The sequence below is a fragment of the Donghicola eburneus genome, assembly GCF_900115865.1.
Lineage (GTDB): Bacteria > Pseudomonadota > Alphaproteobacteria > Rhodobacterales > Rhodobacteraceae > Donghicola > Donghicola eburneus.
In genome coordinates this window covers 1-110494 of record NZ_FOXY01000005.1, presented here as the reverse complement: position 1 = coordinate 110494, position 110494 = coordinate 1, and the positions used below count along the sequence as shown (strand labels likewise).

General features: G+C 59.2%; 122 protein-coding genes, 1 tRNA gene and 1 pseudogene (1 of these 124 cut by a window edge). 47 read left to right on the top strand and 77 right to left on the bottom strand.

Annotated elements, in window-relative coordinates; all coding sequences use genetic code 11:
* The 21 genes from BM225_RS10300 to BM225_RS10205 form a co-directional block, all read right to left on the bottom strand.
* A protein-coding gene (locus tag BM225_RS10300; RefSeq protein ID WP_092464305.1) for a head-tail connector protein crosses the window boundary here: on the bottom strand, nt 1-109 show its start. The gene continues 482 nt to the left of window position 1, outside the view; 109 of the gene's 591 nt are visible here — the first part of the coding sequence; the start codon lies at nt 107-109; its stop codon lies off the left edge, out of view.
* Between the two features lie 10 nt (nt 110-119).
* Nucleotides 120-734: a hypothetical protein gene (locus BM225_RS10295; protein ID WP_092464303.1), complete on the bottom strand. Its 615-nt coding sequence runs from the start codon at nt 732-734 to the stop codon at nt 120-122.
* 73 nt (nt 735-807) lie between these two features.
* Nucleotides 808-2052: a phage major capsid protein gene (locus tag BM225_RS10290; protein ID WP_092464301.1), complete on the bottom strand. Its 1245-nt coding sequence runs from the start codon at nt 2050-2052 to the stop codon at nt 808-810.
* 66 nt (nt 2053-2118) lie between these two features.
* On the bottom strand, nt 2119-2841 hold the full coding sequence (locus BM225_RS10285) for a head maturation protease, ClpP-related (protein WP_092464299.1): 723 nt from the start codon (nt 2839-2841) through the stop codon (nt 2119-2121).
* Nucleotides 2838-4169, bottom strand: coding sequence for a phage portal protein (locus BM225_RS10280; RefSeq protein ID WP_092464297.1), 1332 nt, complete (start codon nt 4167-4169; stop codon nt 2838-2840). Before BM225_RS10280 ends, BM225_RS10285 begins: the two co-directional genes overlap by 4 nt.
* Entirely contained in the window at nt 4162-5943 is a 1782-nt protein-coding gene (locus tag BM225_RS10275) for a terminase large subunit (RefSeq protein ID WP_092464294.1), read from the bottom strand. Before BM225_RS10275 ends, BM225_RS10280 begins: the two co-directional genes overlap by 8 nt.
* A gap of 3 nt (nt 5944-5946) precedes the next feature.
* Complete coding sequence (locus BM225_RS10270) at nt 5947-6396, bottom strand: hypothetical protein (protein ID WP_092464292.1); 450 nt, start codon at nt 6394-6396, stop codon at nt 5947-5949.
* Nucleotides 6397-6457: 61 nt separating this feature from the next.
* Entirely contained in the window at nt 6458-6778 is a 321-nt protein-coding gene (locus BM225_RS22285; protein ID WP_276326948.1) for an HNH endonuclease, read from the bottom strand.
* Between the two features lie 186 nt (nt 6779-6964).
* On the bottom strand, nt 6965-7390 hold the full coding sequence (locus BM225_RS21575; RefSeq protein ID WP_143095367.1) for a hypothetical protein: 426 nt from the start codon (nt 7388-7390) through the stop codon (nt 6965-6967).
* Nucleotides 7383-8162, bottom strand: a complete 780-nt coding sequence (locus BM225_RS10260) for a hypothetical protein (RefSeq protein WP_177218603.1) — start codon at nt 8160-8162, stop codon at nt 7383-7385. The genes BM225_RS21575 and BM225_RS10260 overlap by 8 nt, the downstream gene beginning before the upstream one ends.
* The gene (locus tag BM225_RS10255) at nt 8159-8740 is read right to left on the bottom strand and encodes a hypothetical protein (RefSeq protein ID WP_092464289.1); all 582 of its coding nucleotides are present in this window, start codon (nt 8738-8740) and stop codon (nt 8159-8161) included. Before BM225_RS10255 ends, BM225_RS10260 begins: the two co-directional genes overlap by 4 nt.
* Nucleotides 8741-8974: 234 nt before the next feature.
* Nucleotides 8975-9592, bottom strand: a complete 618-nt coding sequence (locus BM225_RS10250) for a hypothetical protein (protein WP_092464287.1) — start codon at nt 9590-9592, stop codon at nt 8975-8977.
* A complete protein-coding gene (locus BM225_RS10245) occupies nt 9589-9891 on the bottom strand; it encodes a DUF4031 domain-containing protein (RefSeq protein ID WP_092464285.1) in 303 nt (100 codons plus the stop codon). Before BM225_RS10245 ends, BM225_RS10250 begins: the two co-directional genes overlap by 4 nt.
* Nucleotides 9892-10195: 304 nt before the next feature.
* The gene (locus tag BM225_RS10240; protein WP_092464283.1) at nt 10196-10585 is read right to left on the bottom strand and encodes a hypothetical protein; all 390 of its coding nucleotides are present in this window, start codon (nt 10583-10585) and stop codon (nt 10196-10198) included.
* Nucleotides 10582-10872 carry a hypothetical protein gene (locus tag BM225_RS10235; protein ID WP_143095366.1) on the bottom strand — a complete coding sequence of 97 codons (291 nt, stop codon included), beginning with the start codon at nt 10870-10872 and terminating at the stop codon, nt 10582-10584. The genes BM225_RS10240 and BM225_RS10235 overlap by 4 nt, the downstream gene beginning before the upstream one ends.
* Nucleotides 10859-11200 carry a hypothetical protein gene (locus tag BM225_RS10230; protein WP_092464279.1) on the bottom strand — a complete coding sequence of 114 codons (342 nt, stop codon included), beginning with the start codon at nt 11198-11200 and terminating at the stop codon, nt 10859-10861. Before BM225_RS10230 ends, BM225_RS10235 begins: the two co-directional genes overlap by 14 nt.
* Nucleotides 11197-11730, bottom strand: a complete 534-nt coding sequence (locus tag BM225_RS10225; protein ID WP_092464277.1) for a hypothetical protein — start codon at nt 11728-11730, stop codon at nt 11197-11199. Before BM225_RS10225 ends, BM225_RS10230 begins: the two co-directional genes overlap by 4 nt.
* Complete coding sequence (locus BM225_RS21570; RefSeq protein WP_143095365.1) at nt 11727-12386, bottom strand: hypothetical protein; 660 nt, start codon at nt 12384-12386, stop codon at nt 11727-11729. The genes BM225_RS10225 and BM225_RS21570 overlap by 4 nt, the downstream gene beginning before the upstream one ends.
* Nucleotides 12383-12823 (bottom strand): hypothetical protein, encoded by a 441-nt coding sequence (locus tag BM225_RS10215; protein WP_092464273.1) that lies wholly within the window; start codon nt 12821-12823, stop codon nt 12383-12385. Before BM225_RS10215 ends, BM225_RS21570 begins: the two co-directional genes overlap by 4 nt.
* Nucleotides 12824-12921: 98 nt before the next feature.
* Nucleotides 12922-13266, bottom strand: a complete 345-nt coding sequence (locus BM225_RS10210; protein ID WP_092464271.1) for a hypothetical protein — start codon at nt 13264-13266, stop codon at nt 12922-12924.
* Nucleotides 13267-13338: 72 nt separating this feature from the next.
* On the bottom strand, nt 13339-13554 hold the full coding sequence (locus tag BM225_RS10205) for a hypothetical protein (protein WP_092464269.1): 216 nt from the start codon (nt 13552-13554) through the stop codon (nt 13339-13341).
* A gap of 26 nt (nt 13555-13580) precedes the next feature.
* Here BM225_RS10205 and BM225_RS10200 point away from each other — a divergent pair, with 26 nt between their 5' ends.
* The 3 genes from BM225_RS10200 (at nt 13581) to BM225_RS10190 (ending at nt 14788) form a co-directional block, all read left to right on the top strand.
* Nucleotides 13581-14030: a helix-turn-helix domain-containing protein gene (locus tag BM225_RS10200; RefSeq protein WP_177218602.1), complete on the top strand. Its 450-nt coding sequence runs from the start codon at nt 13581-13583 to the stop codon at nt 14028-14030.
* 85 nt (nt 14031-14115) lie between these two features.
* On the top strand, nt 14116-14496 hold the full coding sequence (locus BM225_RS10195) for an HIRAN domain-containing protein (RefSeq protein ID WP_092464265.1): 381 nt from the start codon (nt 14116-14118) through the stop codon (nt 14494-14496).
* A gap of 100 nt (nt 14497-14596) precedes the next feature.
* On the top strand, nt 14597-14788 hold the full coding sequence (locus tag BM225_RS10190; RefSeq protein ID WP_092464263.1) for a hypothetical protein: 192 nt from the start codon (nt 14597-14599) through the stop codon (nt 14786-14788).
* Between the two features lie 9 nt (nt 14789-14797).
* On the opposite strand, the gene BM225_RS10185 is transcribed toward BM225_RS10190, so the two are convergent.
* On the bottom strand, nt 14798-15067 hold the full coding sequence (locus BM225_RS10185) for a hypothetical protein (protein ID WP_092464261.1): 270 nt from the start codon (nt 15065-15067) through the stop codon (nt 14798-14800).
* Nucleotides 15068-15132: 65 nt separating this feature from the next.
* On the opposite strand from BM225_RS10185, the gene BM225_RS10180 reads away from it, so the two are divergent.
* The 10 genes from BM225_RS10180 (at nt 15133) to BM225_RS10135 (ending at nt 18929) form a co-directional block, all read left to right on the top strand.
* Nucleotides 15133-15348, top strand: coding sequence for a hypothetical protein (locus BM225_RS10180; protein ID WP_092464259.1), 216 nt, complete (start codon nt 15133-15135; stop codon nt 15346-15348).
* Nucleotides 15345-15704: a hypothetical protein gene (locus BM225_RS10175; RefSeq protein WP_245780453.1), complete on the top strand. Its 360-nt coding sequence runs from the start codon at nt 15345-15347 to the stop codon at nt 15702-15704. The genes BM225_RS10180 and BM225_RS10175 overlap by 4 nt, the downstream gene beginning before the upstream one ends.
* On the top strand, nt 15704-16096 hold the full coding sequence (locus tag BM225_RS10170) for a hypothetical protein (RefSeq protein WP_092464257.1): 393 nt from the start codon (nt 15704-15706) through the stop codon (nt 16094-16096). The genes BM225_RS10175 and BM225_RS10170 overlap by 1 nt, the downstream gene beginning before the upstream one ends.
* Nucleotides 16093-16368: a hypothetical protein gene (locus BM225_RS10165; RefSeq protein ID WP_092464256.1), complete on the top strand. Its 276-nt coding sequence runs from the start codon at nt 16093-16095 to the stop codon at nt 16366-16368. Before BM225_RS10170 ends, BM225_RS10165 begins: the two co-directional genes overlap by 4 nt.
* 17 nt (nt 16369-16385) lie before the next feature.
* Nucleotides 16386-16805 (top strand): hypothetical protein, encoded by a 420-nt coding sequence (locus BM225_RS10160; protein WP_092464254.1) that lies wholly within the window; start codon nt 16386-16388, stop codon nt 16803-16805.
* Nucleotides 16806-16842: 37 nt separating this feature from the next.
* The gene (locus tag BM225_RS10155; RefSeq protein WP_092464252.1) at nt 16843-17853 is read left to right on the top strand and encodes a DUF2303 family protein; all 1011 of its coding nucleotides are present in this window, start codon (nt 16843-16845) and stop codon (nt 17851-17853) included.
* 52 nt (nt 17854-17905) lie between these two features.
* Nucleotides 17906-18163, top strand: a complete 258-nt coding sequence (locus tag BM225_RS10150) for a hypothetical protein (RefSeq protein WP_143095363.1) — start codon at nt 17906-17908, stop codon at nt 18161-18163.
* On the top strand, nt 18156-18407 hold the full coding sequence (locus BM225_RS10145; RefSeq protein WP_092464248.1) for a hypothetical protein: 252 nt from the start codon (nt 18156-18158) through the stop codon (nt 18405-18407). The genes BM225_RS10150 and BM225_RS10145 overlap by 8 nt, the downstream gene beginning before the upstream one ends.
* Nucleotides 18404-18664 carry a pyocin activator PrtN family protein gene (locus BM225_RS10140; protein ID WP_092464246.1) on the top strand — a complete coding sequence of 87 codons (261 nt, stop codon included), beginning with the start codon at nt 18404-18406 and terminating at the stop codon, nt 18662-18664. Before BM225_RS10145 ends, BM225_RS10140 begins: the two co-directional genes overlap by 4 nt.
* A gap of 73 nt (nt 18665-18737) precedes the next feature.
* Nucleotides 18738-18929 carry a hypothetical protein gene (locus tag BM225_RS10135; RefSeq protein ID WP_143095362.1) on the top strand — a complete coding sequence of 64 codons (192 nt, stop codon included), beginning with the start codon at nt 18738-18740 and terminating at the stop codon, nt 18927-18929.
* Between the two features lie 430 nt (nt 18930-19359).
* Here the strand turns inward: BM225_RS10135 and BM225_RS10130 are convergent, their stop codons facing one another.
* On the bottom strand, nt 19360-21558 hold the full coding sequence (locus BM225_RS10130) for an NADP-dependent isocitrate dehydrogenase (RefSeq protein WP_072706718.1): 2199 nt from the start codon (nt 21556-21558) through the stop codon (nt 19360-19362).
* A gap of 188 nt (nt 21559-21746) precedes the next feature.
* Nucleotides 21747-21998: a WGR domain-containing protein gene (locus tag BM225_RS10125; protein ID WP_072706719.1), complete on the bottom strand. Its 252-nt coding sequence runs from the start codon at nt 21996-21998 to the stop codon at nt 21747-21749.
* A gap of 366 nt (nt 21999-22364) precedes the next feature.
* Here BM225_RS10125 and nadA point away from each other — a divergent pair, with 366 nt between their 5' ends.
* Genes nadA through nadC form a run of 3 tightly spaced genes read left to right on the top strand, consistent with a single transcriptional unit; the run spans nt 22365 to nt 25824 of the window.
* A complete protein-coding gene (gene nadA / locus BM225_RS10120; protein WP_420809851.1) occupies nt 22365-23408 on the top strand; it encodes a quinolinate synthase NadA in 1044 nt (347 codons plus the stop codon).
* Between the two features lie 7 nt (nt 23409-23415).
* Nucleotides 23416-24975, top strand: coding sequence for an L-aspartate oxidase (locus tag BM225_RS10115; protein ID WP_072706721.1), 1560 nt, complete (start codon nt 23416-23418; stop codon nt 24973-24975).
* A 3-nt stretch (nt 24976-24978) separates the two neighbouring features.
* The gene (gene nadC / locus BM225_RS10110) at nt 24979-25824 is read left to right on the top strand and encodes a carboxylating nicotinate-nucleotide diphosphorylase (RefSeq protein WP_072706722.1); all 846 of its coding nucleotides are present in this window, start codon (nt 24979-24981) and stop codon (nt 25822-25824) included.
* Here nadC and BM225_RS10105 read toward each other — a convergent pair.
* The 5 genes from BM225_RS10105 to BM225_RS10085 form a co-directional block, all read right to left on the bottom strand.
* Nucleotides 25807-26562: an SH3 domain-containing protein gene (locus BM225_RS10105; protein WP_092464242.1), complete on the bottom strand. Its 756-nt coding sequence runs from the start codon at nt 26560-26562 to the stop codon at nt 25807-25809. The genes nadC and BM225_RS10105 overlap by 18 nt on opposite strands.
* Nucleotides 26559-27299: a hypothetical protein gene (locus tag BM225_RS10100; protein ID WP_072706724.1), complete on the bottom strand. Its 741-nt coding sequence runs from the start codon at nt 27297-27299 to the stop codon at nt 26559-26561. Before BM225_RS10100 ends, BM225_RS10105 begins: the two co-directional genes overlap by 4 nt.
* A 33-nt stretch (nt 27300-27332) precedes the next feature.
* A complete protein-coding gene (locus BM225_RS10095; protein WP_072706725.1) occupies nt 27333-27674 on the bottom strand; it encodes a hypothetical protein in 342 nt (113 codons plus the stop codon).
* A gap of 132 nt (nt 27675-27806) precedes the next feature.
* Entirely contained in the window at nt 27807-28823 is a 1017-nt protein-coding gene (locus BM225_RS10090) for a CsgG/HfaB family protein (RefSeq protein WP_177218601.1), read from the bottom strand.
* 23 nt (nt 28824-28846) lie between these two features.
* Nucleotides 28847-29302 (bottom strand): curli assembly protein CsgF, encoded by a 456-nt coding sequence (locus BM225_RS10085; protein WP_072706727.1) that lies wholly within the window; start codon nt 29300-29302, stop codon nt 28847-28849.
* A 400-nt stretch (nt 29303-29702) separates the two neighbouring features.
* On the opposite strand from BM225_RS10085, the gene BM225_RS10080 reads away from it, so the two are divergent.
* The gene (locus BM225_RS10080) at nt 29703-31508 is read left to right on the top strand and encodes a beta strand repeat-containing protein (protein WP_072706728.1); all 1806 of its coding nucleotides are present in this window, start codon (nt 29703-29705) and stop codon (nt 31506-31508) included.
* Between the two features lie 61 nt (nt 31509-31569).
* Here BM225_RS10080 and BM225_RS10075 read toward each other — a convergent pair whose 3' ends face one another.
* Nucleotides 31570-32460, bottom strand: coding sequence for a LysR family transcriptional regulator (locus BM225_RS10075; RefSeq protein WP_177218600.1), 891 nt, complete (start codon nt 32458-32460; stop codon nt 31570-31572).
* 111 nt (nt 32461-32571) lie between these two features.
* Between BM225_RS10075 and BM225_RS10070 the strand changes: the two genes are divergently transcribed.
* The 3 genes from BM225_RS10070 (at nt 32572) to BM225_RS10060 (ending at nt 35096) form a co-directional block, all read left to right on the top strand.
* Nucleotides 32572-34191, top strand: a complete 1620-nt coding sequence (locus BM225_RS10070) for a GMC family oxidoreductase (RefSeq protein ID WP_177218599.1) — start codon at nt 32572-32574, stop codon at nt 34189-34191.
* Nucleotides 34192-34310: 119 nt separating this feature from the next.
* Nucleotides 34311-34874, top strand: coding sequence for an RNA polymerase sigma factor (locus BM225_RS10065; protein ID WP_092464238.1), 564 nt, complete (start codon nt 34311-34313; stop codon nt 34872-34874).
* A complete protein-coding gene (locus BM225_RS10060) occupies nt 34875-35096 on the top strand; it encodes a hypothetical protein (protein ID WP_072706730.1) in 222 nt (73 codons plus the stop codon). It begins immediately after the preceding gene.
* Here BM225_RS10060 and BM225_RS10055 read toward each other — a convergent pair whose 3' ends face one another.
* From BM225_RS10055 to BM225_RS10045, 3 genes are read right to left on the bottom strand one after another with little or no spacing between them, the layout of a single operon-like run.
* On the bottom strand, nt 35097-35660 hold the full coding sequence (locus tag BM225_RS10055) for a pyridoxamine 5'-phosphate oxidase family protein (protein ID WP_072706731.1): 564 nt from the start codon (nt 35658-35660) through the stop codon (nt 35097-35099).
* Complete coding sequence (locus BM225_RS10050) at nt 35653-36399, bottom strand: RlmE family RNA methyltransferase (RefSeq protein WP_072706732.1); 747 nt, start codon at nt 36397-36399, stop codon at nt 35653-35655. Before BM225_RS10050 ends, BM225_RS10055 begins: the two co-directional genes overlap by 8 nt.
* On the bottom strand, nt 36399-37514 hold the full coding sequence (locus BM225_RS10045) for a Ppx/GppA phosphatase family protein (RefSeq protein ID WP_072706769.1): 1116 nt from the start codon (nt 37512-37514) through the stop codon (nt 36399-36401). Before BM225_RS10045 ends, BM225_RS10050 begins: the two co-directional genes overlap by 1 nt.
* A 282-nt stretch (nt 37515-37796) precedes the next feature.
* On the opposite strand from BM225_RS10045, the gene BM225_RS10040 reads away from it, so the two are divergent.
* Genes BM225_RS10040 through BM225_RS10030 form a run of 3 tightly spaced genes read left to right on the top strand, consistent with a single transcriptional unit; the run spans nt 37797 to nt 40027 of the window.
* A complete protein-coding gene (locus tag BM225_RS10040; protein WP_072706733.1) occupies nt 37797-38093 on the top strand; it encodes a virulence factor in 297 nt (98 codons plus the stop codon).
* A gap of 29 nt (nt 38094-38122) precedes the next feature.
* Nucleotides 38123-39052 (top strand): methylenetetrahydrofolate reductase, encoded by a 930-nt coding sequence (locus BM225_RS10035; protein ID WP_072706770.1) that lies wholly within the window; start codon nt 38123-38125, stop codon nt 39050-39052.
* 9 nt (nt 39053-39061) lie between these two features.
* Complete coding sequence (locus tag BM225_RS10030; protein ID WP_072706734.1) at nt 39062-40027, top strand: methyltetrahydrofolate cobalamin methyltransferase; 966 nt, start codon at nt 39062-39064, stop codon at nt 40025-40027.
* 72 nt (nt 40028-40099) lie between these two features.
* Here the strand turns inward: BM225_RS10030 and BM225_RS10025 are convergent, their stop codons facing one another.
* The 5 genes from BM225_RS10025 to BM225_RS10005 all read right to left on the bottom strand — a co-directional run bounded on the left by BM225_RS10025 (nt 40100) and on the right by BM225_RS10005 (nt 46470).
* A complete protein-coding gene (locus BM225_RS10025; protein WP_072706735.1) occupies nt 40100-41194 on the bottom strand; it encodes an ABC transporter ATP-binding protein in 1095 nt (364 codons plus the stop codon).
* A 22-nt stretch (nt 41195-41216) separates the two neighbouring features.
* The gene (locus tag BM225_RS10020) at nt 41217-42857 is read right to left on the bottom strand and encodes an alpha-amylase family glycosyl hydrolase (protein ID WP_072706736.1); all 1641 of its coding nucleotides are present in this window, start codon (nt 42855-42857) and stop codon (nt 41217-41219) included.
* A 45-nt stretch (nt 42858-42902) separates the two neighbouring features.
* Nucleotides 42903-44033, bottom strand: coding sequence for a carbohydrate ABC transporter permease (locus BM225_RS10015; RefSeq protein ID WP_072706737.1), 1131 nt, complete (start codon nt 44031-44033; stop codon nt 42903-42905).
* 10 nt (nt 44034-44043) lie between these two features.
* Entirely contained in the window at nt 44044-45024 is a 981-nt protein-coding gene (locus BM225_RS10010; protein ID WP_072706738.1) for a carbohydrate ABC transporter permease, read from the bottom strand.
* Between the two features lie 93 nt (nt 45025-45117).
* The gene (locus BM225_RS10005; RefSeq protein WP_072706771.1) at nt 45118-46470 is read right to left on the bottom strand and encodes an ABC transporter substrate-binding protein; all 1353 of its coding nucleotides are present in this window, start codon (nt 46468-46470) and stop codon (nt 45118-45120) included.
* A 258-nt stretch (nt 46471-46728) separates the two neighbouring features.
* On the opposite strand from BM225_RS10005, the gene BM225_RS10000 reads away from it, so the two are divergent.
* The 5 genes from BM225_RS10000 (at nt 46729) to BM225_RS09980 (ending at nt 53626) form a co-directional block, all read left to right on the top strand.
* Nucleotides 46729-47757, top strand: coding sequence for a LacI family DNA-binding transcriptional regulator (locus BM225_RS10000; RefSeq protein WP_072706772.1), 1029 nt, complete (start codon nt 46729-46731; stop codon nt 47755-47757).
* Nucleotides 47758-47763: 6 nt separating this feature from the next.
* Nucleotides 47764-49089 carry a GH1 family beta-glucosidase gene (locus BM225_RS09995; RefSeq protein WP_072706739.1) on the top strand — a complete coding sequence of 442 codons (1326 nt, stop codon included), beginning with the start codon at nt 47764-47766 and terminating at the stop codon, nt 49087-49089.
* A 19-nt stretch (nt 49090-49108) separates the two neighbouring features.
* A complete protein-coding gene (locus BM225_RS09990) occupies nt 49109-50086 on the top strand; it encodes a glucokinase (protein WP_072706740.1) in 978 nt (325 codons plus the stop codon).
* A 182-nt stretch (nt 50087-50268) separates the two neighbouring features.
* Complete coding sequence (locus BM225_RS09985) at nt 50269-52599, top strand: Tex family protein (protein ID WP_072706741.1); 2331 nt, start codon at nt 50269-50271, stop codon at nt 52597-52599.
* Between the two features lie 187 nt (nt 52600-52786).
* Complete coding sequence (locus tag BM225_RS09980) at nt 52787-53626, top strand: inositol monophosphatase family protein (RefSeq protein WP_092464236.1); 840 nt, start codon at nt 52787-52789, stop codon at nt 53624-53626.
* Nucleotides 53627-53719: 93 nt separating this feature from the next.
* On the opposite strand, the gene BM225_RS09975 is transcribed toward BM225_RS09980, so the two are convergent.
* Nucleotides 53720-54463 carry an RNA methyltransferase gene (locus BM225_RS09975; protein ID WP_072706743.1) on the bottom strand — a complete coding sequence of 248 codons (744 nt, stop codon included), beginning with the start codon at nt 54461-54463 and terminating at the stop codon, nt 53720-53722.
* Between the two features lie 129 nt (nt 54464-54592).
* Between BM225_RS09975 and BM225_RS09970 the strand changes: the two genes are divergently transcribed.
* Nucleotides 54593-55213: a thiamine phosphate synthase gene (locus tag BM225_RS09970; protein WP_072706744.1), complete on the top strand. Its 621-nt coding sequence runs from the start codon at nt 54593-54595 to the stop codon at nt 55211-55213.
* A gap of 1 nt (nt 55214) precedes the next feature.
* Here BM225_RS09970 and olsA read toward each other — a convergent pair whose 3' ends face one another.
* The 3 genes from olsA to BM225_RS09955 all read right to left on the bottom strand — a co-directional run bounded on the left by olsA (nt 55215) and on the right by BM225_RS09955 (nt 57104).
* Complete coding sequence (gene olsA, locus BM225_RS09965) at nt 55215-56027, bottom strand: lyso-ornithine lipid O-acyltransferase (protein ID WP_072706745.1); 813 nt, start codon at nt 56025-56027, stop codon at nt 55215-55217.
* Entirely contained in the window at nt 56024-56797 is a 774-nt protein-coding gene (gene olsB, locus BM225_RS09960) for an L-ornithine N(alpha)-acyltransferase (protein WP_072706746.1), read from the bottom strand. Before olsB ends, olsA begins: the two co-directional genes overlap by 4 nt.
* A 121-nt stretch (nt 56798-56918) precedes the next feature.
* Nucleotides 56919-57104 carry a DUF3553 domain-containing protein gene (locus BM225_RS09955; RefSeq protein ID WP_072706747.1) on the bottom strand — a complete coding sequence of 62 codons (186 nt, stop codon included), beginning with the start codon at nt 57102-57104 and terminating at the stop codon, nt 56919-56921.
* A 26-nt stretch (nt 57105-57130) separates the two neighbouring features.
* On the opposite strand from BM225_RS09955, the gene BM225_RS09950 reads away from it, so the two are divergent.
* Nucleotides 57131-57730, top strand: a complete 600-nt coding sequence (locus BM225_RS09950; RefSeq protein ID WP_092464234.1) for a histidine phosphotransferase family protein — start codon at nt 57131-57133, stop codon at nt 57728-57730.
* A gap of 56 nt (nt 57731-57786) precedes the next feature.
* Here the strand turns inward: BM225_RS09950 and BM225_RS09945 are convergent, their stop codons facing one another.
* From BM225_RS09945 to BM225_RS09915, 7 genes are all read right to left on the bottom strand, one after another.
* Nucleotides 57787-59052, bottom strand: coding sequence for a glutamate-5-semialdehyde dehydrogenase (locus BM225_RS09945; RefSeq protein WP_072706749.1), 1266 nt, complete (start codon nt 59050-59052; stop codon nt 57787-57789).
* A 12-nt stretch (nt 59053-59064) separates the two neighbouring features.
* Entirely contained in the window at nt 59065-60171 is a 1107-nt protein-coding gene (proB, locus tag BM225_RS09940; protein WP_072706750.1) for a glutamate 5-kinase, read from the bottom strand.
* Complete coding sequence (gene obgE / locus BM225_RS09935; protein WP_072706751.1) at nt 60159-61211, bottom strand: GTPase ObgE; 1053 nt, start codon at nt 61209-61211, stop codon at nt 60159-60161. The genes proB and obgE overlap by 13 nt, the downstream gene beginning before the upstream one ends.
* A 53-nt stretch (nt 61212-61264) precedes the next feature.
* On the bottom strand, nt 61265-61804 hold the full coding sequence (locus BM225_RS09930; RefSeq protein WP_072706752.1) for a GNAT family N-acetyltransferase: 540 nt from the start codon (nt 61802-61804) through the stop codon (nt 61265-61267).
* Between the two features lie 150 nt (nt 61805-61954).
* On the bottom strand, nt 61955-62224 hold the full coding sequence (rpmA, locus tag BM225_RS09925) for a 50S ribosomal protein L27 (RefSeq protein ID WP_072706753.1): 270 nt from the start codon (nt 62222-62224) through the stop codon (nt 61955-61957).
* A 22-nt stretch (nt 62225-62246) separates the two neighbouring features.
* On the bottom strand, nt 62247-62852 hold the full coding sequence (locus tag BM225_RS09920) for a 50S ribosomal protein L21 (RefSeq protein ID WP_072706754.1): 606 nt from the start codon (nt 62850-62852) through the stop codon (nt 62247-62249).
* Between the two features lie 163 nt (nt 62853-63015).
* Entirely contained in the window at nt 63016-63840 is an 825-nt protein-coding gene (locus BM225_RS09915; protein ID WP_072706755.1) for a DUF2059 domain-containing protein, read from the bottom strand.
* A gap of 155 nt (nt 63841-63995) precedes the next feature.
* Between BM225_RS09915 and BM225_RS09910 the strand changes: the two genes are divergently transcribed.
* A tRNA-Ser gene (locus tag BM225_RS09910) sits at nt 63996-64085 on the top strand.
* A gap of 66 nt (nt 64086-64151) precedes the next feature.
* Nucleotides 64152-65561 (top strand): tyrosine-type recombinase/integrase, encoded by a 1410-nt coding sequence (locus BM225_RS09905; RefSeq protein WP_177218598.1) that lies wholly within the window; start codon nt 64152-64154, stop codon nt 65559-65561.
* Between the two features lie 232 nt (nt 65562-65793).
* Here the strand turns inward: BM225_RS09905 and BM225_RS09900 are convergent, their stop codons facing one another.
* From BM225_RS09900 to paoA, 5 genes are all read right to left on the bottom strand, one after another.
* A complete protein-coding gene (locus BM225_RS09900) occupies nt 65794-66015 on the bottom strand; it encodes a helix-turn-helix domain-containing protein (protein ID WP_177218596.1) in 222 nt (73 codons plus the stop codon).
* Nucleotides 65972-66733: an SDR family oxidoreductase gene (locus BM225_RS09895; protein WP_092464230.1), complete on the bottom strand. Its 762-nt coding sequence runs from the start codon at nt 66731-66733 to the stop codon at nt 65972-65974. Before BM225_RS09895 ends, BM225_RS09900 begins: the two co-directional genes overlap by 44 nt.
* A gap of 249 nt (nt 66734-66982) precedes the next feature.
* Entirely contained in the window at nt 66983-69175 is a 2193-nt protein-coding gene (paoC, locus tag BM225_RS09890; RefSeq protein WP_072706776.1) for an aldehyde oxidoreductase molybdenum-binding subunit PaoC, read from the bottom strand.
* Between the two features lie 3 nt (nt 69176-69178).
* The gene (locus tag BM225_RS09885) at nt 69179-70129 is read right to left on the bottom strand and encodes an FAD binding domain-containing protein (RefSeq protein WP_072706777.1); all 951 of its coding nucleotides are present in this window, start codon (nt 70127-70129) and stop codon (nt 69179-69181) included.
* A complete protein-coding gene (gene paoA, locus BM225_RS09880) occupies nt 70126-70785 on the bottom strand; it encodes an aldehyde dehydrogenase iron-sulfur subunit PaoA (RefSeq protein ID WP_072706778.1) in 660 nt (219 codons plus the stop codon). Before paoA ends, BM225_RS09885 begins: the two co-directional genes overlap by 4 nt.
* Before the next feature lie 377 nt (nt 70786-71162).
* Between paoA and BM225_RS09875 the strand changes: the two genes are divergently transcribed.
* Both BM225_RS09875 and BM225_RS09870 read left to right on the top strand, forming a co-directional pair.
* Entirely contained in the window at nt 71163-72023 is an 861-nt protein-coding gene (locus tag BM225_RS09875; RefSeq protein ID WP_072706779.1) for a carbohydrate ABC transporter permease, read from the top strand.
* On the top strand, nt 72020-72817 hold the full coding sequence (locus tag BM225_RS09870) for a carbohydrate ABC transporter permease (protein ID WP_072706780.1): 798 nt from the start codon (nt 72020-72022) through the stop codon (nt 72815-72817). The genes BM225_RS09875 and BM225_RS09870 overlap by 4 nt, the downstream gene beginning before the upstream one ends.
* An 87-nt stretch (nt 72818-72904) precedes the next feature.
* Here the strand turns inward: BM225_RS09870 and BM225_RS09865 are convergent, their stop codons facing one another.
* The 5 genes from BM225_RS09865 to BM225_RS09845 form a co-directional block, all read right to left on the bottom strand.
* Nucleotides 72905-74539: an acyl-CoA synthetase gene (locus tag BM225_RS09865; protein WP_092464228.1), complete on the bottom strand. Its 1635-nt coding sequence runs from the start codon at nt 74537-74539 to the stop codon at nt 72905-72907.
* A complete protein-coding gene (locus BM225_RS09860; protein ID WP_092464226.1) occupies nt 74539-75333 on the bottom strand; it encodes an enoyl-CoA hydratase in 795 nt (264 codons plus the stop codon). The genes BM225_RS09865 and BM225_RS09860 overlap by 1 nt, the downstream gene beginning before the upstream one ends.
* Nucleotides 75334-75339: 6 nt before the next feature.
* Complete coding sequence (locus BM225_RS09855) at nt 75340-75690, bottom strand: OsmC family protein (protein WP_072706782.1); 351 nt, start codon at nt 75688-75690, stop codon at nt 75340-75342.
* 10 nt (nt 75691-75700) lie between these two features.
* Nucleotides 75701-76843 carry a glycine cleavage T C-terminal barrel domain-containing protein gene (locus BM225_RS09850; RefSeq protein WP_092464224.1) on the bottom strand — a complete coding sequence of 381 codons (1143 nt, stop codon included), beginning with the start codon at nt 76841-76843 and terminating at the stop codon, nt 75701-75703.
* A 145-nt stretch (nt 76844-76988) separates the two neighbouring features.
* Entirely contained in the window at nt 76989-77483 is a 495-nt protein-coding gene (locus tag BM225_RS09845) for an Lrp/AsnC family transcriptional regulator (RefSeq protein ID WP_072706784.1), read from the bottom strand.
* Nucleotides 77484-77735: 252 nt separating this feature from the next.
* Between BM225_RS09845 and BM225_RS09840 the strand changes: the two genes are divergently transcribed.
* Nucleotides 77736-78224 carry a peptidase associated/transthyretin-like domain-containing protein gene (locus BM225_RS09840; RefSeq protein ID WP_072706785.1) on the top strand — a complete coding sequence of 163 codons (489 nt, stop codon included), beginning with the start codon at nt 77736-77738 and terminating at the stop codon, nt 78222-78224.
* Nucleotides 78221-78847, top strand: a complete 627-nt coding sequence (locus tag BM225_RS09835; protein WP_338060990.1) for a ferric reductase-like transmembrane domain-containing protein — start codon at nt 78221-78223, stop codon at nt 78845-78847. Before BM225_RS09840 ends, BM225_RS09835 begins: the two co-directional genes overlap by 4 nt.
* 36 nt (nt 78848-78883) lie before the next feature.
* Here the strand turns inward: BM225_RS09835 and BM225_RS09830 are convergent, their stop codons facing one another.
* On the bottom strand, nt 78884-80518 hold the full coding sequence (locus BM225_RS09830) for an FAD/NAD(P)-binding protein (RefSeq protein WP_177218597.1): 1635 nt from the start codon (nt 80516-80518) through the stop codon (nt 78884-78886).
* A gap of 275 nt (nt 80519-80793) precedes the next feature.
* Between BM225_RS09830 and BM225_RS09825 the strand changes: the two genes are divergently transcribed.
* Together BM225_RS09825 and BM225_RS09820 are read left to right on the top strand one after the other, a co-directional pair.
* Nucleotides 80794-81375 carry a hemerythrin domain-containing protein gene (locus BM225_RS09825; RefSeq protein WP_072706787.1) on the top strand — a complete coding sequence of 194 codons (582 nt, stop codon included), beginning with the start codon at nt 80794-80796 and terminating at the stop codon, nt 81373-81375.
* A 295-nt stretch (nt 81376-81670) separates the two neighbouring features.
* Nucleotides 81671-83020, top strand: coding sequence for a dicarboxylate/amino acid:cation symporter (locus BM225_RS09820; protein WP_072706788.1), 1350 nt, complete (start codon nt 81671-81673; stop codon nt 83018-83020).
* A 74-nt stretch (nt 83021-83094) separates the two neighbouring features.
* On the opposite strand, the gene BM225_RS09815 is transcribed toward BM225_RS09820, so the two are convergent.
* The gene (locus BM225_RS09815; RefSeq protein WP_072706789.1) at nt 83095-84036 is read right to left on the bottom strand and encodes a YihY/virulence factor BrkB family protein; all 942 of its coding nucleotides are present in this window, start codon (nt 84034-84036) and stop codon (nt 83095-83097) included.
* A gap of 225 nt (nt 84037-84261) precedes the next feature.
* Complete coding sequence (locus BM225_RS09810; RefSeq protein WP_072706790.1) at nt 84262-85122, bottom strand: MurR/RpiR family transcriptional regulator; 861 nt, start codon at nt 85120-85122, stop codon at nt 84262-84264.
* A 104-nt stretch (nt 85123-85226) separates the two neighbouring features.
* Between BM225_RS09810 and BM225_RS09805 the strand changes: the two genes are divergently transcribed.
* From BM225_RS09805 to BM225_RS09775, 7 genes are all read left to right on the top strand, one after another.
* Nucleotides 85227-85769, top strand: a complete 543-nt coding sequence (locus BM225_RS09805) for a TRAP transporter small permease (RefSeq protein WP_072706791.1) — start codon at nt 85227-85229, stop codon at nt 85767-85769.
* The gene (locus tag BM225_RS09800; protein WP_072706792.1) at nt 85769-87052 is read left to right on the top strand and encodes a TRAP transporter large permease; all 1284 of its coding nucleotides are present in this window, start codon (nt 85769-85771) and stop codon (nt 87050-87052) included. The genes BM225_RS09805 and BM225_RS09800 overlap by 1 nt, the downstream gene beginning before the upstream one ends.
* A gap of 34 nt (nt 87053-87086) precedes the next feature.
* Nucleotides 87087-88175 carry a TRAP transporter substrate-binding protein gene (locus BM225_RS09795; protein ID WP_072706793.1) on the top strand — a complete coding sequence of 363 codons (1089 nt, stop codon included), beginning with the start codon at nt 87087-87089 and terminating at the stop codon, nt 88173-88175.
* 7 nt (nt 88176-88182) lie between these two features.
* Nucleotides 88183-89424 carry a diaminopropionate ammonia-lyase gene (locus BM225_RS09790; RefSeq protein ID WP_072706794.1) on the top strand — a complete coding sequence of 414 codons (1242 nt, stop codon included), beginning with the start codon at nt 88183-88185 and terminating at the stop codon, nt 89422-89424.
* The gene (locus BM225_RS09785; protein ID WP_072706795.1) at nt 89421-90650 is read left to right on the top strand and encodes a Zn-dependent hydrolase; all 1230 of its coding nucleotides are present in this window, start codon (nt 89421-89423) and stop codon (nt 90648-90650) included. The genes BM225_RS09790 and BM225_RS09785 overlap by 4 nt, the downstream gene beginning before the upstream one ends.
* The gene (locus BM225_RS09780; protein ID WP_092464222.1) at nt 90647-91564 is read left to right on the top strand and encodes an N-carbamoyl-D-amino-acid hydrolase; all 918 of its coding nucleotides are present in this window, start codon (nt 90647-90649) and stop codon (nt 91562-91564) included. The genes BM225_RS09785 and BM225_RS09780 overlap by 4 nt, the downstream gene beginning before the upstream one ends.
* 166 nt (nt 91565-91730) lie before the next feature.
* Nucleotides 91731-92498: a glucose 1-dehydrogenase gene (locus BM225_RS09775; RefSeq protein ID WP_072706797.1), complete on the top strand. Its 768-nt coding sequence runs from the start codon at nt 91731-91733 to the stop codon at nt 92496-92498.
* 67 nt (nt 92499-92565) lie between these two features.
* Here the strand turns inward: BM225_RS09775 and BM225_RS09770 are convergent, their stop codons facing one another.
* The 6 genes and pseudogenes from BM225_RS09770 to BM225_RS09745 all read right to left on the bottom strand — a co-directional run bounded on the left by BM225_RS09770 (nt 92566) and on the right by BM225_RS09745 (nt 98781).
* Entirely contained in the window at nt 92566-93465 is a 900-nt protein-coding gene (locus BM225_RS09770; RefSeq protein ID WP_072706798.1) for a LysR family transcriptional regulator, read from the bottom strand.
* Between the two features lie 21 nt (nt 93466-93486).
* On the bottom strand, nt 93487-94332 hold the full coding sequence (locus BM225_RS09765) for an alpha/beta fold hydrolase (RefSeq protein ID WP_072706799.1): 846 nt from the start codon (nt 94330-94332) through the stop codon (nt 93487-93489).
* Nucleotides 94329-94718 (bottom strand): hypothetical protein, encoded by a 390-nt coding sequence (locus BM225_RS09760; protein WP_072706800.1) that lies wholly within the window; start codon nt 94716-94718, stop codon nt 94329-94331. Before BM225_RS09760 ends, BM225_RS09765 begins: the two co-directional genes overlap by 4 nt.
* A 10-nt stretch (nt 94719-94728) precedes the next feature.
* Nucleotides 94729-95907, bottom strand: a complete 1179-nt coding sequence (locus BM225_RS09755; RefSeq protein ID WP_092464220.1) for a muconate/chloromuconate family cycloisomerase — start codon at nt 95905-95907, stop codon at nt 94729-94731.
* Between the two features lie 93 nt (nt 95908-96000).
* Nucleotides 96001-96870: a dioxygenase family protein gene (locus BM225_RS09750; RefSeq protein ID WP_092464219.1), complete on the bottom strand. Its 870-nt coding sequence runs from the start codon at nt 96868-96870 to the stop codon at nt 96001-96003.
* Nucleotides 96871-97430: 560 nt separating this feature from the next.
* A pseudogene (locus tag BM225_RS09745) lies at nt 97431-98781 on the bottom strand (IS3 family transposase).
* Between the two features lie 131 nt (nt 98782-98912).
* Between BM225_RS09745 and BM225_RS09740 the strand changes: the two are divergent.
* Both BM225_RS09740 and BM225_RS09735 read left to right on the top strand, forming a co-directional pair.
* Nucleotides 98913-99389: a transposase gene (locus BM225_RS09740; protein ID WP_072706804.1), complete on the top strand. Its 477-nt coding sequence runs from the start codon at nt 98913-98915 to the stop codon at nt 99387-99389.
* Nucleotides 99390-100029: 640 nt separating this feature from the next.
* A complete protein-coding gene (locus tag BM225_RS09735; protein ID WP_072706807.1) occupies nt 100030-100983 on the top strand; it encodes an NAD(P)-dependent oxidoreductase in 954 nt (317 codons plus the stop codon).
* 18 nt (nt 100984-101001) lie between these two features.
* Here the strand turns inward: BM225_RS09735 and BM225_RS09730 are convergent, their stop codons facing one another.
* The 9 genes from BM225_RS09730 to BM225_RS09690 all read right to left on the bottom strand — a co-directional run bounded on the left by BM225_RS09730 (nt 101002) and on the right by BM225_RS09690 (nt 110414).
* A complete protein-coding gene (locus tag BM225_RS09730) occupies nt 101002-101736 on the bottom strand; it encodes a class II aldolase/adducin family protein (RefSeq protein ID WP_072706808.1) in 735 nt (244 codons plus the stop codon).
* Between the two features lie 15 nt (nt 101737-101751).
* Nucleotides 101752-103182, bottom strand: coding sequence for a carnitine 3-dehydrogenase (locus BM225_RS09725; protein ID WP_072706809.1), 1431 nt, complete (start codon nt 103180-103182; stop codon nt 101752-101754).
* Nucleotides 103179-104099, bottom strand: coding sequence for a 3-dehydrocarnitine:acetyl-CoA trimethylamine transferase BcoG (bcoG, locus tag BM225_RS09720; RefSeq protein WP_072706810.1), 921 nt, complete (start codon nt 104097-104099; stop codon nt 103179-103181). The genes BM225_RS09725 and bcoG overlap by 4 nt, the downstream gene beginning before the upstream one ends.
* Before the next feature lie 12 nt (nt 104100-104111).
* The gene (locus BM225_RS09715; protein ID WP_072706811.1) at nt 104112-104897 is read right to left on the bottom strand and encodes a carnitinyl-CoA dehydratase; all 786 of its coding nucleotides are present in this window, start codon (nt 104895-104897) and stop codon (nt 104112-104114) included.
* A complete protein-coding gene (locus tag BM225_RS09710) occupies nt 104894-106942 on the bottom strand; it encodes an acetate--CoA ligase family protein (protein ID WP_072706812.1) in 2049 nt (682 codons plus the stop codon). The genes BM225_RS09715 and BM225_RS09710 overlap by 4 nt, the downstream gene beginning before the upstream one ends.
* Before the next feature lie 3 nt (nt 106943-106945).
* On the bottom strand, nt 106946-108106 hold the full coding sequence (locus BM225_RS09705) for an acyl-CoA dehydrogenase family protein (RefSeq protein WP_072706813.1): 1161 nt from the start codon (nt 108104-108106) through the stop codon (nt 106946-106948).
* A 51-nt stretch (nt 108107-108157) separates the two neighbouring features.
* Nucleotides 108158-108970, bottom strand: coding sequence for an ABC transporter permease (locus BM225_RS09700; protein WP_072706814.1), 813 nt, complete (start codon nt 108968-108970; stop codon nt 108158-108160).
* Nucleotides 108967-109776 (bottom strand): ABC transporter permease, encoded by an 810-nt coding sequence (locus tag BM225_RS09695; RefSeq protein WP_072706815.1) that lies wholly within the window; start codon nt 109774-109776, stop codon nt 108967-108969. The genes BM225_RS09700 and BM225_RS09695 overlap by 4 nt, the downstream gene beginning before the upstream one ends.
* 77 nt (nt 109777-109853) lie before the next feature.
* Nucleotides 109854-110414 carry an extracellular solute-binding protein gene (locus BM225_RS09690; RefSeq protein ID WP_245780452.1) on the bottom strand — a complete coding sequence of 187 codons (561 nt, stop codon included), beginning with the start codon at nt 110412-110414 and terminating at the stop codon, nt 109854-109856.
* Nucleotides 110415-110494: the final 80 nt, after the last annotated feature.

The window sequence follows — 110494 nt, the reverse complement described above, 5'->3', positions numbered from 1 at the left end:
CCGCCTGAACTTCCGCGTCGGTTTCATCACTTAGAATGCGCAGATGCGCCTTGGCGGCAGCAAGGTCGACCAGATCGACACCGCCGCCGGAAATCCGCTCCAACCACATGGGCCAGCCCTCAGTTCAGGTTCAGTTCAGGTTCGGACCCGTCGCCCGTGCCTTCGATCTGATCCGGCAGCATGTCGATCAGCTTTTGCAGTTCGGCCTTGATCGGCTCCATGGTTTCATCCTCGCCATCCAGAATGCCGGACGCGACTTCGATCACGGTTTCGGCCTGCGCCTTCGCTGCGGCCATTTCCAGCAACAGTGCATGGCACTGCATCTGCGATTCTGCCAACGACAGGCGCGCGGCATCACGTTCGGTCACAGCTTCGCGCAAGGCTTCTTCACGGGCCTTCAGCACCGCACCGACCTGCGGGTCATCTTCAGTCGGCTCACAATAGCCAGCCGCCTTCCACGCTTCATAGACGTGCGGCGCAAGCCATGTGGTGTCATGGGGCTTCAGGCTATAGCGTCCGCCCTCGACAGCCGTCTTCATCTTGACGAACACGCCTTCCACGCAGATCCCGGCTTTGGCCAGCCCGTCGAATTCCTCTCGCGCCAGTTCCAGACGCTGGCCTGCGGTGAATGTCACCGCGTCATCGCCTTCGCCCTCGACATGATCGCGCAGCGCAAAAGCCACGATGATCTTGCCCGCATCCGCTGCGGATGCCGCTTTTTTCTTTGCCGCCATGATCAGCGCCCTTTCTATCAATAGATGACCGCCGCCCGATCACGCGGGCGGCGGTGTTTCAGGTTTGCGCCGATCAGGCTGCGGCGTGGCGCATCTTTTTGATCGCCGCATTGTTGGCAGCGATGGTCTTGCCATCGGTGCGCAGCATCGCAAGGAAGCCGACCTGACCCTTCTTGGTGTAGGCCGAGTCCGTGAACCGGAACAGCGTGATGTCCATCACGTCGCGGACCAGATACTTGGACATGTCACCGAACAGCATCGAGTCTGCGCCCGCTGCGGGTTCAGCCATGTCCTGATTGACGGTGTAGCCATAGCCATTGATTTCAGCAGGGGCTTCGCTGGTGACGCCCGGCACCCAGATCGGACGGCCATCCAGATCCTTCAGCTTCTTGGCCGACTTCAGGACCGTGTCATGGAACATCCAGCTGGCATCACGGCGATAGACCGGATCGACGGAATGTTCCAAATCGGTGATGTCATCCCATGTGAAGCTGTCGACCAGACCTGCCGCAGTGGTGTGGCCCAAACCAGCGCCCGGAACGATGCCGGTCGGTTTGCCGTTGCCATCGCCAACCGTATAGCCCTTGTTGGTGGTCCGCCCAAGACGCGCCGAAAGAAGCCGCGCCATCATCTGATCCCAGCCCCCGACCGCGGCGTCCTGAAGCAACGCGAACGGAATGGTCACAACGCGCGACGACGCCAGATGCGCACCAATCAGAACCGTGCCGAACGATACATCACCATCGGTTGCAGATGCGTTTTCTGCCAGCCATTCGCCTTCCTCGGCGGTTTCATCGGTGGTCGGCCACTGAATGGATTCACCAGTCGAAGTCGACTGAACATCCGCGACCGAACGAACGCCGCCATAGTCGGCCATCGCTTCCAACAGCACACCGCTGAAGGTGGTCGGCACCAGATAGCCGCCTTCGCTGTCAACGCCGGTCGACTGCGCGTTCCGCACCTGACGGCTGTATTCGGTCAGCACGTTTTCGGGCAGACGATTGACCGCAGCTTCGCCGCCGCGAACATAGGCATCGAACACCAGCGACCGTGCTTCATCGCCAGGGCGTTCCTGACGCTGGCGACCGCCGTTCTGCGGCGCGGGGGTGTCCGGGTCATCGGCTTCTGACTGCAGCCGGGCTTCCAGATCCAGCTGCTGCTGTTCGCGCTTGATCTTGCCGTCGATCTTGTCGATTTCGGCATAGATTTCATCGACGCGATCCGCATCATATTCGCCCGTGTTCTTGTCCAGAATGTTGCGCGCCTCTTTCGCCAGCGCGTCACGCTGCTCACGCAGCTGCTTGATGGTCTTGGGCATCCCCAATCCTCCATAAAAAAACCCGGCAAGGCCGGGTCGGTTTCAGTCTATGCGGACGCACCGCAACTAGGGCGCAACCCGTTCGAAGTATTCCAGCTTGCGCATCTGGGCAGCACGATGCGCCGCCGCAGTCTTTCCCCCCCCCGACTGTTTCAGCGCGTCCGGGGTGTTCTCGAAAATGGCCAGATCGAAGCGGTTTTCCGCGCCGCCGTCTTTTTCATAGATACGGTCGACCAGCCCCATGGCCAGCGCCTCTTCCGCTTCCAGCCACGTTTCATCATCCATCAACTGACGGAATTCTTCGGCATCCTTGCCGGACTTCGACGCATAGTCGGCCCGGATCGATCCGTCGATTTTTTCAAGCATGCCCGCCGATTGGGTGTGATCGCGGGTGTCGCCAAGCGTGATCATCCACGCATTGTGGATCATCACGAATGCACCCTTGGCAATCTCGATTTCATCACCGGCCAGCATGAGATAGGACGCGGCCGACGCCGCCAGCCCGTCCACATGGACAATCACCCGCGCCGAATGCTGCTCCAGTGCGGTTTTCATGGCACGGGCCATGAACACGTCACCGCCGGGGCTGTCGATACGCAGATGAATGGTTTCCGCGTCGATCTGCTTGACCTCTCGGACAAACTCTTCGGCAGTGATGCCCCAATAGCCGATCTGGTCATAGACCAGCACTTCGACTTCACCTTCGCCTTCCATGGCGCGCACCTGAAGGGCAGCAGGCTTGCCATCCTTCGGGCGCAACGCACGGGCCAGAATCTCTTTGAACTTCATTGCGCTTCCTCTCGCGTTGTCTGGAAATATGGCGCGCCGCCGTCTTCCGCCGGATCGGTGGCGTCCTTTGCGCCCTTCGAAGTCGGGCGGAAAAGCTTGTCGGCATCTGGATCATCGGACTTAGCAAGCCCTTCCAGTTCCTTGACATCGTTCACGGTCATGAAACCCGGATGCTGTGTGCCGCCCAACGCGATTTTATACATCTCATATCGTGCCGCGATGTCGGCCCGCAAAAGTGTGTCCATGTTGAACTTGATCGAAACACCCTGCAGGCGCTCTTCGCGTGTCAGCAGCTTCCGGCCCAATTCAGCCTCGAACCGCTTCACATGCTTGCGCAAACCCAGAATGTAGAACTGTGTGGTTTGGGCATTAATCCCCGTTCCCCAGCTGGTCGACTTTTCAGTTTCACCGATCAAATGTGGCGGCACCCCATAGGCCCGCGCCACATCCAGCACCTGAAACGACCGCGACTGAAACAGCTGCGCGGTTTCCGGGTCGGTCATCAGCGATGTGAACTTGCCGCCTTCCGCCAAGACTGCCGGAATGTGCGCATTCTGAATCCCACCGAACTTGCGCTGCCAGTAGTTCCTGACTTCATCAGCCACCTGTTCACTGACCTTGCCATCATAGCTGATGTAGCCCGGCGGATTGATGCCCTGCTTGTAAAACTTGCTGGCATATTCGTCAGCTTCCAAACCGATGCCAATGGAACGCCCGAAACACTTCAGCGGTGACAGCGCTTCCAGCCCCTTCATCGTGGCCGATGCCCGGAAGTGCAGAATGTCATCCTGATCGCGGCCATAGGTCTGACCGTCTTCAGTGATCCGATATGCCGCCCGGCCATTGCGCATGAACGGTTTGACAGTGGCGTCAAACAGCGGGCGAAGCCCCGTCGCCTCGCCACGGCCATTGCGCTGGATTTCGGCATAGGCATTGCCTTCGAGAAACGCCAAGGCGAAGAGACCTTCGAAGAACACTTCAGCCGAAAACAGCGGATGCGGATCGACATGCACCAGATAGTGGGCAGGATGATCGGCCAGCACTTCGCTGCCCTTTTCTGCATCCTTCCGCGTCACCCGAACCGGCAATGTGCCAATGGTTCCGGCCAGCAAAGACACACAGCCAAAAACTGCGGTCAGCTTCATAGCCGATTCCCGCGTCACCACGTCATGACCCAGAAAGCCGAAGAACTCTTGCCATTCCTCGACACTGGCCGATGACTGCAAATTGACCGGCCTGCTGTCCTGCACCACGGGCGCAGAAACGACCGGCTCGACGCGCGGCGCTTCCGCGACCTTAGCCCGTGATCCGAATATCCGTTCAAACATCAACAAATCCTTGCGTCACGACGCCCTTGCTTTCGTCTTCCTCGACAACCTGACACAGCGGCCACAAGCCGTTGATCAGCGCATCGATCCCGTCAATCTTGTCTTCCGGTGCCAGTTTTGTCGGGAAAATGTAGTCCCCGCCCGGCACCTGTTTCATCAGCGTATTGCCTGCCATCCACGTCAGAACCGCGTTGCCGTCATGCAGCATCCGATGATCATCGACAGCGGCAATCAGCTTGTTGAACGGCTCATTCGTGTTTGCAGCCCGCTTGCGCAGTTCCACAGCCTGAATGCCTGCCGCATCCCAAGTCGCGGCCATCTGCTGCGCGAACTGCGCATCATAGATGACCATTTCCACATCCAAGGCTGGCAGATCGCCCCAGCCCCATTCGTTTCGCGGATCATGGTCAGCGCCATGGCCACACAGCTGCATGACAAGCGCTTCAACCAATCGCAGATCCAGCTCTGCGCCCGGTGTTGTCGTGATCAGGCCCTTATTGGCCCAACCCCAAAGATGTTCATTGCCCGGCGCATCCACGACCTTCTGCGGCAGGCAGTGCCAACTGAATGCCGTCATCGGACCTTTGGCCGGATCGCGTTCATCCGGGAACACAACCACGACGCTTGACGGGTCATGACGTGTAGCAAGGTCGACCCCGATAAAGCACCGACGCCCGGCAAAGTCTTCGATCTTCAGCGACGTATCTTCGCCCGCGCGCCAGCCTTCCATGTCGATGGCCGATGCCCCGACACTGGTCCAGATGTCCAAGTGCTTGCGCAGGAACTCACCCATCGCCGCCGGGCTGGCCGCTGCTTTCTTCCATTCGTCCTGCATGTATTGCAGCGACTTGGCTGCATGCAGCGACGGATTGGCCTTTTCCCATGCGACCGGATCGCCCGGATCGTCACCTTCATCCGCTTCAAAGATCAGCCCGAAATAGCTGTCATCCTCGAATGTGCCATCCAAAATGCGTTGCAGATATTTCCGCTGTTCGTAGCAGATCCCTGCAGTGTTGTAGCCCGCGGTGGTGATCGCAATCAGCAAAGGCTGTTCGCGGGCCCCCAAGGCACTGGCCATCGAATCCCAAACGTCGCGCTTTTCGTGTTCATGCAATTCATCGACAATCGCACAGTGCGGGTTTTTGCCGTCCTTCGACTTTGTCTGGCTGGCAATCGGCTGGAACACCGCCGCCGGGTCCGCCGTTTTGATTTTGTGTTCTTCGACATGCAGGCCAAGCAGTTCATCCAACCCCATGCCTTCTGCCCGACCAGTCATCGCCATCACGCGCGCTGCATCGAATACGATGCGGGCCTGATGGGTCGACGCCGCAGCCGAATAGACCTTCGCGCCCGGCTCACCGTCTGGCCCCAAAAAGTAAAGACCGACGCCAGCCAAAAGCGTAGATTTTCCGTTCTTGCGCGGCACCTCGACATAGGCCGTGCGGAACCGACGAATGCCAGTGACCATGTGACGCCAACCGCCGATCTGGCTGATCAGGAACGCCTGCCACCCCAGAAGGGTTATTGTCTCATTTCGCGCCGCCCAAGCCCCTTCGATATGGGGTAAGGCTTCCATAAAAGCGCACATATGTTCCGACGCTTCCATGTCGAAGACATATGGGAACTGGTCAGTGCCTGCCCGCTGCAGATCGACCCTGAACCGTTTGCAGGCTTGCTTGATCCGCTTACAGCTGGGCAGCTTGTTCGACAGAATGTCATCGACCCAATCCAGCGCCCGCAGCGTGATCGGTGTTTCGACAGATGCGTCCAGCATGAATCAGGCGCGACCCTTCTTTGCCATCGGCTTGAACGGCATCACTTTGCCACTGCCACCACCTTCCGGCGGCTGGTCATCCAGCAGATCCATGAAGGATGTTTGGGCGGACATGCCGTTCTTAGCCCGCGCATAGGGTGTAGCCAGCAGTTCGCGTTCCAGCGTCAGCAGCTTGTTTTCATGGAAGGCCCGACTTTGCTCTTTCCCCGAAAGGTAGTTGCTGGCCGTGGCTTCAAATTCTTCAGCCGAGATTTCAGCCGATAACCGATCATAGGCCGCGCGGTGCGCCGCGTAGCGAACCACGATGCCGAAGACCGCTTCATCCAGAACCCGATCACGACGCATAACAGCCAGCAGGCTTTCGCCATGCTTTCGCTCTTCCGCTTCGAAGTGTTCAGGCCATCCACCCAGAAGGGTGACCAGCCGTTCCATGCCTGATGCCGGTGCGGTCATGAGACCCCCCCCTTAAACTTTCGCGCGCAAAAATCTGATTGCCCCCGCCGGTCCCCTGCGCTCAGGCTGTGGACTTTTCACCCCCCCTACCTGCGCGCCGTTCGACCCGCTGTTTCTTGATGTCGTGGCAGGACTTGCACAGCGACTGAAGTTCCCCAAACCAGAAAAGGGCATAGTCTTCCCGATGTGGAATCACATGGTCTGCAACTGTCGCCCGCTGCCTTGAATGATCAGGGCAGAGCCTGCACAGCGGTTCATTTGCCAGCTGCTGTTCACGCCGCCCACCTTTGCCGCTCCAAGCTTTGCGCTTATACCATTTGCGGCTTGGCTTATCAGCCCGCTTTGCATCCGCAGTCCGATCCCGGTCCCGCTTGTCCGCCACCGCATGGGCTTCGCAATATGCCGACCCAAGATCGACCAGCCGGGAACAGCCCGGATGTGCGCAGGGTTTCTTCGGCACCGCGTCCCTTTCGATGTTCGGAAGTCACCAATGCAAAAGCGCCCGCCGGTTTCCCGTGGGCGCTCTTGTAGATGATGCATATTTCATAAGGGGCTGTCGGGGTAAGCGTCAACAACTTTCTTTGTGAAGGCATTTTGGCATGCCACCAAGAAAGACAATAACCTGCTTCAACCTCTCTGATCCATCAATGTCATCCCAACGAACAATCATCGCATCCCAACCGTTTTCGCTGGTGTTATCACACAAGCGGGCTTGCCTTGGTGTCACCGCAAGACAACACGCGCGCAGTTCGGCTTGATGACCACGTAAACAAGACGCAATTGGAATCCAAAGCCCCTTTGAACTTAGCCCCAGTGACATGCACTGCCGCCATGCCCAATACGTCTGCGCGTCGCATTTCTCTATCAGGGTCTTTTTGCCAGATGTTCCCGACTTCGGAAGGTCAATGCCCACTCTGTAAATGTCGTTCAGAATTGTGCGGTGACTTACACCGGCTAACTTTGCCAATTCTCTCAAAGAAAACACATCAGCCATTACCCGCCTCACTTCCCCAAATCGGCAAACACCCCTTTCCGAAATGAGCGACCGACGCGCCACCACGACGCACCGGCCCCATCATCCGGTCCAACACCATGGCCAATGCCTGCTGGAGCGCCGCCCGCAACTTAGCATCATCACCCCAACCATGCTTGCGCAGAACATCGGTGATGGTGCCATCTTCCAGACAGACGATGTCGACCAGCCGCCGATCCATGATGGTGACACGCGACCCCCGATCCGATGGACGGATGCGCCTCACCACCATTGCCGACCCGCTGCCGATGCGCTTGCGCAGCACGGTGATGCGCTCCCTATCACGCAACACCGCACCCATGAAGTCACCGCCACTACCAGCACTGCGCTGCGACAGGCTTTCCAGCGATGAACACTTCACGCCCGCGCTTTCATGCTTTTCGACCAGATCCCGATAGAACCGGCCCATCGCCACCTGCGCCGGACTGAAGGGCGACTGCTTCTTATGCCGCGCCGCCTTTGCCGCCATCACATCGAAGCTATCCGCCCGCTGCAGTGTCTTGCGCCCCAAAAAGCCAGCCGCCTTGATTTCAAAGCCATCATCGCCCTTGGGGTAGGACGCCATCATGTCCAGCATCCGCACTGGCCCGCGCGCCGGGGCCATCGGGATTTCCGGCCCGACTTCTGCAGGGACAAAGCCCATGGCCCGGACTTCCGCCATCCGCGCCTGTTCATCAATGCTGGTTGCCCGTTCGATGCGGGTGACCGCCATCGCTATTCTGTCCCGGTTCATGCCGCTGCCCTTTCTTGTTTTGCTTTGATGATGTCCAGACAGCGCCGCCGCGTGTCCATGTAACCCTGAAGCCAAGCCAGATCGCGCGGGCTGGCCCGACCCTCTTCCCGGTCACGCTCGATTCCTTCGCGCTTGCGCCGGTTGTCTTCAGCCTCTTCGCGGATGCCCTTCAGCACATAGTCATTGGGCGGTGCGCCGATGCGCTTCAAATAGACAAACAGTTCGACCAGATAACCGCCGGACTTTGCCGCATCACCCGCGCCAGACTGCAGATAGGACCGCACCAACCGGCTTTCACTGGCAGGCACTTCCTGCAGCCGACGCGCCCAATTCATAATTGACACTTCAGCGGGCCAGACGTTCTTTTGCGGCCCGCCCGCATATCGCTCGACCACTTCGGCCAATGCCTGCAACCGATCTTCGGCCATATAGGCCAGACGCGCTTCCAGACTGGCCAAGAACTTGTCATGCTCTTCGACGGATCGACCGCGCTTGCGCACCATCCCACCTTTGACGAGTGGTTCAATCAGGTTGATCCTGACCCGTTCCTTGCCGTCCCTTAGTTCCTGACCTTCCACTGCCTATCCCCCTTCTTTTTGTTGCCATACCGCTTCGCTGCTTGATGGCCATTCTCAGCAAATCCGACTTATCCACAGGCACAGCCGTTCAAAATTGACGCGCCCCGGAAGTTTCTTTTTCTTTTGATTTCTTCTTGTTTCCTTTCAGCCGCTCGGTTTTCGGAAAAAATGAAAACTTCCAAAAACCGTTTCAGGAAATTCCTGTTTCTTCCGGCGGAAGGTTTGGGGAAGAAATCAATGACGCGATGACAGGTCATTCAACGCCTCTTTCACGCGCTTCAGCGTGGCACTGCCACCCGGATACTGGGCTTCGATCCAGTCGCTGATGTCATTCACCCGCTCTTCCATGTCCGCAATGCGCGCCGCACCCGGAATGGCCTTCAGGTGATTGATGATGGTGCCAAGCCGCTTGCGCATCCGTTCATCGGCATTCTTGGCGTCATTGCGCTTCTTGGACCCCAAGGCGTCCATGGCCACTTCGGTGACCACTGGATGGGCCAAGCGCACCTGACCGCTGTCGCAGTGAACGCGGTGCCAACCATGCAGGGGCGACACATCCCGGCTGTTCAACTCTCGCCACCGGGCGGGCGGGATGCGCAAGAGAAAGGCCAGCGCATCATCATCGCAGGGCAACGTGCCGATGGGTGTTTCATCCTGCGCCAGAAAGAACAGTTCCATGCCGAACCAACCGACTTCAGGGTCGGCATAGCCAAAACGGCGAAACTCACTGCCGCGCCAACGTTTCAGGTTCCACGGCACAAAGAAATGCGAGTCCAAGCGTTCGCTGGATGAAATCGGATAGATGTCGATGTCATCTGCATCGACCAAGTGAAGGGCATTCGCCTGTGTCATGACACACCGCCTTCCCGGCAGGTCACGCACTCAGGATCGAAAGACTTGCCATAGCGCTTCCGCATCAGCATGCCCAGATCACGGCGCTTGACCTCGACCGCACCCGCAGCGACGGCCAGCCGCCGCTTGGACATGGCAATGTCGAAGTGTTCCATATGAGAACCGGGCTTCTGAAGCCACTTCCGCGCCACGCCGATCCGGTCAGCCATCGCCAGCAATTCTTCGGAACTGTCAGCCATCATGTGGCACATCTTCATCCGGCCAAAGGATGCCATCATGTCATCTACATAAACCGCCATCACCGCCCCCTTTGCTTGAAGCAACGGTCACACCGATCACCGTCTGAATATCGGTTCGGAACCCACTCATGGCCCCGCAGCCAGCACCCAATCTTTGCCCGGAACAGAAAATTCCGCCATGCCGTCCAAAGCCAAGCGTCATCGTTCCAGCGCCAGTAGCGCCCCGGTCCCGCTCCGACACAGATTTCATAGCGAAGAGGATTCAAGACCTCCCCCCAAGTGATGTATCTGCGGGGAACATCAGCATGCTGGATGTGCCAGACCTGCAGCCACTTACGGTCCAAGACCAAGTGTTCTGGACAATTCATGATTTACCCCTTTCTGCAGCGCGGGCTTGCCGATCTGCCAACCATGCGGATTGCACTTGGCTAACATGCCGCCGTGCTGCGCGGGTCAGATCGCGGATGCCCGCGTCATGTTGTTCATATTTGCCCATGCGCCAGATCAGCGCTGACAGGGCCATGCGATGGCCCCACTTGCGCAACTCTGCCGTGCCTGCGCGCTCACAGGCGGTGCAGCAGTAAATCTGCCAGCTGCGGCGCGGCTCAAACGCTGCCCCACAGGATGGGTTGAAGCAGATACCGCCCCGCCACGGGCTGGATGCTGCCAATTCCTGATGCGCGAAAGACCGGAAGTCTTCCGGCTCACTATGCCGTGTCACGGCATTTGCGGTTGCGGGTAGCAGCGGGGTCATAGCGCAAAAGCCCCTTCCTGCGCCTCTACATGCGTTTCTGCAAGATGATGGCGAACGCCCCACAGAACCCATGCGCCATCGACGCCAGCCAAGGCGCAGGCCATGAAGAAATCACGGGTGCCAAACCAGCGGCGCGCTGCGGATATTTCAGCGGGCCGATCAGTCATCTTGGGCGACACAGCCAGCTGAAATTGCTCTTCGACCACCGCACACCAAAGCGCCCGGCAGGCGCGCGGGTCGATGTGGTGCTCTTCGATCTGGTTGCGGTCCATGTTAGCGAAGGTCATGTGGCACCCCCAACTGCATGGTTCCCTTGCCCTCGCGCCGAATGACCATGCCTTCGCGGAAGACGGTGATCGGCAGGCCGATCTGGCAATCGAACAGAACAAAAAGAAACCGGCCATCGGCCAAACGGCAAACAAAGATGCGCCGCCCCTTGCGGTTCACGCGGGCGACGGGGCGCAGCAACTTCCAGTCCTGTGCATGCAGCGCATAGGCCAGCGCGCGCCATAGTGTCAGGGCATCCAGCCCCCTCCCAAACCGCTCTTCCAGCCGTTCGGCAAAATGATTGAAGATCCGGCGCTGGCTTTCGGCATTGGCGGTGATCGCATTCATAGCGCACCCCCTTCATAGGCCCGGCATTCGGAATCCCAGAACAGAACCGCGACCGCTTCACCGCAGCCCAACTCATCAGCTTCACCCAGACACCAGTCCTGAACTTCGGGCCAGCCGTTGCGCCGCGCCTCTTGCGGTGCGCGCAGCTGAACAAACAGAACCGCGTCAATGCGGTCGATCAGCTTCAGGCAACGCTGTTCGAATTCACTCAGATCGCAGGCCAAGCCCATTCGGGTCAGCACGTCGCCTTCCAAAGACGCATGATCAGCAACCAAATCGCCACCAACAGCCTTAAAGGGCTGCGACAGATCACCCACCACGAATTCAGCAGCGTCATGGGTCACAGCCGCCCGCAACAACGCCAGCGAATGGTCAGGAAACAGAGTGATGACCAGCATGGCGCAACGGCCTTGATGCGCACAGTTGAAATCATCCGCACCGGACAAAGCCGCATTCATATGCCAACGACGGGCAAAGCCCGATGCCCACAGATGAAGCGGGCGCGCCAGCCCTGTCGAATACCCAGTCATGCCACCACCTGACTGCGCAAATGTTGACCATCTGTATCTGATGGCATCAATATGGTGTGGTCGGGCAAGCCGTCCCAAACTCGCCCGACCAGTTGCGCCACCCACTGACTTCCCAAAGCGGCGGCACAAAAGCCCACTACGCAGTACGCGCGGCAGGCAAACAAAAAGCAGTGTCCCCAATGACGAGAAAAAAAGAAGCGATAAGCATGGACGTTAATGAGGCTATTCAAACCCTCTTCGACCAAGTTGCGCGGCTTAACGATTTTCGGCGCGTTCAAAACCAGATGATCTACGAACTTTGTCGCGCCTTCATCACCGTAAACAACGCAGACCCCGAAAGCCTGATCCAAGTGATTAAAGGCTGCTGCGACACCAATGACCTGCATCCCCACTGCGCCGTGTTTGTCGAAAGCCTGACCAAAACAATAGAAAACGAATTCATCGCCAAAAGTGACGCTGAAGATCGCCCCAAACTGCGCCTTGTCACTGACGCCGATGCAGCTGAAGACCGCGATCCACAAGCAGACTGATTGTCTTGGACTGAACGCCCGACAAGCACCAAATGACGAAGACGATTGCTGCGGTCTGCAAGCATTCCCAAAGCACGTAGGCCATAGTGATTTCCCTTTTTCCAGTTGTGCAGCGCCATCCATCATCCCTGCACCTCCGCCGCATCAATGATGTCGGTCAGCACCTGACGCGCGGCACGCATATGGGCGATGACTTCTGCGCGCTCTTCTGCGGTCAAAGCCTCACCACCGGGGCTTAGGTGCGAAAACGCTCGGATCAGCGCCGAATGCGCCTGACCGCTGGCCAGCGTGCTTTGCGCCGCCAGTTCCTTCAGACATCCGGCCCGCACACCTTCACGGCCCGTGCGCTCGAACATGCGATTGGTCAACGGGAAAGCCCCGACAAAGTCTTCGACCGCGATTGCCGCATCGACCGTCACACCGATCTGGCCGGAACACATCTTGCTGACCGTGCCCTTGCAGCCCACGCCATAGCGGGCTTCCAGCACCGCCGCGACCGCCTCGACACCGCCAGCACGGCGAACAAGACCATCGAAAATGCCGCGTGTTACCGGGTCAGCCATGGAAAACCTCTTTGGCAGATGCGGGCGGCAAAGCGTTGCCAAACGCGATGCCGCCCATCACCATCGCGGCACCACACCGAGCGATGGAGATATGAATGTCAGACCAATCCACGCACACGATCCTCTGCGGTCATTGCAAAACGCCGGTAAGCCTCAAGGTCGAAGACGATATTGAGACCGAGACCTACGGTTGCGCCGCCTGTGACAACTGGGCGGAACGCGATGAAGTCCTGAAAATCGCGGGCGAACATGCTGCCGAAGTCATGCAACGCGCACTGAACGACCGGATGCGAAAGGCCGCGCAGGGCAGCAAGGCGCTCAAATTCACGGCGAAGCCAGTGCCAAGACGCCAGTATCGTTTCATCACTGACCTTTGAACGCGACAGCGCGTCAAAAAAGGCGTCCAGATCGGGCGCGGCGGTGATGTCTTGTGCCTCACACATGGGAAACCTCGTTTCCTTTGCCGATCACGCACCGGGCGCGACAATCGGGATATGAGACAGCAAGCCAAACCATCATTCCGCCGCCACCTGATCTGCTCCCGCAGGCGCAGGGTTTTCGGCCATGTATTGGCGGATTTTGTTGGCGTCCCGGTTCAGCGCATCCAAGCGGCGCTGGTGTCGCGCCACATAGCGGCTGTCATTCAGCGCCCGAACACAGACCGTGGACGGTTTCAGGCCCGTCGCGCGGCAGTAGTCTTCAAGTTCTTCAAGGATCGTTTCATGGGTCATGCCCCCATTTATTGGACAATTGGCCAATGGTGTCAATGGACAACCATCCAATTCCAGTTGGATCATGGGCCAATTATACTGCCGACATGATCAGCAACGACTTTCCCAGCTTTCTGGAAGCCCTTAACAGACACCTTGACGAGTGGTCTGAAGACATCACCACGCTTGCGCTTCGCGCTGGCGTAAAAAGAGACGCCCTTTACAAAGTGAAATATGGCAAGACCCGAACTCCAAGCGTCGAAATAGCTGTCAAGGTCGCCCACGCCTACGGCAAGTCCGTCGAGGAGTTTATGGGGCTTTCCCCTGCGCAGGTCCGCGACCAACTGGCGGAACAGATCGCCCGGATGACACCGCAAGAGCAAGCGATACTGGAAGCGTCTTTAACTGCAATTCTCTCTCAGCGCGCCGATGACGGTCAGGCAGCGCCGCAAGGTGCAGAGACAACAAAACCGCCTGCCGATCCGAAAGGCGACTGATCAATGCGCTGTTGCTGAAACCTTTGCGAGAATCGATCATAACGAGAACATTAACAGAACATCGCAATTATTAAAGGAAAAATTGATGACGAACAGCATACCAGATATAGGGCATGAACCGGACTTATACGTCCAGATTGAGGGCGATGGGGAGTTTGAATTTGAGATTGTTGGCGAATCCCACTACCAATCAGCGCTTGCAGTGATTTGCGGTGGCAAAACCGAGAATGGGCACCAGCGTTATTGCGTAGCCTACCTGATACCAGAGCCTGACAACCCCTATGACCCAAACGCAATTCTTGTAGAGATAAACGGTTTGCAAGTTGGCTACATCGACAAGCATTCGGCACCGCGGATGTCGAAGGCTATGAATGGGAAGACGGTCACGATTGATGCGGTGATCGTAGGGGGATGGGTAAGAAATGACGGCAGCGAAGGGCACTTTGGGGTAAAGCTGGACCTTTAAGCCCCCACCGCTACCACCAGCTTTGGACAACTATCCAATATTGTATTGACATTGGATAGTTGTCCAATCTAGTTTCGGCCTCACCTAGTCGGAGGCCAACATGCGTTTTCATACCCCCAGCACACCACAGCGACAGGCAGACGCCCTGTCAGTGGTCAGCAACCCCAAGCCACACCACCGCCCCAGCCTGCTCTTGCTGGCATGGGCCACGCTGAAGGCCGAACGCGGCCAAACCGTCTGCCAGCGCCGCCTTCAGGCCAAGCCACTCCAAGCAGATCAGCAGGTCGCGTGATGGCTGGTTCTACTGCCCCATGCCGTCTGGGCGTGCAGCAGCAGCCTGCACAACCTTCATTAGATCCTGCGCCAGCAATTCCGCTTGTTGGGGCGTCAAAACGATTTGCACTGCATCAGGTTTGCGCTCGTTTTTCAGTGCCGCCTGCAGATGTTCTTCACTTTGAACAAACTCAATTCGCAGGCCACATGCCATTCCAAATGGCACAAACGGGGTCCAGCCAATGACTGGGCGCAGCACAATATTTCCGTCTGGCGATTTCTCAAAATCAACGCTCATTTCTATCTCCAATGATGATCGCCCGATCAGCCTAGTGGCGTGGACCCGAATTGAGGAGTCGCGCAATGTCTGATCTGCCCCAATTCGCCCGCTTCTGGATGGTGTGCCGGAAACCGACCGGCCCGCAATCCAAGACCGAACCGCGCGCCCGCTATTCATCCTTCGATGAAGCGCTGGCCGCAGCCCAGAAACTCGCCAAGGAAAACGACGCCCAGTTCCACGTTCTTGAAACCGTGGCCACGGCGCGCCCTGGCGATGCCATGCAGGAGTCGCTGCTATGACCACCCATCTGCTGAATGACCGCCTGACCGCCTTCCTGTTGAACCTCGAATGCCTCGACAGCGCAGGCCAGAAAGATGCGTTCATGAATGAAGTGATGGAAAACGGCGGCAGCTATGTGCCGCCTGCCGACGCAGCGCAGTCCAGCCATCTGTTCGAAATCGCCCTGCATGGCGTGAACGCCTATGGCGCGTCAGAGGAAGAGGCGATCCGCAACTGGACCAAAGCCGCCAAAGCTGTTGCGCCGCTGATCGAAGATGACGGTTTCATCACCGTGCATCCGCCTTTCCCGAATCCGCGCAACCATGGCGAAGAAATTGCCAACGCCCGCGCGGCGGCTGGCCAAGGCGCGCGCTGATGCTTGCGCGCCACGACATCACTACAACCGGCAATCGCCTGTTTGCCGGTCACTGGGCCGGGCGCGGTCTGCTCGACGTGCCCGGCCTTCTTTCCCTGCTTCGTCGCGGGCGTCAGGGGATCGCCCCCGCCGGGGCGCGCGCTGCATCTGCCATCACTCACGATAACCAGCAGCGCGCGCCCAAACTGGTGCCCGATCCTATGGCCGACAACACCCCGACATTTCATTGCCCGCTGTGGCCGGACTGCGGATGCCCAGGCGGAACCATGCGCCCGGAATGCCCCGGCCTGAAATCGCGCAAGCTGAAAGACCGGCTTTGGTTCTGGGCGCAGATGCCCGTGGCAGCAGCGAAAGCGTTCATCTGGTTCTTGGGCTTTGGTCGATTGCTATGACCGCCAGCACCCGCCAACGCTTTGATGACATGGACCCGGCCCAACAGGCAGGTATCCTGTGCAATGACCCACGCTTTCAGCAGTTCGCCGCGATCCGCTGCGGATTTCCCGGCGGGCAATTCAGCAGTGAAGCGGCCGCCGAATACGTCCGCGACATCTGCAAGATCAACAGCCGACGCCAGCTGACGCAAAACCCCGACGCTGAAACCCGTTTTCAAGCCATGCGCACCGACTTCGACGCATGGACCGGCAAAATCGCAACCCCACGATAGAAAGGACCACGCCCGTGATGGCCAAGAAAAAGCAACCCGCAGAAGAAAATCAAATCGAAGAACACGATCCTTTCGCCATTCGTAACGTCGAACAGCTGCTGACCCTCTTTGATGGCGGCGAATTCCTCTCCCAGTTCATAGCGGATCACCGCGACTTGCTGCAGCAGATGCAGAACCACAATGAAGAATATGGTCACAAGGGCGCGAAAGGCTCTTTCACCCTGAATGTGTCTTATGAACTGAGCGGCGCAGGTGATCTGGGCATGCGCGCGCAGGCCGATTTTAAAGCGCCGAAGAAACCCGCCAGCCAAGCTGCCGCCTATGTGGACGGTCAGGGGCAAATGACCCTCTACAGCCCGATGATGAAGCGCATGCACAGCGGTGTGCGCGATGTCACCCCGCATGACCCGAAAACCGGCGAAGTGCGCGACGTTTAACCCCGAAAACCAACCCTAAACCCAAAAGGAGCTGACCATGTCAGACAAGACAGACACCGCCGCCCTGCGGCACGAAAACCCGGCAGAAACCATGCGCGATGTCATGGCCACCTTGGGCAGCGCCGAATGCATCGCAGATCCGGTCGTTCAGGAAGGCGGCACCCCATTCAATTCGCCCCATCTGGTCAGCCTGCCGGAAAAGCGCCGCATTGAAGATGTCACCAGCAAGCACCGTGATGCGGCTGAATACTTCAAGCCCGCCCGCCGCAAAGGCACCGCCCGCTTTGCCGATCTGCAAAGCATCATCGCATGGGCCAACCGGTTCAAGGGCGACACGTCAGCCCTGTTTGCCAACCCCGATATGTCGGCCCCGACGCTGACCTGCATTGCAGACTATCACGCTGCTGGCGCGGTCGACGTGACCACAGCCACAGGCGATGCCAGCGCGCGCCACTGCCACCACCGGGCCATCTATGACTTCCCCCTGTCGGAAGAATGGAAGGCATGGATGGGCGTGTCAGGTGAACCGCTCAAGAAAGACAATCTAGGCGAATTCATCGAAGCACAGGCCAAAGACATCATGGACCCTTCGCCCGCCATCCTGAAAGGCGGTGTCAGCGACAAGAACCAGCCATGGGAAAACCGCCTGATCGAAACCGCCCAGAAGATCGAAGGGCGCTATGGCCAGCTGACCCAGCTGCTGGCGATGTCCAAGCAGTTTCAGGTGCATGAAACCAGCAACCTGACGGTGAAGACCAACCGGGACAGCGGCGAACAGGAAATCCAGTTTGTCAATGAACACAAAGCCCCGGACGGCAAGCCACTGCAGATCCCGAACCTGATCATCATCGCCATCCCCGTCTTCATGGGAGGCGCCCTTTACCGGATGCCCGTGCGCTTCCGCTATCGCAAGCAGGGCGGCGAAGTGCGGTTCATCCTGTCGATCTACAACCCCGAAAAGGCGTTCGAAGCCGCCTTTAAGGAAGCGGTCGAAGCGGCAACCACCGAAACCGATCTGCCCACATTCATGGGCACCCCCGAAAGCTGATTTCTCTTTCTGGTCCCCGCCAACGGGGGCCAGCGACGGAAAACAGGAAGACATGATGCCGATCTACCCTGACAAATCTGAACCATTCAACTGCGCAATTTGCCATCGCGCACAGCCACCATGCTGGGAAAGCCCTCAGCTTACGGCGCGCGCGCCGCTGTGCTGGCACTGCGAACAGGAATTTGGAGTTGGAACCTATGGCGACGCCAACCCAGATCGGCGGGTCATCAAGCAATTAAGCGCGCTGATTTCAGCAATCGAGATTGATGCTTACCGCATCAAAATTGGGGAAAGACCGATCTATGGCTGAACGCGACTATGTTTCAACGCCCGTATCTGACGAACTCAGCCTTAAAGACACCATCGCCGGTTTGTCACAGGACTTAAAGGATCTGCGCGCGGGCAAAATCAGCCCTGCCGAAGCCCATGCGCGCGCGGCTCTCGCCAAACAAATCTGGAACGGCGCGCGCATTTATTTGCAGGCCATCAAAACAATTCAGCAGGCCGCAAAACCCGTCGATGGAATCGAAAACAAATCAGAGGCTGGAAGATGAACACCGCATTCCTTCTGATGGCCAAATACAACGGCACACCGATCATCCCGGCGCAGCAGGTGTGCGATGACTTCTTTCCGCATCTGACGCTGGTGAAGTTCCTGCGCAAGATCAGCGACGGACAGATCCCGCTGCCTGTGGTGCGCATCGAAGACAGCCAAAAGAGCGCCAAGGGCGTTCACCTGCAGGACTTGGCCGACTACCTCGACGCGCGCCGCAGCGAAGCACAGCGCGAATTTCAGAAGATGTATGGGTGAAGCCATGCTGTGCAAAGCATGTGGCAGCTATCGAACGGGACCATGTGAAGACTGCGTCGACGGCGAATGCACAATGAACTGCGGTCCGGCGGCAGTGGATGTCAGGGGCATCTTTGACGCTGCAGACGCCGAATTCGAAGCTGCGGACAAACACGCCCTAACCACCCCAGATGAAGCCAGAGCGATGCGCGCCGCCGTGCGCGGCATGATGGTCAGAATGGGGCTTTACAGCCTTTGGCTGCATTGCAGAAGCGACACTGAATAGCTGCTTTGCCGATTTCAGAACAACTTTTAGAACAACATCAGCCGGAACAACAAGGCAAGTTATTGATTTTTATAGGATGATTTCCGAACGCTTTCCCATCCATCATCGGGGCCACGCTCAGGCGGGCGGCGCGGCGAAGGGTCTCGGTCTGCTGCGTCATGGCGTAAAGCCCCTGAATACGGCCCACAAACGGGGCTGGTGAAGCAAAACGGTGAAATAGCGCGGTTTTGCTATTTTGAAAAGCCTAGCGCTCTTGCGAAGTTTTTGGATGTCTACGTATGTGAGGGGCCCTATGCGAGATTGCATGGAGCGAAGGCTAGACGGCAGAGAACCCGATGCGTATTGGGTTAACTTCGAGGCACAACTTACTGATATAAAATAAATAAGCGGACCAGAGGCCCGCTTATTCAAAATCGTATGGACAGCTGAATTAGCCGATGATGGCGTTCAGGGTCGCGCTCGGGCGCATGATAGCTGCAACCTTGTCTGCATCCAGCAGGTAGTAGCCGCCCAAGTCGCCGGGCTTGCCGTCGACTTCGCCAATCTCGGCCAGGATGGCCTCTTCTTTATCGGCGAGTTCCTTGGCGATCGGAGCGAACGCTGCTGCCAGCTCTGCATCGTCTGTCTGAGCGGCCAGAGCCTCTGCCCAGTACTTGGCGAAGTAGTAGTGGCTGCCACGGTTGTCGAGCTGACCAACACGGCCCTTGGGCGATTTGTCGTTTTCCAGAACCTTCTGGGTTGCGACTTCAACCGCATCCCCCAGAACACCCGCTTTCGCATCGCCCTTGCCCGCGAGGAACTTGAACGATTCACCCAGAGCGCAGAACTCGCCAAGGCTGTCCCAACGCAAATGACTCTCTTCGATGACCTGCTGAACGTGCTTGGGCGCAGTACCGCCCGCGCCGGTTTCGAACAGACCACCGCCCTGCATCAGCGAGACGATCGACAGCATCTTGGCCGAGGTGCCCAGTTCCAGAATGGGGAACAGGTCGGTCAGGTAGTCGCGCAGAACGTTACCGGTGATGGTGACCACGTCTTTGCCCTGAACCATGTTCTCCAGAGTGAAGCGGGTTGCTTCGCGGGGTGCCATGATCGGGATTTCGATGCCGGCTTCTTTCAGCGCGGGCTCGACGTATTTGATCAGCTCTGCATCGTGGGCCCGGTTTGCGTCCAGCCAGAAGGCTGCCAGACCGGTCGCTTTGGTGCGGTTGATGCCCAGTTTGATCCAGTCGAGGATCGGCAGCTTCTTTGCGGTGCACGAACGCCAGATGTCGCCGGTTTCCACCTTGTGCTCGAGGATGACCTCGCCGCTGTCCAGAACGATCTGAACGGTGCCGGGGGCGTCCATTTCAAAGGTAGTGGGGTGCGAGCCGTACTCTTCGGCTTTCTGAGCCATCAGACCGCAGTTCGACACAGCGCCACAGGTGGTGACGTCCAGCTTGCCGTTCTGTTTAAAGAACTCGATGGTCTCGTCATATACACCGGCGTAGCAGTTGTCGGGGATGCAGCACTTGGTCGGTGCAGGCTCGCCGTCGGGGCCCCAGCCGATGCCGCCAGCGCGGATCACTGCAGGCATCGAAGCGTCGATGATCACGTCCGAGGACACGTGCAGGTTGGTGATGCCCTTGTCCGAGTTCACCATGTACATGTCGGGCTTGGCGGCCATGGCAGCTTTGTAGTCCGCTTCCAGCTCTGCGTTGCCTGCGATCTTGGCTTCCAGATCACCCAGACCCTGGTTCGGGTTGAAGCCCAGTTCTTTCAGTTTGTCGCCATGCTTGGCGATGAAGTCTTCCAGATAGCCTTTGACGAAGTGACCAAAGATGATGGGGTCCGAGACCTTCATCATGGTCGCTTTCAGGTGCACCGAGAACAGAACGCCCGGCTCCATCGACGCGATTTCCTGTTTGACGAAGGCGCTCAGAGCGGACGCCGACAGGAAGGTCGCGTCAACGATGGTGCCCTCTTCGTAGGACAGACCGTCCTTCAGAACTTTGGTGCTGCCGTCTTCGCCGGTAAAGACGATCTTTGCGCCACCCGCCTGATCAGCGGTGATGGTGGTCGCCTTTTCATTGGCGTAGAAGTCGTTGCCGTCCATGGACGCAACGTGGGTTTTGCTGTCTGCCGACCAGTCGCCCATGCGGTGGGGGTTGGCTTTGGCGTATTCTTTGACCGCTTTGGCCGAACGACGGTCAGAGTTACCCTCGCGCAGAACGGGGTTCACGGCAGAGCCTTTGATCCCGTCGTAGCGCTTCTGGATATCTTTCTCTTCGTCGGTTTGGGGATCGTAGGGGTAGCTGGGAACAGCGTAGCCCTTGTCCTGCAATTCTTTGATCGCGGCGTTCAGCTGCGGCATCGAGGCCGAGATGTTCGGCAGCTTGATGACGTTGGCATCGGGAGTCTTCACCAGTTCACCCAGACCGGCCAGATCGTCGGCGATCTTCTGCTCTTCGGTCAGGTATTCGGGGAACACGGCCAGAATACGGCCCGCCACCGAGATGTTCCGGGTTTCGACGCTAATGTCGGCCTTGCCCGCAAACGAGCGGATGATCGGCAGCAGCGATGCACTGGCCAGCTCGGGCGCTTCGTCAACGATGGTATAAATGATGTCGGGGGTATCGCTTTTTGTCATGGCTTCGTTTCTCCGAAATCTGACGCCGTGGGCGACGTGCAGTATGCGCGCCGCTTAGTCGCCTCTGCCTTAGATCGGACGCGGCACCAAGTCAATGTGTGCCATTGTATACCGAAACGAAAAACGCCAAAAATTCACCGTTTGCCCCCAATTTAACAGGCAACAGCGGCAGGAAGTCGCGGATGATTTCAGAATAGATGCAATTGCACGGGGATCGGCGCGTAGCCCTTGCGGCAGGTTTCGCGCTTCATTTGTTCGATCGCCTCATAGGCCTCTTGCCAGCTGCTGACATATTCAACGCTTTGCTGCGCGCCTTGCGACCCGATGCGTCCCGTCTCGCGTTGCACAAACCATTCTCCAAAGAGCGTCTGCCCCGAGGAAATCACGCAATACCGGCGCTGGCGGCGGATATGATTGACCTTTTCAAGACGAATGTGCACGGCACTGTACCAAATGGATGGAACGGGTGACGTTCTATATGACCCTGTCCGATTGATTTGCCTAGATATTCTTTGTTCACTTTTGCGAATTCCACAGCGTCATCGGCGGATTTGCATCACACTTGAGCATGGGGAATGACGCACCTAGAACAATCATAGGTGGTATTTCGCGTCATAATTCCTACATATTTTAGGGTGATGGGCGGTGAAACTGGCGCCGCCGACATTGACCCCGCAGGAAACACCTGTAGAAGAAGGCCTCGTTTTATCTCGCCTGCCGGTAAAGGAATGGCGCCGGCCCGCATCCGCCAGACAGAACGACTGGCCCCGGGTCACGCGCACTAGGAGGATCCTAAAGTGCTCGATATGAACACCGTCCGCTCGGAGTTGTCCGAGATCTACGACCTGCGTCCCTCGGCCGAGCTGGCAGAGAGTCTATCGGACATCTACAAGAAGATGGACCGCGTGGTCACACCGCCGGACTTCCTTCAGGCCGCGCCCTACATCAAGGCGATCAACGACCTGAAGCGCGAGCGCAACGCGGTCATTCTGGCACACAACTACATGACGCCGGACATTTTCCACGGAATCTCGGACGTTGTCGGCGACAGCCTGCAGCTGGCGATCGAGGCCGCGAAGGTCGAAGCCGACGTGATCGTTCAGGGCGGCGTGCACTTCATGGCCGAGACCTCGAAAATTCTGTCGCCCCAGAAAACCGTGCTGATGCCCGACATGGAGGCTGGCTGCTCGCTGGCCGAAAGCATCACCCCCGCTGGCATCGAAGAGATGCGGAAACAGTTCCCCGGTGCGCCCGTGGTCACCTATGTGAACACCACCGCCGAGGTGAAGGCCGCATCGGACATCTGCTGCACCAGCTCGAACGCGATCCAGATCGTCGAGGCATTGGAGGCGGACACCGTCATCATGACCCCCGACCAGTATCTGGCGCAGAACGTGGCCCAGAAGGTCAAGAACAAGCGCATCGTCTGGTGGGAAGGCTCGTGCATCGTCCACGAGCAGTACACCGCGCAGGACATCAACGAATTCCGCGAATGGAATCCCGGCACTGTGGTCATCGCGCACCCCGAATGCCCGCCCTCGGTGGTCGAGGCATCGGACTTTAGTGGTTCGACCAGTGGGATCATCAAATACGTCACTGACAACAAGCCTGAAAAGGCGATGCTGGTGACAGAATGCTCGATGGCCTCGAACATCGCGGATTCGTTGCCCGAGGTCGATTTCGTCGGCCCCTGCAACATGTGCCCCTACATGAAGATGATCACTCTGGAAAAAGTGCTCTGGAGCCTGCACACCATGACCACACAGATCGAAGTTGATCCTGCGGTGGCCGAAGGGGCGCGCGTTGCTGTCCAGCGCATGATCGACATGTCCAAGAAACTGGGGCTCTGATCCTATCATGACCAGTGCAACCACCGATCGGGTGGTGATCGTAGGGGCCGGCCTCGGCGCGCTTTATGCGGCGCTGACCATTGCGCCCTACCCCGTGCTGATGATCTCGCCCGAGATTTTGGGCGAAGGGGCGAGTTCCGCGTGGGCTCAAGGCGGCGTGGCGGCGGCGATGGACGACCGTGACACCCCCGAAGACCACGCCCGTGATACCGTGTTGGCGGGCGCAGGCACCGTTGATGCCCATGTCGCGACCGCTGTCTGCGACGAGGCGCGCGAGCATATCCTGAACCTGACAACCCTTGGCACGCCGTTCGACCGGACGGACGATGGCGGGTATGTCATGAGCCGCGAGGCTGCCCACAGCTTTGCGCGCGTCGTGCGCGTACGCGGCGACCAAGCGGGTGCCGAAATCATGAAGGCATTGATTGCCACGGTTCGGGAGACCCCATCGGTGCAGGTGCTCGAAGGGCACCTAGCGACAGGGCTGGAAGTCGTGGATGGCCGCGTGACTGGCGTCTGGGTCTCTCAATCCGGTGACGAGCGTGCAGCGCCGGTGCTGGTGCAGGGCGCGGCGCATCTGTTGGCGGGTGGCGGCTCTGGCGGGCTGTACAAACTGACCACGAACCCGCCCCGCATTCGCGGACAGGTGATCGGTATGGCCGCCCGCGCGGGTGCCGAGATTGCCGATGCGGAGTTTGTCCAATTCCACCCCACCGCGATTGCGTGCGGCGAGGACCCTGCCCCCTTGGCCACCGAAGCCCTGCGCGGCGAAGGGGCGATCCTGATCAACAAACTGGGTAAGCGCTTTATGGAGCGCCTGCACCCCGACGCCGAACTCGCGCCCCGTGATATCGTAGCTCGCGGCATCTATGCGCAGACCCAAGCGGGCTACGAACCCGCGCTGGACACCCGCGAGGCCATCGGCCCCGAGATCATGACCCAGTACCCCGCCGTGGCCGAAGCCTGCTTGCGGTCTGGCATTGATCCTGTCACCCAGCCGATCCCCGTTGCTGCTGCGGCCCACTACCATATGGGCGGGATCAAGGTAGATGACGAAGGGCGCGCGTCCTTGGACGGGCTCTGGTGCTGCGGTGAATGTGCCTCGACCGGATTGCACGGCGCGAACCGTTTGGCGTCCAATGGCCTGCTCGAGGCTTTGGTTTACGCCCGCCGTGCGGCCACATCGATCATGGCAGGCCTTGGCGACGCGGCTCCGGCACCCGAAGTGCTGGTGGAAACCCAAGGTTCTATCGCCGCCCCACGCGAGGATCTTGTGGCGGACCTGCGCCAAATCATGACCGACAAGGTTGGGGTCGTCCGCAATGGCGCAGACCTGAAGGACGCGCTGGCGCGCATCTATCTGATCGAGTTCAGCCAGCCGAACTGCGACGCCTTAAAAAACATGACTGCGACCGCAACGCTGATTGCCGCCGCCGCATTGAAGCGCGAGGAAAGCCGTGGAGCGCATTTCCGCTCTGACTTCCCGCAGACCAACCCGACCGGCGAGAGGTCCGTGATGACACTGGCCGAGGCCATGGATATCCGCGCCCGCTATGCCAAGGAGTAAGCGATGAATTCCCCCCTGCCCGATCTGGTTCTGGAACCCGTGATCCGCAACGCGCTGGCCGAGGACCTTGGCACCTATGGCGACATCACCACGCGCACGGTGATCCCAGCGGATGTGACCTATACCGCACGGCTGAACGCGCGCGAGGCTGGCGTCGTCTCTGGCATGCAGATCGCGCGGATAGCGTTCCATCTGGTGGACCCCGCGCTGAAAATCGAAACGCTGATTGCGGACGGCCAGCCCTGCGCCAAAGACGACGTGCTGATGACCATCGAAGGCAGCGCCGCGAGCATTCTGTCGGGCGAACGGGTCGCTTTGAACTTTGCGGGCCGTCTGACTGGCATCGCAACGATGACCGCGAGTTATGTGGCCGAGACCGAGGGCACTGATTGCCGCATCACCTGCACGCGCAAGACCACACCCGGTCTACGTCTGGTGGAAAAGCAAGCGGTCCTGCACGGCGGCGGTTTCAACCACCGCTTCAGCCTGTCCGACGCCATCCTGATCAAGGACAATCACATCGCCGCAGCGGGCGGCATTTCCCCTGTGCTTGAAGCTGTCAAAGCCCAAGCCAGCCACATGATGCGGGTCGAGATCGAAGTCGACACGCTGGAGCAGCTGGAACAGGTGCTGGAGATCGGCGGCGCGGATGTCGTGCTGCTGGACAACATGGACACTCCGACTCTGGAGAAAGCCGTGGCCATGAACGCGGGCAAGCTGGTGCTGGAAGCGTCGGGCAACATGACGTTGCCCCGCGTGGCAGAGGTCGCGGCAACGGGAGTGCATTACATCAGCTCGGGCGCCCTGACCCATTCGGCGAAAACCCTGGACCTAGGGTTGGACTTCTAAGACCGGCCCTTCGGTCGCTAGTTCGAATGTTGTCACGGCCCATTTCTGTTGGCGCAACCCGTTGCGGGCCAACCATCCTACTGTGCCGTCCACATCGACTTTGCACCAGATGCCATCGCTCGCTGTCAGGCATTCGAACGCAGACACCTGTGTCAGTCTATCCAAAACAAGTGCGACTGGAGCGTCCCGTCTAGGCTGATTGCGCAGGTTCAGCCGTGCTGCTGTTGTCAGTGGCACGGTGGCGTCGGCCTTTGCTGCCAAGAGTTGGGCGACATCGGTCTTGTCAGAACAATCGGCTGTATAGCCGACATAGAGGCAGCTTTGATTTCGGATGGCCTGCTGCAGTGTGATGACGAAACCACTGGGCTGACGCCGTTCAAGGATCAGACTTCGTCCCGAAGCAAGGTCGTCGCCAGTCATGCGGGTTTGATTGCCACCCAGAACACCAAGAGTGCGCTGATCTTCGGTTAAGAGAACGATCTGCCCATCGGCAATCCCCCAAGCCCCAAGCAAATCCAAACCAGCGCCGCAACTCTTAGAGCGGGCAACAAACACATTTCCAAGCGTCTCAGTCGTCACGTCAATTTCGCAGACACCACCGCTTTGGGCGCGCACTCGGTCAAAAGAATACCACTCGCCGGAGAAAGCCGAAATCAGATCACTCAGTGTCTGCCCCTGCGCGAAACTGCTGCAAACTGTCAGAACCGCGGCCAGTGCCGCAGTGCGAAACCCCTTCATGAGCCGTTTCCGTTTCCGTTCCCGTTGCCATTATTGCCGCCAGTGTTGCCGTTGTTCCCGTTGCCGTTTCCGTTGTTTCCGTTCCCGTTGCCATTGCCAATATTTCCGTTGCCGTTCCCGTTGCCCCAAAGATTGCGCTGGGTGACCGAAATATCGCGATTTAAAGTGAAGATGCGCACGGGAGCGCCTGGGTTATACAGGCCATTCCCCTCCATCGTATAGCTGACGTAGCTATTGTAGGCTTCGACTTCGAGCCGCCCGTTCAGATCCGTACCGGTTTGTGTGAGGGACGCGGTTGCGTTGTCTCCTACCGCAATGAGGGTTCCAGTGAGCTGGCTTCCTTCTTGGATCAGAGTACCTTCGAGGTTCACCCCGCTCAGACTGATTGTTCCGCTGTTTTGGGTACCTGTCTGCTCTAACCGAGCATTCGCACCGTCGTAGGCTAGAATAACACCTTGGTTTCCGACAATATTCTGCGTCGCCTGCGATAGTGCGACTTGCGACCCTGCCCCTTCCACCACGATTTGGGCGGCATTTGCAAAGCCATCTTGCACCAAAGGCGCGTCTTCTCTGCCCAACTCGGAATACAGCGAGTTAGACTGGTCCACCTCGATCCGGTTTCCCTCGGCATCGCCTTGGGTCGGAGTGTTCTGAAGCAGATAGAGCTTGTTCCCGTCAGCAACAGCAGACAGGGGCGCGCACAAAAGACCGGTTAACAGAAGTGTCGTGTGTTTCATGCACCTCATGACGATCTCCGAGGTGAAAAGGTTTCAATGCCCCTGAAACAAAACCAGTGAATTGCCGGATCCGGCTTGGTGTATACTGGCGACATCGCCGACCGAAGTCTGCTCAATCAGAATATGACAGTCCGAACCAGAGACCGTCAGATTGGCCTCGTGCCCAGAACCCGTTTGGCGCAATTCAATGTCGTTGTGCGTCCCAGTCACCGACAGTTCGGCAATGAGCGGACGGACAAAGAGTGACGGGTCTTCAAGCGGGGTCCCGATCTGCAACTGACTGACTTGGATCCTGTTCGCACCTGCCTCGGCAGCCCCCAGAGGGACACCAAAAACAAGAGCGATCAGACAGATATGTTTCAGGAAGTGATGCATGGCTCAGACAAGGAAATGTTCTTTTCTTTCCTTCAAGTGCCATGATGTGACGTAGGGTAACAGGCCTCCTTTCCGTGAATTCTATATGTCTTTCGCCCCCCTCGAAACTGAAGGGTGGCACCGTTTGATATCCTAGCCCAAAACCTCGTCCGACGATGGATCAACGGGAGGGGCGACCCCTTCGTTTGGACGTGTGGTGATCGGAGCGGAAACCTCATCGGGTTCAGGTTTTGCGGGGACGGTTCGCGGGATGAACAGGCTCCGCTTGGTCTGAGCAGACACCGGTTCGACTGGCGTTGCGCCCTGCCCGTACTTCTCACGACGATAAGCCTCTAGGAACGCTTTCCCGCCATCTGGGTCGGCAAACGCCCACAGCCCGACATCCACCCCTTCTGCGATCAGGGTCAGCACAGCCTTTTGTACCGCCGCCTCAATCGCGACCTGCTTGGGTTCGTTCATGGCGACACCCAGTTCGCTTTCCAGAATTTCGTCCAACGCCACATAGCGGAACACATTCCCCTGCGTTGAAATCGACGCGATCGGCTTACGGATCATGACTGCGGCCAGAACCTCGCCAGAGCCAGTGGACACCGCACGCAAGCTCACCGTGACCACGTCCAGTTTGTATCTGCGGTTTGCACCAATCCCAAGGTACTGCGCCCCGATGCCCCCAGACACGATATTCGAGTCATAGCCCACAATCGCGCCTTGGATCATGATTCCGGCGTGGTCCATTGGCCCCAGTGCAGCGGGATCAACCTCTGTCTCGCCACGGTAGATACGGCGCATTTCCGTAACGATCTGGCGTTCTTTGAGAAGACTATCCAATGCGGCGCGATCCAAAACACTGAACCAACGACGCCCTCCGGCTTCGACCAGAGATTTAATCAAGATGTCGGCGGCACCCTGCGTGACCGCGCGGGACAGGTTCTGACCTGTCGATGTCTCTTTGCACTGACCACTTAGGTCGGGCATTTCAAACACCGACACCGTCATCTTTCGCGCTGGCGCGGGCACATTCAAAAGCGCCTTCGACTGGTCCGTTGTTTGACTCTGCTCAGCTTCAAATTTCGCATTATCCAGATCACGGTAGAGCCCCGGAAGGTTCGCATCGCACGCCGATAGGCTTAGCGCGGCTACTCCAGCCACTGCGGTTCTGACCAACCACCCCATCAGTTTACGACCAGCTGGGGCACCGAGATCTCGGTCACAGTACCCTCGACCGTATCCGTGAGCGTCAAGTCGATCGAGTCGACCCCGCGATCAAAAGTGATTTCTGTAGTGCCGAACACCACCTTGCCGCTTTCCTGCGGGTCATCCCCAAAAATGGCCTCGACCACTTCGCTGGACAGGGACGATAAGAGTCGGCTCTGAAGCTGTCGGGCAAAAAGCTCTGCCTGCGAGAGCCCGGTCGAAGCACTGCTGAACGAACTAGAGGACCGAGGCGCCTCGTAGTCCGATGCCGTCGCATTCCGCTGCGCATTCGCGATAGACAGAAGATGCCCAGAATTCAGGGGGCTGCCCCCAAAGCTCGGGTTCACTGGCTGATAGACTAAGTCCTGCGACGCCGCGTGTCCTGCCGCAAACGACAGCGCTGTGACGAGTACCAGAGTGATTCGATCTGCCATGTGCCTGCCTGCTTTTCGGGGACGATTGTTTTGGAAATACTATTTACAGACATTTTAACAAGTTGCACCCATAAATTAATTACAGTCTCTAGTAGAATTTACCCACTCGTTAAGACGTAATTACACACCAAGGTATCAATATTATATCCGTTCGGGTGTCACCAAATCTCCATAGTGGGTGCATGTGTAAACTATTAATTACACTTTTGGGGTTCCACGACTCACATTCGAGATTATGAAGGTGGCACAATACTTGCGACACTCTCCAGTCGTTGGTGTGTGTGAAAAGATAAATAAAATCTATGGTATGGCTGCGAAGCTTTACGGGCGCAGTGGCGGTAACGGGTGCATCTGCACACAACAAAAAGCAAGTCGAACCACTCACTGATCGGAATACAAAATGAAAGTTAAAGCCCTTCTCATCAATTCTGCATCGATTGCGGTTATCTCGTCGTCAGTCGCTGCGCAGGATGTGAACAATGCCGCGCTACTTGATCAATTTGGCGATGACAACACAGCCACTATCACGCAAGAAGGCGGCCTGAATACGGTAGGCCTGATCGCGAATGAAGAAGAAAACGATATCTACGCAATTCAGAATGGCACCCTGAACACTTTGACCGTGACACAGGGCGGCAACAGCAATAGCGTCGGCACCGTCGGGACTGGCTTTCAGCAAATTGGCGACCGCAACTCGACCACCATCACACAGAACCAGAACAGCAACGTTGTTCAGTCGATCACGCAGACCGGCGTGAGCGGGTCCACTGCGAGCCAGAACGCGATTTCAATCACTCAGGGCTCGGCCAACAACACCACACCCGCTGAGTCTGCGAACATTGTGACCTCGATCCAACAGAGTAACACTCTGAGTGGTGATGCTAACTCGATCACAATCAACCAGAGCCGGCAAGACGGCGGAGCAGTGTCTGGCATCGCAAGCGCCAACCGCATCGGCCAAGACGGTGAAGTGATCACCCAAGAAGGGTCTGCAAATACCATATCGCTGTCTCAGACCGGCATGGCAAACCTGATCACAACCGTGACCCAAGGCGGCGGGACTGGAAACTCTGCCACGATCTCGCAAAACAACTCTGGTTCGGCTGGTGCGGTAAACGGAAACACCGCAGGCCTGGTACAGAACGGCAACAGTAACGCCCTTTCGATTACCATAACTGGTGATGGCAACGGCAACGGTGGTCTGACCGCACGCTTCGCATCCGGAATTTCCGCAACAAGCAGCATCATCTCGCAGACAGGAGATCAGAACGAAGCTTGGTGGAATGCGAACGGCAACGACAACCAGTTCGGCATCCTGCAAAACGGCGCGGGCAACGTTACTGGCATGACAATGATCACCGGCGACAACAACCAGACGGCCTTTGTCCAGGACGGTGACGCGAACACGATCACGGCTGTCACGATCATGAACGACAACGTCGATCTCGGTGCAAGCCAGACAGGCAACAACAACGATATCAGTATCGGCACCCTGAGCGGCGACTCGAATGCGCTTCAGTTGATCCAGATTGGTAACGCGAACGCCATGGTTTTCGATGTTGAAGGCGCCTCGAACACACTGCGTGCACAGCAAGGTGTTGCAGGAGCGGACCCAGCGCAAACTGGCAACAGTATCATCGTGGGCATTGCCGGCCAGAGCAACAGCACCGATTACGACGGTGACATGACCAATGATGACAACGGCCTGTTCCAAGCTGGGCTGGACAACAAGTTGACCCTTGAGGTCACTGGCAACAGCAACTTGTTCAAAACCTCGCAGTCCGGCAACGAAAACGAAGCAACCATCACCCTGACTGGCGGCTCGAACACACTGGCCCTGTCGCAAATGGCAGCCGAAGGCGAGGTAATGGGCAAAAACCAGTACGAGATCACCATTACAGGTGCATCAAACGACGTGGTCAGCATCCAGACCGGCAATGCCAACACTCTGGACGCGGCAATCACTGGTTCCAGCAACATTTTTAACACCACTCAGCTTGGCGCGAGCAACCTGATGGACCTGAAGATCAACGACAACAACGGCGCCTACAACCTGACCCAAAACGGTACCAGCAACATCTTGATTGGCAAAGTCAAAGGAACCGGCAACGATTCACAGAATGTGACCGTTGATCAGATTGGCAATTACAACGTCGCCAAACTGAGCCAGCAGGGCAAAAGAAACACAGTCAAAATCAAGCAGTAAGGAACCTCCCCCGAGTGCTTGAAAAGAGGCGCCGCCCTGAATTTCAGGGCGGCGTTTGTATTCATTGATAGACAAAGGGCACCTCACTGATCCGCACCGCATCCACGATAAAATCGGCCACACGCCGTATGCGCTGTAGGTCGCGAAACTCTTCGGGATAGAGCAGCCAATAGCGGCGGTTGAACTGCACCTCGTCGGTCAAGAGGGGCACCAGCTCTGTTTGATGCGCCATGAAGCATGGCAGCACCCCCAGCCCCGCCCCTGCGCGCACCGCGTCAAGCTGCGCTTTGACTGTTGCGGCCTTGTAGACCGTCTGCAGTTGCGGATGGATCAGGCGGTTGAAGTCCAGCTCGCCAGTATAGAGCAGGTCGTCGATGTATCCGACAAAGGGGTAATTGGTCAGCCCCTCGACCGATTTGGGCGGATTGGCCAAGAGCGCAGGCGCACCGTAAAGCCTTAGGTCATAATCTACCAACTTGCGCATGATCAGACGGCCGGTTTGCGGGCGATCCAGACTGATCGCAATGTCGACATCCCGCTTCCACAGCTTGTGGGTGCGCGGGACAGGGACCAGTTCCACCCGCAGCCCTGGATTATCACGCAGGATCTTCGGCAGAATGTGCGACAGAACGGCGTTCCCGAAACCATCCGGGGCGCCAACACGGACAACACCCGACAATTCCTCGGACGCTCCACGCCCCAAACGATCCCCCAGCGCCAGTGCGTTCCGCTCCATCTCGCGCGCGTGGGCGAGCATGTGCTCACCAGTTTCGGTCAGCAGCATGCCTTCGTCGCTACGCTCGAAGACAGGGGTGCCGATGGCGCGCTCAAGCCGCTCGATGTGGCGGGCCACAGTGGTGTGGCTGACGCCAAGCCGTCGGGCCGCCAAGGTCATGCGCCCTGCCCGCTCAGTCTCCAAGAAATAGCGGATGTCTTCCCAATCGAACTGCATCATTACCTCTGCACGTTTTTCGACATGCATTGTGCAAAACCGTTCATTTCCCGTCCAGCCAATAACGGCAATAGTTGCACCAAGGACAGATGGTACCGGGGAGGATGCGCCATGTTTGAATTGGGGACTTATGATTATGTGATCGTCGGGGCTGGCTCGGCGGGCTGCGTTCTGGCCAACAGGCTCAGCGAAGACCCCACCAAGTCGGTGCTGCTGCTCGAGGCGGGCGGCCACGACAAATACCATTGGATCCACATCCCTGTTGGCTATCTCTATTGCATCGGCAACCCGCGCACGGATTGGGGGTATAAGACCGCCGCCTGTGAGGGCCTAAATGGCCGCGAGCTGCTCTACCCTCGGGGCAAAGTGCTGGGGGGCTGCTCGTCCATCAACGGCATGCTCTACCTGCGCGGCCAAGCGGCCGACTATGACGGCTGGCGCCAGATGGGTCTGACTGGTTGGGGCTGGGACGATGTCCTGCCCTATTTCATCAAGTCCGAAGATTACTATGGCGGCGCAAACGAACACCACGGCGCGGGCGGTGAGTGGCGCGTCGAAGAGCAACGCCTGAAGTGGGACATCCTAGAGGCGTGGAAGGACGCCGCCGTCGAAGCTGGCATCCCCGAGACCCCTGATTTCAACACTGGCGACAACTTTGGCGTCGGGTATTTCAAGGTCAACCAGAAGGCAGGCTGGCGTTGGAGCACGTCAAAAGGGTTCCTGCGGCCCGCCAGTAACCGTCCGAACCTGCGGGTCGTCACCCATGCACAGGCCGAAACACTTACCTTTGATGGCATGCGCGCCAGCGGCGTGAAACTGCGGGTCCAAGGCGCCCCTGCCCGTGCCACCGCACGCGGCGAAGTCATCCTGAGCGCTGGCGCAATCAACTCTCCTCAACTGCTGCAACTGTCCGGCATTGGTCCCGGCGCGCTTCTGCAAGAACACGGGATCGACGTCCGGCTCGACGCTCCTGATGTGGGGGGCAACCTGCAAGACCATCTGCAAATCCGCTGCGCCTACAAGGTGCACGGGGCCAAGACCTTGAATACCATGGCGAACACCCTCTTTGGCAAAGGCATGATCGGCCTCGAATACCTGCTGAAACGCTCCGGCCCGATGTCCATGGCGCCGAGCCAGCTGGCAGCCTTTGCGTATTCCAGCCCCGATGTGGCGACGCCCGATCTGGAGTACCACGTTCAGCCAGTGACTCTCGAAGCGTTCGGCCAAGCGCCCCACGACTTCCCCGCCATCACTGCGAGCGTCTGTCATCTGCGTCCCGAAAGCCGTGGTCATGTGCATATAACCGCGCCCGACGCGCTGACCCCGCCGGAAATTCAACCCAACTATCTGTCAACCGAAGGCGATCGCATCGTCGCGGCCAATGCCATCAAGTTGACCCGCCAGATTATGAGCCAACCCACCATGGCGCAGTTCTCGCCCGAAGAGTTCAAGCCAGGTCCGCAATACCAGACCGACGCGGAACTCGCCGAAGGCGCGGGCAACATCGCTTCGACCATCTTCCATCCCGTGGGCACCGCGCGCATGGGAACGGATGACCGCGCTGTAGTCGACAATGCCTGCCGGGTCAGAGGTATTCAGGGGCTGCGCGTGGTTGACGCCTCGGTCATGCCGACGATCACCTCGGGCAACACAAACTCGCCAACCATCATGATCGCAGAAAAGGCGGCCGACATGATCAAGGCCGACGCGAAATCTCTCCAGCCCGCCTGACGCATACCCGAAGGATAGCTGTATATCCCGAGGTATTAATAATTATACCTTTGGAGCTAAAACACGTCCCGTATGGGCCGTTCTACATACCAGTAAGTGTGTAGTCGGAGTGTTTCATCGTGGAAAACGAAGTTCTGGAGTGTGCGACCGAAGAAGTCCTAAAAAGGATCGCTGGTCGCGACAAAAACGCATTACGCGAATTGCATCAGATGCATGGCAACAAGCTCTACACAGAGCTTGCCCGCCTACTGAGCGACCGCGAACTCGCTCGGATCACCTATCTGGAGCTGATGCCCCGCGTCTGGCGCGAGGCTGCGACTTATGACCCCTCTGTGGAGGACGGGCTGGACTGGCTGCTGCGCCGCACGCGCTGCTTGGCCATTGAAAGGCTGAAGGAAAAAGCCGGTGACCAGCCCTTCTACGGACGCAACATCGCGTGGGAAGAGGACGCGGACCTCGACCAGACCGAGCGGCAATTGCGGCACCATCAAGTTGGTCGGATCAATACAGCCTTACGGACACTTTCCGTCCAAGCGGCCGAGATGTTGGTAGCCCGATTGGTCTACGGGCTGTCCTTAGATGACCTCGGGTCACTCTACAATCTGCCGTCTCAGGTCGTTGGTAGAAGGGTAAGAAGCGCGGGTGTCGCGCTACGCACCCAACTACTCGGAGCTGCCTGTTAAATGACGATTGACGAACGTGCCTTTGCTTTTGTGCTGGGAAGTCTGGACGATTTGGCGGCGGCTGACGTCGCCGAAGAGATCGGGCAAAGCAACCGTATGAGAGAGCGCGTGAGTTATTGGCGACGACAGCTAGCCCCCTTGATGCCCCCGCCCGTCGAAGAGGTCTTCGAAAACCCCGTCAGTTGGGACGAGGTCGAAGCCGTGGTCTTTGGTCAACTCTGATCAGGGCGCGAGCCACTGGCCAGCGAACCCATTCACGCGCCGATAAAGCGCGCGTTTGTGCTTGTCAGCCTCAATGAGCAACAGCTCGATTTCTGCCACTTCGAATTTGAGCACCGCAAAGCGATCAAGCTGGGGATCATCTGTATGATCATAGGGGCTTTGGATCGCGTATCCAGGATAGGGATGCCCCCCGTAAACTTTGCGCGCCTGATCCGGCACAGCCTCCCAAATCGGGGGCAATTCCTTGCGCGGGCGCTCTTTCATCTTGCCTCGCAGTCGGATTTGCAGCGATGCGGACGGGTCCCACACGTGCAGACCGGCATTGGGGGCTTCGCGCAACTCTGACACCTTTTCCGACGCGACATCGGTGTGCACTTCTAGCGTCCCCGCATCGGGGTTCACCCCGCGCAGCACGACGCTGCGCATTTCAGGCCAACCGCTTAGCCCAAAGGTCGCCAAAGTCGGATGCCGTGCCGCAGCGTCCCGCGACTGCGCCCCCGCCAAAAGCCTGCCCCACCCAAGATCGAGCAAGGCACTCAATGAGACGTGGGTCGCCTCAGACATCGTCATCCTCGTCTTCGGACGCCTCTTCGCCGCGGAAGCCTGTGGCGACCACGAATTTTTCAGAGCTGTCGGCGCGGCTCGACGGGGGTTTGACGTTGACCACTTTCTTGAAGCGCTGCTTCAAAAGTTGCTGCAGGCTGCCCTCGGCCCCACCTGCCAAAACCTTGGCAACAAACGTTCCCTCGGGCTCCAGCACGTCGAATGCGAAATAGGCCGCAGCCTCGCACAGGGCGATGATGCGCAGGTGGTCCGTCTGCTTGTGACCGCTGGACGCAGCCGCCATGTCCGACATGACCACAGTCGCACTGCCGCCAAGCCATTCCTTGACCTGCAGGTCGGCGTCATCGGCCAAGAAGTCCAGCTGATGAATTTCAGCGCCTGCGATGGCTTCGACCTCTTGCAGGTCCACGCCAAGCACGGTGCCGATCGCCTTGCCCTTTTTCTCGCCCAAGGCATTCACGCGTTTGACCGCCACCTGACACCACCCGCCAGGGGCGCACCCCAGATCCACGACGCGCGCGCCAGGTACGAGGAAGCGATACTTCTCGTCGAGCTCCAAAATCTTGAAGGCCGCGCGACCGCGATACCCTTCTTCCTTGGCACGTTTGACATAAGGGTCGTTGAGCTGTCGCTGCAACCAGCGCTGCTGACTGGTCGTGCGCCCGCGGGCGGTTTTAACTTTGACGGTCAGATCGCGCTGGCCGCGACCCGACGTGTTTTTGGTTGGTTTTTTCGCCATTATTCGATGTCCTTCAGAACGCCATCGACGCTCATCTGTGCGTACAAAAGCCCCTCGCGCAGACCACGATCCGCCACCGAAAGGCGGTCCGTAGGCCAACAGCGCAAGAGCGCTTGCAGGATCGCAGAGCCTGACATGATCAGGGTCTGGCGATCATTTCCAATGCGGGGGTCGCGGCGGCGGCCTTCGGGGCCTAGTTTGAGGTAGCCGTCGATCACTTTGTTGATCTGGTCCGAGTTCATGCGCAACCCGTCAACCTTGGTCCGGTCGTAGCGCTTGAGCCCGAGGTGCGAGGCCGCAACGGTTGTCACCGTGCCGCTGGTGCCGACAATCTGGAATCCCTGACGCTGTTGCTCGCGGGCATAGGGCGCGAACTCGGCCAAGTTCTCTTCAAAGAACCAACTCATCAGGGCAAACCGCGCTGCGTCATCCTCAACGTCCGAGAATTGCTCGCGCAGGGTTGCCACGCCATAGGGCACGCTGATCCAGTCCACCACCTTGGCCGGCGGGTGGTTCAGGCGCGGACCACGGGTCTTGAACCCCTGATGCAGGCGCATGATGGATTTCGCACGCTCGCGGCGCGGCACTTGGGCCAGATCAATCCAGACCAATTCCGTCGACCCGCCGCCGATATCAACCACCAACAACTGCTGCGTGCGCGGGCTGACCAGCGGTGCGCAGGACACCACGGCCAAGCGGGCCTCTTCCTCTGGCGGAATAATCTCTAGCGAAAGACCTGTCTCGCGACGCACCTGTTGCAGAAACTTACGAGAGTTCTTAGCCCTCCGACACGCTTCGGTTGCCACGAGACGCATGTGCGTCACGCGATGCCGCTGAAGCTTCTGCTGGCACACCTTTAGTGCCTGCACAGTCCGGTTCATGGCTGCGCGGCTTAGATTGCCAGTGCTTTCCAAGCCCTCGCCCAACTGGACGGACTTGGAAAAGCTATCGACCACCGTGAACTGAGCGCCATTAGGTCTGGCAATCAGCATACGGCAGCTGTTCGTGCCCAAATCCAAGGCGGCATACAGCTCGTTTGGATCGGGCGATGCGCGATGAGCGCTCTCGACCGTTTTCGGGAGTGCGCCCGCGCAATCGGGACGCCTGGGCGTCATGTCCACGCCCTCCATTCATTGTTACCCAATAGGGTAGTCACTCCGTCCCGAATGCGCAAGGACCGGTTATGCACATATGCAGATGTCGTTGCGCCCCGCCCGCCCGCTTCACATATCAGGCACATGATCATCATGCGGAACTTTCACGGCCAGCAGCATGGCCACGAACGGTGCCCAAGATTATGCTCAGGTCGCACACACGTTTTACAGTGTCGAAATTTGCACAAGGCGACGCAAACGCGCGCTCTACAACAGACTGCATAGGGAACAGGGAATCGCATCATGCCCGAGATCACCATCGTTTACTGGCGCGATATTCCGGCTCAGGTCATCGTCGGCAAAGGACGCAAAGCAGCGAAAATCCAGCTGCCAGAGCGTTTTGAACAAGCCATCGACCGCGCCGCCATGAAATCCGGCGCCGATCAGACTGACGATTATCTGGCCGAATGGCGCAAAGACGTGATCGACACGCGGGATGGTGACCCCCAGACCCTTGCCGAGGCGGAAGCCGCACGGCTGACTGAGGAGTATGATCAGGCCAAAGTGAAGGCGCTGATTGAAAACGGTGGGCGTGCATGAGCACACCCCGGCAGATCTGGGAGGCCGCGATGGCTTTGTTGAATTTCCGCAAGCGCGAAGACGTGGCTGCACCCACAGTGAACCCCCAAGTCGAGGCTTTCCTTCAGGATTACTCGATCGAAGTCATGCCGCGCACCGCGTCAAAGGTCGAAAACTTCCGCGACCTGCTGCCCGAAGGCACACGCGTCTACATCGCCCACATCGAGGGCACCCCGATCGAGGACATGGTCGAAACCGCAGCCCGTCTGGCAGATGACGGCTTTCAGGTCATGCCCCACTTCCCCGCGCGCATCATCAAAGACGCCGCGACCCTCGAGGACTGGATCAACCGCTATCAAGGTGAAGCAGGCGTCAAACAGGCGCTTCTTCTGGCTGGCGGCGTTGCGCAGCCCCACGGCGAATTCCACAGCTCCATGCAGCTGATGGAAACCGGCCTCTTTGACCGCGCTGGCTTCACTCGCCTCCACGTCGCGGGCCACCCCGAAGGCAACAAGGACATCGACCCCAAGGGCGGCGACCAGAACGTCATGGACGCTCTGCGCTGGAAGGCGTCGTTCAACGAGCGCACCGATGCCGAAATGGCTCTGGCGACCCAGTTCTGCTTCGAAGCAAAGCCGATCATCGAATGGGCTGACAGCATCAAGGCCGCTGGCGTTGACCTGCCGATCCACATCGGTATCGCGGGCCCTGCCAAGCTGCAGACCATGATCAAGTTCGCGGTTGCTTGCGGCGTCGGCCCCTCTCTCAAGGTTCTGCAGAAGCGCGCCAAAGACGTGACCAAGCTGATGCTGCCCTTCGAGCCCAACGAGGTCGTCGCAGAACTGGCCGCACACAAGGCCGCCAACCCCGATTTCAACATCACCAATGTCCATTTCTTCCCGCTCGGCGGCATCAAGACTAACGCGCAGTGGGCCATCGACAACGGCGGACGCTCTGCTGTCCCCGCAAACCAAGACTAAGGAACGCCAATGACCCGCACTGTCATCGAGTCGCAAACCAAGACTGTCACCATCGGCTTTGACGAGCCCTTCTGCGTCATCGGCGAACGTATCAACCCCACCGGCCGCAAGAAACTGGCAGCCGAGCTGGAAGCAGGCGATTTCAGCACCGTTGAAAAAGACGCGCTGGAACAGGTCGCTTGCGGGGCCATGGTCCTCGATATCAACGCAGGGGTTGTCTACAACTCGAACCCCAACCCGAACGAGACCGAACCGCCGCTGATGACCAAGATGATCCAGCTGGTGCAGGGTCTGACCGACACGCCGCTGTGCATCGACAGCTCGGTCCCTGCCGCACTCGAGGCAGGTCTGGCAGCAGCAAACGGCCGCCCCCTGCTGAACTCGGTCACCGGCGAAGAAGACCGTCTGGAACTGGTTCTGCCGCTGGTCAAAAAGTACAACGTTCCCGTTGTGGCGATCTCGAACGACGACACCGGCATCTCCGAAGACCCCGATGTCCGCTTTGCCGTCGCCAAGAAAATCGTCGAGCGCGCCGCTGACTTTGGCATTCCCGCCCATGACATCGTAGTTGACCCGCTGGTCATGCCCGTCGGCGCGATGGCGACCGCTGGCCAGCAGGTTTTTGCTCTGGTCCGCCGCCTGCGCGACGAACTCGGCGTGAACACCACCTGCGGCGCGTCGAACATCAGCTTCGGCCTGCCCAACCGTCACGGCATCAACGCGGCCTTCCTGCCCATGGCCATCGGCGCGGGCATGACCTCGGCGATCATGAACCCTGTCCGTCAGGTGGAAATGGAAGCCATCAAAGCGGCCAACATGCTGATGAACCACGACCCGAATGGCGGTGCATGGATCGAGTTCTCCAAAGTCCTCGAAGCCACCAAAGAAGGTGCCACCTTTGCTGACGCCGCCAAAGCATCGATGGCAGCAGGCGGTGGACGCGGCGGTCGCCGTGGTGGTCGCCGTCGCGGCTAAGCCAGACCAAATAAACAAGCAAAAGGCTGGTCCCTCGACCAGCCTTTTTCATTTTTACATCTCTCTAGCGCGTCAGCGGTAGAGCAAGGATTGACCGTTGTTAAACAGGTGCACTTTTTCGGCTTCCGCTGTCATCCGCATCCGCTTGCCCCTGACGTCCGTATGGATGCCGGGCAGCTTGGCGATCACCGGCTCATGCTCTGGCTTCTGCTTTTTGAAATACAACAGCGTGACCTCGCCCAAAGCTTCCTTGATCTCGACTTCGCCCTCATAGGCATAGTCAGGCCCATCAGTCGCGATCATATCCTCGGGACGGATACCGACCTCGACCTCCAGCCCCATGTCGCTTTCTTTGGTCGGGTAGTTCGACAGGATCGTGCCCTGCCCCTCTGGCAGTTCCACGCGGGTCTGCTGTCCTGTCCCGACAATGCGCCCCCCCAGCAAGTTCATCTGCGGCGAGCCGATGAACTGCGCCACAAAGGTATTCTCGGGTCGCTCGTACAGCTCCAAGGGCGTACCGACCTGCGCGATCCCGCCACCAGCCAGAACAACAATCCGGCTGGCAAGGGTCATCGCCTCGACCTGATCGTGGGTCACATAGATCATCGTGCTGTCGGGCATTTGCTCTTTGAGTTGCGCAATCTCGATCCGCGTCGCCACGCGCAGCGCAGCGTCAAGGTTCGAGAGTGGCTCGTCGAACAGATAGACCTTTGGGTCGCGCACGATCGACCTCCCGATCGCCACTCGCTGACGCTGACCGCCGGACAACGCTTTGGGCAGACGGTCCAGATACGGCTCCAACTGCAAAATCTTGGCGGCGCGGTTTACGGCCGCTTCAATCTCGGACTTGGATTTCCCCGCGATCTTCAGCGCGAAAGACATATTCTCGCGCACGGTCATATGCGGATACAGAGCATAGGACTGGAACACCATGGCGATCCCGCGCTGCGCGGGGGGCACGTTATTGACCACCTGCCCGTCGATCTGCAACTCACCGCCGGTTATCTTTTCCAAACCGGCGATCATCCGCAGCAAGGTCGACTTCCCGCAGCCCGACGGCCCAACAAAGACGATCAGCTCGCCCTTCTCGATCTCCAGATCAATGTGCTTCAGAACGTCGACCGGACCGTAGCTTTTCGCCACATCGGTCAGTTTCAGATCGGCCATAGTGTCCCCCTCCCGATCGCGCTTACATCTTTACCAAGAAGCTGGGCTGCCACGGACCCAGATGGATTTTCCCATCCTCGGCCACGCCGCAGCTGCCCATCTCGGTGTTGACGGTGTGCCAATTGCCCACTGGCCCTTCGATGGTTGCTGGCTGGTCCGACATGTTGAACGCGCAGAACAGCTCTTCATCTTCGCACACACGGCGGAAGGACAGCACGGTGCCCTCGGCCCTGAGGTCCGCGTGATCGCCTGTCACCAGGGACTGGTGCGCGTGGCGCATACCGATGACACGGCGGTAGTGATGCAGAAGCGCAGAGGGGTCTTTCTCTTGTTCGGCCACAGCTTTGTTGGCGTGATCCCCCGACACGGGCAGCCAAGGCCGCGCTGCATTCGAGAAGCCCGCATTATGTTCGTTGATGTCCCAAACCATGGGAGTCCGGCAGCCATCTCGGCCTTTGAACTCTGGCCAAAACTGGATGCCATACGGGTCCTGCAGATCTTCAAAGGCGACATCCGCTTCGTGGAGCCCCAGTTCCTCGCCCTGATAGAGGCAGACGGACCCCCGCAGGCTGATCATCAGCGAGATATACAGGCGCTGCGCCGCAGGCGGCAGGTTCCAGCGGCTGGCATGACGCATGACGTCGTGGTTGGAAAATGCCCAACACGCCCAACCCTCGGCAGCCACGTCGTCCACTTGGTTCATAACGCGCACGACTTTTTCAGGCGTCAGCAATTCGTTCTCAAGGAACTCAAAGGCATAGCACATGTGCACGCCCTCGCCCTTGCGGGTGTACTCGCCCATGATCTCGAGCCCACGCTGCGCGTCGCCGACCTCGCCCACGGTCGCGGCACCGGGGAATTCATCCAAAAGCTCGCGGAACTTCTTTAGGAACGCGAGGTTTTCGGGGCGGTTCTTGGAATAGATGTGGCGCTGGTGGTTATATGGGTTCACCGACGGCGCGATGGTGTCCTTGCGCTCTTCCTTGGGCAGCGCCGGGTTCGACCGCAGCTCGGCGTCGTGGAAGTAGAAGTTGATCGTGTCCAGACGGAAACCATCCACCCCCCGCTCTAGCCAGAACCGCGCGGCGCTCAGGACTGCATCCTGCACATCGGGATTGTGGAAGTTCAGGTCCGGCTGGGACACAAGGAAATTGTGCAGATAATACTGCTCGCGGCCAGCATCCCATTGCCACGCGGGCCCACCAAAGATCGACAGCCAGTTGTTGGGCGGCGTGCCGTCCTCCTTGGGGTCCGACCAGACGTACCAATCGGCCTTGGGGTTTTCACGGCTGTCGCGGCTCTCGATGAACCACGGATGCTGATCCGAGGTGTGCGACATCACCAGATCGATCATCACCTTGATGCCGTAGAAATGCGCCGTCTCGATCACCGCGTCGAAATCCGCGAGCGAGCCGAACATCGGGTCCACGTCGCAATAGTCGCTGACGTCGTAGCCGAAATCCTTCATCGGGCTGGTGAAAAACGGCGAAATCCAGATCGCATCCACCCCGAGCGAGGCGATGTAGGGCAAACGCTGCACAATGCCCAAGAGGTCGCCGATCCCGTCGCCGTTGCTGTCCTGATAGCTGCGCGGATAGATCTGATAGATGACAGCGCCGCGCCACCAGTCGGGGTTTTCGGCTTTGCTCAGTTTAGGAACCATAGGGAGTACTTTCTATTGTCTTGAATGCGGCCGGAGGGGGCCGCGTTATTTCACAGAACCGGCCAAAAGGCCGCGGACCAGATAGCGTTGCATCAGGAAAAACACGGCGATCGGGACGGCAATCGACACAAAGGCTGCCGTCGCCAGAATACCCCAGTCGCCCCCGCGCGAGCCCAGAAGGTCGTCGGCGATCTTGCGTGTCATCACCCAGCTGCCGCTGTCGGACGGTAGGAAAACCTTGGCAACCAGCAGATCGTTCCATGTCCACAGGAACTGGAAGATCGCAAAGGACGCCAGCGCCGGAAAGCTGAGGGGCAGCACGATGCGGGTGAAAATCTGGAAGTCGGTGGCGCCATCGACCTTGGCTCCTTCGATGATGTCCTTGGGCAGGCCGACCATGTAATTACGCAGCAGGTAAATCGCGAGCGGCAGGCCAAAGCCCGTATGCGCCAACCAGATGCCGACAAAACTCTGTCCGATGCCGATGTCGTTGTGTAGCCGCAGAAGCGGGACCAGAGCCAACTGCAGGGGCACCACCAGCAGGCCCACGACCCCTGCGATCAAGAGGCCACGGCCAGGGAACTGCATCCACGCCAGCGCATAGGCTGCAAACGCCGCGATCAGGATCGGGATCACGGTCGCCGGGATGGTCACCGTGAAGGTGTTGATAAAGGCCTGTGCCATCCCGTTCGAATAGAGCACCCGCTCGTAGTTATCGGTGGTGAATTCGGGGGGCACTTCGGCGGCGAAATAAACGCGCTGACCTTTGTCACTGGGCTCTTCGGGCGTGCGCATTTCATAGCTGCCATCGGCGTTCACCACGAGTGTCCCACCGCCGCGCAACTCGGTCTCTTCGCCCGCCACAATGCCTGTCGGGTCAGATCGACTGACGCCGAAAGCTGTTATCTTACCAATGCCTTCCTCGCCGTCCTTCAGGTTTCCCGTCAGGACATAGACGTCGTCGACCAGCGCCGGTTCGCCACTGATCCGCGCGGCCGAGGTTTGCTCGGTCGGGAATGGTGCCTGCCACCACGGGCTGGCGGAAATGTCGTCGCGGTCGCGGAAAGACGAGACGAACAGCCCCACCGTCGGAACCAGCCACAGGATGACCAGAACCAGAACGCAGATGCGGGTGACCCACGTGAGGGCCGGTTTGTGTCCAGCGATATTTTCCATGGTCCCCTCCTCAGCGCATTTCTTTACGGGCTTGGCGGATGTTCCAGATCATCACGGGCAAGACGAGCACCATGATCACCAGCGCCACCGCCGTCGCGCGGCCATCATCGCGGAACATGTATTCCATCATGTAACTCGGCAGGATTTGCGTGCCGAAATTGCCCCCTGTCATGGTGTAGACAATGTCAAACACCTTGAGCACGAGGATGGTGATCGTGGTCCACACCACCAATATGGTGCCCATGATCTGTGGCACTTGGATTTTGAAGAAAATCTGAAAGGGGTTCGCACCGTCCAGAATGGCAGCCTCGATGGTTTCTTCGGGAATGCCGCGCAGGGCCGCCGACAGAATGACCATGGCAAAGCCGGTCTGGATCCACACCAGAATGACCATCAAGAAGAAGTTGTTCCAGAACGGCACCTGCAGCGGGTCAATGGGCCCGTCTGCGCCAAAGAACAGGCGCACCGCGTTCAGCATCCCGATGCTGGCGTCGTTGGCGTAGACGAACTTCCAGATCAGCGAGGCGCCGACGAAGCTGATCGCCATGGGCATAAAGATCAGCGACTTCGCGATCCCGCCCCACTTCAGTCGGTCGGTCAACTGCGCGATCACCAGCCCCAGGAATGTCGCCGCCGCAGGCACAACAAGCACCCACAGCAAGTTATTAAACACGGCGCTGCGGAATTCGGGGTCACCCGCCAAGTTCTGGTAGTTCTGGAACCCAATGAACGTGTCGCCCGTCCGATCATACATCGACCTGATGAAACTGCCGACCACGGGGTAGACCAGATATAGCGTCAGCGCGAAAAGCGCGGGAAACAGGAACAGCCAAGGTCGAACCGCATTGGCACGATTGATATTGCGGCCTGCATCGTCATGGCGCGGGGGAAAGATCACGCGATCAAGCACGATGTTCGAGGCGTAGAAATATCCAATGCAGCCGAAGACCCCAATCAGGATCGTCAACACGCCTTGCATGAGCGGGCCCATGGCTTCGTTCCTTCTGGATCAGAATTTGGGGCGCAAATAACGCCGGAGTGGCCCTCCCACAGCGGTGCGCGGGAAGGCCATGGTCATACGACCTTACTTAATTTCGTTCCAGCGGGACTGGATCGCAGCGGTCACATCCTCGGCGCTGGCGCCGGTGGTGTAGTCGACCATGCCGGTCCAGAACGCGCCTGCGCCGATCTCGCCGGGCATCAGGTCCGATCCGTCAAAGCGGAAGGTGGTCGCACCCTGCAGGATCTCACCCATCGCGCGCTCGCTGTCGGTGTTATATAGACCGGTGTTCACGCCCGCATGAGCCGTCAGGAACCCGCCCTGCGCCATCCACGCTTCGTGCGCGATCGGCAGCTTCATAAACTCAAGGAAGGTGTTGGTCGCATCCGACGGGCTGGTGATGCCGAACAAGGTGCCCGCGCCCAGAACAGGGTTACCCAGATCCTTTTCCGCGTAGCTCGGGAAGTAGAAGAAGTCCGCATCGGTGCCCACTTCGACATCTTCGGGGAAGAATGCGGGGATGAACGACGCCTGACGGTGCATGTAGCACTTGGGCGGCAGTTCAAACAGACCGGTGGGGCTATCACGGAAGTCGGTCGAGGCTACGGCCTCTGCCCCGCCGTCGGCGTAACCGTCGGTGCGGGCGAACCAACCGAATTCATTGATCGCGCCGATGACTGCTGGATCGTTGAAAGGCAATTCATTCGTGACCCACTGGTCATAGACCGACGCGGGCTGGGTGCGCAGCATCAGGTCCTCGACCCAGTCTGTGGCGGGCCAACCGGTCGCCGCGCCAGAGCCCAGACCGATGCACCACGGGGTGCCGCCATCGTCAACGATCTGCTGGGTTAACGCCTTCAGATCTTCCATGCTTTCAGGGATCTCGTAGCCCATCTCTTCAAAGGCTTCGGGCACGTACCAGACCAGCGACTTCAAATCGGCGCGGTAGAACAGGCCATAGAGCTGGTCGTTGCCATCCTGATCCGCATAGGTGCCCAGATCGACCCAAGACTGACCGGCTGCAAAGTTCTCTGCCACCCACTCTGCGGTGCCCTCGGGCAGCGGAGTCAGCAGGCCGCGCTTGGCCATGTCCGCCGCCAGACCGGGCTGCGGGAACACGGCGAGGTTCGGTGCAGAACCTGCTTCGGCCGAGATTACGATGTCCTGCTCAAAGCTGTCAGAGCCCGAGTATTCCACGGTCGCGCCGGTCGCAGCTTCGAAGTAATCGAACACCTTTTCCACGCGCTCTTTTTCGTTGCCAGTCCACGGCCCGGTGATCGTAACGGTCTGTCCCGCCAGATCATTGGCATCGGCAAAGGCCTGATAGCTGTCCCAGTGAAAATCGCCATCGCCGGGTGCGAACATCAGGTCCTGCGCATGGGCATTTCCTGCAATCATCGCAGAGGCAGCAACGCCCGCGAAAAGTACCTTCTTCATGTTTTCCTCCCAAGGTCCACGGCGCAAATTCGAATCTTCTCCAAACAGATCCAAAGCGCTTTGAATGGCGCGACGGTGCTTGAACTTGTACTTTCTGTCAACACCCACAATTCGCATGGTGGCGCAGTTCTGTAATAATTCAATGATGTTTTCATCTGCGCCGCAGCAATGCAGGTGCAGCGCGGAATGGACTTTGACCAAACCTACAAAGGACCGTATTGTCCGCTTACTCAAATCGCTTTGGCTGGGTCTAACGCCATGAACCTAAAACAACTCTCGGAGATTCTGGGCCTATCCCAAACAACCGTCAGCCGTGCGCTGAACGGCTACCCCGAGGTTGCAGAGCGCACCCGCCTACGGGTTCAGCACGCCGCGCAAAAGCACAATTACCAGCCCAACATCGGCGCGCAGCGTCTGGCGCGCGGTCGGTCAATGACCATCGGCCATGTCATCCCTCTGTCAACGCAGCATGAAATGGTGAACCCGGTCTTCGCGGACTTCATCGCCGGTGCGGGCGAACGCTATTCAGCCTGCGGGTATGACATGAAGCTGACCATTGTGGACGACCAGAACGAGGAGGACATCTACCGTGATCTGAAAAGTCGCGGCAGCGTGGATGGCATCATCGTGCACGGCCCTTTGATGAATGACCCGCGCATTCCGCTGCTTCAGGAATTGGACCTGCCCTTCGTGGTCCATGGCCGCGCCAGCGATATCGAGACGCCCTATTGCTGGGTCGACGTCAACAACGCCAGCGCGTTCCAAAGGGCCGGTGAATTTCTGCTATCCTTGGGACACCGCCGGATCGGGTTGATCAACGGGCTAGAGCATATGGACTTTGCCCACCGTCGCCGTGCAGGTCTGGTTGCGGCCCTAGAGGCGGCAGGGATCACCCCGAACCCCGACTACTTGCATGCGGGCGAAATGACCGAGATCAACGGCCATAACGCGATGAAGGCCATGCTGGCCCTCGACACGCCGCCCACTGCGGTTGTGGTCGCCAGTTTCATTGCCGCCCTCGGGGTTCGCCGCGCCTTGGACGAGGCGGGTCTGCGGATGGCGCGTGACGTCTCTGTGATTACTTTTGACGATGACCTGTCCTACCTGCGCAACGGGGACAGCATTCCGATCTTTACAGCCACACGCTCGTCCGTGCGTCAGGCGGGTCGGCTCTCGGCAGATCTGCTGATCTCCCACATTGAAAACCCGACGGCCGCGCCAGAGCACAAACTGCTCGAAGCCGATCTGATTATTGGAAGTTCCACAGGGCCCGTCCCTCAGGAGTAGGTGTTTATGAAATTCAAACGCAGCGATTTTCCCCGCGACTTCATGTTTGGCGCGGCGACCTCGAGCTACCAGATCGAAGGCCACAGCTTTGGCGGCGCAGGTCCGACCCATTGGGACAGCTTTGCCGCGACGCCGGGCAACGTGGTGCGTGCCGAACATGGCGCGATTGCTTGCGACCACTATCACCGCTTCGAAGAGGATCTGGACCTGATGAAAGCGGCGGGCTTTGACGCCTACCGGTTCTCGACCTCATGGGCGCGGATCATGCCCGAAGGGCGCGGCACCCCGAATCCCGAGGGCCTGGATTTCTACGACCGCTTGACCGATGCCATGCTAGAGCGCGGCCTGAAGCCTTGCGCGACCCTGTATCACTGGGAACTGCCCTCGGCGCTGGCGGATATGGGCGGCTGGAGGAATGAGGACATCGCCAAGTGGTTCGGTGACTTCACCGAAGTAATCATGGGCCGTATCGGGGACCGTATGCACTCTGTCGCGCCGATCAACGAGCCGTGGTGTGTGGGCTGGCTGAGCCATTTCATCGGCGCGCATGCCCCCGGCTTGCGGGACATCCGCGCCACCGCCCGCGCCATGCATCACGTTCTGACCGCGCATGGTACAGCCATTCAGGTCATGCGCGGGCTGGGGATGGAAAACCTGGGCGGGGTCTTCAACATGGAATGGCCGATCCCGCAGTCCGGCTCTGAAGAGGATTACCGCGCCGCGCAAACCTATGACGGCATCTACAACCGGTTTTTCGTCGAAGGCATCTTTAACCGCCGTTACCCCGACACCGTGCTCGAAGGGCTGGAGCCCTACCTGCCCCTAGGCTGGCAGGATGACTTTGACCTGATCGCGCAGCCGATCGATTGGGTCGGTCTGAACTACTACACCTGCAAACGCATTGCTGCCGCGCCGGACACCCCTTGGCCGCACCTGTCGGAACATGTGGGCGGCCTGCCCCGCACACAGATGGGCTGGGAGATTTATCCGCAGGGTCTGGGGGATTTCGTACGCCGCATGCACCGCGAATACACAGGCGATCTGCCGATCTATATCACCGAGAACGGCATGGCGAACAACGACCACGTGGTTGGCGGAGAGGTCAACGATACCAACCGCATCGCTTATCTGGATGACCATCTGGCCTCGGTCCGAGAGGCGATCGACGAGGGCGCCCCCGTACGCGGGTACTTCTGCTGGTCGCTCCTTGATAACTACGAGTGGTCCTTGGGCTATGAAAAAAGGTTCGGGTTGGTACATGTGGACTTTGAAAGCTTGAAGCGGACACCCAAAGCGTCTTATGACGCCCTCAGGTTAGCGCTATCACAGTAAGCATCCCGAGGACGTCAGAATGGACCAGACCGCCCCCCTGAGCATCGTTGCCGATATCGGCGGAACGAACACCCGCATTGCGCTGGCGCGGGGGACAGAGATCCTGCACGACACCATCACCCGTTACAAAAACGCGGGTGAGCCGAACTTCCCGCCCTTGCTAGAGCGTTTCTTGGCCGAGCACCCGGATGCGAATCCAGAGGCCTGCTGCGTTGCGGCAGCGGGTCCTGTGCGCGATGGCCGTGTCGAGATGACCAATCTGTCTTGGACCTTTGACAAGGATGATCTGGCGGCAGCCACCGGCGCGTCGGTGATTGCAACCCTGAACGACATGCAGGCCCAAGGGCACGCCCTGCCCTATCTGAAGCCCGAAGCCCTGACCAACCTGCGCGAAGGCGCAGAGGCCAGCCCACAGGCCGCGATGCTGATCGTGGGCATCGGAACAGGTATGAACATCGCGCCCGTTTACCACAGCGCGTCGGGCACTCTGGTGCCACCGGCTGAGGCAGGCCACCCCCTGCTGGCCGTGCGCAACGACGACAACCTACGCCTCTGCCAGTACATCGAGAAACATCACGGATTTCCTTCGGTCGAGGAAGTCATGTCCGGTCGCGGCGTCGCGCGTATCTACGAATGGCTGTCTTCGGAAGCGGGTGACACGCAGGTTCTGGAGCCCGCCGAAATCATGAAGCGAGTCGAGGATGGCAGCGATCCCATCGCCACCGAAACCGCCCGCCACTTTGTTCAGATCATGGGCAGCGTGTGTGGCAATCTGGCGCTGACCCTTCTGCCATTTGGTGGGATCTATTTAATCGGCGGCGTGTCGCGGGCCTTTGCCCCCCTGTTGGACAAGATGGGGTTTGAGGAAAGCTTCCGTGATTTGGGGCGGTTTGGCGATTTCGTAGACCAGTTCGGGATTTGGCTGGTCGAGGACGATTTCGCGGCTCTGACGGGGTGCGCATCGCACCTGCAGGACTTATTGCAACGGCCGCACTGATGCGGTTGGGCCTTGGCCCTCGGGCGATGGTCGAGACGTGAGTATTTAGACAAAGCAGAAAGACAGTGCGCGGCGATGGCTGCTCCCGTTTGTGTTTGTGATCAACGGGGGATCGGGAATGGGCTTGGCAGCGGTTCGGGGCTGGCGTATGCCAAAGAGCCAAGCAGTCAAGACGGATCAAGATGGACCTCAAAGCCAAGATTCCCGCCCGCATCGCCAAGGAAATCAACGCCAGCCCTGCACAGGTCGCCGCCGCGATCGAGCTGCTGGATGGAGGCGCCACGGTCCCATTCGTCGCCCGATACCGCAAGGAGGCCACAGGCGGGCTTGATGACACCCAGCTGCGCGATCTGTCCGAGCGCATGGTGTATTTGCGCGAGTTGGAAGCGCGGCGCGAGACAGTGCTGAAGAGCATTCAGGATCAAGGCAAGCTGACCGACGATCTGACCCGCAGTATCCTTCAGGCGGACACGAAGGCGACGCTCGAAGACATCTATCTGCCCTATAAACCCAAACGCCGGACCCGTGCGATGATCGCGCGGGAAAATGGATTGGAGCCTTTGGCTCGTGCCATTCAGGAAAACCGCGCGGCAGAGCCGTCGGCATTGGCCGAGGGGTATGTGACTGCCGAAGTTGCCGATATGAAGGCCGCGCTGAACGGTGCGCGCGATATCCTGACCGAAGAATTGGCAGAGCGCGCCGAAATCCTTGGCCGTCTGCGCGAAATGATGGCGGGTAACGCTCATTTGGCGTCGCGCGTGGTGGACGGAAAAGAGAAGGACGGCGCCAAGTTTTCGGACTACTTCGCCCACTCAGAGCCCTATCGCGGGGTACCTTCGCACCGTGCGCTCGCAATGATGCGCGGCGTGAACGAAGGTATCTTGACCACCGATCTAGAGCTGCCCGAGGACGCGGATGCCGATGCGCCCCTGCGTGTTCTGCGCGCGGCGCTCGAGATTGGCGGGCAGCAGCCCGGAGACAAATTCCTGTCTGATGTGGCGGGATGGTGCTGGCGCGTGAAGCTGAAGCTGTCGATCACCATCGACCTGATGACCGATCTGCGCAAACGGGCCGAAGAAGAGGCGATCAATGTCTTTGCGCGGAACCTCAAAGACCTGCTTTTGGCGGCGCCTGCAGGGCACAAAACAACCATCGGTTTGGACCCGGGCATCCGTACAGGCGTGAAGCTGGCGGTCGTAGATGCGACGGGCAAGGTGCTGGACACCGCGACGCTCTACCCTTTCCAGCCCAAAAATGATCTGCGCGGGGCACAGGCGACCTTGGGCGCCTTGATCCGCAAACATGGCGCGACCTTGATCGCCATCGGCAACGGGACCGCCAGCCGCGAGACCGAGAAGATGGTCGGGGACCTGCTCAAGGACATGCCAGCGCCCAAACCGACCAAGGTGATCGTCTCTGAGGCTGGGGCTTCGGTCTATTCGGCCAGCGCTTTGGCCGCGCGGGAATTTCCTGATCTGGATGTGTCTCTCCGCGGAGCGGTGTCGATTGCGCGGCGCTTGCAGGACCCATTGGCCGAACTGGTGAAGATTGAGCCGAAATCTATCGGCGTAGGCCAGTACCAGCATGACGTCGACCAGCACCGTCTGGCACGCGCGCTTGATGGTGTGGTCGAGGATGCCGTGAACGCCGTTGGCGTGGACCTGAACACCGCCTCTGCGCCGCTCTTGGCGCGTGTGTCCGGCCTTGGGCCCGGATTGGCCGAGGCAATCGTTCTGCACCGTGATGCGAATGGGGCTTTTGCGAGCCGCAAGGCGCTGAAAGATGTGCCGCGTCTTGGGGCCAGAACGTTCGAACAATGCGCAGGCTTCCTGCGGATTTCGGGGGGTGATGAGCCGCTGGATGCGTCTTCGGTCCACCCCGAGGCCTATGCGGTCGCGCGCAAGATCGTCAAAGCTTGCGGGCGCGACCTGCGTGACCTGATGAAAGACCCTGCCCCGCTGCGCAGCCTACAGCCCCAGCAGTTTGTTACTGACAGCTTTGGCCTGCCGACAGTTCGGGACATCTTTGCCGAGCTTGAAAAGCCGGGCCGTGACCCGCGTCCGGACTTCAAGACCGCAACTTTTGCCGAAGGCATCGACTCGATCAAGGACCTGAAGGCGGGCATGCAGCTGGAGGGTACCGTGACCAACGTGGCGGCCTTTGGCGCGTTTGTGGATATTGGTGTGCATCAGGACGGACTCGTTCATGTGAGCCAACTTTCGGACAAGTTTGTCAAAGGCCCGCACGAGGTTGTCAAAGCCGGTGATGTCGTGCGCGTTCGAGTGACCGAGGTGGATGTCCCACGCAACCGGATCGGCCTGTCCATGAAGAGCCCGGACGCGCAAAACCGGCCAGAACGTGGTGGCCGCGCCGATCGCAATGATGGTCCGACGCGCGGGGGTAAAGGGCCCAAGGGCGGCCCACGTGGCGGCGGCGGCAAACCCCGCAATGCGCCGCAAGAGTCGGGCGGCGCGATGGCCTCAGCCTTGGCGGCAGCGTTTAAGCGCACGTAAAACCGTCACAATTCCGGAATAGAGACAGGGCGCTGGCGACGGCGCCCTTTTCATTTGGTTTACCGACACTTCATGCAGTGTCGGTCGGGATGTGACCACTTGGAGCGGACGCGCTGGTCGTGCATGCTGAAGTGAGTAGCCCACCACTCTTGGGCCACGATTGAATTTAAAGACAGGACGACCCCAAGTGACTTTGACCACCACCCAGATTGAACAGTTGATCTCTGCGACACGCCAAACCGCAAAGACGGAAATCCTCCCGTGGTATCGGCGTCTGGACGACAGCGAGATTGACACCAAAGCCCACGCACAGGATCTGGTGACCAAAGCAGACAAGGCAAGCGAACGCGCGCTGACGGATCTGGCCGCAGAGATCCTGCCCGGCGCTGTGGTGGTTGGCGAAGAGGCTGTCTCGGACGGGTCCGTGTCGCTAGATGCGCTCAAAGGTGCGGAGCAGGCGCTGATCATTGATCCCATTGATGGGACTTGGAATTATGCCAATGGCCTCAATACTTTTGGCGTAATTCTCGCTGTGGTCGAGAACGGGGAGACGGTCTTTGGATTGCTCTATGATCCGATGGGCGACGATTGGGTGATGGCAGAACGCGGCGGCGGCACGGTCTTTGCCCGAGCCGATGGCACACAGCGCGCAGCCAAGGCCCGCGCCCCGCGACAGGTCAACGAGATGACGGGCTACTGGCCGCCCTCGTTGTTCAACACCGAGGCGCGCGGACGGCTATATGACTTTGCCAAGGGCATTGATCGGATGGGCAGCCTGCGGTGTGCCTGCCATGAGTACCGCTTGTTCTCGCAGGGCGGTGCGGACTTCTTGCTGACTGGGAATCTGAACCCATGGGACCATGCGGCGGGCGCGTTGATCGCGCGCGAGGCCGGTGGTTATGTGAAGATGCTGGACGGCGAAGCCTATGCCCCGACCCTGACCGAAGGCAGCCTGCTGGTGGCACCGGATCGGGACAGTTGGATGGCGCTGGCTGATCCCTTGCGGATGGCGGTTTTTGGAGACTGAAACGCCGCGCTTCTGCGCCGGTGTTCGAATTGAGTATTTTTGCAAAGCAGAAAGCAGGGGCGTGGTCCCCTGCTTTTAACGTTTTGACACTGGTTACCCGCGCTCTTTCCAGCGGACCATCTGGCGCAGGACGCCGTGTAGGATTTGCGCGTCCGCACGGGTCAGAGGCATCCGGCTCCAGAAATTGCGCAGGTTGGTTTTCATGTTCTCTGCCTTGGTCTCGGGGAAGAAGAAACCCGCCTCTTCAAGGCGCTCTTCGTAGTGGTTTGCCAGCTTCTCGACTTCGATCGCGCTGGCCCATTCCGTGCCGGCGAGCTCGTAGTTCATAGGCTCTGCCGACATGGTTTGGCGGCTCCATTCATAGGCGCAGAGCAAGACACACTGGCCAAGGTTGAGCGAGGCAAACTCTGGGTTCACAGGCACCGAGATGATGGCGTTGGCACGCGCGATATCCTCGTTCTCGAGACCAGCGCGCTCGGGGCCAAACATGACGGCGACCTTTTCACCTGCCTTGACGCGGGCATTCGCCTCTTTCATCGCTTGCTCTGGAGTGTAGACCGGCTTGGTGAGGCCACGGGGCCGCGCGGTGGTCGCGAAAACAAAGCTGCAATCATCGAGCGCGGTGGGCAGATCGGGCGTCAGCATGGCTTCGTCCAAGAGCCGCCCTGCCCCGCTCGCCATCGCGACAGCGCGCTGGTTTGGCCAGCCGTCACGCGGGTCTACGACACGCATCCGGTCGAGGCCAAAGTTCCACATGGCCCGTGCCGCGGCGCCGATATTCTCGCCCATCTGGGGGCGGACCAGCACGAATGAAGGCTGAGGCGTGTCAGTGGGCATGGGGTGTTCCTTTCGGCGTCGGGTTTGCGGGGTCTGATAGTCCGACATGCGAAAACCCGCAAGCAGACCGATGGTCAAAGGCGAAAAACCACGCTAAAGGAGCCGAACCACCGAATGAGGAGTCTCTTCATGTCCGAGCTAGAACTGCCGCAGATCTATTTGATCACGCCCCCCGACTTCGACTTCCGCGAGTTCCCAGAGGACATGGCGCGGGTTCTGGATGCGACCGAGGTCGCGTGCGTGCGTCTGGCGCTGGCAACCACGGACGAAGACCGCATTCTACGCAGCGCGGACGCCCTGCGCGAGATCACCCATGACCGCGACATCGCTCTGGTGATAGAGCGTCACGTGCTCTTGGCAGAGCGTCTGGGGCTGGATGGGGTGCACCTGACAGATGGCGCGCGGTCTGTGCGGGCAACCCGCAAGCAGCTTGGCGATGATGCGATCGTGGGCAGCTTCTGCGCGGCGTCGCGCCACGACGGTATGAACGCGGGTGAGTCCGGCGCGGACTATGTGTCTTTTGGCCCCGTAGGCGGGACTGTGTTAGGCGATGGCACGCACGCAGATGCCGAACTGTTCGGCTGGTGGACCCAGATGATCGAACTGCCCGTCGTCGCCGAAGGCGCATTGACCGAAGAGTTGATCCGCACCCTGACGCCTGTAACTGACTTCTTTGGCATCGGCTCCGAAATCTGGGGTACCGACGATCCTGCCGCGCAGCTGAAAACGCTCGTCGCGGCTATGAGCTAAGTTAAAGGGCGCTGCGGACCGTGTCCTCAAGCGCCTTGGTCAGATCCTTGCGGTGGGCGAAATCGGCCACTGCGACAGAGGGGTGATAGGTCAGTTCGACCTGCCCCTGACGCGGTGCGGACAGCACCTTGAGCAAATGCTCGCCAAACTCCATATCTCCCCACCAGCCATAGAACCGAGGGTCCTGCCCTGTGGGCGCGGTGTAGCGCACCGTGACCGGCTGGATGCGCAGATCCTCTCGGAAGCCGGGTTGGAAGAACGCCGCGAATAGGGTCGACTTGAAAGGCAACACGCGAAGGCTGTCGGTCGAGGTCCCCTCGGGAAAAAACAGCAATTGGTGACCGTGGCTCAGCCGCTGCTCAAACAGTTCGGTCTGCGCGCGCGCTTCTTTGCGATCCCGCTTGATGAACACCGTTCCCGTTGCGCGGGCCAGCCAGCCAATGCCTGCCCATCCGGCCACCTCGGCCTTGGACACAAAGTATATCGTCTGGCGCGCATTCAGGGCAAAGATATCGAGCCAGCTGGCATGGTTCGCTACGACCGCAAGCTTGCCGTGTTCTGGTGTGCCAATCCGGCGAAACCGGATGCCCATGGACGGGAACGCCAGAGTGCACACGGCACGGGTGATATAGGGCGTTACGGGGCGCCTCTGACCAAAGAGCGGTGCTTCGATCAGGCGCAGCAAAAGTGTCAGGATCAGGCCCACTGCACAGAGCAGCCCGAGCGGAATGCCCCGCAATAGAACACGGCACCATCCCATAGCGTCAATGCGCGGAAAGTCTGGACGCTCACCGCTATCCCAAGTTGAACTCATGCCTTCAAGCCCTTGGAGTAGATGGATTTTTGGGTCGCACTTAGACGATGTGCATCCATCACCAAACAGATATCCGTGGTGTTGAACGCGTGATCGACGTAGGCTCCTTCGCCGACATATCCACCGAGGCGCAGGTAGGCCTTGATCAAGGCAGGCACCCCTAGCATCGCCGGTTTGCGGTCAATCTGATCATATGGGATCAGATCCATCGGTTGAAACCGTTCAGCCACGGCCCGAACGCGCAACTCCGGCGGAGCCAGATGACGTTCATGCAAAAGAGAGAGTGACGGCGCAAGCGCAGCGACGTCCGTCCCATGGAAACTGGCTGTGCCAAACATCACCTCGATTCCGTGGTCTGCAACGTACTCTGCCAACCCGTTCCACATCACGAGCATCGCCGCCCCGCCGCGGTACTCTGGATGCAGACAAGAGCGGCCCAGTTCCATCAGCTTGCGGCCACTATGCTTCAACACCGTTAGGTCGTACTCGGTTTCCGAATAGTAGCGCCCTACTGATGGCATCTGGTCATCCCGCAGCAGCCTGTAGACGGCAACCACTTGGTCGCCCGACGCGCGGGACAGGTCTTCGAGCAGCAGATGATCGAAAAAAGGATCAAACTCGTCTTTTTCCAATCGCGCGTTGTGATCCACGTGGGGCCCGTCCGCCCCCAGTTCAGCGACGAACACCTCGTATCTCAGGCGCTGCGCGGCGCGCAAATCCTCTGGCCCGTCTGCCAGACGCACCGAAAACTCGGGGGAAGAAACCACCATCGCTCTGCCTCGACACCGTGGACTGCACTTCGCCGCAGGTTTAGGCGCTCTGACATCCTGATGCAAACGCCACCTGCTAAGTGGTTCAAACGTATAGGTTCTTAAAACTAGTAATGATCAATTAAGATTCGTCATATACGGGTAAAAGGGCAACACGGGAGGAGTCTATGACGACTTTGCCTTGCTCGCGGAAATTCACGGTCACACGGCCCTGAATATTCGACTGCACTTGCCCTAGCCCCCAATCGGGCTGCTGCGGGTGCCGGACAATCGCTCCGGGTTCGAGAAAGGCGTTCAAGTCGGTCATGGTGTCCTCGCAATTGGAGAAGTACTATGCGGCACAGCCCGAAGCGACTAGCAGACCTTCTGGGATCGCGCCTTTGTCATGACCTCATTTCACCGATCGGCGCGGTGTGCAACGGCGTTGAGCTTTTGGGAATGGGCCCGATGGGCACGCAGCCGGAGTTGGCTCTGATTTCCGAAAGCATCGAGGCCGCGAATTTCCGCGTTCAATTCTATCGTGTGGCTTACGGATTGGCCTCTGACGACCAAGCGCTGAGTGACGGCGAAGTGCGCCGCATACTGGCTGGCGTCTACAAAGGCGCCCGACTGAAGGTCGATTGGTCAGTCAAAGACGCGCTGCCCCGCCCCGAGATCAAACTCGCCTTCTTGCTCATCCAGTGTATCGAGGATGCCCTGCCCTACGGCGGGACGCTGCGCATCACCCACAACGGCATGTTCTGGCGGCTTGAGGCCGATGGCCGGATTAAGATTAACGATCCTGAACTTTGGGAATGCCTATGCTCGGGCGAGGAGCCCGAAGAACTGGCCCCGAGCAGAGTTCATTATGCGCTGATCCCCCACGCCGTCGAAGAGGCGGGCCGCAGGATCATCTGCAACAACAGCGAAGATCACATCGAGCTGACCTTCTGAATGAAAAAACCGGCCCTGATCCAGCGCCGGTTTTATTTTTGTTTGAGCCGAGGGCTTTAGCTGCGGACGGTGCCGTCGCCCACGACCAGATACTTAAAACTTGTCAGCTGCTCGGCGCCTACCGGCCCACGTGCGTGCATTTTGCCAGTGGCAATGCCGATCTCTGCACCCATCCCAAATTCACCGCCATCGGCAAACTGGGTCGAGGCATTGCGCATCAGGATCGCGCTGTCGAGGCGGGCAAAGAACTCTGCCGCCGCGCCGTCATCTTCGGTGATGATGCAGTCCGTGTGCTGCGAGTGGTGATCCGAAATGTACTCGATCGCGTCGTCCAGATCATCGACAACCCGTGCCGCGATGATGCTGTCGAGGAACTCTGTGCCCCAATCAGCGTCGGTCGCCGCCACGACGCCCTCGATGCCTTGAATGGCTGCGTCGCCACGCACTTCAACCCCAGCCGCAATCAGGGCTTTGACGATCTCGGTTCCAATGCCTGCAAGTTGATCGCGGTGGATCAGCAGACACTCTACCGCGCCGCAAATGCCGGTCCGGCGCGTTTTGGCGTTCATCACGACCTTCATCGCTTTGTCAGCATCGGCAGCGGCGTCCACGTAAACGTGCACGATCCCTTCGAGGTGAGCGAAGACGGGCACACGGGCCTCGCGCTGCACAAGGCCAACCAGACCCTTGCCGCCACGAGGCACAATCACGTCGATGTAGTCGGTCATGGTCAGCATTTCGCTGACCGCAGCGCGATCACGGGTTGGGACCAGCTGAACCGCGTCCTCGGGCAGTCCCGCTTCGCGCAGGCCAGCGGTCAGCGCTGCGTGAATTGCGCGCGACGAATGAAAGCTCTCGGACCCGCCACGCAGGATCACCGCATTCCCGGCCTTCAGACACAAAGCACCTGCGTCAGCGGTCACATTCGGGCGGCTTTCATAGATCACGCCGATCACCCCCAGCGGGGTACGCACGCGCTGGATGTGAATGCCGGACGGCCGGTCCCACTCGGCCAATACCGCGCCAACGGGATCATCCTGCCCCGCGACAGAGCGCAGGCCATCGCAGATCCCTTGGATTCGGGTATCGTCCAGCATCAGACGGTCCATCATGGCGTCCGTCAGACCTTTGTTCCGGCCGAATTCCAGATCCTTGGCGTTTTCGGCAATCACCTCGGCGCGGGAGGCCCACAGCGCGTCGGCTGCGGCGTTCAGCGCGCGGGTTTTGGCCTCGGCTGGGGCGGTCGACAGAGCCTTTGCGGCTGCGCGCGCGCGCTGGCCCAGTTCCGCCATCATCGAGGAAATGTCTTCCACGTCCTTCATCGCCTTAGCTCCTTAAATTGCCATGTCATCTCTATGGATCAATGCAGCGCGACCAGGATACCCCAAAAGCGCCTCAATATCATCACTGCGGTGCCCGCGGATCACCCGCGCCTCGTCCGCTGTGTAACGGGACAGCCCCATACCAAGCGCGTGTCCCTCTGGGCTGCGCAACTCGACCGGATCACCACGCCCGAAGCTGCCGATCACGCTGGTGACCCCTGCGGGCAGCAAGCTCTTGCCGCGTTTAAGAGCGTCCGCAGCGCCGGCGTCCAGCATCAGAACGCCTTGCGGCTTCATCGCCGAAATCCAGCCCTTACGCGCGGCCTTGGGGTCTGTCTGCGCCAAGAACCACGTGCAATTCGCGCCGCTTTCCAAGGCCGACAACGGGCGGGTCACAGACCCTTCGGTGATTGCCATGGCGCAGCCCGCTGCGGTTGCGGTTTTCGCCGCCATCACCTTGGTCTTCATGCCGCCCTTGGACAGACCAGACCCTGCGTCCCCTGCCATCGCCTCAATCTCTGGTGTGATCTCGGAAATGGTGTCGTAGCGTTTGGCGCTAGGATCGACCTGCGGATTGGCGGAATAGAACCCGTCCACATCGGACAGCAGGATCAACTGGTCCGCACCGACCGTCACAGCGATCTGTGCGGCCATACGGTCGTTATCACCATAGCGGATTTCATCGGTGGCGACGGTGTCGTTTTCATTCACGATCGGGACCACGCCAAAGCCGATCAGAGTCGCCAAAGTCGCGCGGCTGTTCAGATAACGGCGGCGGTCGGCGCTATCCTCGAGCGTGACCAGCACCTGACCGGTTTTGATGCCATGCGGGGCCAGCACCTCTTCGTAGGCGCGCGCGAGGCGGATTTGACCCACAGCGGCGGCGGCCTGCGATTGCTCGAGCGGCAGTTCGGTGTAGGGCAGCCCCAACACACCGCGCCCCAGCGCAATAGACCCAGAAGACACAAGGATCACATCTGCCCCACGATCGCGGAGCATCTTTACATCTTCGGCGAGGCCGACCAGCCAGTCAGCGCGCAATTCACCGGTTTTCTTATCGACCAGAAGGGCCGAGCCGATCTTGATGACAACGCGCTTTGCAGCGCTTAGGGTTGCCATGTTCCGTTCTCCTGCTCGTCCTCTTCGGCTTCTTCTTTCTTGATGCGCAGACGGTCGTCCTCGATCTGGGCACGGACTGCGCGCAGCACTTCGGGCAGACCTTCGCGGCTGACGCTGGACAGCATCATAACGGGGCCACCCACAGCCTCTTCCAGCGCGGCACGCTTTTCTTCGCGCTCTTCGTCATCCAGCGCATCAATCTTGTTCAAGGCCGTCACACGCGGCTTATTGGCCAATTCGCCGCCATAGGCCTCAAGCTCGCCAATGATGACGTTGTAGTCGTGCGCCACATCATCCGAGGTCCCGTCCACGAGGTGCAGCAGAACCGCGCAGCGTTCGACGTGACCAAGGAAACGGTCGCCGATCCCCCGCCCTTCGGACGCCCCTTCGATCAGACCGGGAATGTCCGCCATGACGAATTCGGCGTTGTCGATACCAACGACGCCAAGGTTCGGGTGCAGCGTGGTGAACGGGTAGTCCGCGATCTTGGGACGCGCGTTCGAACAGGCCGACAGGAACGTCGACTTGCCCGCATTGGGCAGGCCCAGCAGGCCCGCGTCCGCGATCAGCTTCAGTCGCAGCCAAACGGTGCGGGTGATACCCTCTTGTCCGGGGTTGGCGTGACGCGGCGCTTGGTTGGTTGCGGATTTGAAGCGCAGGTTGCCCCAGCCGCCGTTGCCACCCTTGGCCAGCACGATACGGTCGCCAACTTCGGTCAGGTCGAATAGAACTGTCTCTTCATCCTCGTCGAGGATTTCAGTGCCCGAGGGCACGCGCAGAACGATGTCCTTGCCGTCCGCACCGGTGCGCTGCTGGCCCTTGCCCGGCTGTCCGTTGCCCGCAAAGAAGTGCTGTTGGTAGCGGAAGTCGATCAGCGTGTTCAGGCCATCGACGACCTCAACAATCACGTCGCCACCACAGCCGCCGTCCCCACCGTTGGGGCCGCCGTATTCGATGAACTTCTCTCGCCGGAAGCTGACGCATCCCGACCCGCCGTTCCCCGAACGGATTTCGATTCTGGCAAGGTCTAGGAATTTCATGCGTCACCCATTCTGGCAGTTTGCACGCCTGTTACAGCGAGCGACCGACGGGATCAATCCAGCCGGCGTGTATATGTCCAAGTCGGCACCCGCGAATTGCGTGCGACCGAAAACGTTTCCGCGTCTCCGAGGTATTCGAAGCCGCAATTGGTCAGCACCCGCGCGGATGCCAGATTTTCTTGGAACACCTCGGCAAAGAACGTCGCGTTCTTCATCGGGTTCGCTTCGACCAGCGCCCGAACGGCTGCGGATGCGACACCTGTGTTCCAGTGGCTCGGTCCGACCCAGTAGCCGACCTGTGCCTGATTGCGATCCATCGGCAGAAGGCTGATGACCCCCATGACCTCGGGACCGCCGTTTTGTGTGGCGTCCATGGCCCAGATGACTTCGCCGGTCTCTGGCTCCATCGCGCGCTTCACGTATTGCTCGACCGCACCAGGCGGCAGCGGATGCGGAACCGAGCGCGTCATCCGCGCAACCCGTTCATCCCCCGCATAAAACGAGATCATGCCCTCGTCCGACTTGCGCAGTGGCCGCAAAACAAAACTACCCGCATCAATCACTTGCGGCGCTTCTAATACCTCTTCAACCATGTGCCCTCCTCCGGCAATTCGGATGATTAGTAGATGGGGCTGCACCCTCCCCGCACAACTGTCCAACTACTTGTAAACGGTAAAAAATCGCAAAAAATTAGGGGACCGGTAGTACCGATCCCCTGAAATCTTGTACCCTTCGGGTTCGGTTTATTCTGCAGCCTCGGCTACAGGAACAACCGAAACAAAGGTGCGGCCCTTGAGGCCTTTGGTGAAGGTCACTTTGCCTTCTGCGGTCGCAAACAGGGTGTGATCTTTGCCCTGACCGACGTTGTCGCCCGGCCACCATTTGTTGCCGCGCTGACGCACGATGATGTTGCCAGGGATTGCGGCCTGACCGCCAAACAGTTTGACGCCAAGACGGCGACCAGCACTGTCGCGACCGTTACGGGATGAACCGCCAGCTTTTTTGTGTGCCATGGGTTGGTCTCCTTACTTCGGCTTAGTTTGCCAGTTCTTTGGCCTGCTCAACCCAGCCTTCACGCTGGATACGGCCTTTGAACGACAGTTTCTCGTCCATCTCAGCAATGTCCGCTTCGGTCCATGCTGCGATTTGTGCGAAAGTGGTGATACCAGCTTCGAGAAGCTTCTTCTCGAGAGCGGGGCCAACGCCCGACAGTTTCTTCAGGTCGTCTGCGCCAGCGGTTGCTGCTGCAGCAGGAGCTGCCGAAGCGGTTGCAGGAGCTGCGACGCTGCGTGCACCCAGAGCAGCCTTTACGCCGGTCGCGTCTGCGCCTGCGGTCAGGATGTCGGTGATGCGGACAACGGTCAGTTGCTGACGGTGGCCACGGGTACGCTGCGAGCTGTGCTTACGGCGACGCTTGACGAAAGTGATTTTCTTTTCGTCTTTGATCAGGTCCAGAACTTCGGCCTGAACAGCAGCACCATCAACGAAGGGTGCGCCGATGACAGTGTTGTCACCGCCAACCATCAGAACGTCGTTGAACTGAACAGTTTCACCTGCGTCAGCTGCAAGCTTTTCGATGCGGAGTACATCGCCCGACTGGACTTTGTACTGCTTGCCACCGGTTTTGAGGACAGCAAACATTGCCGTTTCCTTTTCCGTTTGTCGCGTCTTTCGGACCCATGCGGGGTTTCCGGCCGAAGCCACCTAAAACTGCGAGCCCGTAAGGGCTATATTGAATCAACTCTGGCCGCAAAGATGCGGCCCGAGCCGCGCTTATGTTCGGGATAGGTATATGAGTCAAGCGTTATAGCTCTTCTCCCGAGCCGATTTCCGCGATCTCTGCCCCCAGAGCCGCTGAAATTCCTGTGAACATCGGATCAAAGCCCTCGAACAGCCCTCTGTTCATCGCCCTGCCCGCGTCCGACTCGGACATCTCTATATAAGCCTCCAGTTCGTCATTCTCCAAGGGCGCGTACGCCATCAGGAGATAAGAGTAGAGCCACATCCGAGTTTCAGAGCGAACGTCTTGTTCCTGAGCCCACACAGAGGCCAGCATTTCGCTTTCGGTCATGGCGGCCCCATTCTGGCCTGCCTCGGCCAGACCGCGCAGGAAGGCAAAGTTCGAGTTCAGCGCGCCAACCACGTTCGCATCGACCAAGTCATTCGCCTCTATATAGGCCGTTACCAAATCAAGCCGCGGATCGGCGTCTTGCAAATGCTGTTCAAAGTTGTCGTGGCTGGCTTCTTCAACCGCGGGATCAAGCAGCGCCTCGCGCGCCGAAATCTCCAGATCAACGATCCGGCGTCCCAGCTCGGATTCGAAGAACGCGATGACGCTGTCCAGATCCTCATCTTTTACCGCCTCAGAAAACTCGGCCGTCAGCCCCGCTTCCATAGCTTCGGTGTTGTAGATTCGGCTCACGCTGTCCTGCCAGGTTTGCGTCGCGCCATTGGGAAGCATTTCTTCGGCCAGAGTTTCAGAGTAGCCAAGCCCCTCTTCGCGCATAATCTCGATCACGTCCGAAACGCGCATGGCATCGAACAACCGTGCCACATCATCTTCGCTTGCGGCCTGCACAGGAACGGCAAAAGCCAGCCCAAAAAGGGCCGTGGTAACAAATTGGCGCATGAAGCCTCCGATCTTTCCCTAAGGGATAGGGCGCTCTGTCCTCTCTGCCAAGAGAACTCGAAATCAGGGGGCCTGAAACAAAGTCAAAAAATCGTGCAAAAAGGGGTTGCAGCCCCCAGAGGATAACATTAGACACCGCCTCCACAGACCCCCGCGGAGAGGTGCCGGAGTGGTCGAACGGGGCGGTCTCGAAAACCGTTGTGGGTGCAAGCCCACCCAGGGTTCGAATCCCTGTCTCTCCGCCATTATGGCTTTTGTTAAGCATAATCAAAGACTTACTCGAGATGGCTCCATCGTCAAATAGGTCCAACATGGACCCCCAAGCGGGCGATGAAGATATGAACTACCTGCGCCAGAAGCAGGGCGGTGGCTGGATGTTCCGCATGGCGACTCCCCTTGCCTTAATCGGCAAGCCCAACCCATGGGACGGCAAGCCGTTCGGGAAAGAAATCGTACGTGGCCTTGGCACAAAGCGCATCGGTGAAGCCAAGCTGAAACGCGATGTCCTGCTTGCCGACGTGCGCAAGCTACAGCTTCACGGCCATGACAAGCTTGAGTTCTCCATCGACCAAGCAAAAGCCATGCGAGACGAGCTGACCCGCATCCGCGCTAAGGACAAGGCAGAAGCTGCACTAGTCCGCTCCATCGTCACGGAACAACTCGCAATGGCCGACGACTCAGGGCGCGTAGACCGGAAAACCCTTAAGCGATACGCCAAGGTGGCGTTCGGCGAGGGCCTCCCCCTCAGCGAGGGCCTGCGGATGTACTGTGAAGCCCGCAGCCCTGACAGCAAAAGCGCCTTCGAGCCGCTGTCAAAGCAGACCTTCAACGACCTCAACACCGCCATCAAGCACCTCTGCGCCTTCCTACAGGTCGAGGAGACCGGTGCGGTAATGATGGATGAGTTGACCAACGCCCAGACGACTCGGTTCAGGTACGACTACCTGCCCACAGTGAGCACTCACCGCGCCCCCAATGGCCTAAGCCACAAGACCATCAAGAAGAACGTGACCCTGCTGAAGGCGGTATGGGACTGGGCGGTACAGGTCGGCCACCTGCCCAAGAGCCTTGGCAACGTATGGGCCAGTGAGACCCGCATCAGGACACGTTCGGACGCGGCCAAGGCCACCCGCCAAGACTTCACCGCAGAGCAGATGTCCAAGCTGCTGGGGGCCACAGAGCGCGGCACCCGTGAAGGCGACATCATACGCCTTGCTCTGGCTGGTGGCTGTCGGGTCAGCGAGGTTGCCCTTCTCCCCCTCTCGGCTGTTGAAAAGGACGGAAGCGGCTTCTTCATCGCCGAAGGCAAGACCCGCAACGCAACCCGCTTCGTGCCCCTCGTAGGAGCCGCGCAGAGCGTCCTACAGGCCCGCTTGGCCGCGTCAGCTGGGTCAGGTCGCCTTTTCCCTGAATGGCCCGTGCGCGACTCCTCAGGCAAGTCTGGGGCGGTATCGCAATGGTTCACCCGCTTCCGCCGTGAACAGCTTGGCGAGGAGACCGACGGAACCCTCTCCCTTCATTCTACCCGCCATACATGGCGTACGGTTGCCCGCCGCGCCCGCGTCCCAGAATCCGACATCCTTCAGCTTGGAGGCTGGGCGGATGAGACGAAGCGAACAGACCGCACCTATGACCACGGCCTTACCCGTGAAGGCTTGCGGCAGACGCAGGAGCTGATCTGGAAGGCGATGCAGGACGGTGGGTATCTCGGGGGTTACTAAACGCTTCGAGCGGCTTCCTCACGAAGAAAACCGCCGCCCGTAGCTCAGTAAACCGCTCACATGCTACGGGCGACGTGTGCAAGGGACAGGGTCGAGGGGCACTGCACCTGCACCTGCACCTAAAGTTGCACTGAGAAAACGCAGCTCGCTCACACCCGAGCCACCCGCATAAACCTAAGCATGTAGTCGCCTGTGGCAACAAAAACGTCCTCAAAGGTGGGTACGGAAATCCCTACCCTTCTAGAACTCGATACACGCTAGTCCGCCCGATCCCCAACTTCTTGGCAATCTCGGTCGGCCCCAGCCCCTCGACATCCCGCAGCCTCTTCACCTCGGCGGTATCGACGCTGGGCTTGCGGCCCTTGTAGACGCCATTGGCCTTGGCCTTGGCTATCCCCTCAAGCTGGCGCTCACGGCGCAGGTTGGTCTCGAACTCGGCGAAGACCCCAAGCATCTGGAAGAAGGCCTTTCCCGCCGCTGTACTGGTGTCTACGGGCTGTTCCGTGGCCTTCAGGGGGCTCTGTCCCGAGCACGGCGAATGCCGCTTTGGCAATCTGGCTCTGGGTCATCACGGCAGGACCGCCGACCTCCAGCCAACTCTGCCCATCATCGGTCGCATCCGCGATCGCCTCTGCCAGATCTGCGCCGTGAATCGGATTGAGCCGGTGGGACCCGTCACCAAACAGCCAGACCCGCCCTGCCCGTGCCATCGAGAAAAAATCCTTTATATCAGAGAAATAGCCAGTCGGCGCGATAACGGTTTCTGGCACCTCCGACGCTTGCAGGTGCGTTACGAACGCAGCCTTGGCATCGACCAGTGGCACGCCCATCATCGCTTCGGCGTTCAGGACATGGACGTAACAAAACCGACCCACGCCCGCCTTTTCCGCTTCACGCAGTAGGTTTAGGTTGGCTTCGTAGTCGACCTGCCAATATCCGAGCCCGTCGGCTTGCCGCGTGATCCCGAGCGCGGACACGACAAGGTCCACTCCGTCCATAACACCAACGAGAGTTTCCGGCTGCGTGACCTCTGCTCGGACGAGCAGGTCCGCAACACCCTCGGCCCGCGACGGATCACGGACCAGAGCCGTAACGTGGTGTCCGCGCCTTGAATATTCTGCGCACAGAAAGCGGCCCAAATACCCCGTGGCACCGGCGACAAGAACGCGCATCCAGAAGTCCTTTCTTAAAATTTGTAGTCGCAACACCTGCCATTGCAGAGCGCCTATGGTCTGGAAAGTACACCTAAGCGAACGCTCCCGACATGACCCCACCGATCATCCGCATGATCGCGCGTACCAGAATACGGGCACTTGAACCGCGCGGTAGGTTCCAAAGACAAAGAGAAAGCCCGGCCGTCGAAACACGGCCGGGCTTTTCGATCATGTGAAATGCGCCTGTCAGATCAGGCCGCGTTGATCTTAGGCAGAGGGCAGCCGGTCAATGAACCGATCGAGCGTCACGGGGTAGTCCCGTACGCGCACACCCGTCGCGTTGTAGACCGCGTTCGCGACGGCAGCTGCCACGCCGCACAGACCCAGTTCGCCGACGCCCTTGGCCTTGAGCGGAGTGGATGCCGGGTCCAGCGTATCAAGGAAGATCACCTCTTGCGCGGGGATGTCAGCATGCACCGGCACTTCGTACCCCGCCAAATCATGGGCGGGAAAGAAGCCGCGCGCGGTGTCGATTGCGGCGTCTTCCATCAGCGCCGCGCCAACCCCCATCACCATGCCGCCAATGACCTGACTGCGGGCGGTGATCGGATTCAGGATGCGGCCTGCATCACAGACAGCCAGCATCCGGCGCAGCCGTGTTTCGCCGGTGTACGCGTTCACGCCCACCTCGACGAAATGCGCACCAAAGGTCGAGACGACCTGCTCGCTTCGGAAATCGCCGAACTCGATCGAGTCCTCGGCCACGATCTCGGTATCGCTGAGCCCTGCCAAGGGGATTTGCTTGTCAGTGGTGCGGACAGATGCATCTTCAAAGCTCAGATCCTCCACGTCCTTGCCCAGATGATCGGCAATGGCCTGACGCATGGCAACCGCGGCAGCATAAACACCCGCTGTGGACGAGGCCGCGCCCCATTGCCCGCCGGAACCCGCGCTGTCGGGGTAACTGCTATCTCCCAAGCGCACCTCAACATCTTCGGCTGTCACGCCGAGCACCTCTGCCGCCGTCTGCGCGAGGATGGTGTAGGACCCCGTTCCGATATCGGTCATTGCCGTCTCGACGATCACCTGTCCTTGGGGCGTCAGACGAATGCGTGCCCCCGAAGCCATCGCAGGTCCGCCGCGATAGGCCCCTGCCAGACCATGGCCAATCAGCCAGTCGCCATCTCGGGTTGCACCCGGTGCCGTGTTCCGATCAGCCCAGCCAAAGGCGTCGGCCCCGCGCTCCAGACATTCGACAAAGTTCCGCTCGGAAAACGGCTTGTCCGGATCTTCGGGATCGACTTGGGTGTCATTCATCACCCGAAAGGCCACTGGGTCCATGCCCAACTCTTCGGCCATTTCGTCCATTGCAATTTCCAGCGCCATCAGTCCCGCAGCTTCGCCCGGAGCGCGCATCGCATTCTCTTCGGGCAGCGCCATGGTCGCGAGATGCATTTTGATCAGACGATTATCGCCCGCGTAGAACTGGCGGGTTTGGCCAATCGCGTTCTCGCCGCTGCCACCTTCCATTGCGTGGCTGATAGCCTCGTGGGCAATGGCAGTGATCTGACCATCACGGGTCGCCCCGATGCGGATGCGCTGGATGGTCGAGGCTCGGTGCGCGGTGTTGTTCATCACCATCGGACGGGGCATCGCGACCTTGACCGCCTGCCCCACGCGGCGCGCAGCTTGCGCGGCTAGGATGGCATCTGAACGCACGAACAGCTTCACACCGAAACCGCCGCCGATGTAGGGGCTGTCAACGCGAACGTCCTCTGCATCCAGTTCAAACGTCTTGGCGAGCGCCGCTTGTGCCCATTCAATCATCTGGTTCGAGGTCCAGACCGTCAGCTTGCCGTCGTCCCACTGCGCGATCGACGCCGGAGGCTCCATCATTGCGTGAGAGTGGGAAGGCGTGGTGTAGGTCTTGTCGATGGTCACAGGGGCGGACTCGAAGGCAGCTTCGAAATCCCCCACGCGGGTCGCGTCAGAACGGTCGTCCATCACATCTTCCCAAGCGGCCTGAAGATCGAGCGACCCGATCTCGTCCACCTCGTATTCGGTCTGTACCTTCGCAGCAGCCGCACGCGCCTGCTCAAAGGTTTCGGCGACCACTACGGCAATAGCTTGGTGGTATTGTGCGATCTCTTTTCCGCCAAACAGAGGCGCGACATTCATGTCGCTGGGGCTCGGCATTTCGCCTACCTCGGGTGCGGTGATGACATCTAAAACGCCGGGCATCGCCTTGGCCGTGTCGGTGTCCATCGACGTGATGCGTCCTTTGGCGATCGTGGCCAAAACTGGGTAGCCCACCAACTGCCCTTCGGCGACGTCGTGACGCTCGTAGGCATATGGCGCAGTGCCCGTGACCTTGAGCGGACCGTCAATCCGCGTGGTGGGTTTGCCGACGACCTTGGCGTCGTCGAACAGGTTCTGTCCTGCCGGAGTGTTGAATTGCATGTCTCAGCCCTCCTTGAGCATAGCGGCAAGCGTGCGCTCGGCCAGTGTGAGTTTGAAGGCGTTCTCTTCGGTCGGGCTCGCGCCTTCCAAAAGACGCGCCATGACCGCGCGGGATCCGTTGGGCAGCTCTGCATCCGCTTCAGCGCGGCGCCACGGTTTGGGGGCTACACCGCCCAAGGCCACAGCTCCGGTGCCATCCGCCTGCTGAATCAGCGCAACCGATACGAGGGCAAAGGCATAGGATGAACGGTCCCGCACCTTGTGGTAGGCCTGTTGCCCACCCACCGGCGCAGGCAACACGACGTGCGTAATCAGCTCGCCGGGCATAAGAGCTGTCTCTTGCTCGGGTGTTTGTCCGGGCAAAACATGCAGATCCTCGATCGCGATGCGGCGGGTCATGCCGTTTGGGGTCACTGTTTCGACCACGGCGTCCAAAGCGCGCATGGCCACAGCCATGTCGGACGGGTGCGTGGCGATACAGGTTTCAGACGTCCCGATTACGCCAAGCTGCCGGCTGAACGCCCCTTCTGTCAGCGCGCCGCAGCCAGAACCCGGTGCGCGTTTGTTGCAGGGCTGTGCAGGGTCATAGAAATAGGGGCAGCGCGTCCGTTGCAGCAGGTTACCCGCTGTCGTCGCCTTGTTCCGGATTTGGCCAGAGGCACCGGCCGCAATAGCGCGAGTCAGCACCGGATAGTCACGGCGCACACGGCTATCGGCAGAAAGATCTGTGTTGGTGACCTGCGCGCCAATGCGCAAGCCGCCTTCTTCGGTTTCGGTGATCTCTGTCAGGCCGATGTCGCGGACGTCAATCAAATGGATCGGCGTCTCGATTTCCAGCTTCATCAGGTCCAGCAGGTTGGTGCCGCCGCCGATGAACTTGGCGTCAGGAATTTCGGCGGCCCGTGCGGCGGCCTGGGCCGGATCAACGGCGCGTTCGTAGCTAAAGGATCTCATATGTCTTCTCCCGCTGTGCCTTGCTCTGCCACTTCGGTGATGGCGGCCAGAATGTTGGCGTAGGCGCCACAGCGGCAGATATTGCCGGACATGCGCTCGCGGATCTCTTCGTCTGTGATCTGGATTTCAGAGTTCAGATCGCCGGTGACGTGGCTCGGAATACCTGCGCGGATTTCTTCGATGACGGCGCGGGCAGACTGGATTTGACCGGGCGTACAGTAACCGCACTGGAAGCCGTCAAACTTAACAAAAGCGGTTTGCATGGGGTCCATCGCCTGGGGCGTGCCGATACCTTCGATGGTCTCGACCTCGTCGCCTTCGTGCATCACGGCAAGCGACAAGCAGGAGTTCACGCGCGATCCGTTGACGGTGCAGGTGCAGGCGCCGCATTGACCGTGATCGCAGCCCTTCTTGGTGCCAGTCAGCTTCAAGTCCTCGCGCAGGACATCCAGCAAGGTGGTGCGATTGTCTACGGTCACCTCTTGGGCGGTTCCGTTGACGGTTAAACGGACAGTTGTGGTATCGGGGCCAGCGGGGCTTTTGGCAGTCTGTGATTGAGCTTGGGCCTGAGTGGTCAGCCCCGCAGCAAGTGCGCCAGCGGCAGTTCCGGCCAAAAATGTTCGGCGTCGAATTACAAAATCAATGGGTGGGGACATAATGTCTTCCTTCCTCTCGGGGCGGCATGTGGCCGCTCGTTCGGCGATGGCAAAAGACCTAAGAGGGGCGGAGGGCTGAACTATGCCGCAATGCGGCACGCAGTTATTGGTCTCTCTCATTAATCCCGATCTCGCCTTGGTTGGATGGACGCCGCTCAAAGCCAGCGCCTATGCCCCCCTCAACCAGCGCGCGCGCAGATCGTTCCCCTACTTCATTTTAGTGTGATGGCGTCGGGCGGGTTTATGGTCGTCACAGCTGCCCACCTAGAGCCCCCATACGCGCAACATCGTTGTTGCCAAGCCGCCCTTGACAGCCACCAGTGCTAACGCGTTGATTGTGCAGCCCGAGTTTCCTGTCTCGGCCCGAGAGGAGCCTTATGAACAATCCGCATTCGAACAGCGCTTGGCTGCTCTTGATGCCAGCGCTGGCTCTGATGGGCTTTGTTGCGGTCATCCCGCTGGTGGCTGTCTTCAATTTCTCTTTTCACGACATCTTCACCATTGATCAAGCCTACTGGATCGGCCTTGAGTGGTACCAAGAGATTACCGCAGACCCTAAGTTCTGGGGCAGTCTGGGACGCAGCGCGCTGTTCTCGGCGATTGTCTTGTCCATTCAGGTGCCACTTGGTGTCTGGCTGGCGCTGTTGATGCTGCGGATGGGGCGGTTTGCCGTGCCGGTGCTCATGCTGGTCGCGCTGCCTTTGGTGGTGCCGTGGAACATGATCGCCGGCATGTGGCTGTCTCTGATCGACCCCGCAACTGGTTTGGCAGGCCGCGCGATGACCGCGATGGGGATCGTGTTCGACTATAAATTCACGGCGCTTCATACGTGGATTCTGATTGTGCTGGCCGACACGTGGCACTGGCTGGGGCTCGTCGTCATTCTGGCCTATGCGGGCGTCTCTGCAATCCCTGATCCATACCGCCAAGCCGCAGCAATCGACGGCGCCTCTCGGCTGGCAGTCTTCCGTTGTATCGAACTGCCACGCATCACGGGGGCCTTGTCGATTGTCTTGCTTTTGCGGTTTGTCGACAGCTTCATGATCTACACCGAGGCCTTCGCGATCAACGCGGGCGGGCCACACAACGCGACGACCTTCTTGTCGCTGGAGCTTGCAGCGGACATCAACAGCTACACCTACGGCCGCGCTGCGGCGCGTGCGATGCTGGACTTTCTGATCGTGCTGACGGTGGCGTGGGCCTTCATCCGCATTCGATCGAACGGACAAGCGCGATGAGCATTGGGAGCCTTAGCCTGCGGGTGATCGTGTTTGGCGCGCTTGCGCTCTTTGTCTTACTGCCGTTCGTGCAGACGGTGCTGCTGAGTTTCACCCTCACCCTCCCCCGCGAGGGTCATGTGACCGGGGAAGCCACTCTGCTGAACTACGCAGAAGTCTTTGCGCGGCCCGATTTGCGGACTTCGATCCTGAATTCGCTGACCTATGTGACCCTGAATATCGGGCTGTGTCTGGCCGCCGGATTGCCTGCTGCCTATGCCTTTGCCAGATACCGGTTCACGGGGGACCGGCACGTGCTGTTCGCGCTTCTGGCCTTTCGCCTGACGCCGCCCGTGGTCCTGTCCCTGCCCGTCTTTTTCCTGTTCGCGAATGTCGGACTGGTGAACACGCCGGTCGGTATCGCACTGGTGCACTGTGCGTTTAACCTGCCCATCGCGATCTGGATCTTGGAAAGTTTTATCGCCGCTGTGCCCCGCGAATATGACGAAACCTGCTTTATCGATGGGCACTCTATACCCAGCTTTTTCTTCAAGCGTCTGATCCCCGTGATCGCGCCTGGGATCGGCGTGACCGTCTTTTTCTGCTTTGTGTTTTCGTGGGTCGAGGTCGTTCTGGCCCGCATTCTGACCGTGACAGCGGGCAAGCCAATTACCATGGCCATCAACGCGCTGTATGGATTTCAGACCGATATGGGGCTGGTGATGGCAATGACCGTTATGTCCCTGATCCCCGGCATGGCAATGATCTGGTTTGTCCGAAACCATATCGCCCGTGGCTTCGTGATCCGGACCTGACCCGCCAAATGAAACACCGCTCCAATGATTTGGAGCGGTGCCAGAGCGGCTCAGACCTTGTACTCGCGGCAACTGCCGCCGGACGGGTCAAGCATCTTCGGTTGCGCGCAACTGATTGCGAAGCGCAAATTTCTGGATCTTGCCGGTCGAGGTGCGCGGGATCACCCCAAACACGAAGCGGCCCGGCACCTTGTAATGCGCCAAATGCTCGCGGCACCACGCCCGCAGGGCCTCTGCGCTGGCCTCTTGCCCTTCGGCCAGTTCGACATAAGCGCAGGGCGTTTCCCCCCATTTGTCGTGGGGCATGGCGACAACGGCCGTCACAGCAACGGCCGGATGGCGGTACAACACCTCCTCAATCTCGATGGACGAGATATTCTCGCCACCCGAGATGATGACATCCTTGGAGCGATCCTTGAGCTGAATATACCCATCAGGATAAATCACACCCAGATCGCCAGAATGAAACCACCCGCCAGCAAAGGCCTCTGCCGTGGCAGCAGGATTGCGGAAGTAGCCCTTCATCACAACATTGCCGCGGAACATCACCTCACCGATGGTCTTGCCGTCGCGGGGAACAGGCTGCATCGTCTCTGGGTCGAGCACGTCCAGACCTTCGAGCGGCAGGTAACGCACCCCTTGGCGCGCCTTCAGCCTTGCTTGCTCTTCGGGGGGCAAATCGGACCAGTCTACGTGCCAATCGTTGACCACAGCAGGACCATAGGTTTCGGTTAGGCCGTACAAGTGCGTGACATCGAAACCGGCTTCTTTCATCTCCGCCAGCAGCTTTTCGGGCGGCGGCGCGGCGGCGGTAAAGAACTGCACTGGCGTATCCAGCGGGCACTTCACCGTTTCGGGTGCTTGGATCATCAGGGACATCACGATGGGCGCGCCGCACAGATGGGTGACACCTTCGTTCCCCAAGGCCTGCCAGATCGGCTCTGCCCGGACTTGCCGCAGACAGACGTGGGTGCCGACGATCGCAGACAGGGTCCACGGAAAGCACCAGCCGTTGCAGTGGAACATCGGCAACGTCCACAGGTACACCGCATGCTTGGCCATGGACGCCGTCAGCGCGTTGCCTTGTGCCAGCAGATAGGCCCCGCGATGATGGGTCACGACGCCCTTTGGATCGCCTGTGGTGCCAGAGGTGTAGCTGATCGCGATCGCGTCCCATTCGTCTTGCGGCTGAAGCCATGCGAACTCAGGATTCCCAGCAGTCAGAAACGCCTCGTAATCAGGGGCATCGGTGGTCACGCGCGGGCCATCGAACTCCGGATCGTCATAAACGATCACCGCAGGGGGCGTTTTGCACAGGGCAAGCACGTCTTGCAGCAGCGGTAGAAATTCAGCGTCCACGATGACCAGCCGCGACAGCGCGTGATCCAGTTGGAAGGCAATGATGGCTGCGTCAAGCCGCGTATTGATCGCATGTAAAACCGCACCACACATGGGCACACCGTAATGGCATTCGAGCATAGCGGGCGTGTTCGCCAACAAGACCGAGACCGTCTGGCCCCGTGCGATCCCCCACTGCGCCAGAGCCGACGCAAGCTGCCGCGACCGGTCATAAAACGCCCCATAGCTGCGCCGCAGCCCGCCATGAACGATGGCTGTATGGCCGGGAAATGCCTGCGCGGAACGTTCCAGAAACCCGATCGGGGTCAAGGGTTGGTAGTTCGCCGGATTACGGTCGAGACCGATGTTATATAAATTGCTCATCAGGCGTCCTGCCAAATCGGGTCACGTTTCTGAATAAAGGCGTCGATGCCCTCTTCCGCATCGCGGGCGAGCATGTTGTCGACCATCACTTGGCTGGCATAGGCGTACGCCGCTTCCAGCGACATCTCGCGCTGTGCGTAGAAGGCGCTTTTGCCCGTGGCCAAGGTCATTACGGATTTGGAGGCGATCTTGCGCGCTAGCGCCATGACCTCGGACGTGACATTTTCGGCGGCGACGCTCCGATTCACAAGGCCGATCTCTGCGGCTCTGTCAGCGGAAGTCATGTCGCCCGTCAGCAGCATTTCCATAGCGTGCTTGTTCGCCACATTGCGGGACAAGGCCACCATCGGGGTCGAACAAAACAGTCCGATGTGCACGCCCGGCGTGCTGAAACGCGCTGTGTCCGCAGCAATCGCCAGATCGCAACTGGCGACCAACTGGCATCCAGCGGCGGTCGCGATTCCTGTGACCTCAGCGATGACGGGCTTGGGACACGCGACAATCCCCTGCATCACGGTCGAGCACAAGGTCAGGATGCGGGTGAAATAGGCGCGCCCCTTGTCCGCTTCAGCGCGTCCGGTGGTCATCTCTTTCAGATCATGGCCAGCGCAAAAGGCAGGGCCGTTTGCAGCCAGCACGACGACGCGCACTAGCGGGTCCGCGCCCGCCTCGGCGAAGGCCTGACCCAGCGCGGTCAGCATCGCTTCGGACAGCGCATTACGGCTGCTTGGGGCATTCAAGGTCAGGCGCAAAACACCGTCCGTGTCCAGATCGCGCAACAGAATATCGGTCATAGGCCCTCAGTGAATGTTAATGGTAGAAGTGTCGGCCAAGGCATTGGCGACAGAGCAATATTGGTGCACGCGGCCCTGCATCTGCGTCAGCTCCGCCTCGGACACAGAAAAGCTTGCCACGGGACAACCTGCGTAGGCTGCAAGCGCGAGAATGGGTATCTCGTGGCAACTCGAAGGAGCCGCCGCCAGTGCCTGTTCCGGGTTGGCGCAATCGGGATCACCGCCCCAATCGGGGACGGCGTCCAAGTCCAGTTCAAGGCGCGGGCGAAAGCTGCCCTGATGCGCGGCTGAATACTGGCCCAGCAGCAAGGCACTCTCGCCCCGCTGCCAGTACAAATCGATCGCAAGGTTCGACATGTGCCGTCCCTTAGGCCGCAGCCAGGGATTTCTTTGGGTCAAAGAACGGACGCTCTACCACAGTCGCAACCGCAGGCCCCGAGGGCAGAACCACGTCCAGCTGCATCCCAAGATGCGCATGCTCTACCGAGACCATGGCCAGCGCGATGTTCCGTTCAAGACGCGGCGAGTAGACCGCCGAGGTCACTTTACCCACATCTTCACCGCCGTTCTGAACCGCCCAGAAAGTGGTGTTCGGGCCCTTCAGAGGATCAGCCTCGATGATCAGCCCCACCTGCTTTCGCGTGACGCCTTCGTCGCGGATGCGGCGCAGAGCGGCCTTGCCGATAAAGTCTGCCTCCATGTCCAGATTGACCAGGCGGTCCAGCCCCAATTCGTAGGGGTTTGTGTGGATGTCGGCGTCCGCATGGTAGGACAGCATACCCCCTTCGATCCGGCGAATGGACGAGGTGTGGCCGGGCTTTAGCCCGAACTCCATCCCGGTCGCCATGATCCGCTCCCACAGGGAGTCGCCATGGGCACTGTCGCGCAGATACAGTTCGTAGCCCAACTCACTGGACCAACCGGTGCGCGACACGATCAGCGGAATGCCGTCCAACTCGACTTCACGCAGCCAGTAGTATTTCAGGTCCATAATCTCGTCACCGAACAGAGCGCGCATGATCTCGCCCGATTTTGGGCCCTGCAGCTGCAGCGGTGAGACGTCGGGCTCGCCGATCTGAACATCCAGACCAGAGTTGATGGCCACGCCCTGCGCCCACAGCAGGATGTCGCTGTCCGCCAGCGAAATCCAGAAGTGGTTTTCGGCCAGGCGCAGCAGGATCGGGTCGTTCAGAATGCCGCCCGCCGCGTTCGTGATCAGGATATATTTGCACTGACCAACCGCCATCTTGGACAGGTCGCGCGGGGTCAGCATTTGGACGAATTTGGCCGCGTCGGGGCCGGTGATCTCGACCTGACGTTCAACACCGACATCACACAGGATCGCCTCGTTCACGAGGTTCCAGAAGTTATGTTCGGGATCGCCAAAGTCGCGCGGGATATACATATGATTGTACACAGAAAATCCCTGAGCGCCCCAGCGCACCGTCGCGTCGAAATAGGGGGATTTGCGGATCTGTGTGCCAAAGCCGAAGTCGTCTGCAGCCATGATATGCGCCCTTGAAAGTCACCGGATTTCTGCCCGGGAATTGGTTTCTGGTGGCGGATATTTACGCAGCGAAAAGGTTTCGGTGTGGACTAAAAATCTGGCACAGCATGGACTGTTCGGACTGAAAATTTGGCCTCGGTCAGACTGTTCAGGCGCGCTGTCCAGCGCCCGCCAGTTTGGCTATATTCGGACGGCTGGATTTGACCACGCGAGTCGCGATGTAGGTCATGTAGCGATCCACCCCGAGCTCGGCATCCAGCATGTCCTGCATCAGCGCTTGGAAGCCTGCCAGCGTCGGGCAGATCGTCTTCATCACGTAGTCCATGCCGCCCCCTGTCGCGACGCATTCGACGATATCGTCTTGCAGCGCGACCCATGCCTCGAAACGGTCAAAGTCCGTGCGGCGGTGGTGTGTCAGGGACACGGTCACCATCACCTGAGTAAAATCGCACAGCCGGTCCAACGCAATGTTGGCATGATACCCCGTGATGAATCCCGCCGCCTTGAGCCGGTCCAGACGCGACCAGCACGGCGTGGCCGAGATGTTGACGATCTCGGACAGGCGCGTCTTGCTCAGTTGGCCATAGTTCTGAATGGCGCTGAGGATGCGGATATCCGTCGCATCAAGGGTAGATTTCTTCACAGGCGCTGGGCTTTCATTCTGGCGGTCTAATTGGTGCGGTGCATGAACTATACGCCCGCACGCCTGCCTGATTTAGCTTTTTGTCCGCAAAGGCGAAGGGAGTTTTACGACACAATGGCGCACGCGATGTCGCAAACTGGTGCGGCGCGCATGCGGTCACAAGGCTGTGCGGTGGCGCGCCGTTGGCTCCACCACCGCCAATTTTGCGCTAGGCTCTCTCAAAGCATCCACTCTGAAGAGGAAGGCTCACACATGTCACACTCCCGTCTTGGCCGCCGTACCCTGATGCTTGCAGGCGCGGCGTCTCTTCTCACCGCGAAGAGCGGGCTGACCGTCCCTGCCCGCGCGCAAGGCTTGCAACCCACAACGTCGATGCGCGGTGGTGCAAACAACTACCGCCCCGGTGCGCCCATTGTTGACCGGATCGGTGGTGGCGGCTTTCTGATGCATGGGACCGTGCGCCGTGCGGGTGACGGCGCCCCTCTCGAAGGGGTCCGCATCCAGATTTGGGCGCACACCACCGAGGGCCGCGAGCGCGACGCACGAAGCCATGGTGCGACCCTGACAAATGCCGATGGCGTGTTCGAGTTGGAGATGCCCCAGATCGTTCCAGCCTTTGGTCAGCCCCATGGACACCTTGCCTACGACAGCGGCGCCTTTGAAACCGTCTTCTTGCGTCCTGTCATGGATAGTGCGCGGGACGCGAGCCTTGCTGCGCATTTTGTCCTGCAACCGGCGTGACTTTGAAGCACTTGCGCGCAGTCATCGCTTGGGGCGGGCTTGCCACTCTGATCATGATCCCAATCGCTGTGGCCGCAAACAGTGAGTATCTACAATATCGCGGCCCTATCTACATTGCGGCGGGCTTTGCAGGGATCGTCGCGCTGGCCGTGCTCTTGGTCCAGCCTTTGCTTGCGGCGGGGTTACTTCCGCGTCTTCCGATCCAGTTGGGCCGCGTGGTTCACCGGTGGTCCGGCCTCGTCCTCCTGCTGGCAATCGCGGCGCATGTGGTTGGGCTTTGGATCACGAGCCCGCCGGATATGATCGACGCTCTGACCTTTCGCGCGCCTACGCTTTTCTCTGTTTTCGGCGTTGTGGGGATGTGGGCACTGCTCGCCGCCGCGCTTCTTGCCGCGATCCGGAAAAAGCGCTGGCTCCGTCCGCAAGTTTGGCGCTTCTCCCACGTGTTCGCAGCCTCGGCCATTGTCGCTGCGAGCGTGTCCCACGCAATGCTGATCGAGGGTACCATGGGCGCCCTTTCCAAGGCGGCGCTGTGTGCGGCAGTGCTCTGCGCTTTGATTTGGACCGTCTGGCAGGTGAAACCGTGGCGTGGTGTGCGGCGCCGGCAAAATTCGCGCAGGTAGGCACTTCCACGACTGAGCCGCGATGGATCACCCGCGTTACGTTTCGACCTTACCTTCCATTCGCTCTACCACATCCTGCGCCCAACGGTGCGATGCCGCGCCGAAACAGTCATGCAAAGAGTCTGCGGCAACGACACTGCCCAAGGCCAAACGTCCAAGTAGGCAAAGGCCAGGCGACCGCGTACCGTCCTGCGCGATAATCTGCGCATCTGCAGCAGTTTCAGCCGCAAGGCTCTCACTGATCGGGCAAAGCTTGCCTTCGTCAACCAGGCCATTCAGCAACGAGGAGCGTAAAATCGACAGGTCAGGCGAGGCGATGACGGCGTCGATCATAACATCTGCTTCGACCGAACCTTGGTCCGAAGTCAGCGTCCATCCGCCTTCTGTCAGCGCGATATCGGGATCGGCGGCATGGTCCAATGTCACGATGCCCGCTTCGATCAGCGCTGCAAGCTCGCGGCTAGAAGATACCGGCGGGCCGTAGGAATACCGCTTTAGGCCCTCGTCAAACGCGACAATCAGGTCAGCTGTGTCTGGCTGGGTCTTTGCGGGATTATAGCCGCTGCGTAACTGATCCTGCCATTTGCGCCAGACTTGCCCAACTGTGTACCCGACCGAGGGCGTGGCCGCCCCTTCGGCCATCGCAATTCCAGTTTTCAGGGTCTCGACCGGCCCTTCTGTTTCCTGTGTTCCAGGGTCGGAAAATTCGGTTTCAAGCCACGCGAAAACTGCAGAGAAATCGGTTTCTGCACCGAACTCGGTCAGGATACGGATCACAGGCGATACGAGCGCTTCGGTCAAGAGTGTCCGCGCCTGCTCGGGGTTGGCAATCGCAGCCGCTTGGATGTTCGTGGAGAAGAGCTCTGTCTCTGCCGCGCTTAGGTTAAACCTTGCGTCCAAAGCCTCTGTCTCAGGCTTGGGAAACGGAGGCAGACCGTCCAAAGAAAACGGCACAATCTGCGCAGGCTCTTGGCCCGAGGCAATGTACTGTCCTTCTTCGAAACGACCGCCTTGGGCCGTCGTCAGAACACGCAGCACATCGAACGCCGAAAGTGCAAGCCCGCGGATCGCCACTGTGCGGCCCGTCCATCCAGCAGCTTCCTCGGCGAGCCGTCTTGCAGGGTAGGCTTGGGCCACTGTGCGGCCCTCCGCACTGGCATGCTGCTGCCATTCTGCAAGCTGCTCATCCGGTTGCACTTGCGGCTGCCCAACGGACAAAAGCACTTCGGTGTAGGGCCCATGCCATGCGTCGTCGGCGCGCAGCATCCAAAGGTCCCCCTCTTGCTTCAGCTCGGTCGCAATCGTGGGCAAATGGGTGATCGCGAGTCGCCCTGATCTGCGCAGCGCGTTATAGCGGGCCTCAAGGTAACGCCCCAAATCTGCTCGGGCTGGAAAGACATCCGGGTGCGGCGTGTCTGCCAACCACTCCGCAAAAGTGCTGCACCCTGTGAACTCTGGCGGACGAATATCGATATCCCGCATCGGGATATTCAAGCGGCACAGATCCAATTCCTCGGGGTCAAAATTAGGTCCGGCACCGCAGGCTGGAAAGGGATCATAGCAATCCACCGACAGGGGCGCCGCGTCGTTGCCCAGCCGCGCCGCGAGCGCCTCCAAAGCACCAAGGCTGCGCGGTCCCATCCCGACAACTGCGATCCGCGTCTCCACCATATCTCTACCCATACCCGACTAACTTTGACCTTTTGACTCGCCCAATGCCGACCTCTGTCGAAACAATGGCACAGGCACCTACAGTGCACTGATCTCTCTGTCATTTGCGGCGGAGCGCGCACAAAGCAAGCCGCAGCAGGACCAAACAAAGCCCTAGGGCGAGAAAAGCCGGATATCTATGTAGTTTGAGGCCAAGCACTGAATTTTTGGGATGCCGGCGGCTTCGGCAGGGCGCGGTTCTTGACTTACCCCGCGCAAAGGCTTTCTTACTCGGCATGACTGATCTTTCGAACCAATCTCTGGATGACCTCTCGCTGAACGAGGCCGCGCGTCCCAAAGCCCCCAAGGTTTCCGGCGCGACCGATATGCACCGCCGCCAAGGACGCCAACTGGCGGCAATTCATCGGCACTATCTGATGGAGATGGCCCAGATCGGCGCAGTACTAGAGCGTATCGAAGCGGGAGACTCCCCGCCAAAGCACCTCAAGAAAATCGTGCTAAACCTTGAAATGGCTGACAATTTCCGCGCATTCGGCTCCTTGTGCGGCCGCGAATGCCAAGTTTTAAAATTCCATCACGACATCGAAGGCGCGGACATGTTTCCGCGCATCCAAGCTGCGGGCGGTGGTATGTTCAAACAGGTCGTGGCCAAGCTCATGGCAGAGCACGAGGTGGTGCACGAGCTTATCGTTCGACTTGATAACGCGGCGGACGCTCTGATCGAAGATCCAAGCGACGACAATTTCCACCAAGCCGCCGCGACCTATCGCAAGCTCGAAGAGATTGTGCGCTCTCATTTCGGATACGAGGAAACCGAACTGGCCGAAGCTATCGGATTTTACCTCGGCGGGATTTGATCGCGACGGCAAGGCAGATTGTCGATGCGCATCGGGCGCATGTCAACTGACGTGACACAACCGGATTTTCAGCGATTTCCCAGTCTGCTGAAAGTCCATCAACACCCCACATATCCCAGATCGTAAACCACCAAACTGGGACTTTCCCTGCCAAAATCGCCACTTAAATGGACCGCAATTCTGTTGTTGCGCGTTCGCAAGGGCGGCGAAGCTTCGATCCTTTTGCGTGTGCTGCTACTCTGCCCTTCAATCAAAGGGCCGCTTGGCACTTGTTTTCACAGCGCGGGAGTTTCCGATGAACCAGACAGCTACAGGGGATAAGGGGATGTCCCTGACCACAAAAGTCCTGATTGGCATGGGGGCCGGATTCCTTCTCGGGGTCATCCTGAACGCGCTACAGATTCAGGCGATTAACACGCATTTCGTCAGTGGCTTCTTGGGAATGATCGGGCGCATGTTCGTGAACGCCCTGTCGATGCTGGTGGTGCCGCTGGTGTTTTTCTCTTTGATCTGCGGAGTCGCGGGCATCGGGGATATTCGCATTCTTGGGCGCGTGGGCGGCAAGTCCTTTGGTCTGTACTTGCTGACCACTGCCACGGCCATCGCCGTCGCGATCGTCATGGCGCTGGTTGTCGGCCCCGGAAACGGCTTTGTGATGGAGGGCGTCGATACCGCTGGCGTAACCGCGCGAGAGGCGCCTTCGGTCTGGGAGACGTTTGCTGCAATCGTGCCCCGCAATCCGGTGGCCGCGTTTGCAGGCGGAGAGATGCTGCAAATCATCTTTTACACCATCATCCTCGGCGTGGCGGCGCTGATGCTGGGAGAGCGGTCAAAACCCTTTGTCGAAGCCTGCGAATATATGAACGAGCTGATGATGAAAGTCGTTCAGATCGTGATGGCCTTTGCGCCGATCGGGGTCTTCTGCCTGATCTGCAAGACATTCACAGAGCAAGGCATCGGGCTGTTCATCCCCGTGCTGACCTATGTGCTGGTACTGGTCGCCGCGCTGCTGCTGCACCTGTTCGGCACGCTGATGTTGTATCTCAAGGTCTTTTCGGGCCTGAGCCCGATCATCTTTCTGAAGAAGATCCGCCCTGCGCAGATTTTCGCCTTCTCAACCGCATCGTCCAACGCGACCATCCCCGTCACCCTGCGCTGCGTGACCGAGCGGATGGGCGTGAACAACTCGGTGGCTTCGTTCACTGTTCCCTTTGGCGCGACGATCAATATGGATGGCACCGCGATCATGCAGGGTGTCGCGACCGTTTTCCTCGCCAATGTCTATGGCATTGATCTTGGGCTCGGCGGCTATCTGACCGTGATCGCAATGGCGGTGCTCGCGTCCATTGGTACTGCAGGTGTTCCAGGTGTTGGTTTGGTGATGCTGACCATGGTTCTGAGCCAAGTCGGCCTGCCGCTAGAGGGCATTGCCCTGATCCTAGGCGTCGACCGTCTGATGGATATGATCCGTACAGCTGTGAACATCTCGGGCGATGCTGTCGTCACGACAATCGTCGCCAAGACTGAGGGGCAGATCGACATGGCGGCCTATTTGGACCCCGACACAGGCGAGCGGGTGGACGATAATCTGGAGATCGACCCAGCCGTTGAAGCGGAGCTCGCGAGGTACGCTAAGCCGCACTAAACGCGCCGAGTTTAGCTTTGATCACACAGGGAACCGCCGACCAATCGGCGGTTCCTTTGCTATTTTTGAGGGCTCTATCCGTCCCCGCGCATCGCCCGCGCCAAACGACGAATGCGGAGCGCGCGGTTGATCTCTCCGCCAAAGATGAGCACGAGTGCCGCCAAATACAAAAAATATAACGCCGCAACGATCCCAGCCAAACCGCCGTAGTAGCTCGAATACGTCGCGAAATTCGCCAGATAGAACGAAAAGGCCGCTGTTAGCGTGAGCCAAGCTCCGACCGTAAACAGCACTCCTGGGTAGATCGACGAAAACCGCGTGCGCCGCGCAGGCAGCACCACATGCGCCAAGAAAAGCGAAGACACCAGAATAAGTGCCGCCGCAGGATACCGGATGAAGCCAATCGTGACAGAGGCCGGATCAAAGCCCGGAAACAGGATATGCAACCAAGATCCGGCTCTTGGTGCGATCACGAGCAGGTACCCGACCATGACGAGCACCAGACTGGCAATCACGACCATCAATGCCATCACAGGATACAGGACATACCACGCGCGCGTTTCCCGGACGCCATAGGCACGATTCAGGCCCACCCGCACGCCGTCGACACCGCCAATCGCAAACCAGACGGTCAGCAAGATACCAGCAGACAAGACACCGCCGCGCTGGACCGTCATGACCTGCCGCACTTCCGAGACAATGGGTTCAATCAACGTCGAGGGCACAATCGCGATGAGAAAGGCAATCAGGTCGTCGGCCATGCTTTGGGTCCCGACAAAGGCCGTCAGCGACGACGTAAAGATCAGGAAAGGAAAGACCGCCAGAAGGACGCGAAAGGCCACGTTTCCCGCCAGCCCGAACGCATCGTCGCTCAGCAATCGCAGACCGGCCTCGCGGAGGACGCCCCAAACAGCACGTGTTCCGCTACCGCGCAGCAGGGCCTCGGGGTTGTCGGTGACAATACCACGGGTGATCACGGCATCTCGGCCCATCTCGCTCGGCTCTCGTTCGGCCATGTGGCGTCCTTTGTTTCAATCTTGGGGCGGGCCTTGTTTGACGCGGGCCGCGCCTTTGTTCTGAAAACAACGCAATTTAAGGGGTTTGGTTCAACGGGCGCATGCAAATGGTCGGAGAACAAAGAGATAAGTCGCTAGAACGAGGCAGCTAGAGCCCAACCTGCATAGAAACGCGCCACTCCTGAAGCTCAACGCCTGCCCGCCCCGTGCGACCTAACGCTCCCCCTATTCTAGCTCGCCCAGACGCTCGCGTAGGTCTTCGACATCTTCCATGTGGCGATGCCCTGCAGCGCCCAGAGCGCGCTCGGCCTCGACCACGATCATGCGCAAAAGTGCCAAGGCCCCCACGTAACTGTCCGCAAACTGAGGGGTCTCTACCACGCAATCCAGCGTCCATGTTGCATGGGCCGGTGCGCCGCGAATGGACTCGTCAGCCAGCAGCAGAACTTTGCATCCACGGGTGGCAATCGCCTCGACCATGCGGTTAAAGCCTGCGGGTCGCCGCCGCATCGCCACAACGATCGCCAAATCCTGCGGCCCCAAGGATGAGATGCCTTCGCTCTCGGTCTGGCCAGGCATGAGTAGCGGCGCCACGCCGGGGCGCATCATCGCGATCTGCGCGGTCAGGTATTGTGACAGGAAATGGCTATTCCGATAGCCCAAGGTGCGAATTCGCGGGGCTGTTCGTATGGCGCTCCCGATAGCGCGCAGCACCAGTGGATTGACGCGCGACAACGTCGCCTCGATCACGACGGTCTCTTCGTGCACCAGTTCAGAGATTGGGTCCCCCAACGGTTTGCTTGCCTTGCCGGAAAACAGGGGCGATCCCGTGGCCCGCATTGCACGTGCGGCCTGCCGCGCCTCGTCAAAGCTGGCGTAGCCCAGCCGCCGAAACAGCCGCGTTACTGTGGCGTTAGAGACCTCGGCTTGTGTTGCCAATTCGATTGCATTGCGCACGGCCAGATCCGCAGGCGCTGCCAGCAGCACATCGGCCACCTTACGCTCGCCCTCTGGCAGCTTTGGATAGAACTCGTGAATTCTCTGAACGATAGGCTTTCCCGCCAGAACTGCTGCATTTTCGGGCATACGTCATCGCTCCTGTCGTGAAATCACGTTTTCTACTTCTCACATCATATGAAAATACGTTTTCACTAAAAGAACAAGTGTTTTCACAGCAGGAGATTCGCCAAATGGCCAATCTGTCCGCCAAGGCTAAGAGTATGAGCCTCAAGGTTAATTGGCTCGTTGAACGTGTGTGTGTGGCCCTGCTGGTGGTGCTGGTGCTGGACGTCTGGCTTGGCGTATTGGTCCGCTATGTCATCCCCCTGCCCCTGACCTTTACCGAGGAATTGGCCCGCTACTTGATGATCTGGATGGCGCTCTTGGCGGTGTCCTCTGGGATTGCCTACCGCGAACATATCGGGGTCGAGTTCGTCTTTGGCCGTCTGCCAGCCCCCGTGCGGCGCTGGCTGGCGGTGGCCTTTGACGTGATCGCCTTTGCCTTCTTCTTTGCGCTGTTCTGGTACGGCCTCGGCTTCGCAGCCAAGGGCTTCAGCCGGTTCACCATGATCTACGGCATTCCCAAGGGCTACCCGTTCATGGGTGTCCCCCTGGCCGCAGCGATGGCCTGCGCACAACTGGCCCTAACAGGCATCCACGACTTTTTCGCCAAAGAGGCGCCGGCATCCACCGGTGTGTCCGAGGCCACCATGGCCCTGCGGGAGAACAACTGATGGGTGCTCTATTCGTCGCAATCGCGTTTTTCGGACTCATGGCTTTGGGCATGCCGGTCGGCTTTGCCATCGGGGTGTCCGGCATGATCGGCATCCTCGACATGGGCCCGCGCTTTATGCAGATGGCACCAGATCGGGTCTTTGCGGGACTCGACCTGTTCCCATTCCTCGCCATGCCGTTCTTCATTTTGGCAGGCGAGATTATGAACCGCTCGGGCATCACTCTGGGACTGGTTCGGCTTGCGGATGCTTTGGTCGGCTGGATGCGCGGCGGGATGGCGCATTCAAACATGGTCGCGTCGGTCATGTTTGCCGGCATCACCGGATCGGCAACTGCAGACGCTGCGGCCTTTGGCAACACGCTGGTCCCCGCGATGGAAAAAGCTGGTTACAAACGCCCCTATGCTGCGGCCGTGACTGCGGCCGGGTCGATCATTGGCCCGACCATCCCGCCCTCGACCCTCGCCATCATCTACGGCTCGATCATGGGCGTCTCAATCGCAGGGCTGTTCGCGGCGGGCATTCTGCCGGGACTGTTAATCTGCGGCACCTGCATGCTGGTCATTGCGCTGCACGCGAAAAAGAAGAACCTGCCCAAGGGCGAAGGCCGCCCCAGCTTTGGCATCGTGATCAAAGCCCTGCGAGAAGGGTTCCTCGCCGCTCTCCTGCCCCTCTTCATCCTTGGTTCGATCCTTGGCGGGTTCGCGACCCCGACCGAGGCGGCTGCGATCGCTGTTGCTTATGCTCTGTTCGTCGGTGGCGTGATCTACCGCGCCCTGACATGGCAGGACCTGTACGAGATCGCAGTGCGGACCACCCGGATCACTGGCGTCATCTTCCTGATCATCGCGTCGGCGACCATCTTGGGCTGGTGGATGACGTTCAACCGCATCCCCCAAGCCATCGCGACCGGTCTGCTGTCGGTCTCGGAGAACCCGCAAATTGTCATTGCGCTGATCCTGCTGCTCTTGCTGGTGATCGGCCTTGTGATGGACATCAACGCAACGCTCATCATTCTGGCCCCTGTCTTGGCCCCGTTGACCGCCCAAATCGGGATGGAACCGGTGCACGCAGGGATCATGATCATCCTCGCGCTCAATATCTCTCTCATGACGCCACCAGTGGGGGCCTGCCTCTTCGTGCTGGCCTCTGTCACCGGCGAAAAGGTCGAGAGCATTACCAAAGAGCTCTGGCCCTTCATTCTGGCCGAAGTCGGCATCCTACTGGTGATCGCCTTCTGGTCTGACCTGACGCTTTTCATCCCCCGACTGCTAGGCCTGTGAATCTGGCAGCACCCCAACAGGAAAGGAAACTACCATGCGCTTCTTGAAAGCTACCGCCACGGCTGTTGCAGCCCTTTGCATCGCGGCCCAAGCCTATGCGGCGGACACCACCATCCGCCTTGCGCACCTGAACCCCGAAGACCCCTTTGCCAGCCACTCGGGCGCGATGGCCGCAGTCTTCAAGAGCCTTGTGGAGTCAAACTCCAACGGCCGTATCGAAGTACAGCTGTTCGCAAACGGCCAGCTTGGCAAAGACAACGAAGTCATCGAACAGGTGCGTTCGGGCCTTGTAGAAACCGTGATCTCGTCGTCGGGCGGCATGGCGCAGCACTACCCGCTGGTTGGGGTGTTCGACATTCCCTTTGCCTTCCCGAACATCGGTGTTGCGTCTGAAGTGATCGACATGGACAGCGAGTTTGGCGCAAAATTCTCGGCCGACCTCGAAGAGAAAACTGGCCTTAAAGTGCTGGGTCTGCTGGACTCCGGCGGCTTCTTTGCCTTCACCTCGTCCAAAGGCCCGATTTCCTCGGTCGAAGATATGGACGGTCAGCGCATCCGCACCATGACCCTACCCACCCACGAGGCGATCATCTCAAGCCTTGGGGGCCAGCCGACCGCCCTGCCGTGGGCCGAGGTTTACACCGCGCTGCAAACCGGCGTGGCCGACGGCCAGATGAACCCCGTGCCGATCATCGCCTTTGCAAAGTTTGACGAAGTGCAGCAATACCTGTCGATCACCAACCACCTGATCACGCCCTACATCTGGACCATGAACGCGGAATTCCTCGAGTCCCTGTCCGAAGAAGACCAGTACCTGATCTCGTGGGCGGCGGATGTGGCCACAGATGCGGGCCGCTCCATGTCCCGCGTGATCGAAGCCTCGGAAAAGGGTCTGCCCGCTCTGCAAGGCAAGCTCGACGTGAACGTTGTCACTCCCGAAGAGCAGGCGAAATTTGCCGAAGCAGCCCAACCCGCCGTGCGTGCTTTGATCGAAGAAAGCTACGGCGCCGAGGGCACCGAAATGCTGGACTCGATGCTCAGCTCGATCGAAGCGGCAAAGTACACGCCATCGCATCGGTTTGGGCGGCGCACCTGCCGCCCGAGCCAACCGCAAGACCCCTGAGGACGACATGACCACCACACTCACGCGCCATGCTGGCACCCCGTCGGCGTTTACGCTCACCCTGAACCAGATGGCCGCGAAGACCCATCCTTGGACCGAAGCGCAGAATGCGATCCTGTCGGACGCAGGCCTCAGCGCAGCCCGAGATACGATTTCTGACTGGCCTGGCTATGCTCCAACGCCGCTCGTGTCCCTGCCCGCTTTGGCGGCGGACCTCGGGATCGCGGCTCTGCATTACAAAGACGAAGGTGGACGCTTTGGTCTGGGCAGTTTCAAGGCCCTCGGCGGGGCCTATGCCGTTGCGCGCCTGCTGCGAGCCAAAGTATCAGACGCCCTTGGGCAGCCCGTTCCTATGTCCGAGATTACCGGACGCGCCCGTGATGATCTGGTCTCGCAGATCACCGTCTGCTGCGCGACGGACGGCAACCACGGGCGCTCTGTCGCGTGGGGCGCACAAACCTTTGGCTGCAACTGCACGATCTTTATCCACGCCACCGTGTCCGAAGGCCGAAAAGCCGCGATCGAGTCCTATGGGGCGAAGGTGATCCGCTGCGCTGGCAACTACGACGACAGCGTACGAGAGGCGCAGGAAACGGCCACCAAGGAGGGCTGGTTTGTGGTCTCAGACACCTCTTACCCCGGCTATATGGAAGTACCCAAAGACGTCATGCAGGGCTACGAGCTAATGGCCGCCGAGGCGATCGACGCGATTGACACGCCCCCGACCCATATCTTCCTACAGACTGGTGTGGGCGGCATGGCCGCTGCCGTAACCGCCCATGTTGTGCGCAAGTTCGGTACGGACCGCCCAACGGTCGTTTTGTGTGACCCTGACAAGTCGGCCTGTGTCCTCGAGTCTATCCAAGCGGGTGCACTGACCGCAGTCGAAGGCGACCTCGACACCCTAATGGCCGGTCTGGCCTGCGGCGAAGTCTCTGCCCTCGCGTGGGAAATTCTGCGCGATCACGGGGACGCGGTGATGGCTGTCACCGACGAGGCTGCCGTGGCCGCGATGAAACTCCTCGCCTACCCCAAAGACGGCGATACTCCGATCGTCGCAGGTGAGTCCGCCGTTGCGGGTCTCGCAGGTCTCTCGGCCGCTCTGTCCGACCCAGAGGCTGCGGCGCTGCTTGGTCTATCTGCAACCTCTCGGGTGTTGGTGTTCGGCACCGAAGGCGACACCGATGCCGCCCTCTATGCCAAACTGGTCGGCGAGATGGGCGACGAAGTGCGGGGCCGCGCCGCATGACACCGCAGATTTCGATCGAGCGCTTGATGGCCTCTGTCCACGAGCTTGGCGCGATCGGCGCACGAGACGGCGGCGGGGTCTGTCGCCTAGCCCTGACCGATGCCGACAAAGCGGGCCGTGATTGGTTCGTAAAGAGCCTGCACGCGCTAAACTGCGAGGTCTTCATAGACGCCATCGGAAACATCTGGGGCATTCGTGCGGGCCGAACCGAAGATGCGCCGGTGATGATCGGATCGCACATCGACACAGTCGCCACAGGGGGCCTCTATGACGGAGCGCTTGGCGTTCTCGCGGGGCTCGAAGTCATTGCTGCTCTGAACGCCAGCGAAACAGAAACGGACCTGCCGGTTGCGGTCGCAGCCTTTACCAACGAAGAAGGCGCGCGGTTCGCCCCCGACATGATGGGATCGGGCGTGCACCAAGGCGCATTGGACCTAGACGAGATGCTGTCAACGCGCGCCACCAGTGGCGACGCACTGGTCGGAGAGGAATTGCGCCGGATCGACTATGCCGGACAGGACCTGCCAATCACCCCGTCCGCCTATCTGGAACTGCACATCGAACAAGGACCAGTGCTCGAGACCGAGGGACTAAAGATCGGCGCCGTCACGGGCGTCCAAGGCATTCATTGGACAGAATTTACCGTGCGCGGCCAGACCAACCACGCGGGCACGACGCCCATGTCGCTGCGGCGCGATGCGGGACAGGTCGGCTTTGCGATCGCAAGGCTCGCAGATGAGATGGCCCAAGAGCTCGGCGAGCCGCAGGTGGCCACCGTCGGCGTCTTCGAAGTCTCGCCTTGCCTTGTCAACGTGGTCCCAGACCGTGCGCGGCTGACCGTGGACATGCGGAACACAGACGGAGACATCCTGACATCGGCGACGGACCGTCTTCTCTCTCAGGCACAGCAGATCGCAGAGGCGGCCGAATGCACCTTGGACATCCGCCCCCTCGCCCGCTTTGCGCCCGTGGTTTTCGACGACGCGCTGGTTACGCGGGTCGAAACCGCCGCCCAGAACCGCCAACTGCCCGTCAAACGTATGCCCTCTGGCGCGGGGCACGACGCGCAAATGTTCGCGCCCAATTGCCCGACCGCCATGATCTTTGTCCCTTCGAACAAGGGGTTGAGCCACAACATCAACGAACACACCGATGCCACGGATATCGAGGCAGGCGCTCAAGTCTTGCTCGACGTGGTGTTGGACCTGACAGGAGGCCTGAAATGAGCCGCAAATTCATCGTCGCTGGCGCGCAACTCGGCCCGATCGCTCGAGACGAAAGCCGCGCCTCTGCCGTGGCCCGCATGTGCGCCCTGATGCGCGCGGCCAAAGCCCGCGGAGCGCGGGTCGTCGTCTTTCCTGAACTGGCGCTGACAACCTTTTTCCCGCGCTGGCATTTCACTGACCCAGCCGACATCGACCAATGGTTCGAGACCGAGATGCCGAATGCAGACACCCAGCCGCTGTTTGATCTGTCGCGAGAACTCGGGATTGGATTTCACCTCGGTTACGCAGAACTCACGGCGGATGGACACCATTACAATACAGCGATCATGGTGAACGAGTCCGGAGAGATCATCGGCAAATACCGCAAGATCCACCTGCCCGGGCACTTCGAATTCGAGGACTGGCGACCCTTTCAGCACCTCGAAAAGTACTACTTCGAAAAGGGAGATCTGGGCTTTCATGCCTTTGATGCATTCGATGGTAAGGCGGGGATGTGCATCTGTAACGACCGCCGCTGGCCCGAGACATGGCGGTCCTTGGGCCTGGCAGGCGCAGAGTTGGTCGTACTGGGATACAACACGCCCCTGCATTACCCACCCGCACCCGAGCATGACCACTTGCAGTACTTCCACAATGAACTCTCGGTTCAGGCAGGCTGCTACCAGAATGGCCTCTGGGCTGTTGCGGTGGCCAAAGCAGGGAACGAAGAGGGTTGCGATCTGATCGGCGGCAGTGTCATCGTCGCCCCAACCGGCGAAATCATTGCCAAGGCGCAGGGCGTCGGAGACGAGGTGATCACGGCCGAAGTCGACTTGGACCGTTGCACCGAAATCCGCGCAAACATCTTTAACTTTGCGATGCACCGCGAACCCTCGGACTATCATCGGATCACGGCCCCCAAAGATGCCTCTTAGCCGCCTATGATGATGACAATCCTGTCATCTCCGTGCGTGGATTGACATGCGTCTGCTCATTCCTTTGATGACTGGTAAATGCATTATTTTCAGCCACTTGCACTTCCTTTTTAACAGCATACCTCCTTCGCATGGATTGTGGAATTTATAGTGAAGGAGCGTACTGATGAAACGTTTTGAAGATAAGGTCGTCATCGTCACCGGCGCGGCATCCGGCCTAGGCGAGGCAACGGCAGAGCGCCTATCGCAAGAGGGTGCGAAGCTCGTGCTCGTGGACCTGAACAAAGACGCCTTGGACACGCTGGCAGACAAACTCGGCGGGGACGTACTGGTGGTCAAAGCCAACGTCGCGGAATTGGACGACGTAAAAGCCTATGTTGCCAAGACGATCGAAAAGTTCGGCCGCATCGATGGTTTCTTCAACAACGCTGGGATCGAAGGCAAGCAGAACCTGACCGAAGACTTCGGCGCGGACGAGTTCCACAAGGTCGTTTCGATCAACCTAGATGGCGTGTTCTTTGGCATGGCCGAAGTGCTTAAGGTCATGCGTGAACAGGGCTCGGGCGCTATTGTGAACACAGCGTCCGTGGGCGGCATTCGCGGAGTCGGCAACCAGTCGGGCTATGCGGCCAGCAAGCACGGCGTCGTCGGCCTGACCCGCAACAGTGCAATCGAGTACGGCCAATACGGGATTCAGATCAACGCGATTGCGCCGGGTGCGATCATGACCGCGATGGTCGAAGGATCGCTTCGGCAGATGGGTGGCGATGATTGGGAAAAGGTTGGTGAAGAGTTTGTGTCGGTCAACCCGATGAAGCGTTTCGGCAAACCCGAAGAGGTCGCGGCGCTCACAGCCTTCTTGTTGTCCGGAGAGGCAAATTTCGTGAACGGTGCGGTCATCACGATCGACGGCGGTCAGTCCTACAAATACTGATCATTAACGGGACGCAGGCACGGAGAGGCGCCGTGCTTGCGTGCTCTGTATCGGCGCTTCTGCCCGCTTAGTCTGTCCCGCTCCGCGCAAAAGACTGAAGCAGAGAAAAGAAGTTCATCACCTGCGGCTTGCGATTGTCGAGCCGCGCGTGGGCCGTCAGGCTGGTACCCGGGTTGTGCCCTGTATAGGGCTTGTAAACCACGCCGGAGCGCGGCGAACGCGACACGCTCTCTGGTACCATCGCGACCCCTACCCCAACCGAGACCAGCGATATTGCTGTCTGGTAGTCCTGAGCAAAAATTTGATCCTTTGGGGTGACCTCGTTCTCAGCACAGACCCGCAGGATGAAGTCTGCAAACGAAGGCCTTGGCCGGCGGGGATAGAGAACGAAAGGTTCCTCTGACAGATCACGCAGATCAAGAGAACGGGCCGCATCCGCAAAGGGTGAGCCATCAGGGATCGCCAAGATCAACGGTTCACGGAACAGTTCTGCTGAACGCAGTTCTTCTGACCCGCTTAGATACGGTCGGGCCACAGCGATGTCGATGTCGCGGCGGATCAGGGCGCGTTCTAAATCGGCGTTGTTCATCGAGGACAGGGACAGATCGACGTTCTTGTATTTCGACCGGTAGGCCTGAATGAGGCCCGGCAGCGGCCCGTGGGTGGCCGATCCGACGAATGCAATCCGCAGCTGGCCCGCACCGCCTTGGCCGATCAACCTTGCCTCTCGATACGCGCTGTCCAGATCGCGTAGGATATCCCGTGCGCGCTGCAAGAAGGCAGCGCCCGCGTCGGTCAGGCGGATCTGGTTGCGGCTGCGGTCAAAGAGTTTGACGCCGAGCTGATCTTCGAGCGCCGCGATCTGCCGCGACAAGGGCGGCTGCGCCATTCCTAGACGCACAGCGGCGCGGCCGAAGTTCAACTCCTCGGCCACGGCGATAAAGTATTTCAGACGTTTGAATTCCAAGAGCGGCCCTCGGTGGCCACCCTACCCCATCTTGGCGAGTGCCTCGATGAAATGCGGACGGAAAGTGGCCGGATTTTCACTCATCGGAAAATGCCCGATCCACTCCATGACCGCAAGGGTTGCACCGGGGATCTGATCCGCGGTGCGCTTGGCGTCTTCGGGGGTACAGGTCATGTCGTAGGTACCGACCATGATGTGCACGGGCTTGCCCGAGGTGTCGATGCTGCCAAGCTTGCCCACCAGACTGTCGTCCTTGGTGTAGAAGTTCAGATCGCCGCGGAACACGCCCGGACCGGACTGCATGAACATCCACTGGGTGTTCCAGCGTTCCGCCTTTGGCCCTTGGGGCGCGATGTTGGCCGACACCAGAGCGGCCCCCATTTCGCCGCCATGGGCATCGGGGCGGTGGAACCAGTCGATGTCGTACCATGCGGGCTGGAAGTCCGAAGCCTCGATCGCGATGAAGCCTTTGAAGGGCTCGGGATTGTTCAGCGCCAATTGCAGTGCGATCCGTCCACCCATAGAGCAGCCCGCGTAGATAGGGTTTTCAAGGCCTAGCGCCGCGACCAGCTTCAGGACCGTTTCGACATAAACGTCGGTGGTCAGCAGGTACTCTTCTTCTTCGAAGCCTTCGGGAGGCAAGGATTTCCCGTGCCACGGCATGTCCGGCGCGATGAAGCGGTAGTTCGCGGTCATCTCTGCATCGTTCATAATGTGACGCCATTGGCGGCTGTCAGCACCTGCGGTGTGAAAGCAGATGACGGGCTGGCCCTGACCGGCCTCCTCCACATAGACGCGGTAGCTGCGGCCAGCGACCTCGATCGTCACGTAGCGGCCAATGATCGGCTCGTAGTTCGACGCGCTCATGCTGTGGCCTCCTCTTGGCGACCCAGCGCCATGAATTCTTTGAAGAAACGCAGGTTTTTCACCAACAACAGGATATCTCCCTCGATGCGACCGCGACCGGTTTTCACAAAGCCAAAGATGTCATGGAAGGTAGGTTCGGGCATCGGTTCCCAGAATTTCGCCAGTGCCTCGCCATCAGTGCGCAATGCAAACCGCCAAGGTGTCTGACGGCTGGGACCTTCGGTGACGCGTTCGAGTGCGCCGCGATGGAACGCGAGATAGTACTCGTTGCCATCAATCTCGATCAGAACCGTTTCCGAGAACAGCGCACCAAGCCGCAGAAGATGAGGCTTCTCGGCGAGCTTGCGCCCCATGTCCTCAAAGCGGTCACGTAGATCACTTGTCATTGGGATTTCCTTAGTCTTTGCGGGCGTATTTCTCGATCAGGTCCAGGTCCGGCGTCACGCCAAGCCCCGGCCCGTCGGGCAAATGAACCTCGAAATTCTCGTATTTCAGGCCGTTGCGGCACAGGTCCTCGATCAGGATTTTGGGGCCGAAATGTTCGGTCCCCCAGTGCAGATCGGGCAGCGTGGCAAAGGCATGCAGGTGGGCTGCAGCCCCGACCGAACTTTCCAGCAGACAACCACCATAGAGCTGCACGCCAGCGGCCTGTGCCACGGCTGCCACCTGTTTGAGCTGATGAACCCCGCCGTGTTTGCACAGCTTCAGGGACAGCACAGAGCCCGCGCCGCGGGAGCAGCCATCCAGCGCCTCTTCGGTGGTAAAGACACCCTCGTCCATCATGATCGGAACGGGGGAGCGCGCCGCGATCCGCGCCATCGCCGCCATTTGTCCGCCCGGCAGAGGTTGTTCAATCAGGCTCACGCCAAGATCGGCGAGCCGAGGAATGAAGCGGATGAAATCGGCCTCGGACCAGCCTTGGTTCACGTCCGCGATAATGTCCGTCCCTAAGGGCAGCGCCTTTTGCAGCGCGGCCAGACGGTCCAGATCGGTGGCAGGATCGGCAAAACCCAACTTGATCTTGAAGCGGTTGAACCAGCCCTTTTCGATCATGCCTTGGGCTTCTTCGACCTCTTGGCCCGCATCGCCCGAGGCCAGCGCCCAAATCGCCGAGAACGACCGCCTCCGCGCGCCGCCGAGCAGCACATGAGCCGAGACCCCGAGCGTTTTGCCTGTCGCATCCAGAAGCGCCATGTCCAGTGCAGACTTTGCCGCGTTGTTGCGCTTGGCCGCCTTGGCCATCTCGCCCGCCGCGGCTTCTAGCAGGCACGCCGGTTTCCCGATCAGCACGGGGGCCAGGTAGGTGTCAATGTTGGCTTTGATCGCTTCGACGCTTTCCTCGGCCCAGCGGGGACCACCCAAGGTGGACGCCTCGCCGAACCCTTCGACCCCGTTCTCCAGCGTCACACGGACAAAGACGTAGCCCTGATAGCTGATCGAGGTGTTCGAGAGTTTGTGCTTGCGACGGGTTGGCGCCTCGATGATCCAAGAGGTCACGGCGCGGACGCGCGTTGCCTCTTCCAGATGATCGCAAGGCTGACCAGAGAGCGCTTTGGCTGCGAGGGGCGTGTTCATGATATTTTCCGGATGGTCAGTTTGGGGAACGGCACAGAAAAACGCGCCGCTCCTTGGAAGGTTGGAGGGAAGCTCCCCTCCAGCCAGCGCCGATCACTCGGCGGCGACGCTCTCCATCAGAGCGTTGTCGCGGATCACAAAGTCGAAGGTCATCACCATGTCGGTGTCTGCGCCTTCGGGGGCTTTGGTCATGTCACCGATCAGTTCCTCTTTCACGGCAAAGACACTGTCGTTATCGAGGTATTCTGTGGTGCTGTCGTAGATCTGCGAGATCAGGGTTTTGTAGCCGTCCTTCATGATCATGAAGTGGATGTGGCCGGGACGCCAAGGGTGGTGGCCCATGTACTTCAGCAGCTCGCCCGCAGCCCCGTCATAGGGGATCGGATAAGGCACGGGACGGATCGCAACGAATTCATATTCGCCGTTCTCGTCGGTGACAAAGCGGCCACGCAGGTTGTAATCGGGCTGATCAGGGTCCTGCTGCTCATAGAGGCCGTTCGGCGCATCTTCCCACACATCCATGGTCACGCCCGGCACAGGGTTGCCATCGGTATCACGGATCGTGCCCGACACGCGGACGGTTTCCTGACCTTCGAAGTCCTTCTGGATGATGGAAGCGCCTTTTTCCAGAACCGGTGGGTTCTCGCGGTAGAACGGGCCGAGCACGGTGGAAATGGTCTCGTTGTGGGTCGGCTTCTTGTCGAGCATGTCGGCCAGAACCTCGACCCCGATAATGTCGGAGATCAGGATAAATTCGTTGCGGGCATCGCTGGAGATCTCGCCTGCGCGGCGCATCCACTCCATGGCTTCGAGCCACTCATCATAGGTCAGATCGACCTCTTTCATGAAGGCGTGCACGTGCTTCAGTGCGGCTTTCATGATCTCCATGTTGCGTGCGGGAATTCCTGCATCCATCGAATTGATGACGGCCTCGGTAATATTCTCAATGGTAATGTTGCGCACAGTCGTTCCTCCCTCTGGCAATTCGCGTCAAACGTGCCGATGCGATGGTGTTCCTACAATGCTCGGGGAGATATGCGATCATACCTAAGAGGTATGAAGGCAGCCCTCGCTTGACCGTAGAGGGCGGCTGCCCATCGGTGCCCTCAGGTTTAAAAGGACAACAGCTTGCGCACAGTCGCCTTCGTCCGATCCCGAACCCAACCATTTCCAAAAGCTGGCCTCGTTCTAGGTCATCTGATGTACGAATTCAGATAGGAAACTGCATTTCGCCAAGCGCCGAGACAGATCATCAAATGCCCGCCAAAGTTGTCGAGCAGCCGTATGTCTGCCGTCAGCGCCAATGGGACATTTTAGGTTGATTTGATATGAGAGGGTTTCTGGCCCATCGTAACCACCAAGGAGTGGAGATGAGACAGAAACCCGGAACCAAACAGAGCCCCGGCGAAAAGATTGTGAAGGACATCCTCCGCGCCACACGCAAACAGTTTTCCGTCGTCAGGGATTTTGTGACAGATTGCAGCCTGATTTAAGAGAGGGTTTGGCTCATCTGGTTGGTTTGATTATGCGGCGGTTTTTCGGTGAAGCAAGCGCCGGGTTTCGATGGTCTTTCGTTTGATCCTTTCTCGCTGTTTCAGAATGGTCTGGCCGCGCCCGAAGTAGACGTCAGCGGGCGTGAGGTTTTGCAGGCTCTCGTGGTAACGACGATGGTTGTAGTGGTCGACGAAGGCGTCGATCTTTTGCCTGAGATCGCCCGGCAGGTAGTCGTTTTCCAGCAAGATCGTGTTCTTCAGGGTCTGGTGCCAACGCTCGATCTTGCCCTGAGTTTGCGGGTGATAAGGGGCACCGCGGACGTGATCCATTTTCCGGTCTTCCAGCCAGTCGGCAAGTTCCCCAGAGATATAACTGGCGCCATTGTCCGACAGGAGCCGTGGCTTGTGCAGAACCGTTGCCCTATCACAGCCGGAGGCTTGCAGGGCCAAGTCCAGCGTGTCGGTCACGTCGCTGGTCTTCATCGTCGTGCAGAGCTTCCAAGCGATGATGTACCGGCTGTAATCATCGAGAATTGTCGACAGATAGAACCAACCCCAGCCGATGACCTTGAGATAGGTTAAGTCGGTCTGCCAGAGCTGGTTCGGGCGTGTGGTCTTGTCGTGGAACTCATTTGCGGCGGACAGAACCACATAGGCCGGGCTGGTGATCAGATCGTAGGATTTGAGGATGCGGTAAACCGAAGCCTCTGACACAAAGTACTTTTCCGTGTCGGTGAACCGCACAGCCAGTTCGCTTGGCGACAGATCGCATTCCTTTAAGGCCAAGTCCTTGACCTTCTCGCGCACTGGCTCGGGAATGCGGTTCCAAACCCGTGATGGCCTAGGGCTGCGATCCTCAAGCGCCTTGGGGCCACCGGACAAATACCGATCATACCAACGATAGAAGATCGTTCTGGGGATGCCGAGCTTGTCCAGCGTACGTTTGGTCGGCAGGTGCGAGCCTTCAACGAGGCGGATGATCTCCAGCTTTTCGGATGCGGGATATCTCATTCGTCGTCGCCCCCATCCCCGAGCATGCTTTTTTGAGCAGCCGTAGTTCCAGGGCCTGCTCGGCCACGACTTCCTTCAGATCGCGTGCCTCACGGCGCAGATCTTTGACCTCGGTCGATGTCGCCGCACGCGCGGTGTCACCGGCGAGGCGCTTCTTGCCAGCTTCGAGGAACTCCTTGGACCAACTGTAGAAAAGGCTCTGCGAAATGCCTTCTCGGCGACACAGCTCAGAAATGCTGTGCTCGCCTTTCAGGCCGTCCAGTACGATCCTGATCTTCTCTTCTGCCGAATACTGTTTGCGTGTGGCAGGTCAGATGTCCTTCACAATCTTCTCGCCGGGGCTCTGTTTGGTTCCGGGTTTCTGTCTCATCTCCACTCCTTGGTGGTTACGATGGGCCAGAAACCCTCTCTTATCAAATCAACCTAAAATGTCCCATTGGCGCTGACGGTAGACAAGAGCAGCAGTCGCGCGACGCAGTGTTTCGTGGCAAAGAAAGTTTGGTGCATCAACGTACTGCTGATGTGAATGCTTTGCGGACGCTACTGCATGAAACTGGGCATGTGTTCCCCCAGGGCATCCGCAGCCTGAGCCGGATGAAAGCTCTCGTAGAGGATGACACATCTGACTTGCATAGCCTCATCCGGGAGGAGTGCATCGACCTGCTGGCCCAGATTGCTGAGAAAACGGCGCGTATTATTGAGCGCACGACGAGACTAAAGGCACTAGCGGACGAGTCCCATCGGGCGCGCCGACTTCAGACCATGCCCGTTGTTGGCCCAATCACAGCCATCGCGGCAGAGGCTTTTGGTTCTGACATGGCAGTGTTCACAACCGGACGTAACTTCGCAGCTTGGCCGGGGCTTGTGCCTAGGCAACACTCATCTGGAGGCAAAGAACGCTTAGGGCGAATGACCAAAGCAGGTCAGGCCGATATCCGACGCCTTCTGATCTTTGGCGCAATGTCGCGATTGAACTAGCTTGGATTGCGCTCGGTCACTATGGGGAGTTGGCGGTCTCGCGTGTTGGCGCGCAAGCCCACGATGCTTGTCACGATCGCTCTTGCTTATAAATGGTGCGCCAAATCTGGGCAATGCTGACAAAACACGAGGATTACAAAGATCTGGAATTTGCAAGCGTGGCATGATCTTCATGTAAATTAGCAAGGACAGGTGCCATGGGAGTGTAAGAAGACGATAACTTGAATGGGCGAAATGATCGAACAGATCCGGATCGGGATAACCAGTTAATCGCTGCGAGCGAAAAACTCGAAGGTCAGATTTGGATCTGATCCGCTGATCACCATCCCGGCCTGCAGCTTCTGAAAATGCCGCGAAGAGAGATCTTACAGAAGTTCGCCGTCGATCACAGACCTCGGAAGTCAGAAATTCCTTGCTCTCAGGACGGCGACCACAGACGCCGCCTTACGCCAAGATAGGTAGGTGGACGATGCATGGTGTACGCTTTAACAGCTTCTCTGGCACCACCGTTGGACACTCTCCGTCCTAAATTTTAGGCAGGACAGTCGCGTCGGATTTTTCCTTTCTGGAAACCACGGAAAATACAGATTTTCATAGTTAATTTTGCTTTTATCTGACCAAAAATGAATGAGTAGGTCTTATGCAAAATTGTAGCCAAGGTGTGTTTTTGTCATCGAGCCACGATCTGGCCGAGGCATATGGTGCAAGCATTGACGCTGCAGCGGAACACCGAATGTCGATCTCGAACCCGTCCGAGATTTGCGAAAAGGCAGACGTCGAGTTCGCGCTGTGTTGGCGGCCAGAGCTTAGAGCATTTGATCTCTATCCAAATTTGAAGTTCGTTATGGCTGTTGGCGCGGGCGTCGATGCCTTGCTAAAGCATCCCGGACTCCCGAAACATGTCCAAATTTGCCGTGTACGTGATCCGGAGCAAGGTCAGCAGATGGCCGCTTTCGCTGTTCATGAAATTCTGCACGTTCAGCGAGACTTTGACACGCTCTCAGACCAAGCCCGTAACCAGGTTTGGTCCGAAATCCCGCTTCAAAGCCCTTCGGATGTAAACGTCACCATCTTGGGAAGTGGGAGTATGGGGCGCTGTGTCGCTGAAGCCTGTGTGGCCTTCGGGTTTAATGTTTGCGTGGCGGTTCGCACGCCGCCAGCCGATCCCCTGTCCGGCCTGCGGTATCAGCATGGACCGCAGAGCATTCAAGCCGCGATGACTGACGCCGACTTTGTGGTGAACGTATTGCCTTTGACCAAGGATACCGCTGACATTCTGAACATGCGAACTCTGTCCCAAGTGCGGCGCGGCAGTTGGCTGGTTCAAATCGGCCGCGGCGAGCATCTGGTCGAAGAAGATTTGATGACCCTGATTGAGAGCGGGCATTTGCGCGGTGCCAGTCTGGATGTGTTCAGGAAAGAACCCCTGCCAGTTGGGCATTCGTACTGGGATCACCCCTCGTTGCGAATTACTCCGCACATCGCGAGTTCGGCGTCTGCCAAGGCAATAGCAAGCCAACTCAGGCAGACCGTTCTGGAAATGCAGGCCGGTCTGCCGTTGAGCTTGGCCGTTGATCGCACCGCGGGCTACTAGTTGCGGGGCGTCAAAAATTCAGGAGCGGTAGTCGCTACCAACACCTTCGATCGATCGCAGATGCGCGGCCCATTCCAGCGCGAGATCGCCATCCTCTTCGTTCATCTGAACATATTGGCCGTGAACGCGATCAGAGATTGCTTCGTCGATCATCTTCAATGAGCGTCCAGTGGACAGGGCGGCGATCTGGATTTCGCAGGATCGCTCCAGATAGAACATGTGCGAGAACATCTCGGCAGCGGAACGCCCCGTGGCAATCAAACCGTGATTTCGCAGGATCATCACCGGATGTGTTCCGAAATCAGCGACGATGCGCTCCCGTTCTTCCAAATCAAGCGCGATCCCTTCGAACTCGTGGTAGGCGATGCGGTTGTGAAACTGCAGCGAAATCTGGTTCAGGGGGAGCAATCCCTCTTCCATGCAGGACACAGCGACGCCCGCACGTGTGTGGGTATGCATAATCCACGCGGCATCGTGCCGGTTCATGTGGACCGCCGAATGAATGGTAAATCCGGCGGGATTGACCCGATGAGGACCGCCATCAATTTTGTTTCCCTCGGTATCAATCTTGACCAAGGAAGTGGCCGTGATCTCTTCCCAGCGCCAGCCGTATGGGTTGATTAGGAAATGGTTGTCAGAGCCCGGAACGCGGGCGGTGATATGCGTGTAAATCAGGTCGGTAAATCGGTGCTTGGCTGCCAGACGATAGCACGCGGCAAGCTCTTCGCGAGTTTTCTGCTCTTCGGGGGTCATCTTATTCTCCAGCCTTTACATCCGTTGACCAACAGCGCCGCCAGCACCAACAGCGTCATAGCATTTGTGCGCACGGGCCAAAGCCGTCAGCTTGGCCGCCACCTCTGGCAACGGCTCGGAAGCACGGCGCGTTCGTAGGTCGGTGTGCAGCAACAGAGTCTCGATCGTGGCGCACACCGCTCCATCCGGTTTGTGAATCCGGTGAAACAATTTCATCTTTTTTCCTGCCCCTTCCAGAACCTGAGTTGTGACCGTCAAAAGTTCTGCGCGGTGGACTTCGTCCAAATACCGAACTCGGGTGTCCACGGTGAAAAAGCTGGCACCCGCGGCGATATATTCGGCATTCGCACCGATCAGTTGCATCAGCCCATCCGTGGCCCATGTGCCTAGCTCCAGATAGGCGGCCTCGTTCATATGGCCATTGTAGTCGGTCCACGTGACAGGCACAGCTTGACGCAGAGTGATCGGCAGGCCGTCTCTCTCGCCGCCGACCGGCAGGGTTTGTTCGTGCTGTAGGATCACCCCCCCTGCCCCGCTGGCTGTTCGGCGCAAGCCGCGCAGAATAGCAACCAGGTTATCATCCCTCAGCGTTTCGAGTTCGAAAATGGTCATATGGCCGGATTGCGCGTCGGATTGATCCGCAATGGTACGCGTCAACGCAGCATCAAGTTCTGGAACATCGGTAAGCCGCGACCAAGGCCACTGCAAAGATGGTCCGAACTGCGCCATGTAGTTCTCCATCCCCGCCTCGCCTCCAGCAAGGCGATAGGTTTCGAACATGCCCATCTGGGCCAGACGCAGGCCAAACCCCATCCGGATTGCGTTGTCAATTTGCTCGGTCGTGGCTATGCCATCTTTCAGCATCCACAGCGCTTCGCGCCAGATCGCCTCTTGAAAGCGGTTGCCGATGAAGGCGTCGATTTCGACCCCTAGTTCGAGCGGGAACATCCCTATAGATTGAATAATCGGTAGGGCTTTGGTCCGTAGATCAGCGGCGCCAGAAATCTCGGCCAGCGGCAAGAGATACACGGGATTAAAGGGATGAACGACCACAACCGGCGCCCCCTTGGACGCGAGATCCGAGGCTTTGAAGCCAGACGTGGAGGACGCTATGAAACCTCCCCTAGGTAGAGCGGTGATGATTTCTGCGTAAACTTCATGCTTTAGCTCCAGCCGCTCAGAAACGCTTTCCTGCACCCAATCCGCGTCCTTCACAGCTTCAGCGATGGACTGGCAGTAGGTAAGCCGTCCTTCGGGCGGCAGCGCGCGGTCATAAAGAGCGGGCAGCGACCCCCGCGCGTTTTCGAGAACCGCGCCGATCTTGCGGGCTGCGTCGGGATCGGGGTCGTAGACCGAGACGTTCCAGCCGTTTAGCAGGAAGCGGGCAGCCCAACCGCCCCCGATTACGCCCCCGCCGATAATGGCTGCTGTCTTTGCCCCGCTCATGCGGGCACCGGCATGTCGCGTTTGCCCAGACCCAACTGATCGCGCACCTCTTGTGGTGTCATCGGGCTGGCGCCCATGTTGCTAAGGAGTGTAGCAGCCTTTTCAACCAGTTGCGCATTCGTGGCAAAGACACCGCGATCCAGATAGAGGTTATCCTCTAGCCCGACCCGCACATTACCACCCGCCAAGGCCGCCGCGGCGACATAAGGCATCTCGTCCCGACCAAGGCTGAAGGCAGACCATGTCCAATCCGCTGGCACGTTGTTTACCATCGCCATGAATGTGTTCAGATCACTCGGCGCACCCCACGGAATGCCCATGCACAGCTGGACCAGAGCAGGACCGTTTATCACGCCTTCCTCGACCAGCTGTTTCGCAAACCAAAGGTGACCGGTGTCAAAGGCTTCGATCTCTGGTTTCACCCCGAGGTCAGTCATCTGCTGTCCCATCGCCCGCAGCATCGCGGTGGTATTGGTCATGACGTAAGTGCCATCGCCAAAGTTCATTGATCCGCAATCCAGAGTGCAGATCTCGGGCAGGCAGTCTCGAATATGGGCCATGCGCTCTGTCGCACCGATCATGTCGGTTTCGCCAGTGATCAGCTCCATTGGGGTTTCGGCAGCGCCAAACGTCAGATCCCCGCCCGTACCCGCTGTCAGGTTCAGCACCACGTCCACTTCAGCGGACCGGATGCGGTCTGTCACTTCGCGGAACAGGGCGCGGTCGCGGCACGGCGCACCGGTCTGGGGATCGCGCACGTGGCAATGAACAATCGCTGCGCCCGCCTTGGCGGCATCAATCGCAGCCTCGGCGATTTCTGCAGGCGATCGGGGGACCAGCCGACTTTTGTCCTGCGTCATGCCCGCGCCAGTGATCGCTGCGGTGATAAAGGGTTTTCTGTTCATAGTCAGAGGCATAATTCGTTTCCTTTATCGGCCCTTCCAGACCGGATCGCGTTTTTCGGCAAAGGCGCGGGCGCCTTCTTTCTGGTCGTCCGAGCGGTACAGGCGCTCGACCGTTTCGAACTGGCTGGTGTTGATGCGATTGAGCGCGTCCTGAAATTTCATATCCTCGGCTTCACGCGCGATTTCCTTGATCGCGGCAAAGACCAATGGCGGGCCAGATGCCAACTCATCCGCCATCTTTCGCGCCGCTGACATCAGATCGGCAGCAGGCAAGATGCGGTTCACAAGCCCCCAACGATGGGCCTCTTCGGCGTCGAACCAGCGACCGGTATAAAGGAGTTCCATCGCGATGTGGTAAGGGATGCGCTTTGGCAGCTTGATCGTCGCGGCGTCTGCCACAGTGCCGGAGCGGATTTCCGGCAGGGCAAAAGTGGCATGATCCGCTGCAAAAATGATGTCGGCAGAAATGGCCAGTTCCAGTCCGCCACCGCAAGCGATGCCGTTGACAGCGGCGATCACAGGCTTGTTCAATCCACGCAGTTCTTGCAGGCCGCCGAAACCTCCTTTGCCGTAGTCCGCATCCGCGGCCTCACCGTTGGCCGCGGCTTTCAGATCCCAGCCGGGACAAAAGAATTTCTCGCCAGCGCCAGTGATAATAGCGACCCGCAAATCGGGGTCATCCCGGAATTCGGTGAATATCTCGCCCAACTCACGCGATGTGGCCATGTCGATGGCATTCGCTTTGGGGCGGTTCAGGGTCACTTCCAACACGGCACCACGTCGTTCGGTCAGCACATTGGAGTGTGTCATATGCGGTCCTCCATTCGGATAAGGGCGTCTGCTGCCACTGCGTCATTCGCGCGGCAAATCAATGGGTTGATTTCGACTTCGTGCAGCGTCCCGGCGTTAGCTTGCACAAAGCCCTGCAAGGCCATGACGCTATCGACGATAGCTTCGATCTTGGCTGCGGGGCGACCGCGATAGCCCGTCAGCAGAGATGCCGTGCGCAGACTGAGGACTGCGTCTTGGACCTCTGTCCGTGTGGCGGGGATCAAGACCGAGGCAGTGTCACGGATCAATTCGGTAAGAATACCGCCAAGGCCCATGGTCAGAACGTATCCGTGGGCCGGATCATTGGTCACGCCCACGATCAGTTCGGCGATTGTGCCCGTGATCATTTCTTCAATAAGAAAGCTGTCCGCAGGCATTTGACTTGCTGCGGTTATTACCTGCGCCGCCGTAGTCAGGTTCAGCACGACCGCGCCAGCTTCGGTTTTGTGCGCAATGCCTTCCCCTTTGAGTACCACGGGAAATCCGATATTTTCCGCGCTGGTCCCTGCCGCACCGGCAGAGGCGGCGCGAACCGATGCCGGGACCCGGATGCCAGTTGCCGACAGCAAGGCCTTCGCCTCTGCTTCGGACAGAATGCGAGCGCCATTCGGTAGTTGAATTGGAGCTAAAACGGGCGCGCACGAAGCGTTCCGATCGCCAAGAGGCGCACGCACCGATGCAGCAATCGCCCTTAACGCATCTCCCATCCCACAAAGAGGCACGACTCCCAGTGACATGGCTTCGGATGCAACGCGCTCTGGCAGTCCCTCGGACATCAGGGAGACAAGAGCGACAGGCGTTCCTGTTTCTACTCGTGCCTGCGCTGCCGCACGCAGGACCTGATCATAGTCCGGCGCCTGAAAACGGTCATCGCGGGGATAATCCACCACGATGCAGGCCAGCCCAAGGTCCGCCTGACAAAGCGCAGTAAAGGTCTTCGTCAAAGCCTCTTCATTGCCCCAGATATAGGTATTGTAATCCAATGGGTTCGCCAACGCGACCTTAGGGCCGAGCGCCTGCCTGAGTTTCTCGGCCTGTGGGACCGTCAATTCAGGAAAGGTCACGCCAGAGACTTCGCCCATATCTGCCATCAAGGACGCCTCTCCTCCGGAACAGGAAGCTGAAGCGATACGGGACGACGCGAGCCCGCCGGTCACATGAAGGATCTTCAAAGTCTCAATCAATTCGGTGGCGCTATAGACTTGGGCGATGCCCAAACGCTTGAGCAGTGCCTGTGCACCCGCATTGCTGCCGGTGAGCGAAGCTGTGTGCGAAATCGCTGCCGCCTGTGCCTGGACAGACGTTCCGACCCGCAGCGCAACAATGGGTTTGTCCAGCTCCGCCGCGCGGGCTGCCAGCCGCTCAAAGGCCGGAATGCTGCTGATCCCTTCGATATGCAGGCCAAGGGCGGTGATACGCGGATCCTCTAGCAAAGCGATCCCCAGATCGGCCATATCGGTCTGTGCCTGATTGCCCGCCGCTACGACCATCGCCAAGGGCAATCCCCGCCGCTGCATGGTCAGATTGATCAGCACGTTCGAAGACTGGCCAATTACAGCAACGCCTTTGTCCACAGGGGTGATCCCGTGACGGTCTGGCCAAAGCGCTACCTTATCCAGCCCGTTGACCATCCCGTAGCAATTCGGTCCCAAGACCCGCATGTCGCCCGCCGCCTCAACAAGCTTTGCCTGCAAGGCCTCCCCATCCGAAAGCTCTGACGCAGCCTCACTGAAACCAGCGGCGAAGCAGACTGCACCACCGCATCCCATCGCCGATAGCTGGGCCACCACGTCGACGGTCAACTCGCGGTTCACACCGATAAACGCTGCATCCGGAATTCCGGGCAAAGATGCGAGATCGGGATATGCTAGCAGTCCACCGATCTCGGGCTTTTTGGGATGGACCGGCCAGATTGGTCCGTCAAAGCCAGTGGCGCGACATTGGCGTACCACGGCCTCGCACCAAGTGCCGCCGCCGATGACAACGACAGCTTTCGGTGACAGAAAACGGCTGAGCGGTTCCATCGATCAGGCTCCAAGAGGCCGGAAGAGTTCCCGGCTGATAATGTGTCGTTGGATTTCAGAGGTCCCGTCCCAGATGCGCTCGACCCGCGCGTCACGCCAGAAACGTTCGATGGGCAGTTCATCCATCAGCCCCATCCCGCCGTGAATTTGCAGCGCAGCATCGGTCACGCGGGCCAGCATCTCCGAAGCATAGACCTTGGCCGAGGCGATCTCGCGGTTGGCGGGAAGCCCCTGATCCAGACGCCACGCGGCTGACAGTGTTAGCAGGTCGGCAGCGTCGATCTCTGTGATCATGTCGGCAATTTGGAAGCTAACACCTTGGAACTTGCCAATGGGCTGGCCGAACTGGCTGCGCTCTGCCGCATAGGCCAGAGCATAGTCGAACACGCGGCGCGCACGTCCAACCGAGTTTGTCGCGACAGTGATCCGGGTGGCATAGAGCCACTCGTTCATCACATCAAAGCCGCCATCAACTTCGCCAAGGACCTGCGCATCGGACAGGCGGCAGTTATCGAAGTAGAGGATACTGTTCTGGTAACCGCGATGGGACACAGATTTATAACCGCGTGCGATCTCGAAACCCGGTGTGCCGCGATCCACAAGGAAACAGGTGATCCGCTTTTTCGGGCCGCGTGGAGTATCATCGACGCCGGTTGCTACGAACACGATCACGAAGTCGGCGTGTTCTGCGCCAGAGATGAAGTGCTTCGAGCCGTTGACGACCCAGTCGCCGCCATCGCGCACTGCAGAGCATTTCATCCCTCGCACGTCGGAACCCGCATCAGGCTCTGTCATCGCGAGCGCGTCCATCTTTTCGCCGCGAACAGCAGGCAGCAAGTATTTGTCAATTTGCTCGCCCTTGCAGGCCATCAGGATGTTCTGAGGCCGCCCGAAAAAGTGGGTCAGCGCCATAGATCCGCGCCCCAACTCGCGCTCGACCAGCGCGAAATCCACATGGCTGAGACCGGGGCCGCCTACGCTTTCGGGGAAGTTCGAGGCATAAAAGCCCAAATCGATGCACTTTTGTTTGATGTCCCGAGCGATCTCGGAGGGTACCTCGCCAAGGCGTTCGACCTCGGCCTCGTGGGGGTAGATCTCGTTCTCGACAAAGCTGCGAACGGTCGAGACGATCATTTCTTGTTCGTCGGTTAGACCAAAATACATGGGGCACCCTATTGTTCTGGGGAAGTCAAAGTTTTGGGGAAGAGAGGCGGATCAGCCGCCGTTTCTGGCTTGGCGAAGGTGCACTGCGGCACGGAGCACGATGATCAAAGTCACCACGCAGATCAGAAGAACCGAGAGCGCTGCGATTGCTGGATCGACGTTGTCACGCAGGCCCATCCACATGCGGCGCGGCAAGGTCACTGTTTCGACAGAGGTGACAAAAAGAGTCACGCCGATTTCGTCCCACGACAGCAAGAAGCACAGGAAAAATGCTCCGATGAGGCCAAAGCGGACATTGGGGAGAATGACGCTAAACACACGCGTGGGAACATTTGCCCCCATGGATTGGGCAGCAAGGTCGATACGGCGGTCTAGCTGGCTGAGCGCTACCATGATCACGACCACTGCATAGGGGACGATCATCACCGTGTGCGCCAGTACAACGCCGCCCAATTTATCGTATGCGATGATGCTGTTCCACTGCGACAGCTTGTTCAGAAAAAAGTACAGCGTGAGCGATGACACCACGGGCGGCGCGACCATGGGCAACAAAACAAAGCCGGTCATCAATCCTGCCATGCGCGGCTTCAGCATCCAGATGCCGATACAGAACGCGCTGGCCAGAATGACAGCACAAAAGCTAGCCAGCACACCGACCTGAATGGAGCTGAGCAGGCTCGCACCCCACTCCGGGTCCTCGAACAACGATGCGTAGTGGCGCAGCGAAAACTTGCCATCAGGAAGGCTCAGATAACGGCGCGAGGTAAAGCTGACCGGCACTACGGCTATCAACGGCATCAGCAGGAACAGCGCGACAATGGCAGACAAAAGGGTGGCAATCGTGCCGGGATGGAGGCGGGTCATTGGGCAATCTCCCCGTACCGGCGCATGAGCAGGTAAAGGATCCCGCCTACGGCGATCATCAACACCACGCTCATCGCAGCGGCGACGCCCCATTGGGGGATTTGGAAAATCCACAGGTAGATCAACTCTGCGATCAGGACCGACTGGCCCCCGCCGAGCAGCGCCGGCGTGACGTAGAACCCGATCGAGAATACAAAGACTAAAAGAAAGGCGCCCATCACACCACTCGCGGTCATCGGCACAAAGAGCTGCCAGAACACACGAAGGCGCGAGGCTCCCATTCCGTCGGCAGCCGTCAGCACACGCTCGTCCACGTTGCGCATCGCGGTTGCCAGTGGGAAGACCGCAAACGGGATTAGATAGTGGGACATGCCTACGACCACGGCAAATTCATTGCGGGTCATCTGGATGGCGCTGTCAATCAGCCCCATGTCTTTCAGCCAGGTATTCAGCAGGCCGCGGTTTGACAGCATCGCCAGCCAACCAAAGGCGCGGCTCAGGACAGAGATCCAGAAGGGGATCATGATGCAAAGCTCGGTCAGCAACCGCACCACGGGCCGCCCACGCACCCAGAGAAGCGTAATCACATAAGCGCAGCTCACCGAAACGACGGTCACAATCAGGCACAGTCGAACGGTCCGCCAAATCACGCTGAGCGTCAGAGGGTCACTCAGGACTTGCTGGTATTGCGAAAAACCGAAAGAGGGATCGGTAAAGCTAAGCTGCATGATCCCAAGAAACGGCAACAGATAGCTGAAACCGAGAAAAAGCAGCAGAGGAGATGTCAGGAAAAGTGCGGCGCGCATGAAGGCTCCTTTGGCGCCTTCGGATCGCAGGGAGGGAGCTGTGCGATCCGAAGGACTTGGGCCGGTTTGTAGAGGGATCAGGCAGAGATGATTTTCAGATAATCATCCAAGGCCGACCCGTAGTTTTCCTCGTACCAGTCTGTGTCGAGCGGCACCTGCTTGGGCAGGTTCTCGGGATCCATCGGATTGAAGCGGCGGTTCTCTTCGGCGATCAGAGCGTCGGCAGCGGGGTTCGACGGACCGTTCCCCATCAGTTCGAATAGCATCGCCTGACGCGCAGGATCTTGGGTGGCCGCGATGTACTTCATCGCTGCTTCTTTGCCGCCGGGGTTACCCTTCAGCACACCGATGCCGCCTGGGCCGACGATCCCGTCCTGCCAGATAAAGCTGATGTCGCCGTCTGTGTCCTTTTCCAAAAGGCTCGCACGAGTGTTCCAGATCAGCGCCATCGATACGTCCCCGTTCAAGAGCAGCGATTGGCTTTCTGCGCCGCCACCCCAGAAGGCACCGATATGCTCTTTGAACCCTTCGATTTTGGCGTGAGCACGCTTCAGGTCCAGCGGATAGAGATCGGCAGGAGCAACCCCGTCGGCCAGTAGAGCGGCCTCCCACATCCCTGCGCCGTATGCGACGGCCATACCCCATTGATTTGATGTGTTCCTGAGAGTTGGCCGTCCTGCGAGAAGGTCTGCGTCAGCAGATGGAGGTTTCGCATGGC

Coding starts and splice junctions, on each gene's coding strand:
- BM225_RS10295 (WP_092464303.1), bottom strand. CDS start 734: ATGGCGGCAAAGAAAAAAGCGGCATCCGCAGCGGATGCGGGCAAGATC.
- BM225_RS10290 (WP_092464301.1), bottom strand. CDS start 2,052: ATGCCCAAGACCATCAAGCAGCTGCGTGAGCAGCGTGACGCGCTGGCG.
- BM225_RS10285 (WP_092464299.1), bottom strand. CDS start 2,841: ATGAAGTTCAAAGAGATTCTGGCCCGTGCGTTGCGCCCGAAGGATGGC.
- BM225_RS10280 (WP_092464297.1), bottom strand. CDS start 4,169: ATGTTTGAACGGATATTCGGATCACGGGCTAAGGTCGCGGAAGCGCCG.
- BM225_RS10275 (WP_092464294.1), bottom strand. CDS start 5,943: ATGCTGGACGCATCTGTCGAAACACCGATCACGCTGCGGGCGCTGGAT.
- BM225_RS10270 (WP_092464292.1), bottom strand. CDS start 6,396: ATGACCGCACCGGCATCAGGCATGGAACGGCTGGTCACCCTTCTGGGT.
- BM225_RS21575 (WP_143095367.1), bottom strand. CDS start 7,390: ATGGCTGATGTGTTTTCTTTGAGAGAATTGGCAAAGTTAGCCGGTGTA.
- BM225_RS10260 (WP_177218603.1), bottom strand. CDS start 8,162: ATGAACCGGGACAGAATAGCGATGGCGGTCACCCGCATCGAACGGGCA.
- BM225_RS10250 (WP_092464287.1), bottom strand. CDS start 9,592: ATGACACAGGCGAATGCCCTTCACTTGGTCGATGCAGATGACATCGAC.
- BM225_RS10245 (WP_092464285.1), bottom strand. CDS start 9,891: ATGGCGGTTTATGTAGATGACATGATGGCATCCTTTGGCCGGATGAAG.
- BM225_RS10240 (WP_092464283.1), bottom strand. CDS start 10,585: ATGACCCCGCTGCTACCCGCAACCGCAAATGCCGTGACACGGCATAGT.
- BM225_RS10235 (WP_143095366.1), bottom strand. CDS start 10,872: ATGACCTTCGCTAACATGGACCGCAACCAGATCGAAGAGCACCACATC.
- BM225_RS10230 (WP_092464279.1), bottom strand. CDS start 11,200: ATGAATGCGATCACCGCCAATGCCGAAAGCCAGCGCCGGATCTTCAAT.
- BM225_RS10225 (WP_092464277.1), bottom strand. CDS start 11,730: ATGACTGGGTATTCGACAGGGCTGGCGCGCCCGCTTCATCTGTGGGCA.
- BM225_RS21570 (WP_143095365.1), bottom strand. CDS start 12,386: ATGATGGATGGCGCTGCACAACTGGAAAAAGGGAAATCACTATGGCCT.
- BM225_RS10215 (WP_092464273.1), bottom strand. CDS start 12,823: ATGGCTGACCCGGTAACACGCGGCATTTTCGATGGTCTTGTTCGCCGT.
- BM225_RS10210 (WP_092464271.1), bottom strand. CDS start 13,266: ATGTGTGAGGCACAAGACATCACCGCCGCGCCCGATCTGGACGCCTTT.
- BM225_RS10205 (WP_092464269.1), bottom strand. CDS start 13,554: ATGACCCATGAAACGATCCTTGAAGAACTTGAAGACTACTGCCGCGCG.
- BM225_RS10200 (WP_177218602.1), top strand. CDS start 13,581: ATGGTGTCAATGGACAACCATCCAATTCCAGTTGGATCATGGGCCAAT.
- BM225_RS10195 (WP_092464265.1), top strand. CDS start 14,116: ATGACGAACAGCATACCAGATATAGGGCATGAACCGGACTTATACGTC.
- BM225_RS10190 (WP_092464263.1), top strand. CDS start 14,597: ATGCGTTTTCATACCCCCAGCACACCACAGCGACAGGCAGACGCCCTG.
- BM225_RS10185 (WP_092464261.1), bottom strand. CDS start 15,067: ATGAGCGTTGATTTTGAGAAATCGCCAGACGGAAATATTGTGCTGCGC.
- BM225_RS10180 (WP_092464259.1), top strand. CDS start 15,133: ATGTCTGATCTGCCCCAATTCGCCCGCTTCTGGATGGTGTGCCGGAAA.
- BM225_RS10175 (WP_245780453.1), top strand. CDS start 15,345: ATGACCACCCATCTGCTGAATGACCGCCTGACCGCCTTCCTGTTGAAC.
- BM225_RS10170 (WP_092464257.1), top strand. CDS start 15,704: ATGCTTGCGCGCCACGACATCACTACAACCGGCAATCGCCTGTTTGCC.
- BM225_RS10165 (WP_092464256.1), top strand. CDS start 16,093: ATGACCGCCAGCACCCGCCAACGCTTTGATGACATGGACCCGGCCCAA.
- BM225_RS10160 (WP_092464254.1), top strand. CDS start 16,386: ATGGCCAAGAAAAAGCAACCCGCAGAAGAAAATCAAATCGAAGAACAC.
- BM225_RS10155 (WP_092464252.1), top strand. CDS start 16,843: ATGTCAGACAAGACAGACACCGCCGCCCTGCGGCACGAAAACCCGGCA.
- BM225_RS10150 (WP_143095363.1), top strand. CDS start 17,906: ATGATGCCGATCTACCCTGACAAATCTGAACCATTCAACTGCGCAATT.
- BM225_RS10145 (WP_092464248.1), top strand. CDS start 18,156: ATGGCTGAACGCGACTATGTTTCAACGCCCGTATCTGACGAACTCAGC.
- BM225_RS10140 (WP_092464246.1), top strand. CDS start 18,404: ATGAACACCGCATTCCTTCTGATGGCCAAATACAACGGCACACCGATC.
- BM225_RS10135 (WP_143095362.1), top strand. CDS start 18,738: ATGAACTGCGGTCCGGCGGCAGTGGATGTCAGGGGCATCTTTGACGCT.
- BM225_RS10130 (WP_072706718.1), bottom strand. CDS start 21,558: ATGACAAAAAGCGATACCCCCGACATCATTTATACCATCGTTGACGAA.
- nadA (WP_420809851.1), top strand. CDS start 22,365: ATGAACACCGTCCGCTCGGAGTTGTCCGAGATCTACGACCTGCGTCCC.
- BM225_RS10115 (WP_072706721.1), top strand. CDS start 23,416: ATGACCAGTGCAACCACCGATCGGGTGGTGATCGTAGGGGCCGGCCTC.
- nadC (WP_072706722.1), top strand. CDS start 24,979: ATGAATTCCCCCCTGCCCGATCTGGTTCTGGAACCCGTGATCCGCAAC.
- BM225_RS10105 (WP_092464242.1), bottom strand. CDS start 26,562: ATGAAGGGGTTTCGCACTGCGGCACTGGCCGCGGTTCTGACAGTTTGC.
- BM225_RS10100 (WP_072706724.1), bottom strand. CDS start 27,299: ATGAAACACACGACACTTCTGTTAACCGGTCTTTTGTGCGCGCCCCTG.
- BM225_RS10095 (WP_072706725.1), bottom strand. CDS start 27,674: ATGCATCACTTCCTGAAACATATCTGTCTGATCGCTCTTGTTTTTGGT.
- BM225_RS10085 (WP_072706727.1), bottom strand. CDS start 29,302: ATGGCAGATCGAATCACTCTGGTACTCGTCACAGCGCTGTCGTTTGCG.
- BM225_RS10080 (WP_072706728.1), top strand. CDS start 29,703: ATGAAAGTTAAAGCCCTTCTCATCAATTCTGCATCGATTGCGGTTATC.
- BM225_RS10075 (WP_177218600.1), bottom strand. CDS start 32,460: ATGCAGTTCGATTGGGAAGACATCCGCTATTTCTTGGAGACTGAGCGG.
- BM225_RS10070 (WP_177218599.1), top strand. CDS start 32,572: ATGTTTGAATTGGGGACTTATGATTATGTGATCGTCGGGGCTGGCTCG.
- BM225_RS10060 (WP_072706730.1), top strand. CDS start 34,875: ATGACGATTGACGAACGTGCCTTTGCTTTTGTGCTGGGAAGTCTGGAC.
- BM225_RS10055 (WP_072706731.1), bottom strand. CDS start 35,660: ATGTCTGAGGCGACCCACGTCTCATTGAGTGCCTTGCTCGATCTTGGG.
- BM225_RS10050 (WP_072706732.1), bottom strand. CDS start 36,399: ATGGCGAAAAAACCAACCAAAAACACGTCGGGTCGCGGCCAGCGCGAT.
- BM225_RS10045 (WP_072706769.1), bottom strand. CDS start 37,514: ATGACGCCCAGGCGTCCCGATTGCGCGGGCGCACTCCCGAAAACGGTC.
- BM225_RS10040 (WP_072706733.1), top strand. CDS start 37,797: ATGCCCGAGATCACCATCGTTTACTGGCGCGATATTCCGGCTCAGGTC.
- BM225_RS10035 (WP_072706770.1), top strand. CDS start 38,123: ATGGCTTTGTTGAATTTCCGCAAGCGCGAAGACGTGGCTGCACCCACA.
- BM225_RS10030 (WP_072706734.1), top strand. CDS start 39,062: ATGACCCGCACTGTCATCGAGTCGCAAACCAAGACTGTCACCATCGGC.
- BM225_RS10025 (WP_072706735.1), bottom strand. CDS start 41,194: ATGGCCGATCTGAAACTGACCGATGTGGCGAAAAGCTACGGTCCGGTC.
- BM225_RS10020 (WP_072706736.1), bottom strand. CDS start 42,857: ATGGTTCCTAAACTGAGCAAAGCCGAAAACCCCGACTGGTGGCGCGGC.
- BM225_RS10015 (WP_072706737.1), bottom strand. CDS start 44,033: ATGGAAAATATCGCTGGACACAAACCGGCCCTCACGTGGGTCACCCGC.
- BM225_RS10010 (WP_072706738.1), bottom strand. CDS start 45,024: ATGGGCCCGCTCATGCAAGGCGTGTTGACGATCCTGATTGGGGTCTTC.
- BM225_RS10005 (WP_072706771.1), bottom strand. CDS start 46,470: ATGAAGAAGGTACTTTTCGCGGGCGTTGCTGCCTCTGCGATGATTGCA.
- BM225_RS10000 (WP_072706772.1), top strand. CDS start 46,729: ATGAACCTAAAACAACTCTCGGAGATTCTGGGCCTATCCCAAACAACC.
- BM225_RS09995 (WP_072706739.1), top strand. CDS start 47,764: ATGAAATTCAAACGCAGCGATTTTCCCCGCGACTTCATGTTTGGCGCG.
- BM225_RS09990 (WP_072706740.1), top strand. CDS start 49,109: ATGGACCAGACCGCCCCCCTGAGCATCGTTGCCGATATCGGCGGAACG.
- BM225_RS09985 (WP_072706741.1), top strand. CDS start 50,269: ATGGACCTCAAAGCCAAGATTCCCGCCCGCATCGCCAAGGAAATCAAC.
- BM225_RS09975 (WP_072706743.1), bottom strand. CDS start 54,463: ATGCCCACTGACACGCCTCAGCCTTCATTCGTGCTGGTCCGCCCCCAG.
- BM225_RS09970 (WP_072706744.1), top strand. CDS start 54,593: ATGTCCGAGCTAGAACTGCCGCAGATCTATTTGATCACGCCCCCCGAC.
- olsA (WP_072706745.1), bottom strand. CDS start 56,027: ATGAGTTCAACTTGGGATAGCGGTGAGCGTCCAGACTTTCCGCGCATT.
- olsB (WP_072706746.1), bottom strand. CDS start 56,797: ATGGTGGTTTCTTCCCCCGAGTTTTCGGTGCGTCTGGCAGACGGGCCA.
- BM225_RS09955 (WP_072706747.1), bottom strand. CDS start 57,104: ATGACCGACTTGAACGCCTTTCTCGAACCCGGAGCGATTGTCCGGCAC.
- BM225_RS09950 (WP_092464234.1), top strand. CDS start 57,131: ATGCGGCACAGCCCGAAGCGACTAGCAGACCTTCTGGGATCGCGCCTT.
- BM225_RS09945 (WP_072706749.1), bottom strand. CDS start 59,052: ATGAAGGACGTGGAAGACATTTCCTCGATGATGGCGGAACTGGGCCAG.
- proB (WP_072706750.1), bottom strand. CDS start 60,171: ATGGCAACCCTAAGCGCTGCAAAGCGCGTTGTCATCAAGATCGGCTCG.
- obgE (WP_072706751.1), bottom strand. CDS start 61,211: ATGAAATTCCTAGACCTTGCCAGAATCGAAATCCGTTCGGGGAACGGC.
- BM225_RS09930 (WP_072706752.1), bottom strand. CDS start 61,804: ATGGTTGAAGAGGTATTAGAAGCGCCGCAAGTGATTGATGCGGGTAGT.
- rpmA (WP_072706753.1), bottom strand. CDS start 62,224: ATGGCACACAAAAAAGCTGGCGGTTCATCCCGTAACGGTCGCGACAGT.
- BM225_RS09920 (WP_072706754.1), bottom strand. CDS start 62,852: ATGTTTGCTGTCCTCAAAACCGGTGGCAAGCAGTACAAAGTCCAGTCG.
- BM225_RS09915 (WP_072706755.1), bottom strand. CDS start 63,840: ATGCGCCAATTTGTTACCACGGCCCTTTTTGGGCTGGCTTTTGCCGTT.
- BM225_RS09905 (WP_177218598.1), top strand. CDS start 64,152: ATGGACCCCCAAGCGGGCGATGAAGATATGAACTACCTGCGCCAGAAG.
- BM225_RS09900 (WP_177218596.1), bottom strand. CDS start 66,015: ATGCTTGGGGTCTTCGCCGAGTTCGAGACCAACCTGCGCCGTGAGCGC.
- BM225_RS09895 (WP_092464230.1), bottom strand. CDS start 66,733: ATGCGCGTTCTTGTCGCCGGTGCCACGGGGTATTTGGGCCGCTTTCTG.
- paoC (WP_072706776.1), bottom strand. CDS start 69,175: ATGCAATTCAACACTCCGGCAGGACAGAACCTGTTCGACGACGCCAAG.
- BM225_RS09885 (WP_072706777.1), bottom strand. CDS start 70,129: ATGAGATCCTTTAGCTACGAACGCGCCGTTGATCCGGCCCAGGCCGCC.
- paoA (WP_072706778.1), bottom strand. CDS start 70,785: ATGTCCCCACCCATTGATTTTGTAATTCGACGCCGAACATTTTTGGCC.
- BM225_RS09875 (WP_072706779.1), top strand. CDS start 71,163: ATGAACAATCCGCATTCGAACAGCGCTTGGCTGCTCTTGATGCCAGCG.
- BM225_RS09870 (WP_072706780.1), top strand. CDS start 72,020: ATGAGCATTGGGAGCCTTAGCCTGCGGGTGATCGTGTTTGGCGCGCTT.
- BM225_RS09865 (WP_092464228.1), bottom strand. CDS start 74,539: ATGAGCAATTTATATAACATCGGTCTCGACCGTAATCCGGCGAACTAC.
- BM225_RS09860 (WP_092464226.1), bottom strand. CDS start 75,333: ATGACCGATATTCTGTTGCGCGATCTGGACACGGACGGTGTTTTGCGC.
- BM225_RS09855 (WP_072706782.1), bottom strand. CDS start 75,690: ATGTCGAACCTTGCGATCGATTTGTACTGGCAGCGGGGCGAGAGTGCC.
- BM225_RS09840 (WP_072706785.1), top strand. CDS start 77,736: ATGTCACACTCCCGTCTTGGCCGCCGTACCCTGATGCTTGCAGGCGCG.
- BM225_RS09830 (WP_177218597.1), bottom strand. CDS start 80,518: ATGGTGGAGACGCGGATCGCAGTTGTCGGGATGGGACCGCGCAGCCTT.
- BM225_RS09825 (WP_072706787.1), top strand. CDS start 80,794: ATGACTGATCTTTCGAACCAATCTCTGGATGACCTCTCGCTGAACGAG.
- BM225_RS09820 (WP_072706788.1), top strand. CDS start 81,671: ATGAACCAGACAGCTACAGGGGATAAGGGGATGTCCCTGACCACAAAA.
- BM225_RS09815 (WP_072706789.1), bottom strand. CDS start 84,036: ATGGCCGAACGAGAGCCGAGCGAGATGGGCCGAGATGCCGTGATCACC.
- BM225_RS09810 (WP_072706790.1), bottom strand. CDS start 85,122: ATGCCCGAAAATGCAGCAGTTCTGGCGGGAAAGCCTATCGTTCAGAGA.
- BM225_RS09805 (WP_072706791.1), top strand. CDS start 85,227: ATGGCCAATCTGTCCGCCAAGGCTAAGAGTATGAGCCTCAAGGTTAAT.
- BM225_RS09800 (WP_072706792.1), top strand. CDS start 85,769: ATGGGTGCTCTATTCGTCGCAATCGCGTTTTTCGGACTCATGGCTTTG.
- BM225_RS09795 (WP_072706793.1), top strand. CDS start 87,087: ATGCGCTTCTTGAAAGCTACCGCCACGGCTGTTGCAGCCCTTTGCATC.
- BM225_RS09790 (WP_072706794.1), top strand. CDS start 88,183: ATGACCACCACACTCACGCGCCATGCTGGCACCCCGTCGGCGTTTACG.
- BM225_RS09785 (WP_072706795.1), top strand. CDS start 89,421: ATGACACCGCAGATTTCGATCGAGCGCTTGATGGCCTCTGTCCACGAG.
- BM225_RS09780 (WP_092464222.1), top strand. CDS start 90,647: ATGAGCCGCAAATTCATCGTCGCTGGCGCGCAACTCGGCCCGATCGCT.
- BM225_RS09775 (WP_072706797.1), top strand. CDS start 91,731: ATGAAACGTTTTGAAGATAAGGTCGTCATCGTCACCGGCGCGGCATCC.
- BM225_RS09765 (WP_072706799.1), bottom strand. CDS start 94,332: ATGAGCGCGTCGAACTACGAGCCGATCATTGGCCGCTACGTGACGATC.
- BM225_RS09760 (WP_072706800.1), bottom strand. CDS start 94,718: ATGACAAGTGATCTACGTGACCGCTTTGAGGACATGGGGCGCAAGCTC.
- BM225_RS09755 (WP_092464220.1), bottom strand. CDS start 95,907: ATGAACACGCCCCTCGCAGCCAAAGCGCTCTCTGGTCAGCCTTGCGAT.
- BM225_RS09735 (WP_072706807.1), top strand. CDS start 100,030: ATGCAAAATTGTAGCCAAGGTGTGTTTTTGTCATCGAGCCACGATCTG.
- BM225_RS09730 (WP_072706808.1), bottom strand. CDS start 101,736: ATGACCCCCGAAGAGCAGAAAACTCGCGAAGAGCTTGCCGCGTGCTAT.
- BM225_RS09725 (WP_072706809.1), bottom strand. CDS start 103,182: ATGAGCGGGGCAAAGACAGCAGCCATTATCGGCGGGGGCGTAATCGGG.
- bcoG (WP_072706810.1), bottom strand. CDS start 104,099: ATGCCTCTGACTATGAACAGAAAACCCTTTATCACCGCAGCGATCACT.
- BM225_RS09715 (WP_072706811.1), bottom strand. CDS start 104,897: ATGACACACTCCAATGTGCTGACCGAACGACGTGGTGCCGTGTTGGAA.
- BM225_RS09710 (WP_072706812.1), bottom strand. CDS start 106,942: ATGGAACCGCTCAGCCGTTTTCTGTCACCGAAAGCTGTCGTTGTCATC.
- BM225_RS09705 (WP_072706813.1), bottom strand. CDS start 108,106: ATGTATTTTGGTCTAACCGACGAACAAGAAATGATCGTCTCGACCGTT.
- BM225_RS09700 (WP_072706814.1), bottom strand. CDS start 108,970: ATGACCCGCCTCCATCCCGGCACGATTGCCACCCTTTTGTCTGCCATT.
- BM225_RS09695 (WP_072706815.1), bottom strand. CDS start 109,776: ATGCGCGCCGCACTTTTCCTGACATCTCCTCTGCTGCTTTTTCTCGGT.
- BM225_RS09690 (WP_245780452.1), bottom strand. CDS start 110,414: ATGGCCGTCGCATACGGCGCAGGGATGTGGGAGGCCGCTCTACTGGCC.